Annotated in this window: 105 protein-coding genes, 5 tRNA genes and 5 pseudogenes (1 of these 115 running past the window's edge); 40 read left to right on the top strand and 75 right to left on the bottom strand. The window is 58.6% G+C overall.

The annotated features are described in order from the left end of the window. The 3 genes from TU74_RS12795 to TU74_RS12785 form a co-directional block, all read right to left on the bottom strand. On the bottom strand, window positions 1–740 hold the start of the coding sequence (locus TU74_RS12795; RefSeq protein ID WP_047292091.1) for a DNA-3-methyladenine glycosylase 2 family protein. Its footprint begins 760 nt before the window's first position; the window shows 740 of its 1500 coding nt (coding positions 1–740); the start codon lies at window positions 738–740; its stop codon lies off the left edge, out of view. A 146-nt stretch (window positions 741–886) separates the two neighbouring features. Further along, window positions 887–962 (bottom strand) — tRNA-Thr (locus TU74_RS12790). Between the two features lie 46 nt (window positions 963–1008). After that, window positions 1009–1416 carry a pilin gene (locus TU74_RS12785; protein ID WP_047292064.1) on the bottom strand — a complete coding sequence of 136 codons (408 nt, stop codon included), beginning with the start codon at window positions 1414–1416 and terminating at the stop codon, window positions 1009–1011. Window positions 1417–1639: 223 nt separating this feature from the next. Between TU74_RS12785 and TU74_RS12780 the strand changes: the two genes are divergently transcribed. From TU74_RS12780 to yacG, 4 genes are read left to right on the top strand one after another with little or no spacing between them, the layout of a single operon-like run. Continuing rightward, on the top strand, window positions 1640–2845 hold the full coding sequence (locus tag TU74_RS12780; protein WP_048376766.1) for a type II secretion system F family protein: 1206 nt from the start codon (window positions 1640–1642) through the stop codon (window positions 2843–2845). Between the two features lie 2 nt (window positions 2846–2847). Then, window positions 2848–3708: a prepilin peptidase gene (locus tag TU74_RS12775; RefSeq protein WP_048376765.1), complete on the top strand. Its 861-nt coding sequence runs from the start codon at window positions 2848–2850 to the stop codon at window positions 3706–3708. A 1-nt stretch (window position 3709) separates the two neighbouring features. Further along, window positions 3710–4333, top strand: coding sequence for a dephospho-CoA kinase (coaE, locus tag TU74_RS12770; protein ID WP_047281317.1), 624 nt, complete (start codon window positions 3710–3712; stop codon window positions 4331–4333). Beyond that, window positions 4330–4533: a DNA gyrase inhibitor YacG gene (gene yacG / locus TU74_RS12765; protein ID WP_047279000.1), complete on the top strand. Its 204-nt coding sequence runs from the start codon at window positions 4330–4332 to the stop codon at window positions 4531–4533. Before coaE ends, yacG begins: the two co-directional genes overlap by 4 nt. 64 nt (window positions 4534–4597) lie before the next feature. Here the strand turns inward: yacG and TU74_RS12760 are convergent, their stop codons facing one another. Continuing rightward, a complete protein-coding gene (locus TU74_RS12760; protein ID WP_047283079.1) occupies window positions 4598–5287 on the bottom strand; it encodes an energy-coupling factor ABC transporter permease in 690 nt (229 codons plus the stop codon). 130 nt (window positions 5288–5417) lie between these two features. Between TU74_RS12760 and TU74_RS12755 the strand changes: the two genes are divergently transcribed. The 4 genes from TU74_RS12755 (at window position 5418) to TU74_RS12740 (ending at window position 8168) form a co-directional block, all read left to right on the top strand. Beyond that, complete coding sequence (locus TU74_RS12755; protein ID WP_047273644.1) at window positions 5418–6047, top strand: DUF1780 domain-containing protein; 630 nt, start codon at window positions 5418–5420, stop codon at window positions 6045–6047. Further along, entirely contained in the window at window positions 6044–6571 is a 528-nt protein-coding gene (locus TU74_RS12750) for an MOSC domain-containing protein (RefSeq protein WP_048376764.1), read from the top strand. The genes TU74_RS12755 and TU74_RS12750 overlap by 4 nt, the downstream gene beginning before the upstream one ends. Window positions 6572–6626: 55 nt before the next feature. Next, window positions 6627–6800, top strand: a complete 174-nt coding sequence (locus tag TU74_RS12745; protein WP_047273641.1) for a DUF3094 family protein — start codon at window positions 6627–6629, stop codon at window positions 6798–6800. 66 nt (window positions 6801–6866) lie between these two features. Then, entirely contained in the window at window positions 6867–8168 is a 1302-nt protein-coding gene (locus TU74_RS12740; protein WP_047273639.1) for an NAD(P)/FAD-dependent oxidoreductase, read from the top strand. Between the two features lie 80 nt (window positions 8169–8248). Here the strand turns inward: TU74_RS12740 and gad are convergent, their stop codons facing one another. Next, complete coding sequence (gene gad, locus TU74_RS12735; protein WP_047273638.1) at window positions 8249–9646, bottom strand: glutamate decarboxylase; 1398 nt, start codon at window positions 9644–9646, stop codon at window positions 8249–8251. A gap of 168 nt (window positions 9647–9814) precedes the next feature. Between gad and glsA the strand changes: the two genes are divergently transcribed. Together glsA and TU74_RS12725 are read left to right on the top strand one after the other, a co-directional pair. Beyond that, the gene (gene glsA, locus TU74_RS12730) at window positions 9815–10759 is read left to right on the top strand and encodes a glutaminase A (protein ID WP_047292048.1); all 945 of its coding nucleotides are present in this window, start codon (window positions 9815–9817) and stop codon (window positions 10757–10759) included. A 23-nt stretch (window positions 10760–10782) separates the two neighbouring features. Then, window positions 10783–12312 (top strand): amino acid permease, encoded by a 1530-nt coding sequence (locus TU74_RS12725; RefSeq protein WP_048376763.1) that lies wholly within the window; start codon window positions 10783–10785, stop codon window positions 12310–12312. A gap of 261 nt (window positions 12313–12573) precedes the next feature. Here the strand turns inward: TU74_RS12725 and TU74_RS12720 are convergent. The 7 genes from TU74_RS12720 to rluD form a co-directional block, all read right to left on the bottom strand. Continuing rightward, a tRNA-Pro gene (locus TU74_RS12720) sits at window positions 12574–12650 on the bottom strand. A gap of 94 nt (window positions 12651–12744) precedes the next feature. After that, window positions 12745–12820 (bottom strand) — tRNA-Lys (locus TU74_RS12715). 5 nt (window positions 12821–12825) lie between these two features. Beyond that, window positions 12826–12902, bottom strand: a tRNA-Pro gene (locus TU74_RS12710). Window positions 12903–12911: 9 nt separating this feature from the next. Further along, window positions 12912–12987, bottom strand: a tRNA-Asn gene (locus TU74_RS12705). Between the two features lie 328 nt (window positions 12988–13315). Further along, complete coding sequence (gene clpB / locus TU74_RS12700; protein ID WP_047273631.1) at window positions 13316–15880, bottom strand: ATP-dependent chaperone ClpB; 2565 nt, start codon at window positions 15878–15880, stop codon at window positions 13316–13318. A 120-nt stretch (window positions 15881–16000) separates the two neighbouring features. After that, window positions 16001–16735: a peptidoglycan editing factor PgeF gene (pgeF, locus tag TU74_RS12695; protein WP_048376762.1), complete on the bottom strand. Its 735-nt coding sequence runs from the start codon at window positions 16733–16735 to the stop codon at window positions 16001–16003. Beyond that, window positions 16732–17694, bottom strand: a complete 963-nt coding sequence (gene rluD / locus TU74_RS12690; protein WP_047279261.1) for a 23S rRNA pseudouridine(1911/1915/1917) synthase RluD — start codon at window positions 17692–17694, stop codon at window positions 16732–16734. The genes pgeF and rluD overlap by 4 nt, the downstream gene beginning before the upstream one ends. Window positions 17695–17842: 148 nt before the next feature. Between rluD and TU74_RS12685 the strand changes: the two genes are divergently transcribed. Both TU74_RS12685 and TU74_RS12680 read left to right on the top strand, forming a co-directional pair. Continuing rightward, the gene (locus TU74_RS12685; RefSeq protein WP_047273627.1) at window positions 17843–18856 is read left to right on the top strand and encodes an outer membrane protein assembly factor BamD; all 1014 of its coding nucleotides are present in this window, start codon (window positions 17843–17845) and stop codon (window positions 18854–18856) included. Window positions 18857–18973: 117 nt separating this feature from the next. Further along, window positions 18974–19201 carry a PP0621 family protein gene (locus TU74_RS12680; RefSeq protein WP_047279014.1) on the top strand — a complete coding sequence of 76 codons (228 nt, stop codon included), beginning with the start codon at window positions 18974–18976 and terminating at the stop codon, window positions 19199–19201. 54 nt (window positions 19202–19255) lie between these two features. Here TU74_RS12680 and thiO read toward each other — a convergent pair whose 3' ends face one another. The 5 genes from thiO to pilV are packed head-to-tail and all read right to left on the bottom strand — an operon-like array spanning window position 19256 to window position 22519. After that, window positions 19256–20356, bottom strand: coding sequence for a glycine oxidase ThiO (gene thiO / locus TU74_RS12675; RefSeq protein WP_048376761.1), 1101 nt, complete (start codon window positions 20354–20356; stop codon window positions 19256–19258). 33 nt (window positions 20357–20389) lie between these two features. Next, on the bottom strand, window positions 20390–20791 hold the full coding sequence (locus tag TU74_RS12670) for a type IV pilin protein (RefSeq protein ID WP_048376760.1): 402 nt from the start codon (window positions 20789–20791) through the stop codon (window positions 20390–20392). A gap of 11 nt (window positions 20792–20802) precedes the next feature. Further along, complete coding sequence (locus TU74_RS12665) at window positions 20803–21345, bottom strand: pilus assembly PilX family protein (protein WP_048376759.1); 543 nt, start codon at window positions 21343–21345, stop codon at window positions 20803–20805. A gap of 8 nt (window positions 21346–21353) precedes the next feature. Then, window positions 21354–22049: a PilW family protein gene (locus tag TU74_RS12660; protein ID WP_048376758.1), complete on the bottom strand. Its 696-nt coding sequence runs from the start codon at window positions 22047–22049 to the stop codon at window positions 21354–21356. Next, a complete protein-coding gene (gene pilV, locus TU74_RS12655) occupies window positions 22046–22519 on the bottom strand; it encodes a type IV pilus modification protein PilV (RefSeq protein ID WP_047292034.1) in 474 nt (157 codons plus the stop codon). Before pilV ends, TU74_RS12660 begins: the two co-directional genes overlap by 4 nt. 261 nt (window positions 22520–22780) lie before the next feature. On the opposite strand from pilV, the gene TU74_RS12650 reads away from it, so the two are divergent. Beyond that, window positions 22781–23287: a GspH/FimT family pseudopilin gene (locus tag TU74_RS12650; RefSeq protein ID WP_047292033.1), complete on the top strand. Its 507-nt coding sequence runs from the start codon at window positions 22781–22783 to the stop codon at window positions 23285–23287. Here TU74_RS12650 and ispH read toward each other — a convergent pair. The 6 genes from ispH to murJ form a co-directional block, all read right to left on the bottom strand. Next, window positions 23284–24231, bottom strand: a complete 948-nt coding sequence (ispH, locus tag TU74_RS12645; protein ID WP_047273610.1) for a 4-hydroxy-3-methylbut-2-enyl diphosphate reductase — start codon at window positions 24229–24231, stop codon at window positions 23284–23286. The genes TU74_RS12650 and ispH overlap by 4 nt on opposite strands. A 68-nt stretch (window positions 24232–24299) precedes the next feature. Beyond that, window positions 24300–24737: an FKBP-type peptidyl-prolyl cis-trans isomerase gene (locus tag TU74_RS12640; RefSeq protein WP_047273608.1), complete on the bottom strand. Its 438-nt coding sequence runs from the start codon at window positions 24735–24737 to the stop codon at window positions 24300–24302. Next, window positions 24730–25248, bottom strand: coding sequence for a signal peptidase II (gene lspA, locus TU74_RS12635; protein ID WP_047273606.1), 519 nt, complete (start codon window positions 25246–25248; stop codon window positions 24730–24732). Before lspA ends, TU74_RS12640 begins: the two co-directional genes overlap by 8 nt. Next, a complete protein-coding gene (gene ileS, locus TU74_RS12630; protein WP_048376757.1) occupies window positions 25241–28072 on the bottom strand; it encodes an isoleucine--tRNA ligase in 2832 nt (943 codons plus the stop codon). Before ileS ends, lspA begins: the two co-directional genes overlap by 8 nt. Then, window positions 28069–29019, bottom strand: a complete 951-nt coding sequence (ribF, locus tag TU74_RS12625) for a bifunctional riboflavin kinase/FAD synthetase (RefSeq protein ID WP_047273602.1) — start codon at window positions 29017–29019, stop codon at window positions 28069–28071. The genes ileS and ribF overlap by 4 nt, the downstream gene beginning before the upstream one ends. A 117-nt stretch (window positions 29020–29136) precedes the next feature. Continuing rightward, window positions 29137–30675: a murein biosynthesis integral membrane protein MurJ gene (murJ, locus tag TU74_RS12620; RefSeq protein ID WP_048376756.1), complete on the bottom strand. Its 1539-nt coding sequence runs from the start codon at window positions 30673–30675 to the stop codon at window positions 29137–29139. A 251-nt stretch (window positions 30676–30926) separates the two neighbouring features. On the opposite strand from murJ, the gene rpsT reads away from it, so the two are divergent. Further along, complete coding sequence (rpsT, locus tag TU74_RS12615) at window positions 30927–31205, top strand: 30S ribosomal protein S20 (protein ID WP_003443902.1); 279 nt, start codon at window positions 30927–30929, stop codon at window positions 31203–31205. A 138-nt stretch (window positions 31206–31343) separates the two neighbouring features. Here the strand turns inward: rpsT and TU74_RS12610 are convergent, their stop codons facing one another. The 5 genes from TU74_RS12610 to rplU form a co-directional block, all read right to left on the bottom strand. Then, window positions 31344–31805, bottom strand: coding sequence for a CreA family protein (locus TU74_RS12610; protein ID WP_047273598.1), 462 nt, complete (start codon window positions 31803–31805; stop codon window positions 31344–31346). A gap of 13 nt (window positions 31806–31818) precedes the next feature. Beyond that, complete coding sequence (gene proB, locus TU74_RS12605; protein ID WP_048376783.1) at window positions 31819–32937, bottom strand: glutamate 5-kinase; 1119 nt, start codon at window positions 32935–32937, stop codon at window positions 31819–31821. Between the two features lie 123 nt (window positions 32938–33060). Further along, window positions 33061–34287 carry an Obg family GTPase CgtA gene (cgtA, locus tag TU74_RS12600; protein ID WP_048376755.1) on the bottom strand — a complete coding sequence of 409 codons (1227 nt, stop codon included), beginning with the start codon at window positions 34285–34287 and terminating at the stop codon, window positions 33061–33063. A gap of 194 nt (window positions 34288–34481) precedes the next feature. Further along, window positions 34482–34757 (bottom strand): 50S ribosomal protein L27, encoded by a 276-nt coding sequence (rpmA, locus tag TU74_RS12595; RefSeq protein ID WP_047273595.1) that lies wholly within the window; start codon window positions 34755–34757, stop codon window positions 34482–34484. Between the two features lie 34 nt (window positions 34758–34791). Then, window positions 34792–35106 carry a 50S ribosomal protein L21 gene (gene rplU, locus TU74_RS12590; RefSeq protein WP_007901869.1) on the bottom strand — a complete coding sequence of 105 codons (315 nt, stop codon included), beginning with the start codon at window positions 35104–35106 and terminating at the stop codon, window positions 34792–34794. 241 nt (window positions 35107–35347) lie between these two features. Between rplU and TU74_RS12585 the strand changes: the two genes are divergently transcribed. The 3 genes from TU74_RS12585 to TU74_RS12575 all read left to right on the top strand — a co-directional run bounded on the left by TU74_RS12585 (window position 35348) and on the right by TU74_RS12575 (window position 37316). Further along, entirely contained in the window at window positions 35348–36316 is a 969-nt protein-coding gene (locus TU74_RS12585) for a polyprenyl synthetase family protein (RefSeq protein WP_047273592.1), read from the top strand. Window positions 36317–36470: 154 nt separating this feature from the next. Next, on the top strand, window positions 36471–36812 hold the full coding sequence (locus TU74_RS12580) for a zinc ribbon domain-containing protein YjdM (protein WP_047273590.1): 342 nt from the start codon (window positions 36471–36473) through the stop codon (window positions 36810–36812). Between the two features lie 231 nt (window positions 36813–37043). After that, window positions 37044–37316, top strand: coding sequence for a PA4570 family protein (locus TU74_RS12575; RefSeq protein ID WP_047273588.1), 273 nt, complete (start codon window positions 37044–37046; stop codon window positions 37314–37316). A gap of 61 nt (window positions 37317–37377) precedes the next feature. Here the strand turns inward: TU74_RS12575 and TU74_RS12570 are convergent, their stop codons facing one another. Both TU74_RS12570 and TU74_RS12565 read right to left on the bottom strand, forming a co-directional pair. After that, on the bottom strand, window positions 37378–37995 hold the full coding sequence (locus TU74_RS12570; RefSeq protein ID WP_047273586.1) for a BamJ family beta-barrel-assembly machinery protein: 618 nt from the start codon (window positions 37993–37995) through the stop codon (window positions 37378–37380). A 143-nt stretch (window positions 37996–38138) separates the two neighbouring features. Beyond that, on the bottom strand, window positions 38139–38627 hold the full coding sequence (locus TU74_RS12565; RefSeq protein WP_047273583.1) for a TIGR00645 family protein: 489 nt from the start codon (window positions 38625–38627) through the stop codon (window positions 38139–38141). A 142-nt stretch (window positions 38628–38769) separates the two neighbouring features. On the opposite strand from TU74_RS12565, the gene TU74_RS12560 reads away from it, so the two are divergent. Next, window positions 38770–40602, top strand: a complete 1833-nt coding sequence (locus TU74_RS12560) for a hypothetical protein (protein ID WP_048376754.1) — start codon at window positions 38770–38772, stop codon at window positions 40600–40602. A 9-nt stretch (window positions 40603–40611) separates the two neighbouring features. Here TU74_RS12560 and TU74_RS12555 read toward each other — a convergent pair whose 3' ends face one another. Both TU74_RS12555 and TU74_RS12550 read right to left on the bottom strand, forming a co-directional pair. After that, on the bottom strand, window positions 40612–40929 hold the full coding sequence (locus TU74_RS12555) for a PA4575 family protein (RefSeq protein WP_047273579.1): 318 nt from the start codon (window positions 40927–40929) through the stop codon (window positions 40612–40614). Window positions 40930–41090: 161 nt separating this feature from the next. After that, window positions 41091–43529: a Lon protease family protein gene (locus TU74_RS12550; protein WP_047279041.1), complete on the bottom strand. Its 2439-nt coding sequence runs from the start codon at window positions 43527–43529 to the stop codon at window positions 41091–41093. Window positions 43530–43801: 272 nt separating this feature from the next. Between TU74_RS12550 and TU74_RS12545 the strand changes: the two genes are divergently transcribed. The 5 genes from TU74_RS12545 to TU74_RS12525 all read left to right on the top strand — a co-directional run bounded on the left by TU74_RS12545 (window position 43802) and on the right by TU74_RS12525 (window position 47541). Further along, a complete protein-coding gene (locus tag TU74_RS12545) occupies window positions 43802–44290 on the top strand; it encodes a DUF3015 domain-containing protein (protein WP_019411892.1) in 489 nt (162 codons plus the stop codon). 75 nt (window positions 44291–44365) lie between these two features. Beyond that, window positions 44366–46219, top strand: a complete 1854-nt coding sequence (locus TU74_RS12540) for an Lnb N-terminal periplasmic domain-containing protein (protein WP_047292025.1) — start codon at window positions 44366–44368, stop codon at window positions 46217–46219. A 15-nt stretch (window positions 46220–46234) separates the two neighbouring features. After that, window positions 46235–46540 (top strand): chorismate mutase, encoded by a 306-nt coding sequence (locus TU74_RS12535; RefSeq protein ID WP_048376740.1) that lies wholly within the window; start codon window positions 46235–46237, stop codon window positions 46538–46540. 89 nt (window positions 46541–46629) lie between these two features. After that, window positions 46630–47001, top strand: a complete 372-nt coding sequence (locus TU74_RS12530) for a hypothetical protein (protein ID WP_047292021.1) — start codon at window positions 46630–46632, stop codon at window positions 46999–47001. 45 nt (window positions 47002–47046) lie between these two features. Beyond that, window positions 47047–47541, top strand: a complete 495-nt coding sequence (locus TU74_RS12525) for a GreA/GreB family elongation factor (RefSeq protein WP_048376738.1) — start codon at window positions 47047–47049, stop codon at window positions 47539–47541. On the opposite strand, the gene gdhA is transcribed toward TU74_RS12525, so the two are convergent. Both gdhA and ettA read right to left on the bottom strand, forming a co-directional pair. Beyond that, entirely contained in the window at window positions 47538–48875 is a 1338-nt protein-coding gene (gene gdhA / locus TU74_RS12520; protein WP_047292019.1) for an NADP-specific glutamate dehydrogenase, read from the bottom strand. The genes TU74_RS12525 and gdhA overlap by 4 nt on opposite strands. Before the next feature lie 304 nt (window positions 48876–49179). After that, window positions 49180–50847 (bottom strand): energy-dependent translational throttle protein EttA, encoded by a 1668-nt coding sequence (gene ettA / locus TU74_RS12515; protein WP_047273569.1) that lies wholly within the window; start codon window positions 50845–50847, stop codon window positions 49180–49182. Window positions 50848–51139: 292 nt separating this feature from the next. Between ettA and TU74_RS12510 the strand changes: the two genes are divergently transcribed. Next, complete coding sequence (locus TU74_RS12510) at window positions 51140–55000, top strand: sensor domain-containing protein (RefSeq protein ID WP_048376737.1); 3861 nt, start codon at window positions 51140–51142, stop codon at window positions 54998–55000. A 131-nt stretch (window positions 55001–55131) separates the two neighbouring features. Then, on the top strand, window positions 55132–56385 hold the full coding sequence (gene glyA, locus TU74_RS12505; RefSeq protein ID WP_047273567.1) for a serine hydroxymethyltransferase: 1254 nt from the start codon (window positions 55132–55134) through the stop codon (window positions 56383–56385). A 79-nt stretch (window positions 56386–56464) separates the two neighbouring features. Here glyA and yjiA read toward each other — a convergent pair whose 3' ends face one another. The 3 genes from yjiA to TU74_RS12490 form a co-directional block, all read right to left on the bottom strand. After that, the gene (gene yjiA, locus TU74_RS12500) at window positions 56465–57436 is read right to left on the bottom strand and encodes a GTPase (protein WP_047281336.1); all 972 of its coding nucleotides are present in this window, start codon (window positions 57434–57436) and stop codon (window positions 56465–56467) included. Window positions 57437–57573: 137 nt separating this feature from the next. Further along, window positions 57574–57771, bottom strand: coding sequence for a YbdD/YjiX family protein (locus TU74_RS12495; RefSeq protein WP_047273565.1), 198 nt, complete (start codon window positions 57769–57771; stop codon window positions 57574–57576). Between the two features lie 15 nt (window positions 57772–57786). Further along, on the bottom strand, window positions 57787–59853 hold the full coding sequence (locus TU74_RS12490) for a carbon starvation CstA family protein (RefSeq protein ID WP_047273564.1): 2067 nt from the start codon (window positions 59851–59853) through the stop codon (window positions 57787–57789). Window positions 59854–60022: 169 nt separating this feature from the next. On the opposite strand from TU74_RS12490, the gene TU74_RS12485 reads away from it, so the two are divergent. Next, window positions 60023–60400 carry a PilZ domain-containing protein gene (locus tag TU74_RS12485; protein ID WP_048376735.1) on the top strand — a complete coding sequence of 126 codons (378 nt, stop codon included), beginning with the start codon at window positions 60023–60025 and terminating at the stop codon, window positions 60398–60400. Between the two features lie 3 nt (window positions 60401–60403). Here TU74_RS12485 and radA read toward each other — a convergent pair whose 3' ends face one another. The 3 genes from radA to katB all read right to left on the bottom strand — a co-directional run bounded on the left by radA (window position 60404) and on the right by katB (window position 63954). Next, a complete protein-coding gene (gene radA / locus TU74_RS12480) occupies window positions 60404–61771 on the bottom strand; it encodes a DNA repair protein RadA (protein WP_047273562.1) in 1368 nt (455 codons plus the stop codon). 46 nt (window positions 61772–61817) lie between these two features. Beyond that, complete coding sequence (locus TU74_RS12475) at window positions 61818–62348, bottom strand: ankyrin repeat domain-containing protein (protein ID WP_047292007.1); 531 nt, start codon at window positions 62346–62348, stop codon at window positions 61818–61820. 64 nt (window positions 62349–62412) lie between these two features. Continuing rightward, window positions 62413–63954, bottom strand: a complete 1542-nt coding sequence (gene katB / locus TU74_RS12470) for a catalase KatB (protein WP_048376732.1) — start codon at window positions 63952–63954, stop codon at window positions 62413–62415. Window positions 63955–64239: 285 nt separating this feature from the next. Between katB and mscL the strand changes: the two genes are divergently transcribed. Further along, the gene (gene mscL, locus TU74_RS12465) at window positions 64240–64653 is read left to right on the top strand and encodes a large-conductance mechanosensitive channel protein MscL (RefSeq protein WP_047273558.1); all 414 of its coding nucleotides are present in this window, start codon (window positions 64240–64242) and stop codon (window positions 64651–64653) included. Between the two features lie 66 nt (window positions 64654–64719). On the opposite strand, the gene TU74_RS12460 is transcribed toward mscL, so the two are convergent. After that, window positions 64720–65496 (bottom strand): ferredoxin--NADP reductase, encoded by a 777-nt coding sequence (locus TU74_RS12460; protein WP_048376731.1) that lies wholly within the window; start codon window positions 65494–65496, stop codon window positions 64720–64722. 400 nt (window positions 65497–65896) lie between these two features. Here TU74_RS12460 and TU74_RS12455 point away from each other — a divergent pair, with 400 nt between their 5' ends. Continuing rightward, the gene (locus TU74_RS12455) at window positions 65897–66610 is read left to right on the top strand and encodes a helix-turn-helix transcriptional regulator (RefSeq protein WP_080963833.1); all 714 of its coding nucleotides are present in this window, start codon (window positions 65897–65899) and stop codon (window positions 66608–66610) included. 166 nt (window positions 66611–66776) lie between these two features. Continuing rightward, window positions 66777–67901, top strand: coding sequence for a methyltransferase (locus TU74_RS12450; RefSeq protein ID WP_048376729.1), 1125 nt, complete (start codon window positions 66777–66779; stop codon window positions 67899–67901). Between the two features lie 105 nt (window positions 67902–68006). On the opposite strand, the gene TU74_RS12445 is transcribed toward TU74_RS12450, so the two are convergent. The 3 genes from TU74_RS12445 to TU74_RS12435 are packed head-to-tail and all read right to left on the bottom strand — an operon-like array spanning window position 68007 to window position 70683. Further along, window positions 68007–68174, bottom strand: a complete 168-nt coding sequence (locus TU74_RS12445) for a DUF2474 domain-containing protein (protein WP_047273554.1) — start codon at window positions 68172–68174, stop codon at window positions 68007–68009. Between the two features lie 58 nt (window positions 68175–68232). Continuing rightward, window positions 68233–69240 (bottom strand): cytochrome d ubiquinol oxidase subunit II, encoded by a 1008-nt coding sequence (gene cydB / locus TU74_RS12440; protein WP_047295647.1) that lies wholly within the window; start codon window positions 69238–69240, stop codon window positions 68233–68235. 3 nt (window positions 69241–69243) lie between these two features. Then, the gene (locus tag TU74_RS12435; RefSeq protein ID WP_048376728.1) at window positions 69244–70683 is read right to left on the bottom strand and encodes a cytochrome ubiquinol oxidase subunit I; all 1440 of its coding nucleotides are present in this window, start codon (window positions 70681–70683) and stop codon (window positions 69244–69246) included. Between the two features lie 410 nt (window positions 70684–71093). Here TU74_RS12435 and TU74_RS12430 point away from each other — a divergent pair, with 410 nt between their 5' ends. Beyond that, window positions 71094–72320 (top strand): MFS transporter, encoded by a 1227-nt coding sequence (locus TU74_RS12430; protein WP_088500199.1) that lies wholly within the window; start codon window positions 71094–71096, stop codon window positions 72318–72320. A gap of 20 nt (window positions 72321–72340) precedes the next feature. Here the strand turns inward: TU74_RS12430 and TU74_RS12425 are convergent, their stop codons facing one another. Further along, window positions 72341–72778 carry a DUF4879 domain-containing protein gene (locus TU74_RS12425; RefSeq protein ID WP_048376725.1) on the bottom strand — a complete coding sequence of 146 codons (438 nt, stop codon included), beginning with the start codon at window positions 72776–72778 and terminating at the stop codon, window positions 72341–72343. 211 nt (window positions 72779–72989) lie between these two features. On the opposite strand from TU74_RS12425, the gene TU74_RS12420 reads away from it, so the two are divergent. Together TU74_RS12420 and trmA are read left to right on the top strand one after the other, a co-directional pair. Continuing rightward, window positions 72990–74285: an NCS2 family permease gene (locus TU74_RS12420; RefSeq protein WP_048376724.1), complete on the top strand. Its 1296-nt coding sequence runs from the start codon at window positions 72990–72992 to the stop codon at window positions 74283–74285. Further along, a complete protein-coding gene (trmA, locus tag TU74_RS12415) occupies window positions 74282–75370 on the top strand; it encodes a tRNA (uridine(54)-C5)-methyltransferase TrmA (RefSeq protein WP_048376722.1) in 1089 nt (362 codons plus the stop codon). The genes TU74_RS12420 and trmA overlap by 4 nt, the downstream gene beginning before the upstream one ends. Window positions 75371–75464: 94 nt before the next feature. Here trmA and TU74_RS12410 read toward each other — a convergent pair whose 3' ends face one another. The 7 genes from TU74_RS12410 to TU74_RS12380 form a co-directional block, all read right to left on the bottom strand. Continuing rightward, complete coding sequence (locus tag TU74_RS12410) at window positions 75465–76790, bottom strand: TolC family outer membrane protein (RefSeq protein WP_420912161.1); 1326 nt, start codon at window positions 76788–76790, stop codon at window positions 75465–75467. Next, window positions 76787–78124 carry an HlyD family type I secretion periplasmic adaptor subunit gene (locus TU74_RS12405; RefSeq protein WP_048376720.1) on the bottom strand — a complete coding sequence of 446 codons (1338 nt, stop codon included), beginning with the start codon at window positions 78122–78124 and terminating at the stop codon, window positions 76787–76789. The genes TU74_RS12410 and TU74_RS12405 overlap by 4 nt, the downstream gene beginning before the upstream one ends. Continuing rightward, window positions 78121–79875 (bottom strand): type I secretion system permease/ATPase, encoded by a 1755-nt coding sequence (locus TU74_RS12400; RefSeq protein ID WP_048376719.1) that lies wholly within the window; start codon window positions 79873–79875, stop codon window positions 78121–78123. The genes TU74_RS12405 and TU74_RS12400 overlap by 4 nt, the downstream gene beginning before the upstream one ends. Window positions 79876–79987: 112 nt before the next feature. Continuing rightward, window positions 79988–80617 (bottom strand): heme acquisition protein HasA, encoded by a 630-nt coding sequence (locus tag TU74_RS12395; RefSeq protein WP_048376717.1) that lies wholly within the window; start codon window positions 80615–80617, stop codon window positions 79988–79990. 106 nt (window positions 80618–80723) lie between these two features. Continuing rightward, window positions 80724–83510 carry a TonB-dependent receptor gene (locus TU74_RS12390; RefSeq protein ID WP_048376715.1) on the bottom strand — a complete coding sequence of 929 codons (2787 nt, stop codon included), beginning with the start codon at window positions 83508–83510 and terminating at the stop codon, window positions 80724–80726. 176 nt (window positions 83511–83686) lie between these two features. Next, window positions 83687–84703 carry a FecR family protein gene (locus TU74_RS12385; RefSeq protein WP_048376713.1) on the bottom strand — a complete coding sequence of 339 codons (1017 nt, stop codon included), beginning with the start codon at window positions 84701–84703 and terminating at the stop codon, window positions 83687–83689. An 86-nt stretch (window positions 84704–84789) separates the two neighbouring features. Further along, window positions 84790–85296, bottom strand: coding sequence for an RNA polymerase sigma factor (locus TU74_RS12380; RefSeq protein ID WP_048376711.1), 507 nt, complete (start codon window positions 85294–85296; stop codon window positions 84790–84792). A 226-nt stretch (window positions 85297–85522) separates the two neighbouring features. Between TU74_RS12380 and ypfJ the strand changes: the two genes are divergently transcribed. Then, window positions 85523–86413, top strand: coding sequence for a KPN_02809 family neutral zinc metallopeptidase (gene ypfJ / locus TU74_RS12375; RefSeq protein WP_047273541.1), 891 nt, complete (start codon window positions 85523–85525; stop codon window positions 86411–86413). A gap of 55 nt (window positions 86414–86468) precedes the next feature. Here the strand turns inward: ypfJ and TU74_RS12370 are convergent, their stop codons facing one another. From TU74_RS12370 to TU74_RS12360, 3 genes are all read right to left on the bottom strand, one after another. Then, entirely contained in the window at window positions 86469–87059 is a 591-nt protein-coding gene (locus TU74_RS12370; RefSeq protein WP_047295665.1) for an HAD family hydrolase, read from the bottom strand. Continuing rightward, complete coding sequence (locus tag TU74_RS12365; RefSeq protein ID WP_047295666.1) at window positions 87056–87925, bottom strand: acyl-CoA thioesterase; 870 nt, start codon at window positions 87923–87925, stop codon at window positions 87056–87058. Before TU74_RS12365 ends, TU74_RS12370 begins: the two co-directional genes overlap by 4 nt. 106 nt (window positions 87926–88031) lie before the next feature. Continuing rightward, window positions 88032–88601 (bottom strand): GNAT family N-acetyltransferase, encoded by a 570-nt coding sequence (locus TU74_RS12360; RefSeq protein ID WP_047273538.1) that lies wholly within the window; start codon window positions 88599–88601, stop codon window positions 88032–88034. 91 nt (window positions 88602–88692) lie between these two features. Between TU74_RS12360 and TU74_RS12355 the strand changes: the two genes are divergently transcribed. Together TU74_RS12355 and TU74_RS12350 are read left to right on the top strand one after the other, a co-directional pair. Then, window positions 88693–89613, top strand: coding sequence for a histone deacetylase family protein (locus TU74_RS12355; protein WP_048376709.1), 921 nt, complete (start codon window positions 88693–88695; stop codon window positions 89611–89613). 285 nt (window positions 89614–89898) lie between these two features. Next, complete coding sequence (locus tag TU74_RS12350) at window positions 89899–91140, top strand: TIGR03862 family flavoprotein (RefSeq protein WP_048376780.1); 1242 nt, start codon at window positions 89899–89901, stop codon at window positions 91138–91140. A 43-nt stretch (window positions 91141–91183) separates the two neighbouring features. Here TU74_RS12350 and TU74_RS12345 read toward each other — a convergent pair whose 3' ends face one another. The 4 genes from TU74_RS12345 to TU74_RS12330 all read right to left on the bottom strand — a co-directional run bounded on the left by TU74_RS12345 (window position 91184) and on the right by TU74_RS12330 (window position 94718). Beyond that, on the bottom strand, window positions 91184–92518 hold the full coding sequence (locus TU74_RS12345) for an RNA helicase RhlE1 (RefSeq protein WP_048376707.1): 1335 nt from the start codon (window positions 92516–92518) through the stop codon (window positions 91184–91186). Between the two features lie 67 nt (window positions 92519–92585). Next, window positions 92586–93476, bottom strand: coding sequence for a drug/metabolite exporter YedA (gene yedA / locus TU74_RS12340; protein ID WP_048376705.1), 891 nt, complete (start codon window positions 93474–93476; stop codon window positions 92586–92588). Between the two features lie 125 nt (window positions 93477–93601). Beyond that, entirely contained in the window at window positions 93602–94213 is a 612-nt protein-coding gene (locus TU74_RS12335; RefSeq protein ID WP_047273533.1) for a 3'-5' exonuclease, read from the bottom strand. A 28-nt stretch (window positions 94214–94241) separates the two neighbouring features. Then, on the bottom strand, window positions 94242–94718 hold the full coding sequence (locus TU74_RS12330; protein WP_047295671.1) for an NYN domain-containing protein: 477 nt from the start codon (window positions 94716–94718) through the stop codon (window positions 94242–94244). Window positions 94719–94925: 207 nt separating this feature from the next. On the opposite strand from TU74_RS12330, the gene TU74_RS12325 reads away from it, so the two are divergent. The 4 genes and pseudogenes from TU74_RS12325 to TU74_RS24155 form a co-directional block, all read left to right on the top strand. Then, window positions 94926–95585 carry a YciC family protein gene (locus tag TU74_RS12325; protein WP_048376779.1) on the top strand — a complete coding sequence of 220 codons (660 nt, stop codon included), beginning with the start codon at window positions 94926–94928 and terminating at the stop codon, window positions 95583–95585. An 89-nt stretch (window positions 95586–95674) separates the two neighbouring features. Next, window positions 95675–96757 carry an endonuclease/exonuclease/phosphatase family protein gene (locus tag TU74_RS12320; RefSeq protein ID WP_048376703.1) on the top strand — a complete coding sequence of 361 codons (1083 nt, stop codon included), beginning with the start codon at window positions 95675–95677 and terminating at the stop codon, window positions 96755–96757. Window positions 96758–97482: 725 nt separating this feature from the next. Continuing rightward, window positions 97483–98178, top strand: a pseudogene (gene istA / locus TU74_RS12315) (IS21 family transposase); the annotation flags it as partial. Continuing rightward, window positions 98174–98320: pseudogene (locus TU74_RS24155) on the top strand (ATP-binding protein); the annotation flags it as partial. The pseudogenes istA and TU74_RS24155, both read left to right, overlap by 5 nt. Before the next feature lie 171 nt (window positions 98321–98491). On the opposite strand, the pseudogene TU74_RS12310 reads toward TU74_RS24155, so the two are convergent. After that, window positions 98492–99259: pseudogene (locus tag TU74_RS12310) on the bottom strand (DNA cytosine methyltransferase); the annotation flags it as partial. Between the two features lie 163 nt (window positions 99260–99422). Here TU74_RS12310 and msrA point away from each other — a divergent pair. Beyond that, entirely contained in the window at window positions 99423–99947 is a 525-nt protein-coding gene (gene msrA, locus TU74_RS12305) for a peptide-methionine (S)-S-oxide reductase MsrA (RefSeq protein WP_048376701.1), read from the top strand. On the opposite strand, the gene TU74_RS12300 is transcribed toward msrA, so the two are convergent. The 15 genes and pseudogenes from TU74_RS12300 to TU74_RS12230 form a co-directional block, all read right to left on the bottom strand. Next, window positions 99948–100184: a hypothetical protein gene (locus TU74_RS12300; protein WP_048376699.1), complete on the bottom strand. Its 237-nt coding sequence runs from the start codon at window positions 100182–100184 to the stop codon at window positions 99948–99950. A 13-nt stretch (window positions 100185–100197) separates the two neighbouring features. Next, the gene (locus TU74_RS12295) at window positions 100198–101352 is read right to left on the bottom strand and encodes a S1C family serine protease (RefSeq protein WP_048376697.1); all 1155 of its coding nucleotides are present in this window, start codon (window positions 101350–101352) and stop codon (window positions 100198–100200) included. 23 nt (window positions 101353–101375) lie between these two features. Beyond that, window positions 101376–101970: pseudogene (locus tag TU74_RS12290) on the bottom strand (hypothetical protein). Window positions 101971–101977: 7 nt separating this feature from the next. Next, complete coding sequence (locus TU74_RS12285; protein ID WP_048376695.1) at window positions 101978–102448, bottom strand: phosphate-starvation-inducible PsiE family protein; 471 nt, start codon at window positions 102446–102448, stop codon at window positions 101978–101980. Window positions 102449–102626: 178 nt separating this feature from the next. Continuing rightward, a complete protein-coding gene (locus tag TU74_RS12280) occupies window positions 102627–103607 on the bottom strand; it encodes an IS5-like element ISPa16 family transposase (protein ID WP_048376693.1) in 981 nt (326 codons plus the stop codon). Window positions 103608–103827: 220 nt separating this feature from the next. Next, the gene (locus tag TU74_RS12275) at window positions 103828–106635 is read right to left on the bottom strand and encodes a sensor domain-containing protein (protein WP_048376691.1); all 2808 of its coding nucleotides are present in this window, start codon (window positions 106633–106635) and stop codon (window positions 103828–103830) included. 155 nt (window positions 106636–106790) lie between these two features. Next, window positions 106791–107231, bottom strand: a complete 441-nt coding sequence (gene trx-GI / locus TU74_RS12270) for a heat resistance system thioredoxin Trx-GI (protein WP_014236590.1) — start codon at window positions 107229–107231, stop codon at window positions 106791–106793. After that, window positions 107221–108366, bottom strand: a complete 1146-nt coding sequence (locus tag TU74_RS12265; protein WP_048376689.1) for an RNA polymerase sigma factor — start codon at window positions 108364–108366, stop codon at window positions 107221–107223. Before TU74_RS12265 ends, trx-GI begins: the two co-directional genes overlap by 11 nt. A gap of 79 nt (window positions 108367–108445) precedes the next feature. Beyond that, window positions 108446–109057 carry a heat resistance membrane protein HdeD-GI gene (hdeD-GI, locus tag TU74_RS12260; protein WP_048376687.1) on the bottom strand — a complete coding sequence of 204 codons (612 nt, stop codon included), beginning with the start codon at window positions 109055–109057 and terminating at the stop codon, window positions 108446–108448. Window positions 109058–109153: 96 nt separating this feature from the next. After that, window positions 109154–110041: a heat resistance protein YfdX2 gene (yfdX2, locus tag TU74_RS12255; RefSeq protein WP_033936157.1), complete on the bottom strand. Its 888-nt coding sequence runs from the start codon at window positions 110039–110041 to the stop codon at window positions 109154–109156. A 102-nt stretch (window positions 110042–110143) separates the two neighbouring features. Next, window positions 110144–111058, bottom strand: coding sequence for a heat resistance protein YfdX1 (gene yfdX1 / locus TU74_RS12250; protein ID WP_048376685.1), 915 nt, complete (start codon window positions 111056–111058; stop codon window positions 110144–110146). A gap of 22 nt (window positions 111059–111080) precedes the next feature. Continuing rightward, window positions 111081–111539, bottom strand: a complete 459-nt coding sequence (gene hsp20-GI / locus TU74_RS12245; RefSeq protein WP_048376684.1) for a small heat shock protein sHSP20-GI — start codon at window positions 111537–111539, stop codon at window positions 111081–111083. A gap of 87 nt (window positions 111540–111626) precedes the next feature. Continuing rightward, entirely contained in the window at window positions 111627–113444 is a 1818-nt protein-coding gene (gene ftsH / locus TU74_RS12240; protein ID WP_048376682.1) for an ATP-dependent zinc metalloprotease FtsH, read from the bottom strand. 27 nt (window positions 113445–113471) lie between these two features. Next, window positions 113472–114902 carry a cardiolipin synthase gene (cls, locus tag TU74_RS12235; RefSeq protein WP_033936152.1) on the bottom strand — a complete coding sequence of 477 codons (1431 nt, stop codon included), beginning with the start codon at window positions 114900–114902 and terminating at the stop codon, window positions 113472–113474. Window positions 114903–114918: 16 nt separating this feature from the next. Beyond that, a pseudogene (locus tag TU74_RS12230) lies at window positions 114919–115343 on the bottom strand (ATP-dependent Clp protease ATP-binding subunit); the annotation flags it as partial.

Here is a 115343-nt window from a genome sequence, read left to right as displayed (position 1 = left end):
TGCGCCGGGCCGAACACCCGCTGATAACTCTGGGCGTCCACAGACTCGATACCCGGCAACGCGCGATTGAACAGGAAACCCAGCACGGCCTTGAAGTCGTAGGGCGGGCGATAGCCAAGGCGCAGCACCATGGCCGCATCGGCCCGAATGGCTGGGCTGCGCCTGAACGCGCGAGGCTCGGCATGGTTGGCTTCGGCAAACGCCGAATTGAAACGCCGTACACTGCCGAACCCCGAGGCCAGGGCGACGTCAGTGATCGACAATGCGGTTTCGGTCAGCAGTTGTTTGGCAAACAACAACCGTTGGGTGGCATGCACCGCGATGGGCGGCGCGCCCAGGTATTTCACGAACAAGCGGCGTAACTGCCGAGCCCCTACATTCAAACGTTCGGCCAACGCATCCAGCGGGTGATCGGCTAAAAAACCTTCGTTGATCAGCTTCAGGGCACGCGTCACCAAGTGCTCGCTGTGCGACCACAACAGATTGCCCGGCGCCAGCTCGGGGCGACAGCGCAAACAGGGACGAAACCCCTGGGCCTGAGCCGCCGCCGCACTGGCGTAATACACCACGTTCTCAGCCTTGGGCGCACGGGCCGGGCAGACGGGACGGCAGTAAATACGCGTGGTGAGCACGGCCGTGAAAAACACCCCGTCAAACCGCGCATCGCGGCTCAACCGGGCGATTTCGCAGGCGGCGGTAGACGGTGTCAGCGCGGTGTGGGGCGAGTCGTGTGTGTTCATGGCCCGCACAATAGCACCGGACTTTTGGTGAATCTCGCCATTTTCGGACGTTAATGTTGACCGCCGATCAGGTCACCCTGGCGCCTTGAACCGGCCAAACGCGCCCCATAAAAAACGCCCTGCTGAAGACAGGGCGTTTTATTGACTGGTGCCGGAGACAGGAATCGAACCTGCGACCTTCGCGTTACGAGTGCGCTGCTCTACCGACTGAGCTACACCGGCGGTGGCAGCAAAACTATCACTGCCAATGAAATCGGGCAATTCGTGGCTATTTGCAGGCACCGCTGGTCAGGCACGTGCCGCTTTGGGTCCAGACCAGCGCATTACCAGCGCCACTCAAGGCCGGGACCATGACGCTGGTCCAGCCGCCAGCCGCTTGAGTACCGGTCATGCTGATCACACCATCAATCACGGTCATGCCGGCAGCGAGGTTGTCGGTGGCATCTGCGGGACCTGGTATGCCGTGGGTGCCCGCATCGCATTGGGCCAGATCATTGGTTTCGCTGAAGCACAGTGCAACCGCCGTTTTGTAGCTGTTGCCGAGCGTGTTCACCTCAGCAAACCGCGCTTTCATGGTGTGGTCGTTGTAAGCAGGCAATGCGAAAGATGCGATCAGACCGATGATCGCTACCACGATCATCAGCTCAATCAAGGTAATGCCCTGTTGTTGTTTCATGTACGGCCTCCGAAAAATAAGTCGCCGCCCGGCGACCCGATGCAAGCTCAACGCTGAGCCGCTAAAAAAGTGCGCACAGGCTATCAAGGATCGTTGTCAGAAGCTTCTGAACAACAGCGTTTGACACCTTTGGAATTGCACTGGCACAGGTGACGACTGTGGCGCTGTCTAGTCTTTGACATGCACGGCGCAACTGAACGCGCCACTGTTCAAGGACGACAGCATGGCCGACACGTATTTGTATCGCTGGGAAGGCAAGGATGCCCACGGCGCCACTCACACCGGGGAACTCAGCGCCAGCGGGCACGCCCAACTTCGCGCCCAATTGCGGCGCCAAGGGATCACGGTGTGCAGCATTCGGCGTCAACGCCCCTCACGCCGTCGCGCTGGCAGGTCTGTCAACGCGTCAGACATCACCCTGTTCAGTCGCCAACTGGCGACGCTGATCCAGTCGGGCGTGCCTCTTTTGCAAGCGCTGGAGGTGATTGGCAAAGGGTTCGAGCAGTGCGCCATGCGCCAACTGATGATCGAACTGACGCGGGATATCGCCGCCGGAACCAGCCTCACCGCCGCCCTGCGTAACAAACCGGAGCACTTCGACACGCTGTTCTGCAATCTGGTGGAAGCCGGGGAACAAGCTGGCGCGCTGGAGGTGATGCTGCAACGTATCGCGACCTACAAGGAAAAATCCGACGCGCTGAAGAAGAAGATCAAAAAAGCCATGACGTATCCCATCGCCGTGTTGCTGGTGGCATTAGTGGTCAGCGGCATCCTGTTGATAAAAGTCGTACCGCAATTTCAGGGGATGTTTGCTTCGTTCAATGCGCAACTCCCCGTCTTTACCTTGTGGGTGATTGGCATGTCTGAGGCATTGCAACGCCACGGCCTTTGGCTTTTACTGGGCACCGCTGGCGCTGCCGTGATCGTCCGTCATCGTTACAAGGCCTCAGCCACCCTGCGCCATCGACTGGACGCCCTGTTGCTGAAAATCCCTGTCACGGGGCAGTTGTTACACCTGTCTGCGATTGCCCGATTTGCCCGCACCCTTTCCACCACCCTGGCCGCCGGCGTGCCTTTGCTCGACGCGCTGGACTCAGTCGCAGGCGCGACGGGCAATAGTGTGCTGAAAGAGGCCGTGCTGCGGCTCAAGCAACACGTTGCCACGGGTACGCAGATTCATGTGGCCATGAGCAGCAGTGGCGCATTCCCGGACATGGCGATTCAGATGACAGCCATTGGCGAAGAGTCCGGCACACTGGACAGCATGCTCAATCACGTAGCCACCTATTATGAGAGCGAGGTCGACACCCTCGTCGATAACCTGACAACGCTGATGGAGCCCGCAATCATGGTGGTACTGGGGATTGTGGTGGGCGGTCTGGTCATTGCCATGTATTTACCGATTTTCAAACTGGGCCAAGTGATTTGAGCATGATCGATTTTTTAAGCATCCACCCTGCTGCGTTGATCGCGGGAGCCTTGTTGCTGGGCCTGTTGGTCGGCAGTTTCCTGAACGTACTGGTCTGGCGATTGCCGAAAATGCTTGAGCAGGACTGGCAGGCTCAGGCCCGTGAAGTGCTTGAGCTTGCCCCTGCGGACGATAAAACGACCTACAACCTGTGCCTGCCGGCGTCTCACTGCCCTGAGTGCCAGCACCGCTTACGCCCCTGGGAGAACATCCCGCTGCTCAGTTATGCGCTCTTGCGCGGCAAGTGCTCGCAGTGCAAAACCCGCATCAGCCCCCGCTACCCCCTGACCGAACTGGCGTGCGGCCTCGTGTCTGGCTTTATTGCCTGGCATTTTGGCTTGACCCCTCAGGCTGGCTGGATGCTGTTGCTGACCTGGGGTTTGATTGCCATTTGCCTGATCGACGCCCGGCATCAAATCGTGCCCGATGTGCTGGTACTGCCGTTGCTATGGCTCGGACTGCTGCTCAACAGCTTCGAACTTTTCACCACGCTGTCACAGGCCGTTTGGGGGGCAGCGCTGGGTTACCTGAGCTTGTGGTCGATTTTTTGGCTGTTCAAATGGATGACGGGTAAGGACGGCATGGGCCATGGGGATTTCAAGTTGCTGGCCCTGTTTGGCGCGTGGGGGGGCGTATCGGTATTACCGTTAACGATCCTGTTGTCATCGCTGGTCGGGGCGCTGGTGGGCATCAGTTTGCTGCTGTTGCGCCGCGCTCATCGCGCGACGGCCATCCCTTTTGCGCCCTACCTGGCCATTGCCGGGTGGATTGCATTGCTCTGGGGTGGTCAAATGACCGCTTTCTATTGGCAACTTGCGACGTGAAATGAATACCGCATCTTCCAAACCCTGGATTCTGGGCCTGACCGGCGGGATCGGCAGCGGCAAAAGCGCGGCGGCTGAGCACTTTGCCGCGCTGGGCGTTCATGTTGTGGATGCCGACCACGCGGCACGCTGGGTGGTCGAACCGGGCCGTGCGGCGCTGAAAAAAATCGCTGAGCACTTCGGTGCCGATGTTTTGCAGGCCGACGGGCAACTGGATCGCGGCGCCCTGCGCACACTGATTTTTGCCGACCCGCAGCAACGCCTTTGGCTGGAGGCTTTGCTACACCCGTTGATCCGCGATGAGATAGCTCAGAACCTGGCTCAGGCGACATCGCCCTATGCGATCCTGGTATCGCCGTTGCTGGTCGAATCCGGGCAACACGCGACGACCCAGCGGGTGCTGGTCATTGATGCTCCCCAAGCCCTGCAAATTCAGCGAACCCTGTTGCGCGACAACACCAGCGAAGATCAAGTCCGGGCCATTCTCAAGGCACAGGCCAGTCGTGAAGAACGCCTGCGCCATGCCGATGATGTGCTGGTCAACGACAACGATTTGAAGGCGCTACAGACGGAAGTCGAGCGCTTGCATCACTACTATTTAACTTTGCGTGGAGGCCAATCATGACCAAACCAATGACCGTAGACTGCCCGACGTGCGGCACTGCCGTGGAGTGGACCCCTGCCAGTGCATTCCGGCCTTTCTGCTCGGACCGTTGCAAACTCATCGATCTGGGCGCATGGGCCAGTGAAGAACACAAAATCCCGGTCAGCCCGGATGCAGAAGAGGACATGTTTTCAGAAGAGTTGACGCCGCGTATTCATTGATTCGCGCTGCTGCCCAAGGCTGCGAGCCATTCAACCGACCCGCTCGCAGCCTCTTGGAAGCAGGTTATTTGTTGGGTCCGTCATCCTTCCATGGCGCTGCGAGGTAACGCGTGCGATTGAAGGTTTCAAGCCACTCCGGGCAAAACACCACCAGCGCCGTGACCAGCATCCCGTTGATAAACGCCTCGGGAAAGATGATCAACCAGAGATAACCGATAAAGTCCTCCAACCATTCCGGCATGACAAACAGGCCATCCAGCCACAGCACGCCCAGGCCCGCCAACAAACACAGCAAGGCCGCCAGCGCCGCTGCAAAAAAACCTGAGCAAAAAATGTACACAAACGGGTTACGTGGTTGCGCGCGTTCGACCAGGTGCGCGCAGGCCTCCGTGACGGCAATGGGCAACAGAATCAACAGCACGCCATTGATGCCCATTGCAGCCAGATCCTGCCGCCCCAACAGAACCAGTCCTATTTGCGCCATCAACGCGCCGACAATGGCCAGCGGCCAGTCCAGCAGCAAAGTGACGACTGTCAGGCCGATAAAGTGATAGGAGACGCCGGTGTCAAAATCGCGACGCACCAGCCACAGCAAGAACAGCGCGAACACCGTGCCAAACAGCAAATGCTGACGCCGCGTGTCGGCAAACAGTTCGACCCACGGCGCCCGCAGGATGGCCCACAGCACTACAGGCACGTACAGCAACCAGCCGATCACCATCGTTGGCGCAGATAACACCTGGCTGGTAATCATGCACGCACCTCCCACTCAACCGTGTTCACGTACACCGCTCTACCCTCCCTGTCAGATGGACCTGTATGTCATGCGGCTCAGTCTACACCCGCACTTCCAGTCACACCTGTTTCGAGGCTAAGCTGCGCCCATGGACGACTCTGATTATTTACGCCTGTTAACCATTCAGGCCGAGCAAGCCAATGCCTTTTTGTCTAATGCCCGCAAATGGGAGCGTGAGCGTTGGGTCTGCCAGCGCCTGCTGCAAGGCTTGAACATTAGCTACCACACGCAAGATTTCACACAGCCCGATCAGGAACCGCCTGACGTGCTGTTTCGCGATGCACGCTTTGAAGTGTTTTTTGTGCTCGACGAAGGGCGACGTCTCAGTGATGAATGGCGTGACGAGCTGCAACGTCGCCGCAATGCCTACTCACTGAGTCAGCTCGTGCGCCGCGAGGCCCGCCCCAAACGTATTCCGGCCAGCAAGTTACTGCAACGGCTGGGGCCGACGCTGCACAAAAAAGCCACCAATTACCGTGAACGCGACCTTGATCTCGGGCAGTTGGACATCATTGCGTTTTCCAGCCTCAAGCGCGAAGTGCTCGATCTCAACAGCCACTTCCCGCCACCGACCGAGTACCTGCGCATGGGCTGGCGCTCACTGTCACTGGTTGGACCGACGTTCGCCCGGGTGCTGTTTGCACAACCCGACGCCCCTGACTTTTTGCGCGGCAATTTGGGGCGCAGCATTATTTTCGATGTCGGGATCAGCCTGTGAGCCCTTTGCAAGAACTGATGGCTGAAGTGCCGCAAACCGGTCGCGTACGCTGGATTGGGGTCCGCCCGCAATCACGCGCCGACCTGGTGATACTGGACGCTGTGGAGGCGCGTCGCGAAGCCGGACTGACGGGCGATCATGCCCGGCCCGGTGCGCGCAATGCACGGCAAGTCACGTTGATTCAGTGGGAACACTTGGCGGTGATCAACGCCTTGCTGGGGCGCCCCACCGAAAACCCGGTATTACCTCAGGATTTGCGGCGCAACATCGTGGTTAGCGGCATCAATTTGTTCAGCCTCAAAGGCCGACGCTTTCGCATCGGACGCGCAATATTCGAGACCACCGGCTGGTGCCAACCGTGCGCCCGACTGGAGCTACGACTCGGCGCGGGCACATTCCAGGCGGTACGTGGTCACGGGGGCATTACGGCAAGGGTTATAGAAAGCGGGATCATTCGTCTAGACGACGAACTGCGGGTCGAGCCTTTGGGTCCCAACGGCTATGCTTCCTTTCATCCCGGTTAACCCTTTGCTGTAGCTTTTACACATTCCGCAACGTCTATCTGACGAGGCAAACTCTATGTCCAGTCGCCTGAAACCAGATGACCAACAGCGTGTCGAAGAGTACCTGCAACTGCCACAACACCAAGTTGAGCGCCGGCCCTTCAGGCCGTGGATGCTCCTTGGCGTGGTGCTGATTGTGGTGATCGGTCTGGGCTTTTTGAGCCGCCTCCTGAGTTACCTGGCGCTATGAGCTGCAGTGCGCTCGCCCACGGGACTCAGGCACAGAATTTTTTTTCAAGCCTTGTGAGTGATACCTATGTCCCATCGTATTGTGATTGTCGGCGGCGGCGCCGGCGGCCTGGAGTTGGCGACCCGCCTGGGCAAAACCCTGGGTAAGCGCGGCAAAGCCAGCGTAACGCTGGTGGATGCCAATCTGACCCATATCTGGAAACCGCTGCTGCATGAAGTGGCCGCCGGTTCGTTGAACTCCTCCGAAGACGAACTCAACTACGTCGCCCAAGCCAAATGGAATCACTTTGAGTTCCAGTTGGGCCGCATGAGTGGTCTTGATCGCGAGCTGAAAAAGATCTCATTGTCGGCAACCCTCGACGAAAAAGGCGAAGAGCTGGTGCCTGCTCGTGAACTGGGCTACGACACGCTGGTGATCGCAGTGGGCAGTACCACCAACGATTTCGGCACCCAAGGCGCGGCCGAGCATTGCCTGTTCTTGGACACGCGCAAACAAGCCGAAAAATTCCACCAGCAATTGTTGAACCACTACTTGCGCGCGCATGCGGGGCAAACCGATGCGATTGAAAAAATCAGCGTGGCCATCGTGGGTGCGGGCGCAACGGGTGTCGAGCTGGCAGCCGAACTGCACAACGCGGCCCATGAACTGGCGGCTTATGGCCTGGACCGTATCAAACCGGAAAACATGCACATCACTGTGATCGAAGCTGGGCCCCGCGTACTGCCGGCGCTGCCCGAGCGCATCGGTGGGCCTGTGCATAAGACGCTAGAGAAACTGGGCGTCACCGTCCTGACCAATTCGGCCGTGAGCGAGGTGACGGCTGACAGCCTGATCACTAAAGAAGGCCAAGTGATTCCCGCGAGCTTGAAGGTATGGGCCGCCGGTATTCGTGCGCCCGGTTTCTTGCAAGATATTGCCGGGCTGGAAACCAACCGCATTAACCAGTTGGTCGTGCGCCCTACCCTGCAAACCACCCGCGATGACAATATTTTTGCGTTCGGCGATTGCGCGGCTTGCCCGCAACCGGGCACTGACCGGATGGTGCCGCCTCGCGCACAAGCCGCTCACCAGCAAGCGTCACTGTTGGCCAAATCGTTAAAGATGCGCCTTGAAGGCAAATCAGACCTGCCCGATTACCACTACCGCGATTACGGCTCGCTGATCTCACTGTCGAGTTTTTCAGCTGTGGGTAACTTGATGGGCAGCCTGATGGGCACAGTCATGCTCGAAGGCTGGCTGGCGCGGATGTTCTACATCTCGCTGTACCGCATGCACCAAATGGCGCTTTACGGCACATTCCGCACATTGATGTTGATGCTGGGCAGCCGCATCGGACGCGGCACGGAGCCACGCCTGAAACTGCATTGACCCCACCCGCCGCCACGGCGGCCATGCGTCAAAGCTGCGAGGCATGAAGCTCGCAGCTTTGATAGCAACGCACACGGTCATCAGCGTCCTGCGTGATTACCCGCCTCGGCTTCACGGCCTTTGAACCCGTGGGGCTGATGCTCATCAAAAAACTTGATGTCCCGCTCAAAGTCCGCCAACAACAGTTTGGCCATGTCGATCGACAGCCCCTGACGTACCAGAATCCGTTGCACTACGACGTTTTCAACATTGGCCGGCAGGCTATAGGCCGGGACTAGCCAGCCCCTTACCCGCAATCGATCTGCCAGATCGTAAAGCGAGAAGTTGGTTTTCACGCCGGGCTTTAAACGCCAGGTCAGCGCCGGGATGCCCAGTTGCGGATCGCCGTTGTACAGCATTTCAAACGGCCCGATTTTCACCAATTCACGGGCCAGAAATTGCGCCGTTTCGTAACACGCCGAATGAATGCGCTCATACCCTTCTCGACCCAACCGCAAAAAGTTGTAGTACTGCGCAATGATCTGCCCGGCCGGGCGTGAAAAATTGAGGGCAAACGTCGGCATATCGCCCCCCAAATAGTTGACGTGGAATATCAGACCTTCCGGCAGATCCTGCACGTCTCGCCACACTACCCAGCCCGCCCCTAAAGGCGCCAGGCCGAATTTATGCCCGGAAGTGCTGATGGATTTGACTCGCGACAACCGGAAATCCCACTCAATATCCGGGGCACAAAATGGAGCCAGCATGGCGCCGCTGGCGCCGTCGACATGAATCGCCACATTCAGGCCATTGCGTTTTTCCAGATCATCCAGTGCATCGGACAGCGGCTTCACGGTTTCATACAGGCCGGTAAACGTCTGACCAAACGTCGGCACCACCACGATGGTGTTTTCATCAATGCGCTCAAGCATGTCCTCGGGTGTCATGAACCATTGCCCGTCTGACATGGGCACTTCACGGATTTCAATGTCCCAATAACGCGCAAATTTGTGCCAACAGACTTGTACCGGGCCGCAGACCATGTTCGGAGTGGTGGTCTGTTTGCCCGCAGCTTTGCGGGCTGCTCGCCAACGCCACAGTGCTGCCAGGCCACCCAACATGCAGGCTTCACTGGAACCTACTGTCGAGGTGCCGATGGTGGTCGCAGCAGAGGGTGAATGCCAAAGATCCGCCAGCATATGAATACAGCGATTTTCGAGCTCAGCCGATTGGGGGTATTCGTCCTTGTCGATCATGTTCTTGTCGATGGACAGGTCCATGAGCTTGTGAACTTCATCCTCCTCCCAAGTCTGACAGAAGGTCGCAAGGTTCTGGCGGGCGTTACCGTCCAGATACAGCTCATCATGGACCAGCTGGTAAACCTCGCGCGCAGACTGCTCGGCTTCGGGGAACAGTTTGGTTGCCGCGGCATGCGCCAATGCCGATGAACCAAAAACGGGATCCGTGTCGCTATGACGTTTGGTGCGGTGCAGCGCCATGGGAACTCTCCTTGAGTGATGGACCGTGGCTGGCCGACCTCCTCATTTCTGGCTCAGCGTAGGGCTAAGAGCATAGCCAAGCATTTTGACTTTGCCCTGCCTGCGGGCATGTCTGGAAATTCCATCCTATAGTTCCCGGCGACCCAACGCACACACGGAGTGAGCGCAATGAAAACACAACCCCTGACAGTTGACGGTTCAGTAACCCACGCATTGCATGAAGCCCATCAACGTTTTGCCAATAACCACCACGGAAAAAACGCCAGTTACATCCCGTATCTGGCCTCGGTCCCGGCCAACCTGTTCGGCATCAGCATCATGTTTTGTGATGGCACCCATGCCGAAGTTGGCGACACCGATTACGCCTTTGCCATTGAATCGATTTCAAAAGTGTTCACGCTCGCCCATGTGCTGGATGACATCGGCCCGCAGTCTTTGCGCAGCAAGATTGGCTGCGATCCGACTGGCGAACCCTTCAACTCGGTCATAGCCCTTGAACTTCACAAGGGAAAACCGCTTAACCCTTTCGTCAACGCCGGAGCCATGGCCACTGTCAGCTTGCTCAAGGCCGAAAATGCGACCGCGCGCTGGGCGCAGATTGAGTCTACGTACCAGGCCTTCGCCGGACGCGATCTGACCGTCAACGAAGAGGTGTACGCCTCTGAAGCCTCGACCAATCAGCACAATCGCGGCATTGCCTGGCTGCTTCAAAGCTACGGTTATCTGTATGCCGACCCAATGGAGGTGTGCGATGTGTATACCCGCCAATGCTCGGTTGCGATCACCTGCCATGACTTGGTCACGATGGGGGCAACACTGGCCAATGGCGGGGTTAACCCGGTTACCAACACGCGCGTTGTCGCGGCCAAAACCATTGCTCCCATCCTCGCGGAAATGACCCTGAACGGCCTGTATGACACCACGGGCGACTGGTATTACAAGGTTGGATTGCCGGGCAAAAGCGGAGTGGGCGGCGGGATTCTGGCAGTGGTGCCGGGAGTCTGTGCGATCGCCGCTTTTGCTCCACCGCTGGATGTTGCGGGCAACAGCGTGCGTGGCCAACTGGCTGCCGAACACCTTAGCCGCACGCTCAATTTGAGCTTGCTGCACTGACGAAAAATGTGAAGGGAGGCGATATGGCTACCACCAGTAAAGCTAAAACTTACATGTCATGGCTGACCATCTGTTTCATGATGGTTGCCGCTGTTGCCAGTATTCGTTCATTGCCCAGCATGGCTGTTTACGGCCTGGGTTCGATTTTTCTCTATGTCATCCCGGCGTTACTGTTTTTTATCCCCGTGTCATTGGTTGCGTCTGAACTGGGCACCGGCTGGAACGGCGGGATTTATGGCTGGGTCCGACAAGCCTATGGTGACCGACCCGGGTTTTTCATCATGTGGTTCATGTGGATTCAGGTGGTGGTGTGGTACCCGATAGTGCTCGGGTTCGGAGCCAGCACGATGGCGTACCTGATTAACCCGGAACTGGCCAAGAGCGGGGTGTTCACGGCTGCGGTGATTATTGTGCTGTATTGGCTGTCGACGTTCGTTGCCCTCAACGGCCTGACAACTCTGTCGAAGCTGACGTCGTGGTTCATGCTTTTGGGGACGGCACTGCCAGCCGCGCTGCTGGTACTGTTGGGCGTAGCCTGGCTGGTACTGGGACACAAATCGGCTGCGCCCTTAACCTGGGACGCGTTGATTCCAGCGATTTTCGACACGCACTCCACCGTAAAAACAGGTTCGCACAACCTGCATCCGGATTTGTGGCGTGAGTTCACAGGCGCCATCACTGGTCTGGTGTTGATTGTCAGCAACTTCCTGGCGTTTGCCGGTATCGAAATGAACGCCATTCACGCTCGGGAACTGCGCAATCCGCAAAAGGAAATGCCCCGCGCCATTCTGCTGGCCTTTTTTATGATTCTGCTGGTGTTCATCCCCCCGACGGTCGCGATTTCACTGGTCGTGCCGGCGGATTCGACGAGTCTGACTGCGGGCGTTATTCAGGCATACGCAGCCTTCTTCGAAGGGTTCAACATGCCCTGGGCCACGCCAATCATGGCCATTTTGCTGATCATCGGTGCATTGGGCGGGGTACTGGCGTGGACGGCCGGACCTTCCACCGGTCTGTTGTTTGTGGGCAAGGCGGGAATGCTTCCACCGGTGATGCAAAAAGTGAACAGCAAAGGCGTGCAGAAGAACATTTTGTATTTACAAGCGCTCATCGTGACGCTGCTCTCGACGATTTACATCTTCATCGACAACGTATCCGATGCGTTCTGGATGATCAGCGCCATGGCTGCACTGATGTACCTGATCATTTACGTGTTCATGTTTATGTCCGCCATGAAGCTGCGTAAAACCCAGCCCGACGTTAAACGCGGTTACGTGCTCAAGGACCTGCATGGCTGGTGCTACCTGGGGTTGTTTTCAACCTGTGTGGCCTTGATTTTCGGGTTTATTCCACCGAATAACTTCAGCAGCATGCCGTTCTTTGAATATGCAGGCATCTTATTGCTGGGCTTGATCGTGGCAGGTGCCCCACCGTTTATCTTCTATGCCCTGCGTAAACCGTCATGGCAGATGGTGCCCAAGGCTGAGGCCGATCAATATTCGGCAGCGTTGCAGGACTTGCAGGATGCAGACCAAAAGGGAGTTAACCGCTAGCACAGAACGCTCCCGCGGCCGTTGCCTATGGGAGCGTCGCCTGCAAACCCTGCACCCAGGGTCTGCAGGCGTGCATTGGCGACTGCAGCGCTCTGGAACGTAGCTTCGGGGGCTACGGTTCGCCATGACCAAGAGCCAGTACCCAGCACAATGGTTTTTTTGAAGCAAAAAAAAAGCGTCCCTAAGGACGCTTTTTTCATGGCGCTGATGCGATTGGCATCAGCGCCTTATTTTCTACACCCATTACTGCCGGGCAGAAAATGGTCGGGGTAGGGGGATTCGAACTCCCGACATCCTGCTCCCAAAGCAGGCGCGCTACCGGACTGCGCTATACCCCGGTAAAAAAAAGGCACCTTCAAAGAGGCGCCTTCTGCGATCAGCGCTTTTGGCCTCTGATCTTAAGATCTAACCCCAGCGAACTGGAGCCAAAAATGGTGGGTCGTGTGGGATTCGAACCTACGACCAATTGGTTAAAAGCCAACTGCTCTACCAACTGAGCTAACGACCCAAAAATGGTCGGGGTAAGGGGATTCGAACTCCTGACATCCTGCTCCCAAAGCAGGCGCGCTACCGGACTGCGCTATACCCCGGCTTGAAAATGGCTCCACGACCTGGACTCGAACCAGGGACCCAATGATTAACAGTCATTTGCTCTACCAACTGAGCTATCGCGGAACTACATATTTCAATCTACTACGATGTTGCTTTACTACTTTGTAACTCTTTGCAATTCTCGTTGACTTCAGCGCATCGCTGCGTTGTCGTCTCTGAGGCGGGCCATTCTACAACCTTTAAAACCCTTGTCAACCATTTTTTTTCGTTAGAAGACAATGATTTAGCGCTTCTAACTGACACCTTGGTTTGGGCCAAGTTGCCGTTGCTGGTGACTGACTGCGGGGCGCACTTTACTCGCGTTTCCCTTACAGATCAACACCCTATGTAAAAAAATTCAAAAAAAGGGCCTCGCACTGCGAGGCCCCCTTTAAAGCACCACTTGCCCGCCTTACGCGAAGACGATTTCGTCGTCTTTCACACTGGCCACTACCGTGGTTCCCGGCAGGAACTGACCCGAGAGAATCAGTTGTGCCAGCGGGTTTTCGATCCAGCGCTGGATTGCACGTTTCAGAGGGCGTGCGCCATACACAGGGTCGTAACCGACCGCGATCAGCTTATCCAGAGCCTCCTGGCTCAGCTCCAGGCTCAGGTCGCGTTCTGCCAGACGGCTGCGCAGGCGACCCAACTGGATCTCGGCGATGCCGGCGATCTGATCGCGGGCCAGAGGCTCGAAGATCACCACTTCGTCGATCCGGTTCACAAACTCCGGACGGAAGTGAGTACTCACCGCATCCATCACCGCAGCACGCTGTGCCTCACGGTCCCCTACCAACTCCTGGATCTGTGCCGACCCCAGGTTAGAGGTCATCACGATCACGGTATTGCGGAAGTCGACCGTGCGACCGTGGCTATCAGTCAACCGACCGTCTTCAAGCACTTGCAGCAGTACGTTGAACACGTCCGGGTGAGCTTTCTCGACCTCATCCAGCAGGATGACCGAATAAGGCTTACGCCGTACGGCTTCGGTCAGATAGCCACCTTCCTCGTAACCCACATAGCCTGGTGGAGCACCGATCAGTCGAGCCACGGAATGTTTCTCCATGAACTCGGACATGTCGATCCGCACCATCGCCTCTTCGGTATCAAAGAGGAATTCGGCCAGCGCCTTGCACAACTCGGTTTTACCGACACCGGTTGGGCCAAGGAACATGAACGAGCCGCTCGGACGGTTCGGGTCGCTCAGGCCAGCGCGGGAACGGCGCACGGCGTTGGACACGGCCACAACCGCTTCGTCCTGACCAATCACGCGCTCGTGCAGCAAGCTTTCCATCTTCATCAGCTTGTCACGCTCGCCTTCAAGCATCTTGGACACAGGAATCCCGGTCCATTTCGACACCACTTCAGCGATCTCTTCTTCGGTCACTTTGCTGCGCAGCAACTGGTTCTCGGTCTTGCTGTGCTCGTCGACCATTTGCAGGCTGCGTTCCAGATCCGGGATGATCCCGTACTGCAATTCAGCCATGCGATTCAGGTTGCCGCTGCGGCGTGCCACTTCCAGTTCCTGGCGAGCTTGCTCGATCTTTTGCTGGATCTGGGCAGAGCCTTGCACTTCGGCTTTTTCCGAGGTCCAGATTTCTTCCAGGTCGGAATATTCACGCTCGTGGCGCTCAATTTCTTCCTGCAATTTCTCAAGACGTTTTTTCGCCGCCTCGTCTTCTTCTTTCTTGAGCGCTTGCGCTTCAACTTTCAGTTGAATCAGACGGCGCTCCAGACGGTCGAGCACTTCAGGCTTGGAGTCGATCTCCATGCGAATACGGCTGGCGGCTTCGTCGATCAGGTCAATCGCCTTGTCTGGCAACTGCCGATCCGTGATGTACCGATGACTCAGCTTGGCCGCCGCAATGATGGCACCGTCGGTAATCGCGACTTTGTGGTGCACTTCATAGCGCTCTTTCAAACCACGCAGGATCGCGATGGTGTCTTCTTCGCTCGGCTCGTCTACCAGTACTTTCTGGAAGCGACGCTCAAGCGCAGCATCCTTTTCAATGTACTGGCGGTACTCGTTAAGGGTGGTTGCACCGACACAGTGCAACTCGCCCCGCGCCAGCGCAGGCTTGAGCATGTTGCCCGCGTCCATGGCGCCCTCGCCTTTACCGGCACCGACCATGACGTGCAGCTCGTCAATGAACAGGATGATTTGACCTTCCTGCTTTGACAGTTCGTTAAGCAGCGCTTTCAGACGCTCTTCGAATTCACCCCGGAATTTGGCGCCCGCGATCAACGCACCGATGTCCAGCGACAGCAGGCGTTTGCCTTTAAGGCCGTCAGGCACTTCGCCGTTGATGATCCGCTGAGCCAGGCCTTCGGCAATCGCGGTTTTACCCACACCGGGTTCACCGATCAGGACCGGGTTGTTTTTGGTCCGGCGCTGCAACACTTGAATGGTGCGACGGATTTCATCGTCACGACCGATTACCGGGTCAAGCTTGCCTTCTTCAGCACGCTTGGTCAGGTCAATGGTGTATTTGTCCAGCGCCTGACGGGACTCTTCAGCATTGGGGTCATTGACCGCTTCACCGCCGCGCAGGTTGTTGATGGCGTTTTCAAGGGCTTTTTTACTCACGCCCTGACCCAGCAACAACTTGCCCAACTTGCTGTTTTCGTCCATTGCCGCCAGCAATACCACTTCGCTGGTGATGTACTGGTCGCCTTTTTGTTGCGCCAGACGGTCCGCCTGATTCAACAGACGCGCCAAGTCCTGCGACATATTCACGTCGCCGGTGGGGTTCTGTATTTTGGGTAGCTGGTCCAGCTCTTTGGTCAGCTCTTTACGCAGGCTGTTTACATCGAAACCGACTTGCATCAGCAGAGGCTTGATCGAACCGCCCTGCTGCTCCAGTAATGCCTGCATCAAGTGCGCTGGCTCAATTGCCGGATGATCAAGGCCGACGGCCAATGACTGAGCATCGGACAACGCCAATTGCAACTTGCTGGTTAACCTATCTATACGCATTCGTCACCTTCCTTATGAGCAGGCCGGAGGGATGGAAACTCCTGAATGAAGAAACCTGCCAGATACCTTAGTAGATGCGGGCAATTCTGGGAGTTTCAAGCGTACGGTGAATGACGCAGATCAGCTGGACGGCGTTTCGATCCAGACCAGCGAAGCAAAGCGGCCAGTACGGGAACTGCGCCGGTAGGAATAGAAGCGCGAGTCGTTGACGGTGCAAAAGCCTGCGCCGTAGACAGCTTCAATACCGCAGCGAGCCAGACGCAGACGCGCCAGCTCATAGATGTCGGCCATATAACGCCCGGCATTGACACTTGGCACGAAGGCCGAGGCGGCCTGGGGCATGTCTTTAATAAAGACATCACGCACCTCGCCCCCGACTTCAAACGCCGCGGGACCGATGGCGGGTCCAAGCCACACAAGTATCTCCTGGGGCTCAACATGGAGGCTGCGCGCGGCGGCTTCAAGCACCCCGGCTGCCAATCCGCGCCAGCCCGCATGCGCCGCAGCGACGCGTGTACCGGCGCGGTTGCAGAACAGTGCAGGCAAGCAGTCGGCGGTCATGACCGTACACGCCACGCCGGGCGTGGATGTCCAGCTGGCATCGGCTTCAACGATGCTGGACGGGTCGGCAGGCGCAACGACAACCCCGTGAACCTGGCTAAGCCAAGCGGGCTGTACGTTAAAAACGCGGGTCAGGTGTTGGCGATTTTGAGCAACGGCGCAAGGATCGTCGTCGACATGGTCACCCAGGTTGAAGCTGTCGAACGGCGCCTGGCTGACGCCGCCCGCACGGGTGGTCACGCAGGCCCTGATGCCTGCCGGCGCAGGCCAGTCAGGAATCAGGAACGCGCTCATCCGATGAAGGCCTCACGGTCTTGCTTGAGCAGCGTCAACAACCAGACAAAATCGTCAGGGAGTGGGGATTCCCAGCTCATGCGTTTACCGGTCGTCGGATGGTCCAGCTCCAGGAAGCGCGCATGCAAGGCCTGACGCGGGAAGTTCTTCAGGGATTCGACCATGGTCACACTGGCTGCCGGCGGGATACGGAAACGACCGCCGTAGGCAGGATCTCCGACCAACGGGAAGTTGATGTGAGACATATGCACACGGATCTGGTGCGTACGCCCGGTTTCCAGCTTGACCCGCACGTGGGTATGGGAACGGAAACGCTCAAGCACGCGGTAATGACTCACCGCCTGTTTGCCGCCTTCCATAACCGCCATGCGCTGGCGTTGCTGGCCGTGACGGCCGATGGGCGCGTCGATCTTGCCCCCGGCGGTGACGACACCGATGACAATGCACTCATATATCCGGCTGACACTGCGGCTCTGCAATTGGGCAACCAGCTGCGTCTGCGCCTGGATGGTCTTGGCGACCACCATCAATCCGGTGGTGTCTTTGTCCAGGCGATGCACGATCCCCGCACGCGGCACATTAATAATGTCCGGTACGTGATGCAGCAACGCATTGAGCAAAGTGCCATCAGCATGCCCCGCAGCCGGGTGCACCACCAAACCCGCGGGTTTGTTGATGACCAGGATGTCATCGTCTTCGTAAACGATGTCGAGGGGAATGTCCTGGGCGATCCACTCACCCTGGGCTTCCTGCTCTGCAGTCAGCTCCAGGATGGCGCCACCATGCACGATGTCGCGGGGACGTATGACGTCTCCGTCCACAGTGAGGCGGCCGTCTTTGATCCAGGCGGAAAGGCGCGAGCGCGAGTGCTCAGCGAATAATTGTGCGGCGACTTGATCGAGGCGTTGGCCGCCCAATTCGGACGGCACCTCTGCGCGAAGTAGTATTTTCTCGGACATGCTCATCAGGACGGCGCCAAGCCTTTGGTTTCGGCTGCGCGCTTGTGGTTAAATACGGCGTCTTTTGCCCCGAGGCTTTTCACGGGGCGCTCATCATAACAGGACGGCCTCGCCCAAGACAGCGGCCGTCATAGGGACGCAAGCCGCCATGCAAGTGAGACACCTGCTGCTGATCGCCATCCTCGCACTGACCGCCGCTTGCTCGTCGACAAAGGAAGTCGTTGACGAAAACCTCAGCGAAGTCGAGCTGTACCAGCAGGCACAGGCCGATCTGGACAACCACAGCTACACCAGTGCAACCGCCAAACTGAAGGCACTTGAGTCACGCTACCCGTTCGGCCGTTATGCCGATCAGGCTCAGCTTGAACTGATCTATGCCTACTATAAAAACTCCGAGCCGGAAGCTGCCAAGTCTGCCGCAGAGCGGTTCATCCGCCTGCACCCGCAGCACCCGAACGTTGATTACGCCTACTACCTCAAAGGCTTGACCTCGTTTGACCAGGACGTTGGCCTGCTGGCGCGCTTCCTGCCGCTGGACATGACCAAGCGTGACCCCGGCGCGGCCCGCGACTCGTATAACGAGTTCGCCCAGCTGACCAGCCGCTTCCCCAACAGCCGCTACGCGCCTGATGCCAAGCAGCGCATGATTTACCTGCGCAACCTGCTGGCGGCTTATGAAATTCACGTGGCCCACTATTACCTGACCCGTCAGGCCTATGTGGCTTCGGCCAACCGTGGCCGGTACGTGGTTGAGAACTTCCAGGAAACCCCTTCGGTCGCTGACGGCCTGGCGGTGATGGTTGAGTCTTATCAGCGCCTGCACCTCGATAAACTGGCTGACACCAGTCTTGAAGTGCTCAAAGACAACTACCCTAACCATCCGAGCCTGGTTGACGGTCAGTTTGTGCCTCAAGTGTCCGAGTCTGACAACCGCTCTTGGTTGAGCAAGGCTACGTTGGGCCTGATCGAATCCAGCACGCCTCTGCCACCGGGTGAAACCCGCGCCAACCAGGACGTGCAGAAGCAATTCCAGGATGCGAAAGACGCTATTCCTGCCGAGCTGAAGCCTAAAGATTCAGACGGCAATGTCATCGAAGAACCAGAATCGGAAGACACCAGCCGTTCATGGTTCAGCTACATGACGTTCGGTCTTTTCGACTGATCGTCACACTCAAGAAAAGAGCCTTTCGGGGCTCTTTTTTTTGCGTCGCATTTGGTGCTGGGCGCCTACACGGTCCTTGGCTAAACTGGCGCATCTTTTCTCAAATAGCGATTAGCCATGTTTCGTTTACTGATCTGGGTGGCCTTGATTGCTGCCGGCGTGTGGTTGTGGCGCAAATACAAAGCGGGCCTAACCCCCACCAAAAAACCGGTCGACCCCAACGCCCAACCGATGGTGCGCTGCGCCCATTGCGGCGTCCACTTGCCACGAGACCGCGCCCTGAGCCAACAACAAGAGTGGTATTGCACCCAAAACCATCTTGAACAAGGCCCGGGCAAACGCTGAGCAACGGGGTCGCAGCCTGGCAACGCAAGGCTGCGAGACAGCCGCCGTTATCGCTCAGAGTCGCCCTGCAGGGGCGTACGGCGCCGGATCAATGATAGGCGTGCGCTCCAGCAACAAATCTGCAAACAACTGGCAAGACGCGGGCGCCAACACCAACCCGTTGCGGTAATGCCCGCAGTTCAGCCAGAGCCCTTCAAAACCGGCGACCGGCCCGATATACGGTATGCCTTGCGGCGAACCCGGACGCAATCCGGCCCAATGCGCAACGGGCTCGGCATCCGCCAACGCAGGAATCAACGCCACAGCCGACGCTTTCAAACTCTCCAGGGCCGTCTGGGTCGGGGTTTTGTCGAAGCCTTCATGCTCCAGCGTGCTACCAATCAAGATATGGCCATCACGGCGAGGTATGGCGTAGCGGCCGTTGGCCAGAACCATGCACGACAAGAAATCCGAAGCACATTTGTACAAAATCATTTGGCCTTTGACCGGCTCAACGGGCAGTTCTATGTCCAGATGCTTGAGCAGTTCACCGCTCCAGGCCCCGGCGGCCAATACCACGGCATCCCCCAATACGGAGCCATTAACCGTATTGACGCCCGTAATCCGCTCCCCCTCCCTGACAAAGCCCAGCACCTCGGATTGTTCGTGAACCGTGACATTGGGCATCGCTTGCAGTGCCGCTTTTAGTGACTTAACCAGCCGCGGATTGCGCACATTCGCCACGTCCTTCATATAAACAGCACGGGAAAAACCGCCGCCCAATACCGGAACATGGCTTTGGACCGCCGCGATATCCACGGCACTCAAAGGTCGGCCGGCTTGCCGGGCCCAAGCCAGCGCTTGAGCCTCATCGTCCAGATCAAGCCAGTAAAGACCCGTGGTATGCACTTCCGGATCCAGCCCGGAAGTCGCCAGCAGACGCTGCGCCAAATGCGGGTAAAAATCCTGGGACCAGTGAGCCAGCGCTGTGACGGCCGGGGTGTAACGCCACGGATACAGCGGTGACACGATTCCACCGCCCGCCCAGGAAGACTCCTGTCCCACGCCACCGCGCTCCAGCAAAATTACTTGCTCGACGTCTGCGGCCAGATTAAACGCCGTCAGCAGCCCGATCACTCCGCCGCCGACAATCACTACCCGTTGATCCCTAGCCATCTATCAGTCCAGCCCTTATTCAAAAGTAATGGGTCAGCGCCCCCAACATTGCTGCGCGGTGATGCCCGGGGCCGCCTGGGTTATAGCGCTCAGACCTGTATGCGCCAACGTGAAGTTGCCACACGGATCATCTGCCATGGGCGAGCCGTCTTTTCGTGTGGCCATCAATAAAAAGGCATGATCCGAAAGGTCTGACGTGATGCTGTAGTTCTCATTGCCAGAACTGATATCCGGCAGACCGCTATATAACCCGTTTTTCGTGTAGAGCCGCTCTAGACTTTGGGCTTGCTCAGAGAGCAACACGACAATTTGAGACCGGTGCACCCGCTTCACATACTCGCTGTAAAGCGGATAAACAAAGGCCCCAAGGATACCGATGATCGCCACAGTGATCATCATTTCGATCAGCGTAAAACCTGTATTAGGCCTAACCATGTGTTCATTCCCTATTGAATTTGTCGCCACATAACCCGACGAAAACGCTGCCGGACAGGCCCGGCCTCCCCGTCCTGCACCGCCTGATGGCGCGCATAAACACTTTCGAGCACAGTGCGAGACAGCCCTCGAAGGCCAATACCGGTTATTCGATAGAGATAGACAGAGCCGTCCTTTTCAGACTGAGAAAGCGGGATGCTGAGCCCCAGAAACTGAATGCCATACAACCCATCCTGCGTTTGTATCCAGTTAATGCCTGACTGAGGATCGAGCCCTGGTGAACGCTGGCTTCTCGCCTCAACAGGGGGCGCGCAGCGGCTCGGCAAAGCACACTCCGCCATACCGGACCAATGAGCTTGCAACCACGTCTCACCGACGTGCATCGCCGCTTCGGCCCCTTGAAATGATTGATTGGCAGCCCGTATGGCACCCGCCATTTTCTCTTGCTGGCCCGCGCTTTCCATCGCAGAAAGCCCCAGAAAACCGAGCAACATCAAAAAAACCATGCTGGCCAGCAGCACCATGCCTTTTTGCGAACCTAATACGGGCGGCATAACTGTTCCTACCCCTGCCGGTTACGAACGGCGACCAGCACATGGTAGGTCTGGTCTTTTACCCGGGCCCCGGGATCTCTCAAGGTCAAGGCCAGGCGCACGCTGCGAATGCTCGTGGCATCGGCCGGTCTGGACTCATAGCGCACAACCGGGTGCGCGCTGGCTGAACCGGAGACACCGAAGCTCACCTCAAACGCGGCAACATTGTCCAGTAGCACGGTGTTACTGAGCCCGCTCTTGAGTTGGCCTTGCTCAAAACGATAAGCAACCCGACGTACCGCAAAGCCTGTTTCTCCAGGCCCCCACTCAGTCTGTGCGCCAGCAAAAACCTGCGCGTGGTGTTTGCAGTCCGTCACCACCGTCCAGTCAGGCTTGCCGGACTGAGGTCCGACGTCGGCGCTGATCATGTGCAGCGCTCCCGAACTTGAAGTTCCTTGCCATGAAACGGGTGTCGCAAACGCAGCAGGCGCATCGATGATGTGGGTCAAAGGCAAGCAGCCAAACATGCCAGCCATGCGAATTTCCTGCGCGATTTTGCTCAGCACGTAACGGGCATCCTCTTGCAGTTGCGCGGAAGCTGACTGAGCCAAAGAGGTCTGCCGGGCACTCAAGAACACCTGCGTCATCCCCAGCACCAGCAGCAAGCCCAAAGCCATCGCAATCATCAGCTCAATCAGGCCAAATCCCGAGTGGCGCTTTCTCATGACGGGCTCGCAGGCGGTATGCCGGGCAGCTGGCTGTTGAGTGTGAATGACTGCAAGGCGCCCTCGTTTTTCTCTGCACGCGAGCCGTCCCAGCGAATGTGGATACTCACTTGCCGGTCATTCAGAGAAATCTCGCCTCGGGCGCTCTCCCCGCCGAAAGCCTGTATGTTGCGTTTGAATTCGCTCAGATCCTGAGTGACGACCCCCGTAACGCTGGAGGTCCGGGCCACGCCATAAGGCCCGGAAAAGCGATAGTCCCCTGCAGAATTGGCGCGCATCCGATCCAGCATGTCGTACGCGATGAAACTGGCCTGAGTGCTCATGCGCGCGCTGTCGGTGTATTTCAGTGCACTGATTTGCGCGCCTGCGGCCCCCAAGAGGCCCACGCCTAAAATAAGAGCGGCTACCAGCACTTCAATCAGGGTCATGCCGGCTTGTCGTTTTTTAGTGCCACGCCGCTTCTGGCTCATCCCTGACCACCTGTTTTAACGGCACGTCCTGCGCCGCATTGAGCACAGCCTAGACCCGCGCTCAGCGCTCATGGATCAGAAACGGGTGAGCTCGGCTGTAGGATTGTTCGCTTGATTACGTACGCTTCAAGCAATCGCAAGGCATAAACATCGGGCAATGATTGGACGACCGCGTTTTAGGTGGCTGCCCTGTCGCAACCGCTATACCTAAGGGTGTTCACCACAAACAAGTCCAGGGAGGACGCTGTGTATCAACGAGGGATGAGTTTGATTCAACTGGTGATTACCTTGTCGATCGTCGCCACCACTGCACAATTTGCCAGCCCGGCCTACCACATGCTCACGGAACAACAACGACGCCAAACCACGGCGGAGCAATTGGCCGGCAGTTTGCGCAAGGCACGCAGCGAAGCGCTGATACGCCATCAGTACGTGGTGGTTCACGCCCGGGAGGGTGACTGGGGCAAAGGATGGAGAATGGTGCTTGATGTAAGCGGTCAGGGCCACGCTGACAAGAACAATCCGGTACTGGCCGAAACACACAACAGTCGCCTGATCCCCATAGCGGGGAACTCGCCGGTCAAACACTACGTGCGATTCAACCCGCTGGGCGAGCCATTATTGAATGCGGGGAGTTTTCAGGCAGGTACCCTGCATGTGTGCCAGACAAAAGAAGAGCTGAGTCACTATCAGGTTGTGCTCGCAAAAAGCGGGAGGATCAGCCTGCGCAACCAAAAAACTGCGCAGGCATTGTGTGCAATGGCTTAGGTGATGGCGCGAACCCGCAACTCTTTGGGCATGGAGAATGTGATGTTCTCTTCACGGCCAGCCAATTCGTCGGCCCCGGTGGCGCCCCAGGCGTGCAATTGCTGAATCACGCCGCGCACCAGCACTTCCGGCGCCGAGGCACCCGCGGTGATGCCAATGCGTTCAACGCCATCGAACCAGCTTTTTTGCAGGTCTTCAGCACCATCGATCAGGTAGGCCGGGGTGGCCATGCGCTCTGCCAGCTCCCGGAGGCGATTGGAGTTGGAGCTATTTGGACTGCCCACCACCAGCACCACGTCGCACTCGTCAGCCAGTTGCTTCACAGCATCCTGCCGGTTTTGTGTGGCGTAGCAGATGTCATCTTTTCGTGGGCCACCAATGGCCGGGAATCGCGTACGCAGGGCATCGATCACCCGGCTGGTGTCGTCCATCGACAGCGTGGTCTGGGTCACGAAAGCCAGTTTTTCGGGGTTGTGCACTTGCAGGTTGGCGACGTCTTTTTCGTCTTCAACCAGGTAGATAGCGCCGCCATTGCTGGCGTCGTATTGCCCCATGGTGCCTTCAACTTCCGGGTGACCCGCGTGGCCAATCAGGATGCATTCGCGGCCATCACGGCTGTAACGCGCCACTTCGATATGAACCTTGGTGACCAAGGGGCACGTGGCGTCGAACACTTTCAGGCCGCGCCCGGCAGCTTCACTGCGCACGGCCTGAGAAACGCCGTGGGCACTGAAGATCACAATGACGTCATCCGGCACCTGATCCAGCTCTTCAACGAAGATCGCTCCGCGCGAGCGCAGGTCTTCGACGACAAATTTGTTGTGCACCACTTCGTGGCGAACGTAGATAGGTGGGCCGAATACTTCAAGAGCGCGATTGACGATCTCAATCGCTCGGTCCACCCCGGCGCAAAAACCACGGGGGTTGGCGAGTTTGATGTGCATGCTAGGCCTCGTGGGACGCGCAGAAAGATAATGCCAAACAGGCCCGGCCATTTAGCCGGGCACTGGATTTACAGCGCTTTGACGTCTTTGATTTCGACTTCGAAGGTCAGGGTTTTACCTGCCAGCGGATGGTTGAAATCGATGGTGACCTGGTCGTCGTCAAACGCTTTGACCACGCCAGGCAACTCGGTGTTTGCGGCGTCATTGAAGATCACCAGCAACCCTTCCGACAGTTCCATGTCCTTGAACTGCGAGCGCGCAATAATCTGCACATTTTGCGGATTGGGCTGACCGAATGCATTCTCCGGCAGGATCTCAAGTGTCCGCTTGTCGCCTGCCTTGAAGCCGAAAATAGCCGCTTCAAAACCCGGCAACAGATTGCCATCACCGACTTTGAACGTTGCAGGGTCTTTGTCGAACGTACTGTCGACCGTGTCGCCATTCTCCAGGCGCAAAGCGAAATGCAGGGTGACTTCCGTGTTCTGGCCAATACGAGGCTCAGTCATGAACGGGTTCTCCGGACTTTTTACTTTTGAACATATCCAGTGCCAGCATTACCGCACCCACACAGATTGCGCTGTCGGCAAAGTTGAATGCAGGGAAGTACCAGCGGTTTTGCCAGTGCACGAGAATGAAGTCGATGACATGGCCATAGGCAATGCGGTCATACAAGTTGCCCAATGCCCCGCCGAGGATCAACGCCAGCGCAATGGCCAGCCACGTATCGTCACGCCCCAGGCGTTTGAGCCAGACCACCAGTACGGCGCTGACCACCACGGCAATCAGGGCAAACAGCCAGCGCTGCCAGCCGGCACTGTCAGCCAGGAAGCTGAAGGCTGCGCCCGTGTTGTAGGCCAGCGTCCAACTGAAGTAATCCGGAATGATGACGACCTGTTGATACATCTGTAATGCGCTGTCGAAATAAACCTTGCTGGCCTGGTCAATGACCAGGACCAGCAGGGTCAACCACAACCAGCTCAGGCGCCCGAAGCGCCCGGCAGTGCGGGCATCAGGCATAGTGACGTACCTCGCCGGCGCCGCTGATGTTGTCCACACAGCGGCCGCAGATTTCCGGATGCTCCGGGTTCACGCCAACGTCTTCACGGCAATGCCAGCAACGGGCGCACTTGGCGTGGGCAGATTTGACCACTTTGAGCTTCAGGCCTGGCACCTCAGTCACCACCGCATCCGCCGGGGCCGATGCAAACGGCGCAACGCTGGCTGTGGAGGTGATCAGCACGAAGCGCAGCTCATTGCTCAGCTTGGTGAGATCGGCTGCCAGTTCATCTTCGGCGAACAAGGTGACTTCAGCCTGCAAGTTGCCACCAATGGCCTTGGCCGCGCGCAGGTTTTCCATTTCCTTGTTGACCGCGACCTTGACCGCCATGATCCGCTCCCAATAAGCGCGGTCCAGTTCAGTCCCTTCAGGCAGCTCGGTCAGGCCCTGATACCAGGTATTGAGCATCACCGATTCGTTGCGCTCGCCCGGCAGGTATTGCCACAACTCGTCGGCAGTGAACGCCAGGATCGGAGCGATCCAGCGCACCAGCGCTTCGGAGATATGAAACAACGCGGTCTGGCATGAGCGACGGGCCTTGCTGTTGGCGCCCGTGGTGTACTGACGGTCTTTGATGATGTCGAGGTAGAAACCGCCCAGCTCTTGCACGCAGAAGTTGTGCACTTTGGAGTACACGTTCCAGAAGCGGTATTCACCGTAGTGAAGTTCCAGCTCGCGTTGCAGCAGCAGTGCGCGGTCCACAGCCCAACGGTCCAGTGCCAGCATTTCTTCGGCAGGCAGGATGTCGGTGGCCGGATTGAAACCGGTCAGGTTCGACAGCAAGAAGCGTGCAGTGTTGCGGATACGTCGGTAGGCATCGGCGCTACGTTGCAGGATCTGGTCGGAGACCGCGATCTCGCCCGAGTAGTCCGTCGACGCGACCCACAGGCGCATGATGTCGGCGCCCAGCGTGTCGTTGACTTTCTGTGGCGCAATCACGTTACCCAAGGATTTGGACATCTTGCGACCGGCCTCGTCCACGGTGAAACCATGGGTCAGCAGTTCGCGATAAGGCGCGTGATTGTCGATGGCGCAACCGGTCAGCAACGAAGAGTGGAACCAGCCGCGGTGCTGGTCGGAACCTTCGAGGTACAAGTCGGCGCGCGGGCCGGTTTCATGGCCCATCGGGTGTGAGCCGCGCAGCACGTGCCAGTGCGTGGTGCCCGAGTCGAACCAGACGTCCAGGGTGTCAGAGATCTTGTCGTACAATGGCGCTTCATCGCCCAGCAACTCGGCGGCGTCCATCTTGAACCAGGCTTCAATCCCTTCACGCTCAACGCGCTTGGCGACTTCTTCCATCATTTCGACGGTACGCGGGTACAGCTCGCCGCTTTCCTTGTTCAGGAAGAACGGGATCGGCACGCCCCAGTTGCGTTGACGCGAGATGCACCAGTCCGGACGGTTGGCAATCATCGAGTGCAGGCGCGCCTGACCCCAGGCCGGAACGAACTGGGTGTCTTCAATGGCCTGCAACGCGCGGGTGCGCAAGGTATCGCCGGCTACCGGCTCTTTGTCCATACCGATGAACCACTGCGCAGTGGCGCGGTAGATCAGCGGGGTTTTGTGACGCCAGCAGTGCATGTAGCTGTGGCTGATGGTTTCGGTGTGCATCAGCGCACCGACTTCAGTCAGTTTTTCAACAATGGCCGGATTGGCTTTCCAGATGAACTGGCCGCCAAAAAACTCGAGCGACGGCACGTAAACACCGTTGCTTTGAACCGGATTGATGATGTCATCGTTGACCATGCCGTAGGCTTTGCAGGTCACGAAGTCGTCTACGCCGTAGGCCGGAGCGGAGTGAACCACGCCAGTGCCCGCGCCCAGTTCGACATACTCGGCCAGATAAACAGGCGACAGACGATCATAGAACGGGTGACGGAAGTTGATCAGTTCGAGCGCGGCACCGGTGGTGGTGGCAATGACCGAACCTTCCAGGTTGTAGCGTGCCAGGCACGCTTCGACCAGCTCTTCAGCCAGCACCAGCAGCTTGTCACCGACATCGACCAGCGCGTAGTTGAACTCCGGGTGCACGTTGAGCGCCTGGTTGGCCGGGATGGTCCACGGGGTGGTGGTCCAGATCACGATCGAAGCCGGTTTGCTCAAGGCCGCCAGACCGAAAGCCTCAGCCAGCTTGGCTTCGTCGGCAATCGGGAACGCAACGTCGATGGTCGCGGATTTTTTGTCCTGATATTCAACTTCAGCTTCAGCCAATGCCGAGCCGCAGTCGAAACACCAGTTCACAGGCTTAAGGCCCTTGAACACGAAGCCCGCCTTGACGATTTCAGCCAAGGCGCGGATTTCACCGGCTTCGTTCTTGAAATCCATGGTTTTGTACGGGTTGGCAAAGTCACCCAACACACCCAGACGGATGAACTCGGATTTCTGGCCTTCGATCTGCTCGGTGGCGTAGGCACGGCACAGCTCGCGGGTTTTATCCGCAGGCAGGTTTTTGCCGTGGGTCACTTCAACCTTGTGCTCAATCGGCAAACCGTGGCAATCCCAGCCCGGCACGTACGGCGCATCGAAACCGGCAAGGGTTTTCGAGCGAATGATCATGTCCTTGAGGATCTTGTTCAGCGCGTGACCGATGTGGATCGTGCCGTTGGCGTACGGAGGACCGTCATGAAGAACGAACTTCGGACGATCCTTGCCAATCTCGCGCAACTTCCCGTACAGGCCAATGCTGTCCCAGCGCTGCAAAATTTGCGGTTCGCGCTGTGGCAGGCCGGCCTTCATTGGGAAGGCTGTGTCCGGAAGGTTTAGCGTGGCTTTGTAGTCGGTCATTTCAGGCTCTTTTTAAGCGGTTGACCCTGCCAATAGGCTCGGGCGGCGGCGACGTCCGCATTGATCGCCGTCTTGAGCGCCTCCAGGGAGGCGAAACGCTGCTCATCACGCAGCTTGTGGTGGAATGCCACGGTCAGGCGCCGGTCATACAGATCACCGGTGTAATCCAATAGATGTACTTCAAGATGGGCACTGCCATCCCCTGAAACGGTGGGCCGCACGCCAATATTGGCGACGCCGGGCCAGGTTTTGCCGTCGATATCGACACTGGCCAGGTAAACCCCGGTCAGCGGCACGCGACGACGCTTTAATTGAACGTTGGCCGTTGGCGTGCCGAGTTGACGCGCCAGTTTCTGCCCGTGCAACACGCGTCCGGCGATCTGGAACGGACGCCCGAGCAAACGCTCGGCGAGGGCGAAATCAGCATCGGCCAGTGCATCACGCACTTTGGTGCTGCTGACGCGCATACCGTCAAGCTCAACGGTTTGCGCCGCCTCGACGGTGAAACCTTGCGTGAGGCCCGCCTGTTGCAGGAAATCAAAATCTCCAACCCGGTCACACCCGAAACGGAAGTCGTCCCCGACCTCAAGGTGCTGCACGCCCAGACCATTGACCAGAATCGTGTCAACGAACTCGGCAGCGCTGAGTTTGCTTAAACGCTGATTGAAGGCCAGGCACAGTACCCGATCCACACCGGCGTCTGCCAATAGCTGCAGTTTGTCACGCAAACGCGCCAGACGTGCCGGCGCGGTTTGCGGGGCAAAGAATTCGCGCGGCTGGGGTTCAAAAATCACCACGCAGCTGGGCACACCCAACTCCAGCGCACGTTCACGCAGCCGGCCCAGGATTGCCTGGTGACCACGGTGTACACCGTCAAAGTTGCCAATAGTGGCGACACAGCCCCGATGTTGGGGCCGCAGATTGTGAAGGCCTCGAACCAGCTGCATAACGCGCTTCTTGCTCATAAAGTGGCCGATTATAACCACACCCAGCCTGCTACAACAGGCAACAGCGCAAGGCATTTAGGCCAAACCCCTAAAACAGACGCCTGACCGGTCATAACCTTACATAAGGGACTTGCGGGCGAAATCCTTCAAACGCAAGCCCAGGACCAGCAACATACCGAAATAAGCCAGCACGCCAGCGACGACCAAAGCCCCCAAGCGCAAAAAACGCTCCAGCATATGGCCTTGGTCCCATGCGGGCATCAGTTGCATCAAGCACAGCAAAACGCCCGACATGACAGCAACTGCCAGAACCAGCTTGAATAGGTATTTAGCCCACCCCGGCTGCGCTACAAACAGTTTTTGACTGCGCAGCTGCCAAAACAGCAGGCCGGCGTTAATACAGGCCCCCACACTGATGGCCAACGCCAGGCCCGCATGCTGCAACGGCACAATGAATACCAGGTTCAACAGCTGGGTCACAATCAAAGTGAAGACCGCAATTTTGACCGGCGTACGGATATTTTGTTGAGCATAGAAGCCCGGAGCCAGCACCTTGATCAGAATAATACCGAGCAAACCGACCGAGTAAGCAATCAGCGCCTGCTGGGTCATGACCGCGTCACGGGCACTGAACTCACCGTACTGGAACAATGAAACCGTCAGCGGCTCGGACAAAATGGCCAGCGCGAGGGCGCACGGCAACACCAATACAAAACACAGGCGCAGCCCCCAGTCGAGAATCCGCGAATACTCATGCCGGTCTTTATTGGCGTAGGTCTTGGACAACGTTGGCAAAAGGATCGTCCCCAGCGCCACGCCCAGCACACCCGACGGCAACTCCATCAAACGGTCCGCGTAGTACATCCACGACACCGAACCTGCGACCAGAAAGGACGCAAAGATGGTGTTGATGATCAGGGAGATCTGACTGACCGAAACCCCCAGGATGGCTGGCAACATTTGCTTCATCACCCGCCACACGCCGGTATCGCGCAAATTGAGGCGAGGCAGCACGAGCATGCCGATCTTTTTAAGGTGCGGCAGTTGAAACAATAACTGCGCCAGACCACCGGCCAGCACGGCCCAGCCAAGGGCCATCACGGGCGGATCAAAATAAGGTGTCAGGAACAGCGCAAAAATAATCATGCTGACATTGAGCAGAGTCGGTACAAACGCCGGAACCGAGAAACGGTTCCAGGTGTTCAGGATCGCGCCCGCCAGCGACGACAACGAAATCAGCAATATATAAGGGAAGGTCACCCGCAGCATGTCACTGGTGAGCTGAAATTTTTCCGGCGTGGTGGCAAATCCCGGCGCCGTCGCCCAGATCACCCAGGGCGCGGCCAGCATCCCCAGGATCGTGACAATCGCTAACACCAGCGTCAGCAAACCGGCCACATACGCCACGAAAGTGCGGGTCGCCTCCTCGCCCTGCTGATTTTTGTATTCCGCAAGAATGGGCACGAACGCTTGAGAAAAGGCCCCTTCAGCGAAGATGCGGCGCAACAGATTGGGCAGCTTGAAGGCGATGAAGAACGCATCCGTGGCCATACCGGCGCCAAAGGTGCGGGCAATGATGGTGTCTCGGATAAAGCCCAAAACCCTTGAAATCATGGTGATGGAACTGACGGCAGCCAACGACTTGAGCAAATTCATTGAAAGAGTTTTTGCCTATAGAGAAAAAGAGCAGGCGAACAAAGCGTCCACTTATGCGATACTGCGCGCCGCAACAGCACAGAGCCAAGCTCGCGAGTTTACAGGTCAAGCGCCGGAAATAAATCTCCCGTCTCCCTCGATCAACCACTCAGCGGATCGTATCAAACGCCCTTGACAAGCCTTCACGTCATCGGCATGATTCGCGGCCTATTTTGTTTGCTATTTTCTAAAGTCTTTCGAGGAGCTCGACGGTGGCCAACACACCTTCCGCCAAAAAACGTGCAAAACAGGCTGAGAAGCGTCGCAGCCACAACGCCAGCCTGCGTTCCATGGTTCGCACCTACATCAAGAATGTAGTTAAAGCCATCGACGCAAAAGACGCCGCTAAAGCACAAGCTGCTTATGTTCTGGCTGTTCCTGTTATCGACCGTATGGCCGATAAAGGCATCATCCACAAGAACAAAGCTGCTCGTCATAAGAGCCGTCTGAATGGCCACGTCAAGGCGTTGAACCTTGCGACCGCCGCTTAAGCGTTAAGCTTTTTAAAAAACCGACCTCAGGGTCGGTTTTTTATTGCCTGCGATTTAGACCACACACCACCACCCTGGCCGCCACCACAAAAACACAGGCAAAAAAAAGCTGCGATTAACGCAGCCTTTTTATAAAAGTTACTGATGCGGCCACGGCAGAATCGGGATCGCCGTTACTGCATTCTGCGGACTGCCTTCAATCAGGCGATCGCTGTACACCAGGTACACCAGCGTATTGCGTTTTTTGTCGAGGAAGCGCACCACCTGCATGGTTTTGAACACCAGCGAGGTGCGCTCCTTGAAGACCTCATCACCGTCTTTGAGATCCCCCTTGAAGCTGATCGGACCCGTCTGGCGACACGCCAGCGAAGCCTCTGCACGGTCCTCCGCCAACCCCAGACCACCTTTCATGCCACCCGTTTTAGCGCGGGACAGATAGCAGGTCACGCCTTCGACCTTGGGATCATCGAACGCCTCGACCACAATGCGGTCGTTAGGGCCAACCAGCTTAAACACGGTCGATACCGTGCCAATCTCTTCCGCCGATGCCAGTAACGGCATGGCCAACATCAAACCCAGCAACCCTTTAATCAAACGCATTCAAACCTCACATTCAAACCAGAATCAGGTTATCGCGATGAACCAGCTCCGGTTCCGCCATATACCCCAACAAGCTGACAATCGCATCCGACGACTGCCCGATAATTTTTTGCGCTTCCGCAGCGCTGTAGTTGGCCAGCCCGCGGGCAACTTCTCGGCCGTCCGGCGCTACGCACACCACCATTTCTCCGCGACGAAAACCACCCTGAACCGCCTTGACGCCCACCGGCAACAGGCTTTTATGGCCCTGCGACAGGGCCGCGACAGCCCCTTCGTCCAGCACCAGCGTGCCGCGCGTTTGCAGATGCCCTGCCAGCCACTGCTTGCGCGCTGCCAGCATGCCGCGTTCCGGCGATAACAAGGTGCCAATGCGCTCACCCGCTTTAAGACGATCCAGCACCCGTTCCAGACGCCCGCCCACAATAATGGTGTGCGCCCCGGAACGCGCCGCCAGACGGGCCGCACGCAACTTGGTCTGCATGCCCCCGCGCCCCAGCGCACCACCCGTGCCGCCCGCCACCGCATCCAGCGCCGGGTCATCCGCGCGCGCTTCATAAATCATTTGCGCGTCAGGGTTCGTGCGCGGATCCGCATCAAACATGCCGTCGCGGTCGGTCAGGATCACCAACAGATCGGCTTCGACCAGGTTGGCCACCAGCGCCGCCAGGGTGTCGTTGTCACCGAAACGAATCTCATCGGTCACCACCGTGTCGTTTTCGTTGATGACTGGGATCACGCCCAACTCCACCAGGGCACGCAAAGTACTGCGAGCATTCAGGTAACGCTTGCGATCAGACAAATCGTCATGGGTCAGCAGAATTTGCGCAGTGTGGCGCGAGTGCTCAGCAAAGCTCGACTCCCAGGCCTGCACCAACCCCATCTGGCCGATGGCTGCCGCTGCTTGCAGCTCATGCATGGCACTCGGTCGCACCGTCCACCCCAAGCGGCTCATCCCGGCCGCCACCGCGCCCGAAGACACCAACACCAACTCAACGCCAGCTTCGTGCAGGGCCACCATTTGCTCGACCCACACACCCATTGCCGCGCGATCCAGACCTTTGCCATCTGCCGTCAGCAGTGCGCTGCCGATCTTGACGACCCAACGCTGCGCACCTGTCACCTTGCTCCGCATCATGTTCCAACCTATGCCTGAGAGCAGCGCGACCGAGCGCTACCCGTGGAATTTTTGTGATTACCGTTTCGTAGATGCTAAAACGCCGCTCAATTGAGCGGCGCTGTAGTTTACTGCAACGAATCAGTCGCGGACGTAAATGATTTCTGGACCATCGTCGTCTTCAACATCTTCTTCATCCCAGTCATCGTCACCGATGTCGTGGACGCTCTTCACGCCACTGCGACGCAGGGCACGCTTGTCATCCAGCGCCTGCAACTGCGCACGCGCCTCATCTTCAATGCGCTGATCCAGCTCGGCCAGCTCTTCCTTATAGGCAGGATCATTGGCCAGGCGGTCTGCGCGATCTTCGAGGTAGCGCATGATGTCGTGGCACAGCTTGTCAGTGCCGATTTTGGCAATAGCCGAAATCACATACACAGGACCGGTCCACTCAAGGCGATCAACCACCTCTTTCACCACCGCATCGTGCTCTTCCTGAGGCAGCGAATCGCACTTGTTCAAGACCAGCCAGCGATCACGATCAGCCAGGGCCGGGCTGAACTTGGTCAGCTCGTTAACGATGACTTCAGCGGTATCGGCAGCGCTTTCCGAGCCTTCGACCGGAGCCATGTCCACGAGGTGCAGAAGCAAGCGGGTACGCGCCAAATGCTTGAGGAAACGAATCCCCAGGCCTGCGCCATCAGAGGCGCCTTCAATCAACCCCGGGATGTCAGCAACGACAAAGCTTTTCCAGCGATCGACACTGACCACACCCAGGTTGGGCACCAGCGTGGTGAACGGATAATCCGCCACCTTTGGCTTGGCCGCAGACACCGAACGGATAAAGGTACTTTTACCAGCATTCGGCAAGCCCAGCAGACCGACGTCAGCCAGTACTTTCAACTCAAGCTTCAAGTCCCGCTGCTCACCCGGCTTGCCCGGCGTGGTTTGGCGCGGCGCGCGGTTGGTACTGGATTTGAAGCGCGTGTTGCCCAGACCGTGCCAGCCGCCCTGAACCACCATCAGCTTCTGACCCGCCTTGGTCAGGTCGCCAATCACTTCTTGCGTGCCAGCATCAATGACGGTCGTACCGACCGGCACACGCAGGATCAGATCGTCACCCTTGCGCCCCGTGCAATCGGTACTACCGCCGTTCGAGCCACGCTGGGCATCGAAGTGACGGGTGTAACGGTAGTCAACCAGGGTGTTGAGGTTTTCGTCGGCGACCATATAGATCGAGCCGCCATCACCACCATCACCCCCGTTAGGGCCACCGTTTTCGATGAATTTCTCACGACGGAAACTCATGCAACCGTTACCACCGTCGCCCGCTTTTACCTTGATCGATACTTCATCAACAAACTTCATAACAAAACGCCTCTCGTCATCAGGACGAGCCGATAAACATAAGACATAAGACTCTTGCAAAAATGAGCGCAGCGACCTCAATCAACGACCGTTAAATCCAGCGCCAGCAGCCCATACAAACAGTTTTGCAAGAGACTCATCCCACAAACGAAAAAGCCCCGTCGCAAGACAGGGCTCTTCCAGCTACCAAGCTATTACGCTGCGACGACTTCAGTCTTCGGAACGATGCTTACATAGCGACGACCGAAGGCGCCTTTAACCTGGAACTTGATCACGCCTTCCACTTTCGCGAACAGGGTGTGATCTTTGCCCATACCAACGCCGTAGCCAGCGTGGAATTGGGTACCGCGCTGACGCACGATGATGTTGCCTGGAACGATAGCCTGGCCGCCATACATCTTCACGCCAAGGCGTTTGGCTTCTGAGTCGCGACCGTTACGGGTACTACCACCAGCTTTTTTGTGTGCCATGAGTCAATTCTCCTAGTGAGGAATTAGGCTGAAATTAAGCCTGAATACCGGTGATTTTGATCTCGGTGTACCACTGGCGGTGGCCCATACGCTTCATGTGGTGCTTACGACGACGGAACTTGATGATGCGGACTTTATCGTGACGACCTTGGGAGATCACTTCAGCCACAACAGTGGCGCCAGGAACAACTGGAGCGCCGATGTTCACGTCGTCGCCATTGGCGACCAACAGAACGCGATCAAAAGTTACGGATTCGCCGGTAGCGATTTCCAGTTTTTCGATCTTCAGGTATTCACCTGGAGCTACTTTGTACTGCTTGCCACCAGTAACGATTACTGCATACGACATGGTATTTCTCCGATAATCCTGCTCACCCAGCGCTTTATAGGTAAAGGTATTGGCTGGCATGGCTGCATGGGGCTGGAACGGCCCAAGTGCAATTGCGTAAGGCAGGTGCTGCCCAGGAAGTTCAGGGTGCGCGATTGTACGCAAGGCAAGAGGACGTTGCAAGGGGCCGCCCATCGCGCCTTGACAGGCCATCCCCCCCGACCTAGCATGCCGCGCAACCCTTCTGGAGCACCTGTCGCTGATGCAACCCCAAGCTTTCTACCGCGCGGTGGCGGACGATTTTAGCGCCGTCGACGGCATCATCAAGAAGCAGCTGACTTCACGCGTACCGCTGGTCTCAAAAATCGGCGACTACATTACTTCGGCCGGCGGTAAACGCCTGCGTCCTTTATTAGTGTTGCTCTGTGGCAAGGCGCTGGGCCGCGAAGGCGATGACTTGCGCCTGCTGGCGGCAACCATCGAGTTCCTGCACACCGCCACCCTGCTGCACGACGACGTGGTGGACATGTCCGGCATGCGCCGTGGCCGCAAGACCGCCAATGCGACGTGGGGCAACGCGCCGAGCGTACTGGTGGGCGACTTCCTGTACTCGCGCTCCTTCGAAATGATGGTTGAGCTGGGCTCGATGCCGGTGATGAAGATCCTGTCGCAAGCGACCCGCATCATTGCCGAAGGCGAAGTGCTGCAACTGTCAAAAGTGCGCGACGCCAGCACCACGGAAGAAACCTACATGGAAGTCATCCGCGGCAAAACCGCGATGCTCTTCGAGGCCTCGACCCACAGCGCGGCGGCTCTGGCCGGTGCAACACCCGAACAAAGCGAAGCATTGCGCATGTTCGGCGATCACCTGGGCGTGGCATTCCAACTGGTGGACGACCTGCTCGACTACCGCGGCGACGCCGAAACCTTGGGCAAGAACGTGGGTGACGACCTGGCTGAAGGCAAGCCGACGCTGCCCTTGATCTACACCATGCGCGAGGGCACGCCGGAACAAGCGGCACTGGTTCGTCAAGCCATCCAGAAAGGTGGCATTGAAGACCTGGAAAGCATCCGCGACGCGGTTGAAGCCTCCGGTTCGCTGGAATACACCGCACAACTGGCCCGCGACTTCGTTGCCCGCGCCATTGTTTGCCTTGAAGCCCTGCCGCCGAGCGAATACCGCGACGCGCTGGTCGAACTGAGCGAATTCGCGGTCGCCCGCACACACTGATCCACACCCGGCGTCAGCCGCTCCCGCTCCCAAGGCCTTCACACGAGGGTCTTGGGCTGTGACGCCAAGCGCATCCCCCCGCACTTTCCCCGCCCGCCGACAAAACCCTATACAATGCGTGCCTTTTAGCCATCCTGACTTTTAAGGAGCGCAAGTGAGCACTTTGCCACCCTGCCCGAAATGCAATTCCGAATACACCTACGAAGACGGCGTACAGTTGGTCTGCCCGGAATGCGCCCATGAGTGGTCTGCCAACGCTGAAGCGGAAGTCGACAGCGACGTAAAAGTCTACAAAGACTCCGCTGGCACTGTCCTGAACGATGGCGACACCATCACCGTGATCAAGGACCTGAAAATCAAAGGCACCTCGCTGGTGGTCAAAGTCGGCACCAAGGTCAAGAACATCCGCTTGTGCGATGGCGATCACGACATCGACTGCAAAATCGACGGCATCGGCCCAATGAAGCTCAAGTCCGAGTTCGTGCGTAAAGTCTGATTTCTGCGCCTTTCCTTCCTGCGCCTGGCGCAGGAAGGTGTTGTTTCCCCGCTCTGCTCCCTATCCCGCTTCCTCCCCTGCCACTGCCTGGTTCAACACGCGACATCAAATCGCCAGCCACTTTGACCGGTAGCAACGTCTTCGCAGAAAAACCGGAAATCCGCCAATAGGCACTTGCTATTAATTGAATAAGAATTATTCTCATTGATATCCATCAAGGAGATGACACCCATGACTTATTTAATAGACGCTTGGCTGGACCGACCACACCCGTACCTGCGAATCCTGCATCGGGAAACCGGGGAAGTGTGTGCCGTACTGGAAGAAGACGCGCTGACTGAATTGCAGGATCAGGGCGACCTGGATTTTTCAGGACTTAACTCAAGCGAGCCGGGAGTGCTTAAAGAGTTGGTGCGAAACTTGTTTCTATTCTGTTACGCCCGGGCGTTGCGCCCTGTCGGCTCGGCTGACACCCATGAGCACCAGGCCAAACTAGAACTATGAAGCCAAACGCGTAATGACGGGCTGGCCAACAACCCGTCATTACCGCTAAACCGTGGCGTTCTTACAGAACGTCCAGCAGCTCAACGTCGAATACCAGCACGCTGTGCGGTGCGATGCTGCCAACGCCTTGGGCGCCGTAAGCCAGTTCGCTCGGCACGTAGATACGCCATTTGCTGCCGGCGTTCATCAATTGCAGGGCTTCAGTCCAACCAGCGATCACGCCACCAACCGGGAACTCGGCAGGCTGGCCACGCTCGTAAGAGCTGTCGAACACAGTGCCGTCGATCAGAGTGCCGTGGTAGTGAACACGCACGGTGTCTTCACGGGATGGCTTAGCGCCTTCACCTGCTGTCACCACTTCGAATTGCAGGCCGGACGCCAGGGTGGTGATGCCGTCTTTCTTCGCGTTTTCAGCCAGGAAAGCCTTGCCTTCGCCCGCTGCGGCTTCGGCCTTGGCAGCCGCTTCAGCTTGCATGATCTCGCGGATCACTTTGAAGCTGGCGGACATTTCTTCCTGGCCAACACGGCTTTCTTTACCGGCGAACGCGTCGGTCAGGCCTGCCAGAATGGCATCCAGGCTAACGCCCGGCGGCGGGTTGTCGCGCAGTTGGTCGCCCAACTGACGGCCAATGCCGTAGCTGACGCGGGTTTCGTCGGTCGACAGATTTACTTCGGACATAACACTGCTCCGCTGTGGAACGCTGCAGGCCAGTCAACTGAACGACTGACCCAAACGCCCTGAACCAAAAAAGGGCGAGCAGACTAACACAGCCCCCAAAGCCTTCGCAGCCCGCGTTGTGCAGGCGCTACCGGCGCCCGGCCTCAATGCTTGGTGATCTTGTCCAGATACCCCATGGCAAATGCCGAGATCACAAATGTCATGTGGATAATCACGTACCACATCAGGTACTGGGGCTCGATATTGCGCGCATCCATGAACACCCGCAGCAGGTGAATCGAAGAGATCGCCACAATCGAGGCCGCGACTTTCATTTTCAGCGACGTGGAATCCATCGTGCCCAACCAGCTGAGCTTCTCTTTGTGCTCGTCGATGTCCAGTTGCGAAACGAAGTTCTCGTAACCCGAAATCATGACCATGACCAGCAAGCCACCCACCAGCGCCATGTCAATCAGCGACAGAATGACCAGGATCAAGTCCGACTCAGATAGCGCAAACACGTTCGGAATTACGTGAAACACTTCCTGGAAGAACTTCAACGCCAGCGCCAGCAGGCCCAGCGACAAACCAAAATAGATCGGCGCCAGAATCCAGCGCGACGCGTACATTGCATTTTCGATAAAGCGTTCCATTGAAACTCACAGGAAGTGAAAAAATGGGCGCGAGTATATCAGCGGGAATTCACTAGAGATAAAGCCCCGGACACAGTCTGTAAAAACTTTTTCTGCTAGCGTCCACCTACTCGGCATCGTTTACGGACAGGAAACCTGAAGAATGGATCTGCGATTCCCCTTGGCTGGTCTCGGACTCTCATTGGCGCTGCTCGCCACGGGAGGCTGCTCACCGGATGACCAACACCCGCTCGCCAGCCTGGAAGAAAGAACCGCCCAATTCGAACAGAACCTGGACACCATCAAAGACCAGCCACTCAAAGATGCCGTCGCCGACCTTGGCGGGTCGCTGCTGTTGCTGGAGCGGGCGCGGCTCAAGCTGCAAGACAAGCCGATTGAAACCGAATACACCACAGACGATCTGGCACTGCTCAACCACTACCCCAGCATTCAGGCGCTGACGGACACCTACATCAATGGCCTGTTTGTCCTGCGTAAAAATGCCAGTTCCGACTACCTGACCGATCTGGAGCCGGTGTTCCCCTTCCCGATCAACAGCGCCTCCGAATTCCCGTTCCCCCACGCTCTGGAATGGCAATCCGTCACCTTGAGCAATAAACAAGAGGTGCCGTTCCAGCCCGAGTGGTCCGAAACCGATCCCGGCATTCAGCTAAGCCCTTCGAGCGCCAACCTGAGCAACCCGGACGACCTGACCGTCACCTACCCTTACATCGACGGCGTTGAGACCGAAAACGGCCAGCAGCCGCAACCGGTGATGCTGCATGGCAAGGTAGAAGTGATTGCGCCGGGCAACGTCGTGCATTTCAAGCTCAACGGCAAAGACGTGGGCCAGACACTGACCGATGGCACCATCAGCGTGACCCTGTTAGCGCTGGGCAAAAACTTCGCTGAAGTCGAGATCCACAACAGCGCCGCGCCCGCCGAGGCTGTGGGGGACACCGAACTGAATCCCTTGATCATTCAGGCCCGCGATCAATCAGGCCAATTCCTCTCGCGCGCAGGCTCGATCAACGAAAATGCCGAGCAACTGGCGTTTTACCAGCAACAGCTGGCCGAGATGCTCAAGCAAACCGCCTGGAGCGAAGCCTTCGAACGACAGTTGGCAGACGAAGAAAAAGCCTTCGAGCAAAAACACCCCAACCACTACAGCAAGGTGTACTTCAACGGCTCTGTCGACACGCTGGACATCAGCGTCATGGACTTCTCCAGCGCCACAGTGACCCGCAAAGCCCTCGACCTGCCGGTACGTCGGCTCGATAAAACCGTGATCAGCAAAGAGGTTCAGCCCCTGCCGCTATCGGTCGTGGTGTACGACGACCAGGCGCCTGCGTACCTGAAAAACGCCAACCTCGACCCTGAGCGCTTCAAAAAGACCGTGACCATCAACCAGTCCATTGACGACGCCAGCGCCGCGACGCTGGAGTTCAGCCACCCCGCTACGTTTAATGACGAGTTGGTCGGCCTGCTGCCCGACGCCTCCCAAGCTCCGGTCACGTTCTTTGCCGAAGATGAAAGTGGCAAGCGCAGCGAGCCGCTGGAGCTGCCGGAAGAAGCCTTCGATGTCGACCCGCACACTGGCGTCATCACCTACGACCTGAACTTGTTCCCGGAAACCCCTGCCTACGCCATTGGCTCGATGCCCATGTACATCGCAGCAGTCGACAAGCAGGTGCTGAACATAGAGCACCTGCCCACAGGGCTGGAGCTTAAGGGCAACGCACTAATAGTCGATCAAAAGGCGTTCCCGTCGGATGCCTGGCGGTTCTACGCCAAGGACGCCACCGGCAACTACCTGAAGGAAGTGCTGGCCGTGAGCCACAGCGCAGAGGCAGAAGGCCCTGCGCTGTTTGACGTGCATTACTTCTATGGCCAGCCGACCCAACTGGAAAGCTATGCCCGCACCGACCTTACCCCCGTGGAATACGGCTTTGAGGTCAAGCTCGACAAGGTGCCGGAGGTCAATCCGCCCCACTGAAGCCTGCGATCAGCGAGACGCGTGACAGCGCGCTCCGTTGATTTGCCGTAGCTGGGCCTGCACATGCAGGCACCAGATCTGCGGATCATCCGCCAGCTCATAGCCGTGCAGGGTCAGGCTTTCGACGATGGATTCAAGGATGGTTTCGGCCGCGCTCGGGCCGGGGAACGGGCCCTGGGACTTGATCGTGGTGGGCTGCTCGCCCGCCAGTCCGGCAGCAAACAGCAACGTCCACATACCGGTGCCGCCTGCCAGGGGGCGTACGCTGCACTCGATACGCGTGACCAGCCCCAAGCATCGGCGGGTAAGACAAAGGTTGCGCGACATGGCGGCGACCCTCGGTGGTTCCTGTATTCAGCCGCACACAACGGGCTGCATCGTTCCAGTGACGACAGTGGAGGTCCATGTGCTGAGAATAGAAGAAAAACGGCGCCCGCCAAGGCGCCGTGACCAACGGAAGGTAAAACGCGTCACCACCGCAGAGGGCGTTACACGGTTTTTTTAGCCGCCAGGGTTTCGGCGATCAGTTCTTTTTCCGCTTCTTTGAGATCTTCATCGCTGATCATCTCTGCAATCACCCGCAGGCGTTCGACCACCCGCGCATTGACGCTGCCCTCCGGGAACTGACCTTCAGCGTCCGGCTCGCCCGCAGGCTCGCCCACCAACAAGCTCAGGGCTTCGTCTGCCTGACGCACCGCGTAGACGTGGAACTTGCCTTCGCGCACGGCCTGCAACACTTTCTCATCCAGCATCAAGGTGGCAACGTTGGCTTGAGGGATGATCGCACCCTGCTCGCCGGTCAGCCCGCGAGCCTCGCACAGACGGAAGAAGCCTTCGATCTTCTCGTTGACCCCGCCCACCGCCTGCACTTCACCGAATTGGTTGATGGAGCCGGTGATTGCAAAACACTGCTTGAGCGGCGTTTTGGACAGCGCGGAAATCAACGTGCAAGCCTCGCCCAGCGAAGCACTGTCGCCGTCCACGTAGCCGTAGGACTGTTCCAGCGCGATGCTGGCCGAAATCGCCAGCGGGAATTCCTGGGCATAACGACTGCCCAAGTAGCCGGTCAAGATCATCACGCCCTTGGAGTGAATCGGCTGCCCGAGGTTGACTTCGCGTTCGATGTCGACAATTCCGCTGCCGCCCGGGTACACCGTGGCCGAAATCCGCGCTGGCACGCCGAACGCTGAATCCCCCACTTCCAGCACGGTCAGGCCATTGCATTTGCCGACAGCGGCGCCATCGGTGTCGATCAGGATGATGCCTGCCAGCATGTCATCGAGAATCCGCGCCGACACACGCCCGGTACGGGTGGCCTTGGCCTTGAGCGCACGTTCGATGTGCCCGGCGTCGGTCATTTCATCGTTGGCCAGATGACGAATGAAATCCGCCTCGCTGACCAACTGGAACAGATCACCGATACGAGCCGACAACCGCCCCTGATGCTCCGCCAGCCGCGCGCTGTAGGTGGCCAGTCGCGCAACCGCATCGGCCGTCAGTGGCGCCATGCCTTCTTCAGACGTGCGCGTGGTCAGCAGCTGTGCAAACTGCTCAAGGCTTTCGTCGACCATCGGGATGTCTTCGTCGAAGTCCACCAGCACGCGGAACATCTCCTGGAAGTCCGGATCGAGGTCTTGCAACGTGTAATACAGCTGACGGGCACCAATGATGATGACCTTGACCTGCAACGGGATCACTTGCGGGGTCAGCGTCACGGTCGCCAGGCGGCCCATTTCACCCAGCGGCGACTCCATTTTCAGCTTGCGCGATTGCAGCGCGCGCTTGAGCGCATCCCACACGAACGGCTCACTGAGCATCTTCTCCGCTTCAAGAATCAAAAAACCGCCATTGGCACGGTGCAACGCACCCGGCCGCAACTGGCGGTAGGTGGTGTAGAGCGCGCCCTGATCGGTGCTGTATTCAATACGACCAAACAGGTTGTCGTAGGTCGGGTGCGGCTCAAACACCACCGGGGCGCCGCCGCTCATCGGCTGACCCACCACCAGGCTTGGCAGGTATTGCTCTTCGAGCAGCTTGCGCGCCTGCGCATCGGTCTTGCTGTCGTCGACCAACTGCTCGACCACGGTTTTGAGCAGATACACCTGCATGGCCTGCAAATAACCGCATACCGCACCGTTCTCGGCGTACTTCTGCGACAGCGGCGCCAGCAACGGTTGCAGCGCCAGGGTGATGGTTTCTTCGTTCAGGTGACGCAACTGGTTGTTAGACTCGCGCTTCCATTGCGGCAGGCTCGCCAGCTCTTCGTTAAGACGCTCTTCGAGCTGCGAAATGTCTTCGTGAAAACGCTCGCGCTCTTCTTCGGGCAACTGCGAAAACTCGGCTTCATCCAGCGCCTTGCCATCGCTCATCGGTGTGAAGGCGACGTTGCTGCTGTCGCGGTACAGCGCCACGCCCTTCTCCAGCGCCAGGCGCTCGATCACGTCCAGCGCCCGGTCATAACGCTGGTTGAAACCCCGGTCGATGGCGCTTTTGCGCTGTTGGTACGTCGGGTGTTCGAACACCGCCGGGAAGGTCGCCAGCAGGTTATCGATCAACCCATTGATGTCCGCGATGAACGCACCGGCGCCACTGGCCGGCAACTCCAGCGCCCGCGGTTCACGCGGGTCATCGAAATTATTGACGTACACCCAGTCGCTGGGCGACTTCAGGCGTTTGCCTTCAGCCTTGAGGTAACGCTTGACGAACGAAAAACGCCCGGTGCCGGGCTCGCCCATGACAAACACGTTGTATCCCGGACGCGGCATGGCCACGCCAAACTGCAAGGCTTCGACCGCACGCTCCTGGCCGAGAATGCCGCGAAAAGGCTCCAGATCATTGGTGGTAGAGAAGCTGAACTGTTCAGCGGAAAACGGACGGGTCAGCGCGTCAGGCGCTAGACGCAAGCTGGCAGCAACAGAATCAGGCATCGGGCTTCCTTACATCGGGCGGGGCAGATGGCAGCATTCTGGCGCTGGCCGTACGCCACTGGCAAGGCGCACGATGCGCGAATTCCCGAGGCCCTGTATTTGCGGGATTAAACTGCGCTCGATCAATGATTGTTTTGCAAAAAATAACGGAACCTGCAGAACGTGCCTAGACTCCAAGGTGTTACGCGGCCGGAAGTCATAACTGGCCCGTACTGGCGCTTCAGGGCCAGACACCCTTGTCCATTGGTTGCACACACATAGAGAACAAAGCTATGAAACGGATTCTTCTCGGTACTCTCTTCACTGTTGTTTCCCTCAATGCCATGGCTCAAGCACCAGGCGGCCCAAACTGCGGTTGGGGCAACATGCTGTTTGAAGGCCAGCGCGGCACACCGGCCCACTTCCTGGCCTCTACCACCAACGGCACCTCCGGCAACGCCACTTTCGGCATGACGTCCGGTACCAACGGTTGCACCACCAAAGACGCGCTGACCTACGGCGGCAAATCGTGGATTGCCATGAATGGCATGATGAACGAGCTGTCCGAAGACATGGCTAAAGGCAACGGCGAAGCACTGACCACCTACGCGGTGGTACTGGGTGTCGCCCCTGAAGACCGCGAGCATTTTGCTGCTGTCACCCACGAACACTTCCAGCAAATCTTCAGCAAAGCTGACGTGACGGCCGATGACGTTCACAACAACACCCTGGCTGTCCTGAAAAGTGACGCACGCCTGTCCAAATACGCCACTGCTGCGTAAATGAGACCTACCCGCTCCTTTCGGAGCGGGTATTCTTGCGCTTCATTTCTCTTTGCCTGACAACAGTTGCCCACCATGCTCAAACGCCTTGCCTATCTGGCGCTCTGTGCCTGCGCCCCGTTATATGCCGCGCCCCAAATCGACAATCAACGTGTGCAGCAGTTGGCCAACGACCCTTTCTGGATTTCCCTCGGGCATTACGAAGCCCGCACACTCGGAGGCTGGCGCAGTTACGTCAGCGACGACAAATTCTTCATCGCCCCCGACGGCGCCCAACACCCGGACGCAGAACTGCGTGCCACCGTCGAGGCGCTGTATTCGCCGTTGAGCCTGGGGGATAAACACCCGCAGTGCGTGTACCCGGCCCGCACCCGCTGGCTCAAGGCCCAATTGAACCTGACCGACCTGCCGCCAGCCCCCTGCGCGGAGTTCACGCAATGGTTCAAAGACGTGGCCCCGCACAGCACGGTCATGATTTTTCCGGCGGCCTACCTCAACAGCCCCTCATCGATGTTCGGTCACACCTTGCTGCGCATCGATCAGGCGGACGTGCAAAGCAACAAGACCGCGCTGCTGAGCTATGCAATCAACTTTGGCGCCTACATTGAAGGCTCCGACAACAGCATCCTGTATGCCTGGAAAGGGCTGGCCGGTGGCTACCCGGGCCTGTTCGCGCTGGTGCCGTATCAGGAAAAACTGTCGGAATACCGCAGCCTTGAAAACCGCGACCTGTGGGAATACCGGCTCAACCTGACCCCCGAAGAAACGCAACGCATGGTCGAACACGTGTGGGAACTGAAACAAATCCAGTTCGACTACTTCTTCTTCGATGAAAACTGCTCATATCGCTTGCTGGAGCTGCTGCAAGTGGCGCGCCCCGGCTTGCAACTGACCACCCAATTCCCGCTGACCGCCATCCCCACCGACACCGTCAAGGCCGTCAAGGAAGCAGGCCTGGTCGAAAGTATCGAATACCGTCCGTCCCGCGAGCGCGAGCTGCTGGACCGGGCCAAAGCCCTCGACCCTGAAGAACAGCAATGGGTGCTGCAGGTCAGCGCCGATCAGAAACAATTGCAAAACCCGGATTTCAAGGCACTGCCCAGCGCGCGTCAGGCGTTGATTATCGATGCGGCGTATCGCCTTGAACGCTACCGCGCCAACGGCCTGGAGCGAGACACCGACCGTTCGCAGCGCAGCTTTGAACTGCTGCGCGCGATCAACCAGAATCCGGCCCCGCAGCTGCATGTCGAAAAACCCGAGCTGCCAGAAAACGGCCACCAATCGCGTACCTGGCAAGTGGGCGTCGGCAGCCGTGATGACAAGGTTTTTGGCGAGTACGGCCTGCGCATGGCCTACCACGACCTCAACGACAACGCGCCGGGCTTCCCGTTGGGCGCGCAAATCGAAATCCTGCAACTCAAACTGCGCCAGTACGAAGGCAACCACTGGCAAATCCAGCAGTTGGACCTGGCCAACATCCGCTCCCTGACCCCGCGCAATGACTTGCTTAAGCCGTGGTCCTGGCAAGTGGGTGGCGGGCTGGAGCGCGTGCTCGGCAAACATGGCGATGAAACCCTCGTCAGCCACGTTAACGGCGGCGCAGGTGGCACCTGGCAACTGGCTGACGAGGTACTGGGCTTTGCTCTCGGCACCGTGCGCGTGGAGCACAACAACGACTTCGCGGCGTTCGTGTCACCTGCGGCGGGCTTTAACACCGGCGTGCTGTGGCGCAACCCGATCGGCAACCTGAGCCTGGAAGCCAAGGGCGATTACTTCACCAACGGTGAAATACGCCGCACCTTAAGCCTGAATCAACAATGGGAACTGTCGCGCAACCTCGGTTTACGCCTGACAGCCCAGCGCGAATTCAGCCACCTGACCTCGCCCGTGAACGAAGTGATGCTGGAAGTGAAGTGGTATCACTACTAAAGGGAGCTTCACCACATGACGGTAACGTGCCACACCCTTGAAGAGGTGCGCTCACACATCGACGAACTGGACCGCCAGATCGTCGGCCTGATCGCACAGCGCGGGGCGTATGTTTCGCAGGCTGCGCGGTTTAAAAAGGACAGCAACGCGGTCAAAGCGCCGCAACGCGTGGAGCAGGTTTTCCTCAAAGTCAGGGCATTGGCCGACGAACTCGGGGCCAACCCGCAGGTCACCGAACAGGTGTACCGCACCATGATCGCGGCCTTTATCCAGCAGGAACTGGCTGAACACTCGGCTCTCGGGGCTCAACCTGATCACTGACATCGCATTGACATCGGCTTGACGCCCCACTCACAGATCCCGGCCTACACTCACCGCATCAGCCGTTCAACGGTGCACTGAGGTGGGTTATGTGGCGCAGGTGTGTGGGGTTGGGGATGCTGATTGTGCTGTTGGCCGGGTGTGAGACCACCCATCAGGACCTGCTGGCCAAAGGGTATCCTCCCGCCTTTGCAGACGGTTTCGATGATGGGTGCAGCAGTGGCCGGCAAGCGGCCGGGGTGATAACGGGGGAATTCAAGAAAAACGTCCCGCGCTACCTGAAGGATTCGACCTACGCTCAAGGGTGGGATGATGGCTTTCGCCAATGCCAGGCCATGCGCGAAAACCAGGACCGGGAGCAATATCAGGACCGTCATTGGGATGAGCGCGAACGCGATTGGCAACACGAGAAGGATGTCGACGCTGCTCGTGCTTATCGCTCGCACTCATCTGAACCTTGATCGGCCCGCGGGCTCTCAACCTTATCGCCATAAGGGACAGTTGCCATGAGCCGCGCATTTGTAAACGAAGACAGCGCTGCTGACCACGCCAATGCCCCCATTGAGCGTCAGGTCAGCAGCCAGCCCAATTACGTCACCGCCCAAGGTCAAGCTTTATTGCAGGCCAAAGTCAGTGAGCTACAGGCTGAGCATGCTCACGAGACGGCGAAAGGGGATGAGGCCGACAAGCAGCGTTTGGCTGATCTTGATCGCGACCTGCGCTATTTCAATCAGCGCTTGCTCAGCGCACAGGTGGTCGCGCCCGCGACTTCGACGCAGAAGGTGCAGATAGGCAGTTGGGTGACGTTCGTCGATGAACACGACAATGAGCAACGGGTGCAACTGGTCGGCGAAGACGAGGCCAATGCCACGAAGGGGTTAATCAATTGGGGCTCGCCACTGGGCCGTGCGCTGTTGGGCGCAGGCCCCGGCGATGAAGTGTTGTGGCTTCGACCTGCCGGGGATTTGCAGGTCGAGATCGTTCGCGTGGACCGGGCTTAAACCACGCCCTGCGCGAGCATGGCATCGGCCACTTTGACGAAACCGGCGATGTTGGCGCCTTTGACGTAGTTGATGCGGCCGTTTTCTTCACCGTAGTGAACGCAGGCGTGGTGGATCGATTGCATGATGTTGTGCAACTTGCTGTCCACCTCACCCGCCGTCCACAGCAAGCGCATGGCGTTCTGCGACATTTCCAGACCGCTCACGGCCACACCGCCCGCATTGGAGGCTTTGCCCGGTGCGAACAAAATGCCCGCCTCGATAAACAGGTCCACCGCTTCCAGCGTGGTCGGCATGTTGGCGCCTTCGGCCACGCACCCACAGCCATTGCTCAGCAATGTGCGAGCGGCTTCGGCGTCCAGTTCGTTCTGTGTTGCGCAAGGCAGCGCAATGTCACAGGGCAGATGCCACGGATGCTGGCCCGCCAGAAACTCCAGACCAAATTGCGCCGCCAGTTCGCTGATACGTCCGCGCTTGACGTTTTTCAGCGCCATCAGCGCTTCCCACTGCGCGTCGTCCAGACCGGCTTCGCAATAGAGGGTGCCTTCGGAGTCCGAGAGGGAAATGACTTTGCCGCCCAGGTCCATGACTTTGCGCGCGGCATACTGCGCCACGTTACCCGAGCCGGAAATCGCAACCCGCTTGCCATCAATACGCTGGCCGCTGCGCTTGAGCATTTCCTGCGCAAAATACACGCAGCCAAACCCGGTGGCTTCCGGGCGAATCAGGCTGCCGCCGTAGCTCATGCCTTTGCCGGTCAACACGGAGGTGAACTGGTTGCTCAGGCGTTTGTATTGGCCAAAGAGGAAGCCAATCTCACGGGCGCCGACGCCGATGTCGCCAGCGGGCACGTCCACGTCCGAACCGATATGACGGTACAGCTCGCTCATGAAGGCTTGGCAGAAACGCATGACTTCCGCGTCGCTCTTGCCCTTGGGGTTGAAATCCGAGCCACCCTTACCGCCGCCCATGGGCAGCGAGGTCAGGGAGTTTTTGAAGGTTTGTTCAAACGCCAGGAACTTCAACACCCCCAAATTCACCGACGGGTGGAAGCGCAAGCCGCCTTTGTAAGGGCCAATGGCGCTGTTCATCTGAATGCGGAAGCCGCGGTTAACCCGCACTTTGCCTTCGTCATCCACCCATGACACGCGAAACACAATTGCCCGCTCAGGTTCGCAAATACGTTCGAGAATCCCGGAAGTCAGGTAGTGCGGATTGGCTTCGAGAAAAGGCCACAGGCTGCGCAGGACTTCTTCCACCGCCTGGTGGAATTCTGGCTGGTCTGGGTCGCGTTTTTTGAGGCGGGCAAGGAAGTGCTCGACGGATTCGATCATGGGTAAGTCTCGGCAAATTTATTGTCGTTAAACGGAGATTGGCCGGAACTTTATCAATTCATGTCGCACCGCGACAGCGCAAAATGTCGCAGTTCTGAATTTAAATGGTGCTTTTCTATAAATAGCGATGATTTTTAGAGATTTTGCGCACCAAAAATGTGAATTCTGTACCCACTTCTGCACCCCTTTTAAGCGTTAAACCGGTGAATTCCTGAAACGTGGCAAGCCGGGCACTGATGGCGGAAATAGCACACGCCAAAAAAAAACGGAGCCCCATGGGGCTCCGCTTTTGTAAAAACCGGCCTTACTGAGCCAGTTTTTTGTGACGCACGCGGTGCGGCTGGGTGGCCGCCTCACCGAGGCGCTTTTTACGGTCAGCTTCGTACTCGGTGTAGTTACCCTCAAAGAAGACCGCTTGCGAGTCGTCTTCGTAGGCCAGGATGTGCGTCGCCACACGGTCAAGGAACCACCGGTCGTGAGAGATCACAATGGCGGCGCCAGGGAAGTCCAGCAGTGCTTCTTCAAGCGAACGCAAGGTCTCAACGTCAAGGTCGTTAGACGGTTCGTCGAGCAGCAGCACGTTGGCGCCCTCTTTCAGGGTCAGGGCCAGGTGCAAGCGGCCACGCTCACCACCGGACAGGTCCTTGACGAACTTCTGCTGATCGCCCCCTTTGAAGTTGAAACGCCCGACATAGGTACGCGAAGGGATTTCATAGTTGCCGATGCGGATGACATCCGAACCGTCAGAAATGGCCTGGAACACCGTCTTGCTGCCGTCCAGGTCATCGCGGCTCTGGTCAACGCACGCCAACTGAACGGTTTCACCGATTTCGATGCTGCCCGAATCCGGCTGCTCTTTGCCCATCAGCATGCGGAACAGGGTGGATTTACCCGCACCGTTACCGCCGATCACGCCAACGATGGCGCCTTTAGGCATGGCGAACGACAGGTTGTCGATCAGCACGCGATCGCCGTAACCCTTGGAGACGTTCTTGAACTCGATCACCTTGTCACCCAGGCGCGGACCGGCCGGGATGTAGATTTCGTTGGTCTCGCTGCGCTTCTGGAATTCCTGCGATTGCAGTTCTTCAAAGCGTTGCAGACGGGCCTTGGATTTGGACTGACGCGCCTTGGCGCCTTTACGCACCCATTCCAGCTCGTCTTTCATGGCCTTTTCGTGGGCCGACTGCTGCTTGGATTCCTGGGCCAGACGATCGGACTTGGCTTCAAGCCAGCCCGAATAGTTGCCCTCGTAAGGAATACCGGCGCCGCGGTCGAGTTCCAGAATCCAACCGGCTACGTTGTCCAGGAAGTAACGGTCGTGCGTGATCGCAACCACGGTGCCCGGGAAATCGTGCAGGAAGTGCTCCAGCCAGGCGACGGAGTCGGCGTCCAGGTGGTTGGTCGGTTCGTCGAGCAGCAACATGTCCGGGGCCGAGAGCAGCAGGCGGCACAAGGCCACACGACGCTTCTCACCACCCGACAGGTGTTCAACCTTCGCGTCCCATGCGGGCAGGCGCAGCGCGTCGGCGGCGACTTCCAGCTGGCGCTCCAGGTTGTGGCCGTCGCCCGCTTGCAAGATGGCTTCAAGCTTGGCCTGTTCGGCGGCCAGCTTGTCGAAGTCGGCATCCGGGTCAGCGTATTCGGCGTAAACCTGGTCCAGACGCGCTTGGGCGTCCTTGATCACGCTCACGGCCTCTTCAACCACTTCGCGCACGGTTTTGCTCGGGTCCAGTTGCGGCTCTTGCGGCAGGTAGCCGATGTTCAAGTCCGGCATTGGACGGGCTTCGCCGTCGAACTCGGTGTCGACGCCAGCCATGATTTTCAACAGGGTGGATTTACCCGAACCGTTCAGACCGAGTACGCCGATCTTGGCGCCCGGGAAAAACGACAGGGAGATGTTTTTCAGGATTTCCCGCTTCGGCGGAACAACTTTGCTCAGCCGATGCATGGTGAAAACGTATTGAGCCATGGTGAACCTAGCGTCAGTGACAGGTGATTAAGGCGCGAGCAATGCACGGCTCAGGCCATAGCAGAAGGACAGGGATTGATCTGGGTCAATGCCTGTTCATGTAAAAAGCCTGAGTGTAGGAGCCCTTGTGCCCCCGCGTAACCGGCAAAGCTACCTGAATGCGCAGTGCAGGGCAAACCAGCGCCCACCAAGGGGCTGGCACTTTGCCACAGTCCAAGGCATGCTAGCCGCCCTTTGGGCGTCCCGCTTATAGTGCGTATCGCACCATTGCAGCCAATCGCAGGATCACAGCTTGCCCAACGTCACACCGTCTAACCCCGCGCGTGCTCCAGGCCCATGGCTCGGCCCCCCCGTGCGCGGCACGTTAAAAGGCGCGCTGGCCACGTTGGTCCTGCTTCTACTGGGCATGTTGTTCTGGCTGCTGATCGAGCAATTTCAGTCCACCGTCGAGCATCAGCGCCAATACAGTGCCACGTACAGCACCGACCTGGCAGATCACGTCAACCTGAGCATGGGCCTGCGGGCGGAGATGGCACTCAAACTGCTGCCTGCCCGGCCATCTCCGGTCACCCTGCAACAGTTGCGCGCGCAGGCCAGCCAGATGATGCAGTCGCTGCCCTCGTTGCAAAGCCTGGCCCTACTCAGCCCTGAGGGCGAGGTGCTGCTCGACAGCGGCGGCATCAGCCCGGACGCCGCCTATTTGCGGGACTGGATCAAACATAATCAATCGCGCAAAAGCACCGACGGCTATTACTTCAGCAACAACAGCGACGCCAGCACCCTTTATTTACTGCTGGATAAACCCGACCGCCCGACGCGTGGCTACTGGCTGCTGCGCCTGAGCCCGGACCTGCTGAACAAACTGACCCAGCAAACCATTCATGGCGACCGGCCGCAGTGGCTGATCGAAAATGCGCTGACCCATAAAGTACTGCGCCACAGCGCAGTGCCGGTCACACCGGCTTCCACCCTCACCGCACAGGATCAGGCCGATACTGTCGTGTTGATGCCGTTGAGCCACAGCGACTGGCAACTGCGCGGGCTGTTCAATAAGGAGCAGGTGGTCGAGCAACTGCTGCCCGGGCTCATCGGTAAATGCCTGCTTGGCCTGCTGTTTTCGTTGCTACCGTTGATCGCACTGATCAACCTGCGCCGCCGCCAGCGTCAGGCCCATGAAGGCCGTCGCCGTTATCACGACATATTTGAAGGCACCGGCGTCGCCCTGTGCGTGCTTGACCTCTCGAGCCTGCCGGGCTTTCTCGAACGCGAGCAACTGTATGACAGCGCTGCGCTCAAACACTGGCTGAACAACAACCCCGTGCAGCGCCAGCATTTGTGCGAACAGTTACGAATCACTGAAGTCAATCAGGTGGCATTGCACTTGCTGGACGTGGATTCGTGCGAAGGCGCCTGGGAAAAACTGATCAACGGCTGCCCGAACACCACCTCGGCCATCAGTTATCAAGTCATCGAGGCCGTGCTCAACCACCAACAGCAACTTGAGCTGGAAATCACCCTCGTCGACGCCAAGGGGCAGGACCAGCATTTATGGCTGGTGCTGCGTTTGCCGCAAGACCGCAGCGATTATCAGGCTGTGATCTTGAGCATCAGCGACATCACCAGCCGCAAGCTGATCGAGCTGTCGCTGCAAGAGCGCGAGAGCTTCTGGTCGGATGTGGTGCGTACCGTGCCGGACCACTTGTACGTGCAGGACGTCATCAGCCAGCGGATGATTTTCAGCAACCACCATCTGGGCCACACCCTGGGCTACAACGCCACCGAACTGCAGCAAATGGGCGCTTACTTCTGGGAACTGCTGCTGCACCCCGAAGATGCGGAGCATTACCACCTGATGCGCAAGCAACAGCGCCACAGTGGCTACGCGCACCTGCTGCAATGCCAGTTGCGTTTTCGCCATAGCAACGGCGTGTGGCGGCGCTTTGACATCCGTGAACAGGCACTGGCGCGAGACGCCTACGATCAAGTCACGCGTATCGTCGGCGTGGCCAAAGACATCACCGATCAGATCGAAGCCAGCGAATCGTTGCGTGACAGCGAGCAACGCTACCGGATGCTGGCCGAAAGCATCAGTGATGTGATTTTTTCAACCAACAATGCGTTGAAGCTCAACTATGTCAGCCCGTCCGTCCAAACCGTACTGGGCTTTGACGCCGAATGGGTGTTCACCCACGGCTGGCAATCAACCATTGCCAACCCGCAACAACTGGCCGGTGTGTACAGCCTGATCGAACAAGTCAGTCGCGCGCTGGACAAGCCCGAACAACTGGCCGCCCTGCGCACCCAACTCGACACTCAACTGTTCCTGTTCGATTGCTTGCGGGCCGACGGGCGCAAGATCCCCATCGAATTGCGTCTGGTACTGGTGTGGGATGAGAACGATGCGTTCGAAGGCATCCTCGGGGTCGGGCGTGATATCAGTCAGCAACGCCGCGCCGAAAAAGACCTGCGCATGGCCGCCACGGTATTTGAGCACTCGACCTCGGCCATCCTCATTACCGACCCGGCGGGTTATATCGTGCAGGCCAACGAGGCCTTCAGCCGAGTCAGCGGCTACGCCGTGTCGCAAGTGCTCGACCAGTTGCCGAGCATGCTCACCGTCGATGAGCAGCAACAGGCGCATTTGCACTACGTGCTCAAGCAACTGCACCAGCACAACACCTGGGAAGGCGAAATCTGGCTCAAGCGCCTGAACGGTGAACACTACCCGGCGTGGGTCGGCATCACGGCCGTGTTTGATGACGAAGGCGATCTGGCCAGTTATGTGTGCTTCTTCAGCGACATCAGCGAACGCAAGGCCAGTGAACAGCGCATTCATCGCCTGGCCTATTACGACGCCCTGACCCACCTGCCGAACCGCACGTTGTTCCAGGACCGTCTGCACACCGCGCTGCAACAGGCTGAACGCAATAAGTCGTGGGTGGTACTGATGTTCCTCGACCTTGACCGGTTCAAGCCGATCAATGACTCGTTGGGCCACGCCGCGGGCGATCGCATGCTCAAAGACATGGCCATTCGCCTGCTTGCTTGCGTGGACAACGACGACACCGTGGCGCGCATGGGCGGCGATGAATTCACCCTGTTGCTGCAACCCCGTGCGACCCGCGAGATGGCACTCAACCGCGCCATCAGCGTCGCTGAACAGATCCTCGCCAGCCTGGTGAAGCCGTTTGTGCTGGAGAGCCGCGAGTTCTTTGTCACGGCCAGTATCGGCATCGCCCTGAGCCCGCAGGATGGTAACGAGCTCAGCCAGTTGATGAAAAACGCCGACACGGCGATGTACCACGCCAAGGAGCGTGGCAAAAACAACTTCCAGTTTTACCAAGCGGACATGAACGCCAGCGCCCTGGAGCGGCTGGAGCTGGAGAGCGACCTGCGCCATGCGTTGGAGCAGCAAGAGTTCATCCTCTATTACCAGCCGCAGTTCAGCGGCGACGGCAAACGCCTGACCGGCGTCGAAGCGTTGCTGCGCTGGAACCACCCGCGTCGTGGCCTGGTGCCACCGGGCGACTTTATCCCGGTACTTGAAGAACTGGGGCTGGTGGTGGATGTGGGCGACTGGGTGCTGGCTGAATCGTGCCGTCAGCTCAAGCAATGGCACCAAGCCAAAGTGCGCGTGCCGAAAGTCTCGGTCAACATCTCGGCGCGGCAATTTTCCGACGGTCAGTTGGGCACGCGCATCGCCACTATCCTCAAGGACACCGGCCTGCCCCCGGCCTGTCTGGAGCTGGAACTGACCGAGAGCATCCTGATGCGCGAAGTGAGCGAGGCGCTGCAAATCCTTGCCAGCCTGAAAAACCTCGGCCTGAGCATTGCCGTGGACGACTTCGGCACGGGGTATTCGTCGCTCAACTACCTCAAGCAGTTCCCTATCGACGTGCTGAAAATCGACCGCACCTTTGTCGACGGCCTGCCCGAAGGTGAACAGGACGCGCAGATCGCCCGTGCCATCATCGCCATGGCCCACAGCCTGAACCTGGCCGTGATCGCCGAAGGTGTCGAAACCCACGAACAACTGAACTTCCTGCGTGAACACGGCTGCGATGAAGTGCAGGGCTATCTGTTCGGGCGGCCCATGCCTGCGCGACAGTTTGAAGCCCATTTCAGCCAGGAAGCCCTGCCGATGTTCGAGTAAGGCTTCAAAACCCGCTAAAAACCCGTACCTGAAAGCCACTTGTCTGCCACATGATTGCCTTTCATATGCCAGATAAAACCCGTTGGGTTAGAATGCCCTCCTTTTTCCGCCCCCGATCCTTGAGGACCGCCATGTTCAGCCGTGATTTGACACTTGCCAAGTTCGACGCCGACCTTTTTGCCGCCATGGAGCAAGAAGCTCAGCGCCAGGAAGAACACATTGAGCTGATCGCTTCGGAAAACTACACCAGCCCAGCGGTGATGGAAGCTCAAGGCTCGGTACTCACCAATAAATACGCCGAAGGTTATCCGGGCAAGCGTTACTACGGCGGCTGCGAATACGTCGACGTGGTTGAACAACTGGCCATCGACCGCGCCAAGGAACTGTTCGGGGCCGATTACGCCAACGTTCAGCCCCACGCCGGTTCCCAGGCCAACAGCGCGGTGTACCTGGCGCTGCTGTCGGCCGGCGACACCATTCTGGGCATGAGCCTGGCCCATGGCGGTCACTTGACCCACGGCGCAACCGTTTCGTCCTCGGGCAAGCTGTACAACGCGGTGCAGTACGGCATCGACGCCAATGGCCTGATCGACTACGACGAAGTCGAGCGTCTGGCCGTTGAGCACAAGCCAAAAATGATCGTGGCCGGTTTCTCCGCTTACTCGCAGATCCTGGACTTCCCGCGTTTCCGTGCCATCGCTGACAAAGTCGGCGCTTACCTGTTCGTGGACATGGCCCACGTGGCCGGCCTGGTTGCAGCGGGCGTTTACCCGAACCCGGTTCCGTTCGCGGACGTGGTCACCACCACCACCCACAAAACCCTGCGCGGCCCACGCGGCGGCCTGATCCTGGCCAAAGCTAACGCCGACATCGAGAAGAAGCTGAACTCCGCTGTCTTCCCGGGTTCGCAAGGCGGCCCGCTGGAACACGTGATCGCCGGTAAAGCTGTGTGCTTCAAAGAAGCCCTGCAACCTGAGTTCAAGGTTTATCAGCAACAAGTGGTGAAGAACGCCCAGGCCATGGCTTCGGTGTTCATCGAGCGCGGTTATGACGTGGTTTCGGGCGGTACTGAAAACCACCTGTTCCTGCTGTCGCTGATCAAGCAAGACATCTCGGGTAAAGACGCTGACGCCGCACTGGGCAAGGCCTTCATCACCGTGAACAAAAACTCCGTGCCGAACGACCCACGTTCCCCGTTCGTGACCTCGGGCCTGCGTTTCGGTACACCGGCTGTGACCACCCGTGGCTTCAAGGTTGAAGAATGCCGCGAGTTGGCTACCTGGATCTGCGACATCCTGGACGACATCACCAACGAAGCCGTGATCGACGCCGTTCGCGAGAAAGTCAAAGCCATCTGCAAGAAGCTGCCGGTTTACGGCAACTGAGTGTCACATGGCTAAATAAAAAGCCCGGCGCGTGAGCCGGGCTTTTTTATGAGTGCAAAAAAATGAGGCGGGCGTCCTCTCACTCGCTCCCGAGGCGCGCAAACCCCTCGCGAATCTTCTCTTCGGGCAGGTCGTCGGCAATAAACACCATCACACTGTCACGCACCTCTCCCTCAGCCCACTCCGTGTCCCAGTCAAAGCCATACAACTTCAGCACCCCTTGAAACACCAGGCGCCGGGCCTCGCCCGCGATATTGAGCACGCCTTTGTAACGCAGCAGTTGCGTGCCATGGTCTTCAAGCAGTTCATTCATGAATTCGCTCAGGCGATCGATGTCCAGCGGCTTATCGGTGCGCAGCACCAGGCTGGAGATACGGTCAACAGACGCTGCCGGCTGCACCGGGCGCAAACTCACCCCACCGCCCAAGTCGGCATTAAGGTTAAAACCGCGCACGTCCAGCAACTCCGCCAGATCGATTTTGCCGTGCTCGACCACGCGGATCGGTGCGCGACGGTTGATGCGGGTCAACCGCTCACTCAGGGCATCGAAAGTCGCGTCGTCCACCAGGTCGCGCTTACTCACGAGCAAACGATCCGCAAAGCCAATCTGGGCCTGGGCGATGGTCTGCGTCAGGTGAACCTGCGCATGGGCCGCATCCACCAGGGTGATAATGCCGTCCAGCAGGTAGCGCTCGCGCAGTTCTTCATCGATGAAAAAGGTCTGCGCCACCGGCGCCGGGTCGGCAAGGCCGGTGCACTCGATCACCAACCGGTCAAAGGCAATCTCGCCGCTGTCCAGCCGCTCAAGCAGCAGGTAAAGGGCTTTGGTCAGGTCAGTATGGATGGTGCAGCACACGCAACCATTGGCCAGCGTCATGACCTGCACCGGTTCGTCGCCCAACAGTTGGGTGTCGATCCCGGCATCGCTGAATTCGTTTTCGATCACGGCAATTTTAAGGCCGTGTTCGGCCTTGAGCAGGTAACGCAACAACGTGGTTTTGCCAGCCCCCAAGAAGCCGCTGAGGATGGTGACGGGGATGGGAGAGGACATGCAGTCTCCTTGAAAATGGGTGTGCAGATACGAAAACAGGAGCGGGCCTGTTCGCCAAGACACGGGGCATTCAACGGGATCGTTGACTGGCACCACACCTTCACGAACACGCCCGCTCCTGCACAAGGGCTAGCGGGTTAGCAGCACTTGGGGCCACCCTTGCCGCCGTACCGGGCCTCCTGGCGTTCGCGGAAGAACGCCTCATAACTCATGACCGGCTTGTCCGGGTGTTTAGTGCGCATATGCTCGACGTAATTGTCGTAGTCAGGCATGCCGACCATCAGGCGTGCAGCCTGACCGAGGTATTTACCGAGGCGACTCAGGTCGTTGAACATGTTTGCAGCCCTCTGTCACTCTTGCGGCATGGCCTGGAATGGCGCTTCTTTATCGGTACGTTCTTTGGTGCCCCAAGCGGCAATGCCGACTTTGAGCGCATAGAACAGGATGCTGAAGACCACGAACAGGAACAGCACGGTCAAGCCCGCGTTGGTGTACGCGTTGATAATCACGTGCTGCATCTGGTCGATGTTTTTGGCCGGGGCAATCACTTGGCCCGCGTCCAGCGCCGTGCTGTATTTGTTGGCCAGCGCCAGGAAGCCCACCGCCGGGTTGGCATCGAACAGCTTGATGAAGCCTGCCGTGGTGGTGCAGATCAGCAGCCAGACCGCAGGCAGCATGGTCACCCAGATATAACGCTGGCGCTTCATTTTGATCAGCACGACCGTGGCCAGCATCAGCGCGATACCTGCCAGCATCTGGTTGGAGATACCAAACAGCGGCCACAAGGTGTTGATGCCGCCCAGCGGATCGATCACGCCCTGATACAGCAGATAGCCCCACATCGCCACACAGCCGGCCGTGGCAATCAGGTTGGCAGGCCATGATTCGGTGCGCTTGAGGGCAGGCACGAAGCTGCCGAGCAAGTCTTGCAGCATGAAACGACCGGCACGCGTACCGGCATCGACGGCCGTCAGGATGAACAAGGCCTCAAACAAAATAGCGAAGTGATACCAGAACGCCATAGTGTTCTCGCCCGGTAACACGTGGTGCAGGATTTGCGCGATACCGACTGCGAGGGTCGGTGCGCCGCCCGCACGTGCCAGAACGGTGGTTTCACCAATGTCCTGAGCCAGCGCCGTCAGTGCATCCGGCGTGATTGCAAACCCCCAACTGGTGACTGTTTGCGCCACGCTGACAACGTCCGAACCGACGATCGCAGCCGGACTGTTCATGGCGAAGTACACGCCTGGCTCGATCACCGAAGCGGCAACCATTGCCATGATGGCGACGAACGACTCCATCAACATGCCGCCATAGCCGATGTAACGGGCGTTGGTTTCGTTATCCAGCAACTTGGGCGTGGTGCCCGAGGAAATCAGTGCGTGGAAACCCGAGACCGCACCGCAAGCAATGGTGATGAACAGGAAGGGGAACAGGCCGCCTTTCCAGACCGGGCCATTGCCATCGATGAATTGGGTAACGGCTGGCATTTTCAGCTCGGGCATGGTGATCAGAATGCCGATCGCCAAGGCCACGATGGTGCCGATTTTGAGGAAGGTGGACAGGTAATCGCGCGGAGCCAGCACCAGCCACACAGGCAGTACTGCCGCGACAAAACCGTAACCGATCAGCATCCAGGTGATTTGCACGCCCGTGAAGGTGAACACGTGCGCCCACTCAGGGTCGGCGGCGATCTGGCCCCCCAGCCAGATAGAGCCCAGCAGCAACAACACACCCACGATGGAGATTTCACCAATGCGACCCGGGCGGATGTAGCGCATGTAAATGCCCATGAACATCGCAATCGGGATGGTGGCCATCACCGTGAACATGCCCCACGGGCTTTCGGCCAGGGCTTTGACCACGATCAGCGCCAGCACCGCGAGGATGATGATCATGATCAGGAAGCAGCCAAACAGCGCAATGGTGCCCGGCACCTTGCCCATTTCTTCACGCACCATGTCGCCCAGCGAGCGGCCATTGCGGCGTGTGGACATGAACAGCACCATGAAGTCCTGCACCGCACCGGCCAGCACCACACCGGCAATCAGCCAGAGCGTTCCGGGCAAGTACCCCATTTGCGCGGCCAGCACCGGCCCGACCAATGGTCCGGCGCCTGCGATGGCGGCAAAGTGGTGTCCGAAAAGAATGTGTTTGTTGGTCGGCACGTAGTCCAGACCGTCGTTGTTAACGACCGCAGGCGTGGCCCGACTCGGGTCCAGCTGCATCACCCGGGTGGCAATGAACAGACTGTAATAACGGTAAGCGACCAGATAGATGGCAACGGCGGCCACCACGATCCACAAGGCGTTGATCGCCTCACCCCGACGCAATGCCACTACGCCAAGGGCGCAGGCTCCTACAATTGCCAGCACCAGCCACGGAATGTGACGGAGCAGGCTATTTTTATTATTCATTTTTATATTCCGGCCAGTTGGACAAGAAGGACTGCCCCCGGAGTTTAGCGCTCCCAGCACTAAAGACCACCCCCTGACGTTGGTCTAGAGCCTTCTTCGAGCGGTTTTTTTCATCACTGGCAATCGCCGGATCGGGACTATAGTTCAGGCACGCCCGGAGGATTTGACCATGCACACGCAACCTGATGAACGTCGGCACTTTACCCGTATTGCGTTCGATGCCCTGACCCTAATCAGTCAGGAGGATCTGCACTGGTCGGTCAAACTGCTGGATGTATCGCTCAAGGGGATGCTGATTGAAAAGCCGCTAACCTGGCACCCTCACACTGACCCTACGCCAGTGTTTACCGCGCACATCCAGCTGAGCGGCCAAACGCACATCATCATGGACATGCGTCTGGCCCATACCGAGGCCCACAGACTGGGCTTTGAATGCACCCGCATCGACCAAGGGTCGATCAGCCACCTGCGTCGAGTGGTCGAACTGAACCTGGGCGATGAAGCGCTGCTTCAGCGCGAGTTAAAAGCCTTGATCAGCGATCAGTAAACGCTATTCAAACAGGGCATCGAGCGCCTGCTCCAGCCGCGTCACCCCGATGATCTGCAAACCGGGCGGTGACTCTTTCGGGGCATTGCCCTTAGGGACAATGGCGCGTTTGAAGCCGTGCTTGGCCGCTTCCTTCAGGCGCTCTTGCCCGCTCGGCACCGGACGCACTTCGCCCGACAGGCCGACTTCGCCGAATACCAGCAAATCGTGGGGCAACGGGCGATTGCGCAAGCTCGACATCACCGCCGCCATCAAGGCCAGGTCAGACGCCGTTTCGAGCACTTTCACCCCGCCCACCACGTTGAGGAACACGTCCTGATCGTGGGTCGGGATGCCACCATGGCGATGCAACACGGCCAGCAACATGGCCAACCGGTTCTGATCCAGCCCCAATGTCACGCGCCGCGGGTTGGACATGTGGCTGTCGTCCACCAGCGCCTGCACTTCGACCAGCATCGGACGCGTGCCTTCCCAAGTCGCCATGACCACACTGCCCGGTACTTCTTCCTGCGCGCGCGTCAGGAAAATCGCTGACGGATTGGACACTTCTTTCAGGCCTTTGTCGGTCATGCCAAACACGCCCAATTCGTTCACAGCACCAAAACGGTTTTTCACTGCACGCAGCAGGCGCAAGCGTCCATCGGACTCGCCTTCGAAATACAGCACGGTGTCGACCATGTGCTCCAGTACGCGAGGCCCGGCCAGCGCGCCTTCTTTGGTCACGTGGCCGACGAGGAAAATCGCCGTGCCACTGGATTTGGCATAACGCACCAACAACGCCGCGCTTTCACGCACTTGCGAAACGCCACCCGGGGCCGATTGCAGTTGTTCGGTGAAAATGGTCTGGATCGAGTCGATCACCATGACCTTGGGTTTTTCGAGCTTGGCCGTGGCGATGATGCTTTCGATGCAGGTCTCGGTCATCACCTTGAGACGGTCCTGCGGCAGCCCCAGGCGGCGGGCGCGCATGGCCACTTGCTGCTGGGATTCTTCGCCCGTCACGTACAACGCAGGCATGCGCGTGGCCATGTGACAGAGGGTTTGCAACAGGATGGTGGATTTACCGATACCCGGATCGCCGCCAATCAGCACCACAGAGCCGTCGACCAGTCCGCCACCCAGCACGCGATCCAGCTCGCCGGACGCCGTGGAGAAACGCGGGATCTCTTCGATGCTGACTTCAGCCAGGGTTTTGAGCTGGGCTTGCTGTCCGGTCCAACCCGTGCGACCGCTGGGCGGTGCCGCAGAACCGCTTTCCACAACGGTTTCGACCAATGTGTTCCAGACACCGCACTCGCCGCACTGCCCGGCCCACTTGGGAAACGTTGCACCGCACTCGGTGCAGCCGTAAATGCGCTTGGGCTTGGCCATCTGAACTCCACGGAAAAAAACGCGATGATAGCCCACTCGGCCTAAATCAGCGCGCCACCGGCATGCGGATTTCACCCTTGGCCAGCCGGGCGGCACTGTTACCCAACGGATCTTCGGCATTCAGGTCCGCGCCGTGGCGGGTCAGTTCGTTAAGCAACTCAACACGCTTAAACAGCCCCGCGTACATGGCGGCAGTCTGGCCTGCCTGGTTACGCTGGTCCGGGTTGCACTCGGTGGCCAGCAACCGGCGGGCAATCTTGAGCTCACCTTTGAAAATAGCGCCCATCAAGGCGGTATTACCGCGTTTATCCTGCACGCAGGCATTGGCCCCGGCGGCCAGTAAACGCTCGACCGCGTCGGCCTGGCCGTGATACGCCGCCAGAATCAACGCGCTGTAGCCTTTGCTGTCCTGAGTGTCGAGGGCGTACCCCGACTCAATGAAGGTGTCGAGCATGGCCACATCGCCTCGGCGGGCAGCGTCGAAGTAGTAATCCTGAAGCTGCACGCGCATGTCCGGCTCATCGGCCTGAGCGCAGACACTGATAAACAGCACGGCGAACGGTATAAAAAAACGCATGGTGCGACCTCCCGGAGGTAAACCCTGCAACCACTGCCCAGCAGCGATTACAGGGGGGGGCGTATTAGTCGACCAACTTGGCAGCCAGTGCCTTGACGCGGGTCAGGTCACCTTTTGCGACGTGGGTCACACCGGTTCCGTACTCAGGGTCCGCTTTATAGAGAAAGGACAGGATGATGTGTTTGCTTTCATCGTCCGTGGTCGCCAGCGAGCCGCCGAAACTGTCAATCAGGTCCTGACGTTCTTTCTTGCTGAATGACCGGTACAGATCGCCCGCCTGTTTGAAGTTCTGCTCACGCGCGATCTTCGCTTGCTGGGTCGTCCCCGACAGGGCCATCTCGCTGTAACGCGCGGTTTGCGGCTCTTGACGCGGTTCCAGGCGGCTCGGCTGGTAGTTCACACCCGTAGTGGTGTGACCGAGGTTCATCGCGCCATCCTGGTTGCCATTGTTGACGGCTACACGGGGAGCGTTGATGGGTAATTGCAGGGCGTTGGCCCCCAAACGGTACATTTGCGTGTCGGCGTAGGAGAAGACGCGGCCTTGCAGCAGACGGTCCTCCGACGGTTCGATACCCGGCACCAGGTTGGCAGGCGCCATGGCAACCTGTTCGGTTTCCTGGAACACGTTGGCCGGATTACGGTTCAGGACCATCTGACCCACTTTGCGCTCCGGCACATTCGGCCAGATCTTGGTGGCGTCCAGCGGGTCGAACTCGAAGGATTTCAGGTCTTCAGGCTTGAGCACCTGCACGTACAAGTCCCACTTGGGGAAGTCGCCGTTTTTGATGTGGGTGACCAGATCATTGCTCATGTGGCTGTAGTCTTTGCCCTGAACCTCAGTCACCTGTTTCGGATCAAGGTTTTTCTGCCCTTGCAGGCTTTTCCAGTGGAACTTCACATACCGCACGTCGCCCTTGGCATTTACCAGTTTGTAAGCGTGGACACCGTTACCGTCCATTTCACGGTAGCTGGCCGGCGTGCCTGAGTTGGAGTACAGCTCAGTCAGGGTACGGGTCGCTTCCGGTACATGGGAGAAGAAATCGAAACGACGGGAATCATCATCCAGGTTGGTGCGCGGGTCAGGCTTGAAGGCATGCACCATGTCCGGGAACTTGATCGCATCACGGATAAAGAACGTCGGGAAGTTGTTGCCGACCAAGTCCCAGTTACCGTCTGCGGTATAGAACTTGGTTGCAAAACCGCGTGGGTCGCGCAAGGTTTCGGGCGAGTGGTTGCCATGCACCACCGCCGAGAAACGGACAAACACCGGCGTGACTTCACCGCCAGCAAACACTTTGGCTTTGGTCAGATCGCTGAGGTCGTTGGTCACGGTGAACGTACCGTGAGCCCCCGCACCACGGGCGTGTACGACCCGCTCAGGGATGCGCTCACGATCAAAACGCTGCAGCTTTTGCAGCAGTTGGACATCTTGCAACAGCACCGGGCCGTTAGCCCCGGCGGTTTGCGAATTCTGGTTATCGCCTACGGCAGCGCCGTTATCGCGGGTCAAGGTGGCGGCATGGACAGAAGCCGACAGTAGGCTGGCGCTCAACACACACAGCACGCGTCGCTGTGAAAGCAGTCCGAAGCCAAGGGAGGTGGTCATGCGTAGATCCTCTAATCATTGGGGGCGCATCAACGTGCACTGAGCAAAGGCTAGAGGTCGGCGGGGCAAATTCTAAATAGAAAGGTCTCAAGCAACCCATTAAGAAAAAAGTCTGGAGTTGCACCTCCGAGTCGCGTATTTGGCGGGCGCTGACGAGTAGTTGAAAACTTATGACGTACTGGCCGGTCGATAACAAACGCGTAGCGGCAAACAGCCAATCGGGCAAGATCCCCAAGGCTGATTTACACTGCGTTAACCAACCTCATCTGTAACAAGGAATAACCTATGGGCGTGATAAGTGAGTTCAAGGCCTTCGCGGTCAAAGGGAACGTGGTCGATATGGCCGTCGGTATTATCATCGGCGCGGCATTTGGCAAAATCGTTTCATCCTTCGTCGGCGATGTGATCATGCCTCCTTTGGGTTTGTTGATCGGTGGCGTGGATTTCAGTGACCTGGCCATTACGCTCAAAGCCGCCGTGGGCGATGCCCCGGCCGTCGTGCTTGCCTACGGTAAATTCATCCAGAGCGTGATCGATTTCATCATTGTGGCGTTTGCCATCTTTATGGGCGTCAAGGCGATCAATCGCCTCAAGCGGGAAGAGGCTGTCGCGCCAAGCGCACCGCCGGTGCCAACAAAAGAAGAGGAGTTGCTGGGCGAAATTCGCGACTTGCTCAAGGTACAAAACAATCGGCCTTAACCCGACTGTTAAAAAAACGGCGCCATCAGGCGCCGTTTTTATGTGAGCGTCACTGAGGCGGCAGCCTTACCAATAGTTCTCGACCGCTATCTGCCCCGGCTTGCGCGTCAAACTTAGCCGCATGGCTTTGTTTTTTAATAGCGCGCGAACATCCTCAATCATTTGAGGATTACCGCATATCATCACCCGTGAATGCTCAGCCGTTAACGCTACAGCCGCAGCACGCTCTAACTCGCCACTTTCAATAAGCGATGTCATTCGTTGATTCAATGCACCCGCGACTTTTTCACGTGTCACAACAGGCACATAGATAAACTTGTGCGCATATTCAGCCAAATACTCCCGCTGCATTAGCTGATGAATCAACGGCTGATAAGCCAGTTCTTTTTCTTCACGCGCACTGTAAACAAGAATGACGCGCTCAAACTTCTCCCACACTTCAAAGTCCTGAAGAATCGATAAAAATGGCGCCACCCCTGTGCCGGTTGCCAATAGCCATAAGTCGCGGCCATCCACAAACCGATTCAAGGTCAAGTACCCAAACGCCTGCCGATCAACCAGCAACGTATCACCCACTTGCAGACGGCTCAGCTCGCTGGTGAATTCCCCCCCCGGTACGACAATGGAGAAAAACTCGAGGAAGTCATCATGGGGCGACGACACCATCGAGTACGCGCGCCAGACCGTACTGCCGTCGGCTTTGGTCACGCCCAGCCGGGCAAACTGGCCTGCCGTGAAACGAAAGCCCTTGTCCCGCGTGGTACGCAGGGTGAAAAGGCTCGGGGTCATAGGACGAACATCAAGCAGGGTCTGACGGGTGAATTTTTCTGCGCTGGCAGTCATGGTGCACTCCATTGGCTAGTGCCCTAGTGTCGCGCAAACGCCCCATGAGAAACACCGACGATTTGTGATGGCATTATTTTGCCATCATCTAAAACGCGCTTTAAATAAACATTTTAAACATTGCGTGATACACGTAACGGTCATGTTAGTGAAGCAATAGCGTATGACACGGTGAGCACTTATTAATGACGTCAAAAAATTAACAAAAAAATCAAAACTTTAAATATCGAGCATCACCCACACAAGATATCGAATATCGATTTTCGTGCTTTTACACTAATTTTCATTCACTCAACTTATGTTAAAACAAGACAAACCGCTTTGAACTTTCCTACAAACCTCAACTACTATGAAGACGTTATGTAAATTGGATCATATTTTAGGGGCAAGGGATCTCCTCATGAAAACTCAACAAATAATCTATGAAAATCAGTGTGCTACAAACCAAACTGAAAGTCAGCTGACCGAATACACACTCAAAAAAATAGAAGCCTATGGTTTTGAATATTTTCTGTTCCGATTAATTCCTCGCTTCGGAAACATCCTAACGCATAGCAAATTATTAACAAACTATCCAAAAGGATTTATAGAGCATTACGAAAAAAATCACTATGTACAAACTAACCCCATTGTCATCCATTGCCAGCTGTCCATCTCACCCATCATCTGGGACCAAACCGTATTTAGTGAAACTCCCGAGATATGGGAAGGTACGCAAGCGCACGGGTTGAACCATGGGTGGTCTCAATCGGTACATGACACCAAAGGCGTTGTGAGCATTTTGAGCCTGGCCAGATCTAACGGCCCGCTCACGGAACGCGAATTTTCCGAGAAGGCCGCAAATGTCCTATGGCTGTGCAATCAACTGCACACGTCCATGACTTCGCGGTACTTTCCGCGGCATGTTGAGTCCGCCCCGACCACGCGGCTTTCGGCCCGTGAGGCGGAAGTACTGAAGTGGACGGCGGAAGGGAAAACCGCGTTTGACATAAGCATGATCCTGAGCCTGACCACGCGCACCGTGAATTTCCATATCAGCAGTGCCATCCGCAAAATGGGCGCGAACAATAAAACGTCAGCCGTGGTCATCGCGACCAAATCGGGCTTGTTATAGCCAAACGCCAGAGTGGCTCACATCCATCCCTTCACCTGATAAACGCATCAGGTAATCCCCTGCAAAAAAAAGTAAAATCGCGCACACCTGTAAACCCCACGGACGCCAGTGTTGATTCTTGCCCTCAAGGCACAGACCCGCTGTCGATTCCCCAGAGTTTGTTCAAATGCCTGTGCTCGACACCCCGTTCGCTCAACTCCACTTGATCCGCCAGCCTGAACAACAGAATGAGCCGCTTCAGGCCTTCGATGCTGCGGACGAATATTTACTCAATCACCTGGCTGAACAGAATCTGCCCAAAGGCAGCCGTGTCCTGGTGCTCAATGACAGTTTTGGTGCGCTGGCTATCAGCCTGGTCGACTCAATGCACGTCACCAGCAGCAGTGACTCGTTCCTGGCCATTCAGGCACTGGAAAAAAACCTCACCCGTAACCAGTTTGCATTCGATGCAGTGACCGTCATCACGGCGAGCCAGCCACTGATAGGGCCGTTCGATTGTGTGTTGGTCAAAGTGCCAAAAACCCTGGCATTGCTTGAAGAGCAACTGATCCGTTTGCAAGGCCAACTGGCGCCGGGCGCCCAGGTGATTGCGGGCGCCATGATCAAACACTTGCCCCGCGCGGCCGGTGATCTGTTGGAGCGATACATCGGCCCGGTACAGGCCTCGCTGGCCGTGAAAAAAGCACGACTGCTGAGCGCAACGGTGGAAGACAAAGGCCCTTTCACCTCACCTTATCCGACCCGCTACCGGCTGGATGAGCCCGCCATCGAGTTAATCAACCACGCCAACGTCTTCTGCCGCGAGGGCCTGGATATCGGCACGCGGGCGTTTCTGCCGCACCTGCCCAACAATCTGGGGGCGGCGCGGGTGGCGGATCTTGGGTGTGGCAATGGCGTTCTGGCGATTGTCAGTGCGCTGAGTAACCCGGATGCGCATTACACCTTGGTCGATGAATCGTTTATGGCGGTGCAGTCGGCACGTGAAAACTGGCAGGCGGCATTGGGTGATCGCGAGGTTGTCGTGCGGGCTGATGACGGACTGGCAGGCCAGGCGCCGCAATCACTGGACGTGGTGCTGTGTAATCCACCGTTCCATCAACAGCAGGTCGTGGGCGACTTTCTGGCATGGCGCATGTTCAATCAGGCCCGCGATGCACTGGTGGTGGGAGGGGCGCTGTACATCGTCGGCAATCGCCATTTGGGCTACCACAGCAAATTGGCGAAACTGTTTCGGGGTGTCGAACAAGTGGCCGCGACGCCCAAGTTCGTCATTCTCAAAGCGCGCAAATAAAGCGTCCTGCGTTCACGGACTGCGGCTATGGCAAGGCGTGTGCACAGATAAAAAACCCGCCGAGGCGGTTTTTTTATCTGTGCTGCAAGGCAACGGGATGGGAAGTCAGTGGCTTTTCATCCCGGCCGCCGACATAAACAGGCGTACCAGCATGGCAAACACCGCCAGGCTCGCCACACTGGCGGTCCAGATCACCAGCAACCAGCCAATGCGCTGCCACAGCGGCTTCTTCTCGCACTCTTGCACGTCGTTCAGATAATCTTTTCCAGCCATGTTCAGCACTCCTCTGCAGGCAATGGCTGCGACCCGCAGGCCGCAGCGGCCCATGCGACTAGTGGTAACCGTCTTCGTGGGTCACCTTGCCGCGGAACACGTAGTAGCTCCAGTAGGTGTAACCCAGAATAAACGGAATGATGAACAGGGTTCCGACCAGCATAAAACCCTGACTTTGCGGCGGCGCCGCTGCATCCCAGATCGAAATCGCAGGCGGGACGATGTTTGGCCACAGGCTGATACCCAGCCCGCTGTAACCCAGGAAAATCAGCACCAGGGTCAACAGGAACGGGGTGTAGTGGGCATTACGGGCGATCGCTTTGAGCAATGCGTACAGGGTCACCAGTACCAGAATCGGTACGGGCAGGAACCAGAACAAATTAGGCAACGTGAACCAGCGCGCCGCGATGTCGGAATGCGCCAGCGGTGTCCACAGGCTCACCACGCCCATCAGGACCAATACCGCCAATGCCAGAGGGCGACCCAGCTTGTGCATGCGCTCTTGCAGGTGGCCTTCGGTTTTCATGATCAGCCAGGTGCAACCGAGCAAGGCATACGCCACGATCAGTGCAATCCCGCAGAACACGGTGAACGGCGAGAGCCAGTCCAGTCCGCCGCCAGCGTACTGACGATTGACCACCGGGATGCCATCAATGAACGCACCCAGCGCGACACCCTGGAAGAACGTCGCCGCAATCGAGCCTCCGATGAACGCCTTGTCCCAAATGTGGCGCTTCTCGGCGCGAGCCTTAAAGCGGAACTCGAAGGCCACGCCGCGAAAGATCAGGCCGATGAGCATGAATATGAGTGGCAGGTACAGCGCCGACAACACCACCGAGTACGCCAGCGGGAAGGCGCCATACAACGCGGCCCCGCCCAGTACCAGCCAGGTTTCGTTACCGTCCCATACGGGCGCGACCGTGTTCATCATCACATCGCGGTCTTTCTCGCCCTTGATGAACGGGAAGAGGATGCCGATCCCGAGGTCGAAGCCATCCATGACCACATACATCATGATCCCGAAGATGATGATGATTGCCCAGATAAGTGGCAGATCAATACCCATGACTCAATTCCCCTTGTTCAGGCTGTCGCTGTGACCTTCTTCTGTGCCTTCATGGGCAGCAGACAAAGGACGGGCAGGCGTGCGTTGCTGACCTGGACCACCGGACGGGTGTTCGTCGCCTTCGTGAGTCACCGGGCCTTTGCGCACCAGACGCATCATGTAACCCAGCCCTACCCCGAACAGTGAGAAGTAGACCAGCACGAACATGATCAGGGTGATGCTCATCTGCGTGACACTGTGATTGGACGACGCATCGGCGGTGCGCATCAGCCCGTAAACCACCCACGGCTGACGACCCACTTCCGTGGTGAACCAGCCTGCCAGGATCGCGATCAGACCGGACGGCCCCATCCACAACACCAGACGCAGGAACCAGCGGTTTTCGTACAGCGTGCCGCGCTTGCGCAACCAGACACTCCACAGACCGATGAAGATCATGATCATCCCCAACGCAACCATGATGCGGAAGGTGAAGAACACAATGGTCGAGTTCGGACGGTCAGCGGCCGGGTAATCCTTCATGGCCGGGATCTGTTTATCCAGGCTGTGCGTGAGGATCAGGCTGCCCAGGTACGGCACTTCGATCTTGTAATCGGTGGTTTCGGTTTTCATGTTCGGGATGCCGAACAGAATCAGCGGAGTTGGCTCACCGGGTTTGTTTTCCCAGTGACCTTCAATCGCCGCGATCTTCACGGGTTGATACTCCAGGGTATTCAAGCCATGGGCATCGCCGATCAGGGCTTGAACCGGTGCAACCACCAGCGCCATCCACATGGCCATGGAGAACATCCGGCGAATGGCCGGTGTATTACGGCCGCGCAACAGGTGCCAGGCCGCTGAGGCCCCGACAAAGAACGCCGTCGCCACAAAGGCTGCGGTGGCCATGTGCGCCAGACGGTACGGGAACGACGGGTTGAAAATGACCGCCAGCCAGTCAACCGGGATCACGCGGCCGTCGATGATTTCGTAACCCTGCGGCGTTTGCATCCAGCTGTTGGAGGCCAGAATCCAGAAGGTCGAAACCAGTGTCCCGAGGGCCACCAACGCGGTCGAGAAGAAGTGCATGCCGCGACCCACGCGGTTCCAGCCAAAGAGCATGACGCCCAGAAAGCCCGCTTCAAGGAAGAAGGCCGTGAGCACTTCGTACGTCAGCAGCGGCCCGGTGACAGACCCCGCAAAGTCGGAAAACTGCGACCAGTTCGTGCCGAACTGATACGCCATGACCAGACCGGAAACCACGCCCATACCAAAGTTGACAGCGAAAATCTTCGACCAAAAGTGATACAGATCGCGGTACGTGTCGTCACGGGTTTTCAGCCACATGCCTTCGAGCACCATCAGATAACTGGCGAGACCGATGGTAATGGCGGGGAAAATAATGTGAAACGATACGGTAAACGCAAACTGAATTCGGGCGAGATCTAAAGCCTCCAAACCGAACATAAGCTTTCCTCTATCAGGTATCAGGTCGTTCAGAACACAGGCACGGCGCCCGTATCCAACTGTCCCGCAGGCCTGGGCCAGTGCGAATCGGTGTTCGCTCTTTCAACCAAGGCACGAAGGGGATCTGGCCGGCTGGCCATTCCAGATAAAACGCGAGGTGTTTTGATCTGGATCAAGCATTGCTGAAAGAGTAGTCCATTCTGGTCGAGCGGCTAATGTGGTTTGTTGTCGCGTGACATGATGTCCCAGCCCCCGGAATAGACCGTTGCAAGAAGTGCAGGTAATCGCTGGAACACGGTTTATGAGCGCCCGTTGGTCAGCTTTTCCGCGCACTACTTCGCGTCATCACTTGTTACAGATTAATGATAATCTCGCGCTTTCCCCTGCCCGCACCAACGGCCCTCTTCTTGATCACTACCCCGCCTTTTTTGCTGCGCCATCACCGACCGTTTGTCGCCTTTTGGTTTGCCCGCATCTTTACCGCCAGTGCGTTTCAAATGCTGACCGTGGCCATCGGCTGGAACCTCTATCAATTGACGGGCAACGTCATGGACCTGGGCTGGGTCGGGCTTATCGAATTTGCCCCACGCGTGATCTTCATGCTGCACACCGGGCACGTGGCCGATCGCTATGACCGCCGTAAAGTGGCGGCGCTGTGCCAAACCGTACAGGCCATGATTGCACTGACACTGGCCATCAGCAGCGCAAGCGATCACGTGACGCGGGAGATGATCTTCCTGCTGGCGTTTCTATTGGGCAGCGCGCGCTCTTTCGAAATGCCCAGCACGCAAGCCCTGTTGCCTTCGATCGTACCGGTCAGTCTGTTCCCCCGCGCCGTGGCCGCTGCCCAAGCGGCGCAGCAATCGGCCACCATTATTGCCCCGGCATTTGGCGGTTTGCTCTACGCCTTTGGCAGTGTCTGGGTGTATGGCCCCTCCGTTGCGCTGTACCTGATTGCCGCGCTGTTGATGAGCAACCTACCTGCACGGCAAGCGGCACTGAACAAAGGCAAGGCCACGCTGGATTCGCTATTGGGCGGCATTCGCTTCATCCGCCGTCACCCGGACGTGCTGGGCGCGATCTCACTGGATTTATGTGCCGTGCTACTGGGCGGCGCAACGGCGCTCTTGCCGGTATTTGCCAAAGACATCCTGCTCACCGGCCCGTGGGGTCTGGGCATGTTGCGCTCGGCACCGGCAGTGGGTGCGCTGCTGATGTCATTGTGGCTGGCCCGGTTCCCGGTAGAACGCAAGGTCGGCCGCATCATGTTTACGGCCGTGGGCGTGTTCGGTGTCGCCACCATTGCGTTCGGGCTGTCGACATCCTTCTGGTTTTCAATGGCAGTCCTGGTCGTGCTCGGCGCGGCGGACATGATCAGCATGGTGATTCGCGCGTCGTTCGTGCAACTGCAAACCCCGGATGAAATGCGCGGCCGCGTCAGCGCGGTCAATGGCTTGTTCATCGGTGCATCTAACCAGTTGGGGGAGTTCGAATCGGGCGCGACAGCTCATTGGCTGGGCACCGTGCCCGCAGTGGTCATGGGCGGCGTCGGAACGCTGGTCGTCACCGGGCTGTGGATAAAGTTGTTCCCGGGTCTGGCCAGACGCGACCGGATGCTGGAAGAAAAAGCCGCGTAGTCGCGGCGTTTGGGGAACACCTACTTTATATAGAGGCGCGCACTGAGCCGGTTATGCGGCGGCACCAGCGAGGTGTTAGCAAACTCGAACCAGCCGCCATCGGTGTTACTCAAGGTGAACGTATACAGGTAGCCCACCGTGGTCCCTGCACCGTTGCAGGTCACGAGCCCCTCGCCCTGGTTACACACCGGAGTGCGCGTGCCATCGACCTCATGGCCATTGAACGTTACCCACGGCTGATGACCGCCATAGCCCCGCTCCAGCACATGCACGCGGATGTTGGCGCCATGGTGCGTGCGTTGGGTGGTGTCCGTGCCGCGCACTTCCTCTGTCGCGCCCGATTTAGACACCACCTGCAAAATCTCGACCGCACTCAGGGGCAGCGCTGGCGCCGCCTGGAGACCTGCACTGAGGAACAGGCTCAAACAAGCCAAAACAGAGTTGATGGTGCGCGTCATGAGTCCCCCGAAAAACTGGCACACAGTATGCCTGTCCCCCAGTCGTTACAAAACATCGCCGCTCACCCAAACCAAAGCAGCCATCCGCTGAAGCTGCTGGTATGATGCGCGGCTTTTTCCGACAGACAGAAAATCTTCAGGCGCTACAAGTCTGTGCTTTGCTGTTGAAAACGATTTAATAACGGCGCCTGGGGGCGCCACGGGGACTGGCATGCTGGAAAGGCTGTTTCAACTCAAGGCACACAACACCAACGTGCGGACCGAGATTCTTGCGGGTATCACCACGTTTCTGGCCATGGCCTACATCCTGTTCGTAAACCCGAGCATCCTCGGTGAGACCGGCATGGATAAAGGCGCCGTGTTTGTCGCGACCTGTCTGGCGGCAGCCATCGGTTCGGCCATCATGGGCATCATCGCCAACTACCCGATCGCACTGGCGCCGGGCATGGGGCTGAACGCCTTCTTCACCTACACCGTGGTCCTGCACATGGGGCACACCTGGCAGGTCGCGCTGGGTGCCGTCTTCATTTCTGCCGTGCTGTTCTTCCTGTTGTCGATCTTTCGCATCCGCGAATGGATCATCAACAGCATTCCGCTGCCCCTGCGCTCGGCGATTGCTGCCGGCATCGGCCTGTTTCTGGCGCTGATCGCGCTGGGTAACGCGGGCATCGTAGTGGCCAACCAGGCCACGCTGGTCGGCATGGGCGATCTGACGCAACCCAAAGTCGTCCTCGCCTCCCTGGGCTTTGCCGTGATCGTGGCACTCGAAGCCCTGAAGGTCCGTGGCGCCGTGCTGATCGGGATTCTGGGCGTGACCGTCGCGTCCATCCTGATGGGCGTGACCGAGTTCGGTGGCGTGATGTCGATGCCGCCTTCGCTGGCCCCGACCTTCCTGCAACTGGACATCAAAGGCGCACTGGACATCGGGCTGATCAGCGTGATTTTTGCCTTCCTGTTCGTCGACCTCTTTGACAACTCGGGCACCCTGATCGGCGTTGCCAAACGCGCCGGTCTGATGGGCAAAGATGGCCACATGCCAAAAATGGGCCGTGCCCTGATTGCTGACAGCACCGCGGCCATGGCCGGTTCGTTGCTGGGTACTTCGACCACCACCAGCTACATCGAATCGGCAGCGGGCGTGAGCGCCGGTGGCCGTACCGGCCTGACCGCCATCGTGGTCGGCATCATGTTCCTGCTGGCGCTGTTCTTCTCGCCCCTGGCGGCCAGCGTACCGGCCTTCGCCACCGCGCCAGCCCTGATGTTCGTGGCGGTACTGATGATGAGTGGCCTGGCCGAAATCGAATGGGACGACGTGACCGTTGCCGCACCGGTGGTCATCACCGCGCTGGCGATGCCGTTCACGTACTCCATCGCCAACGGCATTGCCTTCGGCTTCATTTCCTGGACCGTGATCAAGTTGCTGTCTGGCCGCGCACGCGAACTGAATGCACCGTTGATCATTCTGTCGGTCCTGTTCGTGGTCAAGTTGGGTTGGTTTAACGCATGAGTGCCTTGCCGTTTGATTCTGCAACCTATGCCGTCGAACTGGAGGCCAAGGCCAATCGTCTGCGTGAGTTACTCGCGCCGTTCGACGCGCCGCAGCCTCAGGTCTTCGACTCGCCGATGGAACACTTCCGCCTGCGCGCCGAATTCCGCCTGTGGCGCGAAGCCGGCGAGCGTCACTACGCGATGTTTTCCCCGCAAGACAAGCGCACGCCGATCCTGATCGACACCTTCCCGATTGCCAGCCTGCACATCAATCAATTGATGCCGCAGCTCAAGGCCGCCTGGAAAGCCAGCGCCGCGTTGAGCCACAAACTGTTTCAAGTCGAGTTCCAGACCACGTTAGCTGGCGATGCGATGGTTACCTTGTGCTACCACCGTCCGCTGGACGAGCACTGGCAGAACGCCGCCGAACAGTTGGCCAAAGACCTCGACATCAGCGTGATTGGCCGCTCCAAAGGCAAACGTGTGGTGATCGGTCGCGATCATGTGGTGGAGAAACTCGACGTGGCAGGCCGCACGTTCAGTTATCAACAGCCCGAAGGCGCGTTCACCCAGCCCAACGGCACCGTCAACCAGAAGATGCTCAACTGGGCTTACGAAGCGCTGGGCGAGCGTTCGGACGACTTGCTGGAACTGTATTGCGGCAATGGCAACTTCACCCTGCCGTTGGCGACCCGCGTGCGCAAAGTCCTGGCCACTGAAATCAGCAAGACCTCGGTGTATGCAGCGCTCAACAACCTGCGCGACAACGCTGTGGATAACGTCACGCTGGTCAGGTTGTCGGCTGAAGAATTGACCGAGGCGCTGAACGAAGTGCGTCCGTTCCGCCGCTTGCAGGGCATTGACCTGAAAAGCTACGACTTCGGCAGCGTATTCGTTGACCCGCCGCGTGCCGGCATGGACCCGGACACCTGCGAACTCACCCGCCGCTTCGATAACATTCTGTACATCTCGTGCAACCCGCTGACCCTGGCCGAGAACATCGCCCAACTCCACGACACCCACCGCATCGAGCGTTGCGCGGTGTTTGACCAGTTCCCGTGGACCCACCACATGGAATCGGGTGTGCTGCTGGTTCGCCGGTAACCCCTAAAACCACAGCCCTGCGCGCCTCGTCGGTGACTACTTTGCAACCTGTAGTCACCGACGAGGCGCGAGGCAGCGTCAAGGGTTGGCGTTTTCAGGGTTGAAAATACCCGGCCATCTGCTGCAAATCCCCTTCATTCAATAGTCCGGCGTAATACTTGAGCTGCACCCGCGCCAGCAAATAAGCGTAACGCGCCTGCGCCAAATCCCGCTTCGCACTGAACAACTGCTGCTCTGCGTCCAATACGTCCAGATTGACCCGCTCCCCGCCCCGTACGCTTTTTTGCGTCGCTTGCACCAGGGCACTGGCGGAGTCAACTGCCATTTCATATGCCCGCACCTTGGCCGCCGCGCTGTTGTTAAGGTTGAACTGTTTGCGCAGGTCAACCAACGTGGCCGCGGTCTGTGCGTCCAGTTCGTACTGCGCCTGAGACAATTGCCGCGCCGCCTGACGCGTGGAAGCCGACACCGAGCCCCCTGCAAACAACGGCACACGCAGCTGAATGCCTACGCTGTTGGTGTCGTATTTCTGGTTATAGGTGCTTTCTGAATCGGAGCTGGACTGCCGACTGCTGGCATACAGGCTGAGCGTGGGCAGGTGACCGGCCCGCTTGCGCTCCACTTCGTACTCGGCCGATGTCAGTGCATGATGTTGCGACGCCAGTTCAGGGTTATTGGCCAAGGCCAGTTCGCGCCAGTTTTCAAAACGTTGAGGCTCCAGTGGCGGGACAGTGAAAGGCGCCACCAGCGGGTCGAGCTCTTCAACCTGCAACGGTTTACCCAACATCGCTTCCAATTCACGCAACGCGGCGTCCTGATCGTCCTGCGCTTCGATTTCTTGCGCCACGGCCATGCTCAGGCGCGCGCGGGTTTCCAGCACATCGGTGCGCGTCCCTTCGCCGCCTTTGAGCAAACGCTGGTTCAGTTGCAGGCGCTCGGCATAGGCGCGCTTTTGCGCACGGCTCAACTCAATGTGCTCGCGGGCCAACAGCGCCTGGCTGTAGGCACTTAGCACGCGAACCAACAGGTATTGGCTTTTGCTGCGAAAGCGCTCATCCGCGAACAACGCTTGCGCCGCACCTTGTCGGAATCGGGCATAGGCTTCGTAGTCCAGCAACGGCTGCTGCAAGGTCAGGGTCGACGCATAACTGCGGTAGTCACGGTCAGTGCGCGTGTCGGCTTGGGTGACCTGCGAAGCATTACGCGAGTTGTTGTAGTTCCACGACAACGTCGGCAATAACGCGGAGCGACCCAGGGCGCGGTTTTCCTCCCCCGCTGCCCGTTCTTCAATCGCCGCCTGAAACGTCGGATCGTTACGCACGGCCAAGTCATACGCCTGGAGCAACCCCAACGCCTGCGCCGAGGGCATCGAACAGCCGCAGGCCATGACCACCGCGTAAAAAAGTCGGCGCACGCTCATTCCTCCACCAGCGCCATGTGGGTGCGGTCGAGCAAGGGCTTGAACACGTAGTTGAGCAGCGAACGCTCGCCCGTGCGCACGAACGCTTCCACCGGCATGCCCGGACGGATCTGCAAACCGGCCAGTTGCTTGAGCCCGGCTTCGCTGACTTGGGCACGAAGTGTGTAATACGGTTCGTCAGTACGTTGATCCACCTGGCGATCCGCCGACACCAGCGTCACCTCACCCGCCACCCGGGGCGTGGTGCTCTGGCTGAAAGCCGAGAACATCAGTTCAACCGGCAACCCTGCATGCACCTTGTCAGCCAGTTCGACGGGCACGCGCGCCTCCACCAGCAAGGGCTCGCCTTGCGGGACGATTTCCATCAACGCCTGACCGGGCTTGATAACGCCACCTTCGGTGAACACGTCCAGCCCCACCACAATGCCCGACGCAGGCGCACGCAGCTGACTGTTGGCCAGTTCGAACTCTGCCGAGGCCAGCCGGTGACGCAGGTCTTCTGTACGCACACGGGTCTCGGCCAATTGCGTGCGGACTTCCTTTTGATACTCCTCGGCCAACTGACGCACTTTCAGACGCATCTCTTGCACTTGTCGCTGTAACTGCCCGCTGCGCCCGTAGTCTTCGCTGATCGACCCCAGCACTTGGGCATACACGCGCTCACTGTCCAGCAGCCGGTTGCGTGGGATGTATCCGTCGCGGGCCAGTTCACGCAGGCCTTCCAGCTGTTCAGTCAGGGCCGTGCGTTGCAGGATTTTATTGGCCTGGGAATCACGCACCCCGCGCAGTTGCGCCTCGGCGCCTGCAATGCTTTCACCGATGCCCTGCTGATCCAGCAGCAATGCCTGACGTCGGCTATGGAATAACTGCGCTTGCAACGCCAGATTGGGCGCCACCGCGGGCTCATCCTGGTGGGCCAGCAGTTCGGGCGGAAAGCTCACGTGTGTGGCGCCATCGGCCTCGGCATTGAGCCGTGCTTCGCTGGCCAGCGACGCATAAAACTGGCTGCGCAACGACTGCGCCTGCCCCCGCAAAGGCGTCTCCTTGAGGCGAATCAGCACCTGCCCGGCCGTCACGCTGTCACCTTCGCGCACATCAATGCGCGCCACGATTCCGCCGCTCGGGTGTTGCACCACTTTGCGGTGCCCCGAGACCATGACGTTGCCTGACACGGCTACGCCTTTATCGAGAGGCGCCAGCGCGGCCCAACCGAGAAAACCGAGAAAACCGAGAAAACCGCCGAGCATCAACAGCCACCCCAACCGCGCGTAGCGGCGGTCATCCAGTTGCAGGACGTTACGGTCGTCCAGCGCTTTAACGTTCGTAAGACTCATGCCTTGCCCGCCTCTACCACACCGAGGCGGTAGCTCACGTTCATGGTCGGTTTCGCAGCGCGCGCTTGCCCTGGAGCCGGTGCCGCCAGCACGCTGGCGGTCGGTCCGAACGCTTGCAGTTGCCCGTCACGCAAGATCAGCAATTGATCGGTGAGGGTCAGCACATTGGGCTTGTGGGTAATCAGGATCAACGTTCGCTTCAGGGTTTTCAGCCGGGTAATCGCCTGCAACAACGCCTGCTCTCCCGCGTCGTCCAGATTGGAATTGGGCTCGTCGAGGACGATCACGGCGGGCAAGCCGTACACGGCACGCGCCAGCCCGATGCGTTGCTTTTGCCCACCGGACAACCCGACGCCGCTGTCGCCCAGCACGGTGTCGTACCCCTGTGGCAATTGCAGGATCAGTTCATGGACGCCCGCCATTTGCGCAGCGGCCAGCACCTTGTCGGCATTGACCTCTGCAAAGCGTGCGATGTTGTGCGCGATGGTCCCTGCAAACAGTTGAATGTCCTGAGGCAAATAGCCCAGATGCGGGCCGAGTTGGTGTTTGTCCCACTGCGACAAGTCCGCGCCGTCCAGCCGGACCTTGCCCGTGACGGGCTGCCAGACCCCCACCAGCAATCGGGCCAGGGTGGACTTGCCGCAGCCTGAAGGGCCGATGACGCCCAGCACTTGACCGGCGGGCAACGCGAAACTCAGATTGGCCAACGTGGCGCGCCGGGTGCCCGGTGCGCAGGCGCCCAGTTGCTCGACGGACAATTCACCTGTGGGCGCAGGCAATGCCATCCGACGCGGGCGCGGCGGATAGGCCTGCAACAACGCCTCCAGACGTTGATACGCCAAACGGGCGGACGACCACTGCTTCCAGACGCCAATCAACTGATCAATCGGGCTGAGCACGCGCCCCATCAGGATCGACCCTGCAATCATCATCCCCGCCGTCATCTGCCCCTGCACGGCCAACCATGCCCCGAGCCCCAGCACCAGCGATTGCAGGGCCAGGCGCACACCTTTGGACCAGGCGCTGACGGTGGCGGTTTTTTCACTGCCCAGGTTTTGTTGCGTCAAAAACGCGATGTGCTGTGCCAGCCAACGCTCGCGCAGGGTGTCGAGCATGCCCATGGCCTCGATCGCTTCGCTGTTGCGCAGGTGAGCGCTGGCCTGCTGCGTGGCCTCCACCGACCATTCGCTTGCGGCTTTTAGAGGGCCGTGCGAAACCCGCTGGTTGATCCATGCCAATAGCATCAGCACCACGGCCCCGCCCAAGGCCAAGAGCCCCAGCCACGGGCTGAACATGAAGATGACAAACAGATACACGGGGAACCACGGCGCATCGAAAAACGCGAACAGCGCATTGCCGGTCGCAAACTGACGCAAGCGTGTGAGGTCACTCAGCGCCTGCCCGGCGGCGGGGCTGCCGGTGCGTAATTGCGCTTCAAATGCCGCGTCATACACCCGCTGATTCAGGCGCATGTCCATTTGCGTGCCGAGCCGGATGACCACCTGGCTGCGCACCCACTCCAACGCGCCCATCAGGGCGAACAGCCCGAGGATCATCAGCGTCAGCATTAACAGGGTCATGAGATTGCCCGATGCCAGCACCCGGTCGTACACCTGCAACATATACAGCGCGGGGGCCAGCATCAGTAAATTGATGACGGCCGAGAACAGGCCGATGTTGAAAAAAGCACGCTTGTAGGCCGTCAAGGCAGCCAGCATCTCGTTGGCGACGTGGGCATTGTGCCGGGTCATGAAGCGATTCCGTGAGCGATGAACCAACAAAACCGCGCACGCTGGGGGGAGCATGCGCGGCACAACAGGCGTCCTGTCAGCCGTCAACCGTGGCTACAGGACAAGACGGGGTTTACGCCGCCAATGCCCAGTCCTGAGCCACGTCTTGCACACCCACCAGATCGATATCGGCGGCCAGCGGTGCGTCGGCGTGTGCCAGACCGGCGGCGGCCAGGTCGTCGAAGGTGGAATCGGTGGACAGGCCGAACCCGCTCAGCAGGTTGTTGAGTGCCCCTTCCAGGCCCGAGACGTCGCCTTTCATCAGGCCATAGATCACGTCCTGAACAGCGTTGCCTGCCCGGCCGGCGTCACTGGCCGCGGAGAGGTCGAGGCCGTTGAAGGAAACGGTGTAGTCGCTCAACGCAAATTCGTTGCCCGCACCGCCGGTGAGCACTTCGCCCAACTTCACGTTATCCAGTTGCCCCCACAGGAAGTGGTTCATGTTGTCGCCCGCCGGTACGCCGGGGTTATAGACATAGTTCAACCCCTGGGTGGCATTACTTTCAGCAATAAAAGCGTAATCCGACTGATGACTGCCGTGAGTGGCGTATTGCTCACCACTCAGTTCACGGGCCCCGCCATTAAAACCACCGGTATTGCTCAAACCATGACCGGCCGTCTTAAAGCCTTGAGCCCAATCTGTCAGTACGTCATGAATCGAATCAGCGCCTACTGCCGAGTTGTAATTAATTGAAAGCGTCATAACTTAATATCGTCCATAGAAGGTTTAAGGAAGGTGTGCGCACGATGACGCACCTTTACTCAACGCGTGAGCAAACCGGTTCTATAACACAGCGCTTGCCTGTTATTTAAAAGGTGTATTCGAGCATGCCGCTTAATGTTCGGCCACGCGCCATGCTCAAATTGTTGGTATCGCCCATGGCCACAAAATAAGCTTCATCAGTCGCATTCTCCAATGACAACGTAATGTTCAACTTATCCGTTGGCCAGTAGCTCGCATAGAGGTCATAGACGCTGTACTTGGGCCATGCGGCCTGTTCAAGCCCGCTGTAATTCCAGTCGTTAAGGTTTTCACCATTGCCCGGGCTGTAACGTAAACGCACTCCGGTATCCAGACGTCGCTCAAGAAACCGCGCACCGACTGTAAGCGAGCCCCTGTCAGCAGGCATATAGGCGGCGTTGCCCATGGTCGGACCACAATTAATTTTATTGCTGGCGAGCGGGTTATCAAGCCACTCATATTCACGTTTTGTGGTGTAGCCAATTTTTCCATCAGGGCGTGTGTATGGTTCGCGCCAACTGCTAATTTGTTTGCCTCTTATCTTCGCGCCGCCCATGTAATAGTCACTGGCACAGAATTCGTTCTTGCCAATCATATGCGTGTAATTCAAATGGGTGTACACACGCCCCATGTCATAGTTCAACTGATATTCCACACCCCGAAAACGCGTATCCGCACTGTTATTCACATACGCCGAGCGCCCCAAACTGCCGCCGCTGGACGTTTCAGGCAGCGCAATACCATAGTGCATAAAAGAAAAGTTTTTGATGGTGTTATCAAAGTAAGCCACTTTTATGCCGAGGCGATCATTATTAAAAAACAATGCTTCTTTAAATACATTGAAGCCAAATTCCCAGTCCCGGCACTCTTCCGCTTTCAGGAAAGGATTGGGGAATACCCGCTCAGGTGCGCTGCCGCCATGAGGGCGACCGGTCATATAGACCTCGGTCACTGCTGGCGGGCGCCAGCCTTTGCCCCAACGCGCATAGAGCTGAAGCCAATCGATGCCCGGCTTTACACCAATGCCGAACGTCGGTGAAAACCTGCCCTCCTCACGCTCGGTGTCAAAGACATAGTCAATGCGCTTGGCCGTGCCCCCGACAACGGTAGGCACGCCATTAACGACCCGATGAACAGGCAACTCCCACACACTCATGCCTGTTTTGCCATCCAGTCGATAGCGGTCATAACGCAACCCGGCATCCAGTGTCAGCCAGTCACTGTATTGATAATCCAGGCGACTGAACAAACTGGCCATTGTGCGCTTGCCCTCAGGGTCGGCACCTTCAACCCAGGCCAGGTCTTGTTCATTCTGCGAAGGCACCAGATTGTTTTTGGACTTGAGAATGTCCTGGTAGCCCTCAAAGCCATAGTTCCACCTCAACACCCCGTAATTGTTGAAGTCAAAGAGCGATGTGTTTTCGGCCTGAAAGCCCCATGTACTGGTGCGAAACTGATCTTCATAAGCACCAAAGGCATTGCCGCTACTGGCGGAGGCATTGTGGGGCGCGTTGCGGCGGTCAAGCTGCGTATTGACGTAATAGAACTTGCTCTTGAAGTCGATCAGTTCGTTATCGGGGTTGTAGCTGTAATCCAATGCCAGGTTGCCGGTATTGATATTGCTCTTGCTACTGCGCACATAGTCGTAGCCATCGTGCTGGGCATTGATGTAGGTCCAGGCGTCATTACTGTCGCTGTCTGTTTCCAGATACGTGAACTGTGCGCGCTGATCGTTTGGCAGGTTCAGGCCAAACTTGACCATTTGTGAGCGGGTCACACTGCCCGTGTCACCGACCTCACTGTTCAACCAGCTCTTCCAGGCTTGGGGGTAGACGTTTTTGTTACGAATCTGCGTGCCCAAGTTATCAGCGTTTTGCCGCCCGGTTCGGTAATCGCCAAAATGACGTTCGCTGTAAGCAAAAAGTGCATCCCCCATTTCATTGCCAAAAGCAAAGACGCCGCTGCCGTTGAAGTAGGTGCCATTAGCCAGCTCACCGATGCCGCTGCCCGCTCGTATCCGTCCTCCGAACTCTTTGCCGTCTTTGAGGTAGTCACTGGCTTCAAGCGTCTTGAAGGTCGCAATCCCGCCGATAACGGCCGCGCCTCCCATTGCCGACTGGGTGCCTTTATCGATTTGCACACCAGACAGCATTTCGGGATCGACCAGCATGACGCCATTGCGCTGTTGATGACCGTTAACGTTGAAGTTCTGGCGCATGCCGTCGATGTTCATGTTCACGCGGCCATAGTCCTGAACGCCACGAATATTGACGGACAAACCTGGATCCCGCTGATTGACGGCCGTGTACACGCCTGTGGTTTCTTCCAGCATGTCTGCAGCATGGCGCGGGGCACGTTTGTCTATTTGGTCGCGGGTAATCACGGCCACGGAAGAGGGCGTCTGATACACCCAGTCAGCGCTATTGCCTTCGGCCTCGCTGGCAGAAATAGAGGTGGTGCCCAGGGCCAGCGCGCCGGTGGGGTTGCCGTCCACCCGGGTCAGGGTGACTTGGCGCTCGCCCGTGAAGCGGTATTCAATCGGGTTGCTGCCTACCAGTCGCGCCAGGCCTTCCTGTACCCCGAAGTCGCCTTTGAGTGCCGGGGCATGCAGGCCTTGCAGCAGGTGGCTGTCGAACAGCACTTGCAGACCGGCCTGCTCGGCAAATTGCAGAACCGCTTTGTCCAGCGGCTGGGCCGGAATATGAAACGCAATGAACGTTTGCTGCACTGCGCTCTCGGCTTTTTCAGCCGCCTGAGCAGGCACCTGCGCTGCCAACAACGCGAACACACCGACATGAACGGCAAAGGCTAACCGGCTGGCGGCCCCTACCCCTTTGCGCTGATTGAACACCATTCTTGTTATCCCCAAACGTACACGATTTGAATTGCGAATGAATCTCAATAGCAAGACGTGCGAGCAGGGGAAACTCAGTAAGGCTTTTTGCGATTAATGTTCAAAAAGGTAAAACGGGGCTGCGATTCGCTGATGGCTCGCAGCCCCGTGTTGACGGTCAATGGCAGCATCACCGGTCAATAAATCAGGCTGACACCGGCCATTTCGACGCGCTTGATGTGCAGTTCGCAGGTGAGGGTGTGCAGCGCCCCGTCGAGCATTTCAAGGCGGAAAACACCGCTGACCTGCCGACTGGCCAATGCCGGGTTGGCCAGTACGACCTGGCCGGGGCGATAGCGGTTGAGCTGCTCAATCACTTGGTCCAGTGGCTGGCGGTCAAACACCAGCACGCCCCGGCGCCAAGCGGTGGCTGAACTCAGGTCAAAGCCCGGCAACAACTGCACGCCGCGCTGTGGGGTATAGCGCGCACTTTGGCCTTCTTTGAGCACCTGTTGCGCGGCGCCCCCGTTGGGTGGCGATTGCACGCTGACCGCCACGCTGTGTTGCAAAACGCCGACCCAGGCCTGATCCGCGCCTTGGCGCCCGACAACAAACTGGGTGCCCAGGGCCTGGGTCTGCCCCCCAGCACTTTGCACCACGAACGGCCGGGTTTCGGCCTCGCCCATGGGCGCAACGTCAAACACGGCGGAACCGGCCAGCAAGCTGATGCGCCGCTCGTGGGTGTCGTAGTCAATGCGAATGGCACTCGACGCATCCAGCTCCACCGAGCTGCCGTCATCCAGTTGCACAGTGCGCAACTCGCCCGTGCCGGTTCGATAGTCAGCCTGCATCTGCACCAGCAGGTTCGGCCCGCCGACCCACGCCACTGCCAGCACCATGCAAACGGCCGCCGCACGCCCTGCCCAGCGCAACGGCCGACGGCGTCGAGTGACGGGCGCAGGCCGGGCACACGGCGACTCGGGCCTTAAACGGTGAGCCTCGGGCTTGAGTGCGTGCGGTTCCAGCGCCAACTCCCCCAGCGCCGCCCATGTCTGCTGCGCAAACTGCAGCGCAGGCCGATGACGCTCATCACACGCCAACCACTGGGCCAAGTGCGCCTGCGCCTCGTCACTCAACGGGCCCGCGTGCAGACGCACCGCCCATTCGGCGGCCGCCTGCGTAATGATCTGCTGCTCGGGGCCTTGGCTATTCACGTATGAATCTCAAATTCTCATTAGGTATAGGCAGTGACGTCTTGCGTGAAGATTCTCAGTAAGCCATCTGTCGATAGGTAGGAATATTACTGCTCCGGGGTCTGCAGACGCTGCATGACATAAGCCAAGGCTTTGGACAGATGCTTTTGCACTGAGCTATCAGAGATTTCAAGGTGACGCGCCACTTCAGCGTGGGTCATGCCTTCGATCCGGTTGAGTCGAAATATTTCCTGAGTTCGCTCGGGCAGTTCGCAAAGCGCCTGTTTCAAGGCTTTGCGCTGTTGCTCGGCCATTGCCTGGGCCTCCAGCCCTGCCATTTCATCCTCGATTTCAGCCAAGGCTTCATGGCTTACCGAGTCGGTTTTTCGACGGGTTTCCTGACGAATGTGGTCCACCAGCAGGTTGCGCGCCGTGCGGTAAAGATAACCGGGAGAGTTGTCGATTTTCGCTTTTCGTCCATGCTCAACCATACGCAGGAAGCTTTCCTGCACCAGATCGGCAGCGAGCTGTGGGTCACGTACCTTGCGCGCCAAGTACCCGCGCAGGGTGTTGGCATGCTTGAGGAACAAGCCCTTGAGATCCATATCCGACAAACCGACTCCCTGGAGCATGAAGGAAAGGGGGCGTCATCTTACTTTTTGTCGAGAATGATTTTCAATTGATATTCAGTTTCACTGCCGTCGACCTGAACTTATCACTGCGACGTCATCGCACTAAGTGCCACACTTCGCGGTCACTGCAAGAGCGTCTGACGACCGGGCTGGCGCAGCACCCCGTCAGCAACAACACTTATGAACAAGATTGATAGAGGACACCTCCATGCTGTGGAAAAAAGGCCGGCGTAGCGACAACGTTGAAGACGTGCGCGATCAAAGCACCGGAAGCGGCGGGATGCGTATTGGGGGCGGTAAAGGCCTGAGCCTGATGGCCGTGGTGGTCATCGTCGGTTTCGGCCTGCTGACCGGGCAGGACCCGATGCAAATTCTTGGGCAATTGAGCGGCCAGTTAACCGAGCAATCATCGCCGCAGGTCTCGCAACAAACCGGTCATGCTCCGCCGGCCAACGATCAACAAGCCGAGTTCGTGCGTGCCGTGCTGGGCGATACCGAAGACACCTGGCGTCAGGTCTTTCAGCAGTCCGGTCGCACCTATAAAGACCCGACATTGGTGCTGTTCAGTGGCCAGATCAACTCGGCGTGTGGCTTCGCCTCTTCTGCCAGCGGCCCTTTTTACTGCCCGGCCGACCAGAAAGTGTACCTGGACATGAGCTTTTTCCAGGAGATGGCTCAGCGCTTTCAGGCCGCAGGGGATTTTGCCCAGGCGTATGTGATTGCCCATGAAGTCGGTCATCACGTGCAAACGTTGTTGGGTGTGTCGTCAAAAATGCAAATGGCCCGCCAGCAAGGCAAACCCATGAAAGGCGATGGCGGTTTGCTGGTCCGTCAGGAATTACAAGCGGACTGTCTGGCAGGCGTGTGGGCCAGCGTTGCGCAAAAACGCTTGAACTGGCTGGAGCCGGGAGACATTGAGGAAGCGCTCAACGCGGCAAACGCCATTGGTGATGACCGCTTGCAGCAACAAGGCCAGGGTCGCGTGGTGCCGGACTCCTTTACCCACGGCACTTCGGCGCAACGGGTGAAGTGGTTCAAGACCGGCTTTGCACAGGGCGACATCAATCAGTGCGACACCTTCTCCGCTGCCCGCCTGTAACTGCCGGGGCGCGGGATGCCAGGGCTGATCGCCCTGGCATGAGGTTGACCGCGAATCAGGCCACGAGGCGCCGCAATTCAAAACAATCCCTGGCATGCCAGTCGGCCAGACCAGGCCACGGGTTTTCAGGGACATTGACCAGCACCGTCTTGCTGCCCGCAGCACGCCCGCATTCAAGGTCAAAGCGGAAATCCCCCACCATCACCATTTGCGCAGGCTCAACGCCCCACGCCTTGGCCAGTTTCAACAGGCCATCCGGGTCGGGCTTGTGGGCCGCGTTGTCACGTCCCAACACATCGTCGGGAGCAAAACACCGATCCAGACCAATGGCCTTCAGGGTGATTTGCGCCAGCTCCTGAGCGTTTCGGGTCAGAATCCCCAAGCGCACGCCCCGCTCAGCCAGGTCAAGAATCAACTCGACCGCACCGGGTGCCGGGGTGGAAGCCAGCGCCAGCTCGCGCTCATGCTCCAGCAGCCAGGCATGCTTGGCGGCCGACTCGGCGGCCGGCAAACCAGCGAGGTGGGTGAGGATGTCTTCATCGTCCGGGATGGACAGTTCACGATGAATCAGCTTGAAGTCATGCACCGCCACAGTCAGCGTGCCGTCCATGTCGAACACCCAATGCTTTACGTCTTTTAGCGTCATGCCCAGTCCTTGCGATGGCGAATTAAACCTTCCTGAGTGACCGACGCCACCAACTGCCCGGCGCGGTTATACACACTGCCACGGGAGAACCCGCGAGAATTGCCAGCCCACGGGCTGTCCATGGCGTACAGCAACCAGTCGTCAGCGCGCAGATCCGCGTGGAACCACAGGGCGTGGTCGAGACTGGCCACTTGCATATCTTTTTGCCAGACGCCTTTGCCGTGAGGTAGCAGCGAAGTCGTGAGCAAGCCGAAGTCCGAAGCGTAGGCCAGCAGGTACTTGTGCAGCGCGGGCGTGTCGGCCAGCGCGCCGTCTGCGCGAAACCAGACGTATTTGATCGGGTCGCAGACCTTGGGGTTGAACGGGTCTTCCCCCACCACCGGCCGAAACTCGATGGGCTTGGCACACAGCAGCTTTTCGCGCATGGCCTCGGGAATCAGGTGCGCGCGCTGACGGATGAGGTCCAGCTCGGAAGGCAGATTTTCCGGGCCGACCACATCGGGCATCGGGATCTGGTGCTCAAACCCGCCTTCGTCGTATTGAAACGATGCGCTACAGGTAAAAATCGGTTGGCCCTTCTGGATCGCGGTCACCCGACGGGTGCTGAAACTGCCGCCATCACGCACGCGGTCGACTTGATACACCACGGCCAGCCCGGCATCGCCGGGCCGCAGAAAGTAACCATGCATCGAATGCACATGCCGGGCGTCTTCAACCGTCTGGCTCATGGCGGACAGCGATTGACCGAGCACCTGACCGCCGAACAACTGGCGAAAGCCCAAGTCCTGACTGCGGCCGCGAAAGAGGTTCTCTTCGATCGGTTCCAGGGTCAGCAAATTGACCAGATCATCCAACACTTGGCTCATTCAGTTTTTCCTCACACAGAGCAATACCGGCGCAATCTTCGCTGCGACGGCCACACAAAATTCGGCACTCGCCGCTTAACCTACAACTTGAACGTCATTTGCCTGCTTATCCGTGCAGCGTTTCCAACCATTGCGCCCGACTGATCCGATACAGCACGTGGGGGCGCAAGGGATGGCCCTCGGGGATCTTCGGGTGTTCAAAATCACCCGCCAGATCACGCTGCATGCCGATGGCCTGCATCACTTTCTGCGAGGGCAGATTGGCCTCGGTGGTAAAGGACACCACTTGATCCAGCGCCAGCCGGTCAAAGGCACAGCGCAACACTGCCCACGCAGCTTCACTGGCGTAACCCAACCCCCAATGCTCGGGCGCCAGGCGCCAGCCAATCTCGACAGCAGGGGTGAACGGTGCGTCGAATCCGACATTCAATAAACCGGTAAAACCAATAAACGCACCGCTGTCCTTACGCTCCAGAGCCCACAGTCCGTAGCCATATTCAGCGAAGTGGCCGCGAACACGGCCGATCAGCGCGGCGCTTTCGAGGCGGCTCAACAGTCCCGGAAAATAGCGCATGACCCGCGGGTCGGCGCACATGGCCGCAAACGCTGCCAAATCCGTGTCTCGCCACGGGCGCAGGCGAAGACGGGCACTTTCGAGTTCCTGAATTTGCTCCATCAAACCCCTCCGATTTATTACCGGGCTTTTCATGTGTCGGCCAGTGTACCGCGCTGTTAAGATCCGGCGCTCGTTCCGACGTGAAATCCCCATGCCTTTACCGCTGATTTATCACGATGACTACAGCCCGGCGTTCCCGCCCGAGCATCGTTTCCCGATGGATAAACTCCGCTTGTTGCGCGACCACCTGGTGGAAACCGGGCTAACCCGGGACGCCGACCTGCTTCGCCCCGCGCTGTGCCCTGTGGATATCCTCGCCCTTGCCCATGATCCGGCGTACATCGAGCGCTATATGGCGGGCGAGCTGGCGCGTGAAGACCAGCGGCGTCTGGGCCTGCCCTGGAGCGAAGCCCTGGCGCGGCGCACCATTCGCGCCGTCGGCGGCTCTCTGCTCGCCGCCGAGCAGGCATTGAGCCACGGGCTGGCCTGCCACTTGGCCGGTGGCACCCGACACGCCCACTACGACCACCCGGCGGGCTTTTGCATCTTCAATGATCTGGCGGTCATCAGCCGTTACTTGCTGGAAAGCGGGCGTGTCAGTCGCGTGCTGATTTTCGACTGCGACGTGCATCAGGGTGATGGCACGGCGCGCATTCTGGACACTACGCCAGAGGCGGTGACCGTTTCGCTGCACTGCGAAAAGAACTTTCCGGCGCGCAAGGCGCAAAGCGACTGGGACATCGGCCTGCCCATGGGTATGGGCGATGCCGCCTATTTGCAAGTGGTGGATGAAGCGCTGAATTACTTGCTGCCGCTGTACCAGCCGGATTTGGTGTTGTACGACGCCGGGGTCGATGTGCACCAGGACGACGCGCTGGGGTACTTGAAACTGACAGACGCAGGCGTGGCCGCACGTGATGAAGCCGTGATGCGGCATTGTCTGGGCCGGGACATACCGGTGGTCGGGGTGATCGGCGGGGGCTACAGCAAAGACCGCAAGGCGCTGGCGCGCCGTCATGGGATTTTGCACCCCAGCGCGCACAAGGTCTGGTGCGCAATGGGCTGCGATTAATTACCCACAATGCCTGTGGAACCGCTTGTGGATAACCTGAGTGAAAGCCCTTGCAGGCCATACAGCACGTGACCTGCAAGGCGCTGTGTGTTTTTCGTACAGATGCAGTCGTGATGCTCCTTTTGGGCTGGCGGGGAGCGCTGGAACGGACGCTTGAGCCGTGACGTCGCCGGACGTGAAGTGTGAGCGTTGAACGGGCGTACATCGCCCCCTTGCTCGGCAGCGACTACGGATTTGCGCAGTCAGGTAGAATGCGCCGCTTATTTCGCCGATTTGCAGCTTGCCATGACTGACGCCATCCCTTCCCTTCCCCCTCATGTCGCCATCATTGGCGGTGGCCCGGCGGGCCTTATGGCCGCTGAAGTGCTGAGTCAGGCGGGTGTGCGAGTCGATCTGTATGACGCCATGCCGTCGGTCGGGCGCAAGTTTTTACTGGCTGGGGTCGGGGGCATGAACATCACGCACTCTGAAGCGTATCCCGCCTTCCTGTCGCGCTATGCCGAACGGGCGCCCCAGATTGCGCCCCTGTTGCGTGCCTTTGATGCCGATGCGCTGTGCCGCTGGATTCACGATCTGGGCATCGAGACCTTCGTTGGCAGCTCGGGCCGGGTGTTCCCCTCCGACATGAAAGCCGCGCCGCTTTTACGCGCCTGGCTCAAGCGGTTGCGCGAGTCCGGCGTGGTTATCCACACCCGCCATCGCTGGTTGGGCTGGCGAGCAGATGGCGCATTGCGCATCGACAGCCCGGAAGGCGAAAAACACCTCACCCCCGACGCAACCGTCCTGGCGCTGGGGGGCGGCAGTTGGGCGCGGCTGGGGTCCGATGGGGCGTGGATGCCGCTGCTCGCTGAACGCGGGGTCTCGCTGGCAGCCCTGCAACCCAGCAACTGCGGGTTTGATGTCCCTGGCTGGAGCGAGGTACTGCGCACCAAATTTGCCGGTGCACCGTTGAAAAATATCGCCATTGCACTGGAGCATCACAACCCGCGCTTGGGTGAATGCGTGATCACGGCCAGTGGCATCGAAGGCAGCCTGATTTACGCGTGGTCGGCGCCGATTCGAGAAGCGATCAACCGGCAAGGGGCTGCCACGATTCTGATCGACCTGTTGCCGGGCAAGGCTGTGGATAACGTGGCAAAGGCGCTCGCCAAACCCCGTGGCTCACGCTCGATGAGCAAACATCTGCACAGCCAGTTGGGTCTGGACGGCGTGAAAGCCGCGCTGCTGCGCGAATTGGCACCCGCTGAATGTTTCGCAGACCCGGCGCTGCTGGCCCGTGCCATCAAAGCGTTGCCGTTGCAGTTGATTAAGCCACGTCCGCTGGACGAGGCCATCAGCAGTGCGGGCGGTGTGACCTTTGAGGCGCTGGACGAACACTTGATGCTCAAACCGTTGCCGGGGGTGTTCTGCGCAGGCGAGATGCTGGACTGGGAAGCGCCAACAGGCGGCTATTTGCTCACCGGCTGTTTCGCCAGTGGCCGCGCCGCCGGGTTGGGGGTTTTAAGCTGGCTGCACCCTCAGGCCTGATTCAAAACCGCTACCCGCCAGCGCGCGGTAGCGGTTAAAAACCTTACTTGCGTTTACGCGGGCCGGTGTTGAACACGGGCACTTTACGCACAGGCTTGACTGAGGGTTCAGTCGGGGCCACTTCGCCGCTGTCCACCCATTTGCCCAGGTTGCGTTTACCGCCACCGCCGGACGTTTTGGGCTTTTTAGGCTTCTTCGGTTTTTTGATCACCTGACCCGAGGCGTCGGTTTCGGGCACGCGGTGCTCTGGCTCGAAGTCCTGTTCTTCATGGCGCGGCAGCGTTTGGCGAGTCAGCATCTCAATGGCCGAGAGCATGTTCACCTCATCGGCACACACCAGCGAAATCGCCTCGCCCTTCTGACCGGCGCGACCCGTACGGCCAATGCGGTGGATGTAGTCCTCGGCCACGATCGGCAGGTCGAAGTTGACCACCAGCGGCAAGTCTTCAATGTCCAGACCACGGGCCGCGACATCGGTGGCCACAAGTATCTGCACTTCACTGGCCTTGAAACGATCCAGCGCGCGTTGGCGCGTGGCCTGCGGCTTGTCGCCATGGATGCCGTCAGCGTTGATGCCCAGCGCTTGCAGCTTGCCCACCAGGTCATCCACGCCATTGCGGGTTTTGGCGAACACCAGCACCTGCTTCCAGCGCTGGGTGCGCAACAAATGCAGGAACAGCTCGGCCTTGCGCTTCTTGTCGACCGGGATAACCCACTGCTTGACGCTGCTGGCCGCGACGTTGCGCGGGCTGACTTCAATGCTCAGCGGGTTGTCGAGCATTTGCTCGCCCAGCGCGCGGATCGCATCCGAGAACGTGGCCGAGAACAGCAAGGTCTGACGCTTTTTCGGCAAGGCGCGGTAGATGTCGCGCAGTTCTTCGCTGAAACCCAGATCGAGCATGCGATCGGCTTCGTCCAGGATCAGGGTTTGCAGCTGGTTGAACTTGATCGCTTTCTGGCGATACAGGTCAAGCAGACGACCCGGCGTGGCTACCAGCACATCAACGCCTTTGCGCATTTTCATCATTTGCGGGTTGATGCTGACGCCGCCGTACACCGCGTAGGTGCTCAACGGCAGGTGTTCGGCGTACTGGCGAATGCTTTCGTGAACCTGCTCGGCCAGCTCACGGGTCGGCACCAGCACCAGCGCACGCACGGAGTTGCTGGCGACTTTCGGGCCTTCCATGGTCAGCGACTGCAACAGCGGCAGGGCAAAACCGCCGGTTTTACCGGTGCCGGTCTGGGCGGCGGCCATCAGGTCGCGGCCCGCCAGCACGGCGGGGATGGCTTGGGCCTGAACCGGGGTCGGGGTCTGGTAGCCGAGCGTCTCAAGGGCGCGCAGCAAGGGTTCGATCAGGCCAAGGGAGGCGAATGTCATGGGGATACCGTCGAAAAAGGTCAGCGCGTGGGTGCAGAGGTTGCAATGGCGCGCAGTTTACCCTAATTCAGACGGGTTTCTGCTTGCGCCACTGCGGTAACCCGATCAACACCACCGCACTGATGATGACCGCCATCGCCAGGCACTCTTCAAAACCGATGGTCTCGCCCGCAAAGGCAATGCCAAGCATCACCGCCACGGCCGGGTTGACGTAGGCGTAGCTGGTGGCGGCTGCCGGGCGTACGTTTTTAAGCAAATACATGTAGGCACTGAACGCGATGATGGAGCCGAAAAACACCAGATACAGCAAGGCACCCCAACCGGCGGCTGTCGGCATTTGCGTCAGACGCTCGCCGCTCAACAGGCTGCCGATGAGCAACACAGCGCCCGCCGTGAGCATTTCCGCAGCGCTGGCCATTGGCCCGGCCGGCAGTGGCAAGTGACGGCTCCAGACGGAACCGAAGGCCCAGGCCGCCGCCGCAAACAGGATCATGGCCGCACCGAGCGGGCTGGCTTGCAGGTTGGAGCCGAGGTTGAGCATGGCAATACCGATCAGCCCGAGCACAATCCCCGCCCACTCCAGCCGCGTATTGCGCGCGCCCCAGAAATAGCCGAACAGCAACGTGAACAACGGCACGGTGGCCACGGCCAACGCCGCTACCCCCGATGCCACGCCCGAGTGCTCGGCCAGGGTCACGCCGCCATTGCCGCAGGCCAACAGCAGAAAGCCGATCATCGCCGCCGAACGCCACTGCACCCACGTGGGCGCAGGCGACCCGCGCCAGCGCATGAACGCATACATCAAGCTGCCCGCCACGAGGAAACGCACCCCGGCCATCATCAGCGGCGGCCAGGACTCAATGCCGATACGGATCACCAGATAAGTCGACCCCCAAATCACGTACAACGCGAAAAAAGCACCGATCAATTGCAACGGGAAACGAGGTGCGGCAGGCATGGTTCAGCTCAAAGGCAAAGGCAGGGGATCTGGAAGTCTAGACATCGGAGCAGTGCAACAGAAGTAACAGATTGCATCAAAAGCGGCCGTACACTTTTTACCGCCATGGGGGCGCTAGGTGAGCGTCAGAAACCCCGGTAACGCTTGAGGTGATCGTTGATCTTGGCGGCCGGCACTTTTTGCAAGCTGCACAGCAGGTCATGGTTCAGCTCACGCAGACCATGCTGTTCGCGCAGTTGCCGGGCCAGGTGCGCGGTCAGGTTGGCGGCCATTTCGGCGTCGGCCATCGCCCGGTGCGCCTTGCCGGTGTGAGGCAGGTCAGCGAACGTGGTCAGCGTGCCGAGTTTGTGGTTGGGGGCGGCGGGCATCAAACGCCGCGCCAGCAGCAGCGAACAGGCGAAGTTCTGTAAGCGGGTACGCTTGATGCGGCCCATCTCAAAATCCCAGAACTTTTGGTCGAACGCGGCGTTATGCGCCAGCAACGGGGTGATGCCGACAAACTCGTTGACCTCGTTCATCACCTGCTCGGCCGAAGGCGCGGTGCGCAACATGGCGTTGCTGATACCCGTCAACTGCTCGATAAACCCCGGCACGCGCACACCGGCGTTCATCAGGCTCTGGTAACGCTCGACAATGCGCCCCTGCTCCAGAATGACCACGGCAATTTCAGTGGCCCGGCAGGTGCTGCTCGGTGAAATGCCGGTGGTTTCAAAGTCGATGACGGCGATACGTTCCAAACGGGGTCAATCCTGTAAAAAGTGAGCGTTACTTAAGCAGCAAATTGCCTTCGATCGGCACGTAGCGGGTGGCCGCGCGGATCAAGGAGTTGGCGGTCAGGCCCGGCACGCCGTACGCCACGGTTTCGACCCCGTGCTTGTGGGCAATGCGTTCAAGCAACAGGTCGAAGTCGCCATCGCCCGAGGCCAGCACCACTTCGTCCACATGGGCGGCGGCGTCCATGATGTCGATGGTGATGCCGACATCCCAGTCGCCTTTGGCCGAGCCGTCACTGCGCTGGATATAGGGCTTGAGCTTCACCGTGAAACCGAGGTTGCGCAGGATTTGCTGAAACTGCTGCTGTTTGCTGTCACCACGGTCGATGGCGTACGCATAGGCCTCAACAATCTCACCCCGCTGGCTGATATCGGCCCACAGCGCGGCGTAATTGAAATGGCAGCCATACGCCTGGCGAACTGTGTAGTAGAGGTTCTGCACATCTGCAAAGACTGCAATTTTTTTCACCGAAGACACCTCAAGGCGTCCAGGCAAATGGGCGCACGACTGAATACAAGTGGGGCAGTATGCCAGCCCGCGCAAGGTTTGCGTGGATAATGCGCCCGCCGCGCCCGATGGGGCATTCGCCTTACACGAACTTAGGCACTTGCATTTGCTTGATGCCGGGCTTGATCGGTTAAAGTGGCGCACCGCTTTTGAATGCTGATACCGAACATGAATCCTCTGACTGTTATTCGTGACGCCCTGTACTTCTTCCAGCGCAATCTGGGCCAGATTGTGACGCTGTGCTTGCCGCTGGTGATTCTTGAGGCCGTGCTGCAACAACTGGTCGACCACGCCACGGGGCCTGATGCTTCGCCAGGCTATGGGTTGGTTGTCGGCTTGTTGGTGTACCCGATCTACACGGCAGCGCTGATCCTGTTCCTCGACGCACGCAGCCGTGGCGAAAGCCCGCGCACTCGAGACTTGCTGGCCCGTGCGCTGCAACTGTGGCCAAAGTTTGCGTTGTTGGCGGCCATCAGCACCTTGCTCATCGTGCTGGGGCTGTCGATGTTTTTGGTGCCCGGCATCTACCTGACCGTCGTGTTTGCGTTTGCCGAATACCAGTTGGTGCTGCGCGACGAACCGCCCCTGGCCGCCTTGAAGTCCAGCTTTGAGCTGAGCCGCGGCCACTTCTGGCGCATCTTCGTGTGCATTCTGGCGGTGCTGGGGCCCTTGATGCTGCTCAAGGAGCTGGGCTTTTCGGTGTACCCGCCGGCCGAGAACCCGGTGCTGTCACTGGTGCTAGAAAGCATCAACAGCTTCCTGCAGTTGTTTCTATCGGTGGTTTTGTTCCGGTTATTTATGTTGATTCGAGAATCTTCAGACAAGTAAAAGAAGATTTACCTACAAGCCTGCCAGTGGGATGCCGAGCATGGGGCGCGTATGCTCGGCCTTCTGCGCAACCTTTATAAGCCGAGTCCATGTCACGTCTTTTGCGTAATACCGTAGTAGGTTTCTTGCTGACAGCCGCGCTGTTGGCGTGCCTGATCTACAGCCTGACGTGGCGCCCGCAGGCCAGGGAGGTGCTGCCCGTCAGTTGCCCTGCCTCGGCCCCGGTGCTGGTGCCCGGTCAGGCACTCAAGGTCATGACCTGGAACGTGCAATACCTGGCGGGCAAGCGTTACGTGTTCTGGTACAACCTGAGCGACGGCAGCGGGCCGGATACCCGCCCCAACCGCGAAGACATGGCCTACAGCCTGGATCAGGTGGTGCGCGTCATCCGCGACGAAAAGCCCGATCTGGTGTTGCTGCAAGAGGTCGATCAAAACGCCAAGGCCAGTGCCTATCAGGATCAGCTCAAACTGTTACAGGAGCGCCTGATCGACCTGTACCCCTGCAGCGCGCAAGCATTCACCTGGAAAGCCGACCTCGTCCCCGACCGGCACATTTTTGGCAGTGTCGGGCGCACCCTGGTGACGCTGAGCCGCTTCCAGATCGAACACGCCGAGCGCGTGCAATTACCGGTGGCCGAGGCCAACATCGTCAGCCGTCAGTTTCAACCCAAACCCGCCCTGCTGGTCACTTACCTGCCCCTCAACGACGGCGGGCAACTGGTGGTCATCAATACCCAACTCGACCGCCCGACGCTGAACAACAGCAACCTGCGTCGACAAATGCAGGCGACCGCTGCGGTGGTGGACAAGTTTGAGGGTTACGGCACCCCCTGGCTGATCGGCGGGGACTTCAACTTGCTGCCTATCGGCCAGTTTCTGCGCCTGCCCGCCGAGTTGCGCGCAGGTTACTCGCCTGATAGCGAGCTGCACCTGCTGTGGAAAAAGTACCCAATGATTCCCAGCAACCCTGAAGCCACCGGCATCGACCGCGAACTGTGGCTCACGCATTTCCCGAACAATCCGCGTGTCGAAGAGCCCGATCGCACCCTCGATTACCTGTTTTACAGCCCGAAACTCAAACGCATCGAAGGCTACGTGCGTCAGGAAGACACGCTCACCCTTTCTGACCACTTGCCCGTTGTCGGCCGCTTTTTACTGCCGCTGGACTGAACCGGCCCCGCCCGTCAGCGGTCAGGTTTTTCTGGGTTTGATGCGCGCCGTGGCTTCAGCCACGAGTGGATCGTCGGGCCAGTAGTCAGCGATATCACCTTACATTCCCGACATTGACACTGCTTAACCGCCTGAAAATGCTATGCATGACGGCTATTTTGGTAATTGGCCATTGACCGTCAAACTCAACTCCTATGATTGACACAAACTGATGCGCATCAAGAGCAGGTTTGACAGGTGTACCAACGCAAGCCAGCTCAAATTGAGAGAACGGTTTGACACATCGCACCGCCTCCTAATCATGCTGACCACTCACCCCTAGCCGTTAGGCCAATCAAACCGAAGTGACAGCTGGTAGCAACAAACCCAAGCAGACGGTCGCGTCTGACAGCTATCGCCCTCGACGCAGTTCGATCATGTCCAGTGTTTCAAGAGTCTGAACTACGTCTTCAACTTTTTCGGTGTCGAAGTCGTCCCGATTCGCTTCCTCATGGGTTCCCTTATTCAGGTATGTCCATACGAGGTTTTCTTCTGGAATTCCCACAATCTTTCCATAAGCGGCGATCAGCGGCGCTTTGCTTGCGTGACTGAAAGCGGCAGCGTCCTTTAATGTTGCCGCTGACCGAAAACTGACCCAGTAGAGGCTGTTCTGCCGACTGAAAACTGACCCAGGTGTTCAACTGCTTCTGCTCAATTTTTGAGCAGGAGAACACAGGGTGATCAGTATGGAAATGATGGGCAAAATCCGCCGGATGTATTTCCGCGACAAGCTGTCGCTGCATGAGATAGCCAAGCGCACCGGGTTGGCGCGCAACACGATTCGCAAGTGGGTCAGAGCACCTGAGGCCAAGCCGCCGGTCTACCAACGCCGCGCGATCTTCAACAAACTCAGCCCTTTTCACGCCACGCTGGAGCAGGCGCTAAAAGCCGATTCGCTGCGGCCCAAGCAACAGCGGCGCAGTGCCAAGGCGCTGTTGGCGCAAATCAAAGCCGAAGGTTATGACGGTGGCTACAGCCAGCTCACCGCGTTTATCCGTGCCTGGCGAGGGGGACAGGGCAAGGCGTCGCAGGCCTTTGTGCCGCTGACCTTTGCTCTTGGCGAGGCGTTTCAGTTTGACTGGAGCGAGGAAGGCTTGCTGGTCGGCGGCATTTACCGGCGTATGCAGGTGGCACATCTGAAGCTGTGTGCCAGCCGTGCGTTCTGGCTTGTGGCGTATCCGAGCCAGGGCCATGAGATGTTATTTGACGCCCATACACGCTCGTTCGGCTCCTTGGGCGGCGTGCCGCGCCGGGGCATCTACGACAACATGAAGACGGCCGTCGACAAGGTCAATAAGGGCAAAGGCCGGACGGTGAATGCGCGCTTTGCGGTGATGTGCGCGCATTACCTGTTCGATCCGGACTTCTGCAACGTCGCCGCTGACCCACCACTGCCACATCGTCGAAACCGGTAACGAGTCCTATCGCCTGCAACACAGTAGCTTGGCGGCCCAGGCCAAGATCAAATCACGGGAGCGAAAGCGTAAGGGCGGCCAAGAACCGGAGGACGATGAGCCGTTCTGATTTCATGGCGACGACGGCCTGCTACATGGCTGCGTGTGGCAGGTCTTAAACAACTGAACTGGGCTAGCGAAGGAGTGGGGGCAACAGCAGCTGCGCTGGTAGACTTATCCACAGTTGCTGGTAACAAAATCAGCAATCCGCCCTGGGTCAAATTTCAATCGGCAGGGTGGGTCAATTTTCCATCAGCGCCAACACCTCGACGTCTATCGATCTGACCAGTAAGCGTCCAACAGCCGCAGCCAGTGCCTCGAACGCAGTAAAGATCACGGACTGCCCCAATATTTCATGAGCGACTGTCTCAGAAACCCCTGCGACCACTTCCTCCGGTATCGTTTTAACCCTTGCGTGCTCGCGAGCCGTGAGCAACCGGCTGAGGCCGGGTTTCGTGGGATGAAGAATGAATGGTTCCGTGCTTCGCCCCTTGGCATACCCCCTTCCGATACATCCACAGGTGGCCGCTGATGAGGGGAGCAACTGACGCTGAAAATTCTTTCCAGCTGCCAGATCTCGCGTTTCCTTGTCATGCAGGTAGTCGAAACTTCTCCACCGCGCATCATCTGGTGAAATAGGCTCCAGGATGGCTTCCAAGGTCGCCTCCTTGCTCCTCAAAGGGCGAACATCTTCCGCTGTCAGGTTCGTTAGAGCACCTTCCGTATAAGCAACCACAGCCATCCTTGACCGGTCCTCTAACGCTCCATATTTCGCACCATCCAAAATGCACTCGAAAACGCTGTACCCAAATGAATCAAGAGCAGAACGAATGACCAACATCGAGGTACTGTTCAGGTAGTCGGGCACGTTCTCTATGATCGCAATCGCCGGGTTTGCGAAACGCACAAACTCCAGAAAGTCCATGAACAAAGCTCCTGCTGACGGATGGTCCTCAGTAGCCACCAGCTTGTTCTTGGCCTTACCTGACCGGGACGCTCCTGTGCAGGGATTAGGAGGATCGTCAAGAGTCAATCTATGCTAGGAATCCTATTGCTAGGACGCCTCAGCATAGCTATAGCGCCGGCCAGACGATCTAAGTGTAAGCATAGCAGCCACGCTGCCCCCATATCGGCCGCACCCCAGCCCCCCTGACTTTTATACAGAGGCCCCAATGAAAACTGAAAAAATAGTTCTAGCAGGCGGTTGCTTTTGGTGTCTTGAACCGGTCTTCAAGAGAATCAAAGGCGTTCAGTCTGTGATATGTGGCTACACGGGAGGAACCCTAAACGCACCAACTTATGATGATGTATGCACTGGCAAAACAGGTCATGCTGAAGCAATAAAAGTTGAATTTGACAGTAGCGAAATTAGCCTATCCGAATTACTTGATATTTTCTTTGCAATACATGACCCAACCACTCTAAACAGACAAGGCGCAGATACTGGAACCCAATATCGATCCGCCATATTTTATAATAACGACGAACAGCTAGAAATCGCGAAAAACGCAATACTAGAAACCGAAAAAAAAGGCACCTGGAAAAGCCCAGTGGTAACCACCCTAGAGAGGTTAGCTGAATTTTTCGAGGCTGAGGAGTATCACCAAGACTTCTTCACAAAGAATCCAAGCAACAGATACTGCCAGATATCAATCTCACCAAAGCTCGCAAAACTGGAAAAAATAATCAAAAAATAATCAAACATGTGGCACCACTAGTACCACATCGTCATGCAATATGTCCCACAGTGCGCCGAAATCAACCTCTTCGCGCGGTAGTGCGGGACGCTCGGTATCCAGCCAGACGAGCTCGAGACTGCCGCCGATCAACTGCTCCCCATTTAACCTAAACAGCCTTCCCCCCACTGCACTAGCTAGGGCTCGTAGTTCGGCGCAAGGCTGAAGTCGCTTGGCTGCTTCGCTGTGCAGATCCATGACCCACTTTCCATCAAACTCCCGGTTGTAGTTCCACAAGCATCTCGCGAGTCTTGCCGGCCCGCTCCACTAACAAGACCACAACATCTCCAACGTTCTTGTCGTCTAGCCGGGCCTGTAATGTGGTGACGTCGTCGACGGCGATACCGTCGATGCTGATAACGCGATCGCCGGGCACGATGCCGCCTGCGGTGACCTCGGCGCCGACGAGCCCGGCCCTGTGCGCCGCCGAGCCCGGCGTCACGCGCAATACGAATACGCCCTTACTGCCGGTCAGCGCCTGCAGACGCGCGTTGAGCTGCTCATCCACCTCGATGCCCAGCGCCGGACGGATGTACTTGCCGGTCTTTATGACTTGCGGCACCACGCGCATGACGGTATCGACCGGCACCGCAAAGCCGATGCCGGCCGAGGCGCCAGACGGACTGTAGATGGCGGTATTGATGCCGATCAGCCGCCCAGCCGAATCGAGCAGCGGGCCACCGGAATTGCCGGGGTTGATAGCGGCGTCGGTCTGGATCAGGTGGTCAATGGCCGGGCCACTGGCGTCGCCGGAAAGGGTGCGGTCAAGCGCGGAGACGATGCCGGTGGTGAGCGTCCAGTCGAGCCCGAAGGGATTGCCAATGGCAAAGACCTTTTGCCCCACCTTGAGATCGGCACTGGTGCCCACCGGCACCGCCGGTGGGCGTTTGAAGCCGACGCCGATCTTGATTACGGCGATGTCGTGCGCTGGGCTCGCCCCCACCAGCGCGGCCTGGTAGTCGCGGCCGTCGGCAAGCTTGACGGTGGCTTCGGACGCGCCCTGGATGACGTGGAAGTTGGTGACGACATGGCCGGCGTCGTCCCAAATGAAGCCCGATCCCGTGCCACGGGGCACGGAGAAGACATTGCGCGTCCAGACGTCGCGCACCAGCTGCGCGGTGGTGATGTAGACCACCGAGGCGCGTGATTTTTCGAACAGTTCGATGGTGGCCTGTTCGTCAGCGGCCAGATCGCCACGCGGCGTGACGGTGCGCTCAGCGGCTTGGCGCGGGCTGAACCAGGCTTCGATGGCGGGCAGGAACTGCCAGAACAGCATGAGTGCTGCAACGCACGCAGTGATGACGAGCCAGCGCCGGACGAAATGATCCGGAGCTGGGCGTTGTGGGTAAGGACCGGGGGAAGACATGACGGAGGCTCCTTTCGAGTGATTTAGCGCCAAAGGCCGCTCAGGCCCCGGCGTGGTGGGCACATCGGGGCGAACGACCTTGGCACGAGATAATCCGTTTGGAACGGCAGGGTCTGCGATGGCTGAGGCGCCAACTCCATCAGGCGCGCGATACGATTCTCTGCCGCCGTATGCGTGCGCAACCAAGACGGCTCGGGATTTCCCCAGCCGGGCAGACCATCCGTGAGGGCAATGGAGGCAAGGCGCCTGGAGCCGGTGGCAAAGGCATTAACATTGACGATGCCGCTGGGCACATAGTACGGAACCGGCGTGTTCGGCAACCCGGCGCGCGTTGTAAGCGCTCGCAGCAACGACCAGATTACGGGGGCTTCATTGCTGCGCAAGGGACGGACGCCATACAGGCGCAAGGTCATCGCGGAGGCGACGACAGGTTCGATCAGCAGGGTCAATGCGCATGTTGCCAGTGCCAGCCAAAGGCCATGCTCGCCCAACAGCAGACTGCCAACGGCAGCCGCGATCCCCACCAGGGTCAAAACCAGCAACACGGTTTGAAAGCGGATTGAGCCAGCGGTGCCTCGACCTGGCATCGTGTCGACCGTCTAGACTATAAAGAGCCATGGTCCAATCACTCGCTCTTCCGGTCGTCGCGTTCACGCATGAGCCAATAGGTCAGACCCAAGGCCAGTATCGTCCCCGCCAGGGCGGCCAATTTGGCAGGATCAACGTCGGGGTCAAGGATGATGAACTTGCGGGCCAGTGCCAGGATCGCGATCAGAATGACGGTCTTGACCTGGATGATGCTTTCCTTACGCAGCGCCACGCGCACGATGGAATGCTTGAACTCCATCGCGATCAAGAGCGTCATGATCATGCCGAACACACTCTGGAATACCTTGTGATCCAGGGGATTGAAGGCATCGAGAACCAGCAGCGTGAAGACGATGGCGATGAGCTGGAACAGCGACACCACGATGATGACGGCAATTACCGCCGACAGAACGAGGGCGACGACCTGCTCGAAGCGCTCGTAAACCGTCATCAACCGCCACTGGGAGCGCATCTCGTCAAGGGCCGTGTGGCCAGATTCTTTATGCATAAGCGTTGCTCTCTCTTTCAATGAAGCGCTAAGGAAGGTCTGAAGTAACCCTGTATTTCCGGTCGACTTCAGCCCTCGCTGCTTTTGAAAGCGGGCCGTCGATCAAAATCGACCAGGTAACCCGCTCAGTTCTCCGTTTTTGGCCGCCGCGAGCACCTCGCAGCAGCCATTTTCCGCATTACAGGTGCACCTTTCCTGCGGTAGTCAGCAAATGTCGGCGCGCCATCCATAGGTTCGACAGCGCGAACAGCGTCACCAGCTGAGCGGTGTTCTTGGCCAGGCCACGGAAGCGCACCTTCACGTAACCGAACTGGCGCTTGATCACTCGAAACGGGTGCTCGACCTTCGCTCGCACTTGTGCCTTGGCCTTCTCGATCTTGCGCTTGGCTTTGTACAGGGCGCTGCGTTTATCGAGCTTCTTGTAGGTGCTGCGGCGTGCTGCGACCTGCCAGATCACTTCGCGGCCAGCATGTTCGGGGCGCTTTTCGACGCCGGTGTAGCCGGCATCGGCGCAGACGACGTTCTCTTCACCGTGCAGCAGTTTGTCGACCTGGGTGATATCCGCCACGTTTGCCGCCGTGCCGACCACGCTGTGCACCAGCCCCGACTCGTCATCCACACCGATGTGGGCCTTCATGCCGAAGTAGTACTGGTTGCCCTTCTTGGTCTGGTGCATCTCCGGATCGCGCTTGCCGTCCTGGTTCTTGGTCGAGCTGGGCGCGTGGATCAGTGTGGCATCGACGATAGTGCCCTGGCGCAGCGACAGGCCGCGATCCCCCAGGTAGCCATTGATTACGCCGAGGATGCCGGCTGCCAGCTCATGTTTCTCCAGCAAGCGACGGAAATTTAGGATGGTGGTTTCGTCGGGAATACGCTCCAGGCTCAGCCCGGCGAACTGACGCAGGATGGTCGTCTCGTAGAGCGCTTCTTCCATGGCCGGGTCGCTGTAGCCGAACCAGTTCTGCATCAGATGGATACGTAACATGGCCATCAGCGGATAGGCTGGACGACCACCTTCACCCTTTGGGTAGTGTGGCTCGATCAGGGCAATCAATCCCTTCCACGGCACCACCTGATCCATCTCGATCAGGAACAATTCCTTACGGGTCTGCTTGCGCTTGCCGGCGTACTCGGCGTCGGCGAAGGTCATCTGCTTCATGGAAAAACTCGGCTGGCGGGATCGGCGTGTTTCACCAGATTCGGGAAGTCTTTTTCAGACCTTCCCTAATGGAACGGGGAGTCCGAGAAGACGACTCGATTACACCTGGATTGCCGAGGCAATTGCGAAGCCACCCAGCGCATAATGTCCTGCGCGCCCGTGGCGCCGCCGATGGGTGGATCAGCCTCTTGCACGTCAACCCTTTGTCCCATGCATGGCATCAATCCGGCTTCTGGTCTGGCGGCAGCAATCCCAGCAGATCCGCCTGCAAATGTTGCAACTTGTCGATGCCAGCCTTCAATGCCTCGACACGGCCGGCATTTTTCATTTCACTCAGGGTGTGCGCTAACTGCTGGATGCTCTGATGCAGGACATCGACCTGATCATCAGGATCCTTGCCGAAGAACGTCGGGCAGCCACTTTGATCCCGCCAGTATTGGAGTGCTTCGGGTTGAGGCGGCACTTGGGTCTTACCTGACAGATAGTCGATCATCTGGGAAATCCAGACCCGGTGGTCGGCGTATGTGAACGGCACGGGCAGCGCGGAGCGACTGTCAGGTTTGAATCCCTTCCAGGATAAGGGTACCTGCCAGGTGTGTAGCCATTGCTCGAATTCATGCACCGGCATCGGATGCCCGATGGCATAACCCTGGCCCCACTCGCATCCCAGACGCAGCAGAATTTCTCCATGCTTGATGGATTCGACTCCCTCCGCGATGCAGTTCCTGCCAAACGACCTTGCCAGTGCCAGTAGCGCATCCAGGATGGCGATATCGTCCGGGTCCTCGAGCATGTCGCGTATAAAACCTTGGTCGATCTTGAGCAGGTACGCGGGCAGGCGCTTCAGATAGGTAAGCGATGAATAGCCGCTGCCGAAATCGTCGAGGGCAAAACGCAATCCCATCCTTTCGCACAGCGCCATCGACTGAGACACTTGAACGAAGTCCTCCACGGCGCTGGTTTCGAGGATTTCCAGTTCAAGGTCTTGCGCTTGGGCGCCGGGGTGTCGTGACAACATACCCCGTAGATGCATGATGAAATCCGGTTGAAGCAAGTGCTCGGCATCGATATTCACGCTGATCGGGACATTTAGGCCGGCCTTGCGCCAAATTTCGATCTGGGTCAGCGCAGCCTCGATGGTCCATTTCCCCACAGCAATCCCGAGCGGATGATTCTCTATGAGGGGTAGGAAGGAGGCAGGAGATAACAAGCCACGCGCCGGATGTTGCCAGCGGATCAAGGCTTCGGCGCCCAGCACCTCACCGGTGCGCATGTTGACCTTAGGTTGGAAATAAAGCAGAAACTGCCCATTGGCAAGTGCATTCTCTATGCTGTCCAATCCTTCGTAACGGTTGCGCAGCGTACGATCCTTCTCCGTATCGAAAACGTGATATCGATTCTTGCCGGCTTGCTTGGCACGATACATAGCCTGATCTGCCTGCCGCAGCAGTTGGTCGGCATCGATATCTTCGCCTTGCGGGTAGTAGCTCACACCGATACTCGCGCTCACCTCACACAGTGCGTCACCAATCGGTATGGGCTGTGCAGCCACCTCGATCAGGCGATCGAGAATCGGTACGCTGACGGAAATATCCGGCAGGTCGACCAGAATAGCGACAAACTCATCACCACCGAGACGGGCCAAAGTATCGCCTTCGCGCAACACTTGCGTCATACGCCTGGACAGGACGGACAGCAATTTGTCGCCGACTGCGTGGCCGTGCTGGTCGTTGACCTTCTTGAATCCATCCAGATCGATGAGGACAACCACCAGGTGCATACCACGCCGACGTGTCTGAGCAATGGCCTGCTTAAGGCGGTCTCCAAGCAATAGTCGATTGGGCAAGCCGGTGAGCAGGTCGTAATGAGCAACGCGTTCAAGCTGTTGCTGGTTTTCCTTCAGCGCTGTGATGTCGGAAAACATGGCTGCGTAATGCTCGATATTGCCCTGCATATCCGGCACTGCACTGATCGTCAGCAGCGCGGCAAACTGACTGCCGTTCTTGCGTCGGCACCAGAGCTCTCCGTGCCAATAGTCGTGCTCACGCAGAGCCTGCCAAACGGTCTGATAGAACTCATCGTCATAGCGATCGGACTCGAGCAGACGAGGTGTCTGACCCATTACTTCCTCCCGCGCATAACCAGTGATCACGGAAAACGCCCGATTGACGTTGACAATGTGGCCTTGAGCGTCCGTAACGAGGATGCCCTCTCCTGCGTGCTCAAAAACTTCAGCCGCAAGGCGAAGCTCTTCCGCGGATCTTCTGCGTGAGGTGACATCATGGATATAGCCGTGCCAGAGGATGCTCCCATCAGGCATGGCTTCAGGCGACGCCTCACCTTCGACCCAGATCACCCGACCGTCTGGAAACTGCACTCGGTACTCGTCATGCCAAAGCGCGAGTGACTGCCCCGACACCTGTATGGTTTCATGCACACGGTCGCGGTCTTCAGGATGGAGCGCAGCGAACGCAGGAGTGGCATCCTCAACAACATCCTCCGGTGCAACCCCGTATATTTCCTGTATCCTCGCGCTGGCATAAGGGAAGTGCGAGCTGCCGTCCGGACGAAGACGGTATTGGTAAAGCATACCGGGAACGTGGCTGGCCAACTCTTCTCGCTGTCGGCGCATAGCGTTCAGCGCCTGCTCGACCCTCTTGAGATCGGTGATGTCCTCTACCGTCCCGTCTGCCGCTCTGGGCCGACCAGAGGCGTCGCCCTTGAATGTTGCCCGCAGGTGTATCCAGCGAACCTGCCCTCCGCTGACGATGCGATACCGCAGATCAAGGGTCTTTCCGCACATGGCAGCATCCCATGCCCTATCGAAGAGGGGGCGGTCTTCAGGGTGAATGCACTGCAGGAATCGCTCGAAGGCTATTGGCGCACCAACATCCAGGCCGAGCACGCGGCAGGCTTCATCGGAGCAAGTGAGGAGTTGCGAGCCAAGATCGAGATGCCAACTGCCAGAATGGGCATTCTGGTTAATCTGGTCACAGTGTCGGGCTGAGATTTGAGGCGTCTCGTTCAAAGGTGACGCTCCTTATGGGTGAAACAGAGGTTCCAACGTTTCTGCAACTCGGAGCGTATTTCGTCAAAGATTGTGTGGTTGGGGTCGCTATGCATCGCGGCTACGCACTTTCTTCAAGGATCGCACAACTGATAAGCAGGGTGGTTCGCGCCGGGTCATTGCGGCAAGCGGGATGTCACCCAGCGCATAATGTCCTGCGCGCCCATGGCGCCCGCCTGACGTGCAACCTCATGTCCCCCTCGGAACAAAATCAGGGTTGGAATGCTGCGAATACCGAACTGGGCGGCCAGGTGGGGTTCTGCCTCGGTATTGACCTTGGCCAGCCTGACCCTGGGTTCGAGCTGGCGCGCCGCTTGCTGGAACTGCGGGGCCATCATCTTGCACGGCCCGCACCAAGGTGCCCAGAAATCGACCAACAGTGGCAGGTCGCTGCGCTCCACGTGGCGCGAGAACGTCGCCGTGGTCAACTCGATGGGTTCGCCCGTGAACAAGGGCTGCTGGCAGCGGCCGCAGTTGGGATGTTCCGATAGCTTCGCAGTCGGTACGCGGTTGATGGACTGGCAATGCGGACAGACGAGGTGAAGATCATTCTTCATGGTTCGCCTCCTTGGACCACAGTGAGGCTGCCGCGCTTCGGGTCACAGACAATGCCGACCAATCAACGCCTTGGAGCCAATCGTTCCCGTCTTTGCTTACTCCGGCCTCTTCCAAATGAGCAGCGATGAACGCTTCGGCCTGCATGAGCCACCTTTGGACAGTATCTTCCTTACTAGGAATCAGCAGGATCTCAGAGACGCTGCTGGCATCCAGCCCGTCCACACGGATAAGCAGAAAAATGCGCCGCCACAAACGCGGCATGTCCTTCAGCAGGTCGAATGCAAAAGCGAACTCGCTCGACCGATCAACTAGCTCCTGCTCTTCCGCGATCGTTGCGGCATCGGGATGCTGACTGTCAGCGATGATATCGGCCAGCCTGAGTGTGTCATCGGGCTGATAAAATTCGAAGACTTCCTCTTCCACCATGGCCTCGGCGACGTCCTGGGCATCCGCTTCGACCGGCGCGTCCAGAGAAACGAATTCGCCAAATTGCCGGCTGTTTGCCACTTCGTGATCCAGGACGGCGAACAGATGTTTCAGAAGACCGAAGTAAGCCGCTTTTTCTTCCGGCACGGATTGCCATTCCACCTCAGCTTGGACAATCGCTTCATCCACCACGTCGCGCAGCGTCGGATAATCGCGCGGTAAATCGCCGACGGCACGCAGATAAGCCAGCTCACGCCTTGCGACAGCCTCAAGTTTCGACAGTAGAGGCATTCGGGTCACGTTGGCCTCATGGGCGGCTGACGCGGGTTTTGCGGCAATTCGCACCTTGAGCTCGCGCAAGCGCTTGCGTCGTGCTTTGCGCTTGATTTGGTCCTGAGCATGCAGCCGGTCAAAATGCTTCTTGGCCTGACGGAACAACGACTGTGCGAGCATCTGCGCGAGGGGCGTCAGCTCGTCATGTGATGCAGTAACGCTGACAATCTTTCTGCCGGGCAGGTGCATATAGCCACTGGCCAGAAATTGCCGCTTGGTCTTGTCGCGATCAAGGACGATTCGAAGTCGCACTGAATCTTTAGTGTGTTTGTCGAGCAATGGCTTGAGGTCGCGCTCGACCGCATTTCCCAAAGCTCTCTGCCATGGTTCATGAAACTCTTTGTCGACAGCTCGATAGCTATATTGCATCTGCATGTATGACTCCTTTGATGTCATTTCTATGGAGGCACGAACCGAAAATGCTCATATCCATAGAATTTAGTTTGACCCGCTCTTATCCCTGGCGCGTTTTGCGAAGACGCCAACTCAAGAACAAAAGCGTGACACCATAGACTGCCGCATAGAAGCCCAACAGCCAGCCTGCGGCCAGGAATGACTCGACCGGACGGGTAAAAAATATCCACAAGACGATAGCGCCAAGGACAATCGAGAGCAGTCCACTGAAGGCAAGCCAGATTTCACCCTTGATTTCTTGACGCAGCCGAACGGCGGCGGATATCTCCAGCACACCGGTGAAAATCGCCCAGAACCCCACGCTAGCCCATAAAAAAGAAGCCATGACCATCGTGGCGACCCAAGGAGCAACCAGGACGACGACGCCGGTAAGTATGCCGACAATGCCGCTGAACAGCAGCCAGCCCCAGCGCTCTTTTTTCTGGATATGGCGCACCGCTGCAACCAAGTTGAAAGCGCCATTGACCAAGGAAAATGCGCCGAACACTAAGGTCATGGCCAACAGAGCCGATTGTGGCATCCAGAACGCAAGGGCTGCGAAAATCAATGCCAAGACACCGCGCAACGCAAAAATCCACCAATTTTCGGTCAATGAACATAGTGTTTTGGTGGGCTCATCCGCACTGGAATCGGCGATGGTGTCTGTATTCATGCTATATCTCCTAAAGATCTAATGGGGTGAAAAAGCAAACACTCCTGAGCCAAGAGAGGGGCGCGACGCGCCCCTCTTACGCCCTATCCAGCGGTTTCAGAACAACTTGGACAGCTTTGCCTTGATTTCATCGAGCCAGCCTTTTCCGCCGCCTCCCCCAGCCGTCTTTTGCTTGACTTTCTTGAGTTCAGCATACAGGGGCTCAAAGTCCTTCTTCTTTCCATAGCCCAGCAGTTCTGCCATTTCCAACTGCTGCCGCGCTTCGTTCAATAATGTCTCCAGGCGCTCATTGGACGCTTCGCTCCGCTGACCATCTTCTACCAAGGTCTCGGCGCGCTTCAGGAGCAGCCTGGCGCGCAGGGCGGGCAGCGGATGCACGCTGCGCGTCTCGACCAGCGTGCTGAGCGCTGCCTGCAGCGCGGCTTTGGCTTCTTCAATCTTGCCCTGATCGATCAGCGGCACGACTGACTTCACGGCTGCGGGATAGGACGCCAGAGGGATGTTGGTGACCGCGATCACGATTTCACTGGCCAGCAAAGCCAGCACGTGACGTGCCTGTTGCACCTCGCCATGTTTGAGGGCATCCAGCGCCTCGTCGGTCATCGCCTCAATGGTTTCCGTGTTGGCGAACAAGTCGTGCACGATGGTGCGCACATCAACGGGGGCCAGGGCGAGCGTGGGTTCGCGCGCAACGATCAGCTCCAGCTTTCCCGTCACTTCGGCCAGCGTTGCCAATGCGCGTGCAGCGTCCTTGCCGTCAAGTGCGGCCAGCGCTGATTTGGTCAGCGCCAAGGCCGAGACGGCCTCATCGAGGACTTGTTTACGTTTGTCTGCCGCCTGCGAGTCCGTTTCCTTCTGAACCTCAGGCTGTACCTCCGTGACGACTTCAGGCTTGGCCTCTGGACTGACAGGAAGGCTGCTTACCGCGGCCTGTTCGTTTATTTCTTTGTTCGTCGCATTGGGATTCGATGTTTGCTCATTCATGGTGATATGCCTCGTATGAGTTAGTGAAAATAGGCGAATCTATTGGGGCTGACTGCGAACATCGCGAGACTGACCGACCGAACAGTCGGCCCCTTCATCACCTCAAAACAGCTTTTGGAGGCGCGTCTTCAACTCGTCGAACCATCCCTTGCCGCTTTTGCCACCAGCCGACTTTTGCTCAATGGACTTCACCTGATCGAAGATGGGTTCGAAATCCGCCTTCTTGCCATAACCCAGGATCTGCGCCATCTCGATCTCCGTGCGCACGGACGACAGCAAGGTGCTGAGCTCCTCGTTCTGCTTGGCATCGCGCTTGTCGGTCTCGGCCAGCTTTTCAGCTTTTGCCATCGCGGCTTCAGCCCGTAGCACGGGCAGAGGAAAGGCGACCGAGGTCACCACCAGCGTGTTCAGTGCTCGGGCGAGTTCCGCCTTGGCGTCGTCGATCTTGCCGCTGTCGATGAGCCGTGCGGCCGACTTGATCGCTGCCGGGTACGTTGCCATCGGCAGGTTGTCGGTTTCGATCACGATTTCGCTGGCAAGATTGGCAACAATGGGCCGTGCCTTTTGCACCTCGCCATCATCCAACAACTCCCGAGACAACTTGACCGCTTTCTTGACCGATTCCACGTCGGCGTGGATGTCATGGGTGATGACGCTTACATCGACGGGCGCCAAAGCAAGTTTTGGCTCACGCGCCAATACCAGTTCCAGCTTTCCGCTGGCCAGTTCCAGCGCAGCGAGCGCCTCCTTGGTCTTCTTTGCATCAAGGAGGATCAATGCCTCATGGGTCTTGGCCAGCGCAGTGATTGCATCTTGGGCGAGTTCGGCGCGCTTTTTCGCGGCTTCCCGGGCGGCCTTGTCATCTACCTGTGGCTGTGCCGCCTTGGATGCGGCAGAGGGTGCTGCAGCACCTGGGCTAGAACCTGCCGCCGATTGGGCCAGAGCCGGTCCGCTCAGTCCGACGACGACCGCCAGGGCAAGTGCGGAGAAGGTGTATTGTGGCTGTTTGATATTCATGATCTTGGGCTCTTGATTGAAGTTAGTTGACTGAGATTTCAATCTGTTTCGGTTTGGCTTGCTCGGCCTTGACAAGCCGCACTTCCAGCACGCCGTCTTTCATGGAAGCCGTCACCTTGGTCGGATCAACGTTGTCAGGCAAGACAAAGCTGCGCACAAAGCGGCCATACGCACGTTCGATGCGGTGGAACTTCTTGCCCTGCTCCTCTTTCTCCAGTTTGCGCTCGCCGCTGATGGTGAGCACACCGTTTTCCGCGCTGACGCGCACGGCATCCTTGGGGACCTCCGGCAGATCCAGTTTGAGGATGAATGCGTTCTCATCCTCGCTGATGTCCACCATTGGCGCCCAGTCCGCCGTGGTCATGGCTTCGTTGCTGGTACGGGCGCCCTGTCGCTGGGGTGTCCGTCCCAACATCGTCGCCAGGCGGTCTTGCAATTCATCCAGTTCCCGGAAGGGGTCCCACGGAGTCAATGCAGACATATCGGTTCTCCTTGAACAATGCCGACGAATTGGATGACGCACTGAACAGAGCCGTCGGTTTACTCTGAATGGCACCTACTACTGTTTTCAGTTCCGAACAAGTCCTTGAGTCAATTGACGGATATCGCTTTCGTCGAGCGTTTCCCGCGCCAGCAGCTCGCGCGCACAGCGCTCCAGCACCGCGCGGTTGATGTCGAGAATCCGGTAGGCGCGCTCGAACACGCCCATCACGATGTCGCGGATAGCCTGATCGATGCGCGCCTGGGTCGATTCGGCCACCCGGCAACCGCCGTGGGCCAGTTCAGGTGTATCGAGAAAGCGGGGCCGCTGCGCCTCGAAGGCGATGTAGCCCAGGCCCTCGTCCATGCCAAAGCGGGTGATCATGTCACGGGCGATGTCGGTGGCTCGCGCCAGATCGTCCGCCGCCCCGGTAGACAACTCGCCGGACACCAGCTTTTCGGCGGCACGCCCGCCCAGCAGTACGGCGATCTTGTGCTCGAGATCGGTACGCGTCATCAGGAAGCGGTCTTCGGTGGGGCGCTGCAAGGTGTAGCCCAGCGCGCCGATGCCGCGCGGGATGATCGAGATCTTGTGTACGGGGTCGGTTTCGGGCAGCGCCAGCGCCACCAGCGCATGGCCCATATCGTGATGGGCCACGGTTTCCCGCTCCTTGGGATTGAGCACTCGGTTCTTCTTCTCCAGGCCCGCCACGATGCGCTCGATGGCGGCGGTGAAATCCTGCAACTCCACGGCGGACGCTTTGCGCCGGGTCGCGGCCAGCGCGGCCTCGTTGACCAGGTTCGCGAGGTCTGCACCCGAAAAGCCCGTGGTCAGCGCAGCCACCTGTTCGAGATCGATATCCTGAGCCAGCGTCACCTTCTTGACGTGGACTTTCAGGATGTCCAGCCGTCCCTTCTTGTCGGGCCGGTCCACCAGCACCTGGCGGTCGAAGCGGCCGGCACGCAGCAGCGCCTGGTCGAGGATTTCGGGGCGGTTGGTGGCGGCGAGGATGATCAGCCCCACCGAGCTGTCGAAGCCGTCCATCTCGGTGAGCAGCTGGTTGAGCGTCTGCTCACGCTCGTCGTGGCCGCCGATGGGCCCGCCGACGCCGCGCGCGCGGCCCAGCGCATCGAGCTCGTCGATGAAGATGATGGCCGGCGCCTGCCCGCGGGCCTGCTCGAACAGGTCGCGCACGCGCGCTGCACCCACGCCGACGAACATCTCGACGAACTCCGAGCCTGAGATGGAAAAGAACGGTACCCCGGCCTCGCCCGCCACGGCCTTGGCCAGCAGGGTCTTGCCCGTGCCGGGCGGGCCAACCAGCAACACACCTTTCGGGATGCGCGCCCCGAGCCGTCCATACTCCTGCGGATTCTTGAGGAAATCGACGATCTCAACCAACTCCGCCTTGGCTTCATCGACGCCAGCGACATCGGCAAAGGTCACGCCAGTGTTCTTCTCCATGAATACCTTGGCACGGCTCTTGCCGATGCTCAGGAAGCCACCCATGCCCTGCTTCTCGGCGAAGCGGCGGAACAGGAAGAACCAGACGCCGAAGAAGGCCACCGCCGGCAGAATCCAGGAGAGCACATCACGTAGCCAGGTGCTTTCCACCACCCGCGCATAGGGCACGTCGTACTTGGACAGCCGCTCGGCCAGGTCGGGTTCGACACGGGTGGCCACGATGGTGGTCTTGCCCCGGCTGTCCGGCGATTTCAGGCGCCCGGTGACCGTGCGGTCCGACACCAGCACTTCGGCGACGCGCCCCTCGGCCAGCGCCTTCTCGAATTCGCTGTAGGGCACGGGCTCGACGGTCTTGGCCGCCTGCCAGTAGTTCTGCAGCGTCAGCAGCAACAGGCCGGCGACGATCCAGTAGCCAATGTTCCATTGATCTTTCTTTTCCATGGGCAATGTTCCTCGCAAGTCGTGTCGCTAGAGAATAGGGGTGAACAGACGGGCCACCCCGTCGCGCAAGCGGATGGCCAGCGGGCGGGCGCGCAACGCCTTCGCCGATATCTCGCCCGACGCATCACGAGCGGCATCAAAAAGGGATTCCAGCCGCGTAGACAGAGCGGTGTCGTACACCTCCACATTGAACTCGAAGTTGAGGCGCAGGCTGCGCGCATCCCAATTGGCAGAACCCAGGCAGCACCACTGGCCGTCTATCAGCATCAGCTTGCTGTGGTCGAACGGGCCAGGCCGTTCGAAGATGCGTACACCGTGCTCCAGCACCTGCCAGTAGTGGGCGCGCGCGGCCCATTGCACCGTGGGATGGTCGCCGTTTGCGGGCGTCAGCACCTCGACGCGCACGCCGCGCAACGCGGCCGTGCTCAGCGCCGCGATCATCGGCTGATCGGGCACGAAGTAAGGTGTCCAGATGCGCACCGAATGCTTCGCCGCGCTCAAAGCGCCCATGAAGGTCCAGCGCATCCTGTCCAGGGCCTCATCGGGACCGGCCTCGATGCCGCGCGCCCAAGAGGTTCCTTGCTCATCAGCCGTTGCGGGCGGTTCGCCCCAGAAACCCTTGCTGAGCCGCTCGCCCGTGGTATCGCACCAATCATCGGTGAAGCACCGCATCAGATGCGCAACCACCGGCCCGCGCAGACGAAAGTGCAAATCGTGACAGGCCTGCTCCGGCGCATCGGGCCGCCAATACGGGCTGAAGATGTTCATGCCGCCGGTGAAACCCGTCTCGCCATCGATCACCAGCAGCTTGCGGTGATTGCGCAGATGCGCGGCATGCAGGCGCGCGGGAATCAACGTCGGGTTGAACGTCGCCGCCGGAACGCCGGCGCGTTGCAAGGCGCGGTAGGCGCTGCGGGGCCTCCAGCGGGCATAGACGTCGTCGATCAGCACCCGCACTTGCACGCCGCGCTCATGAGCCCGGCGCAGCGCATCGACGAACTGCGCCCCGATGCCTTGGCTGTCGAAGATGTACGAAGCCAGCGCGACGCTGTGCCGCGCCGACTCGATGGCAGCGAGCATGGCCGGGTAGGCCTGCTCGCCATCGACGAGCGGCTCGATGCGGTTGCCGCTGGTCAGCGACTGGCCGGTGGCACGTCCCACCAGGTGCGCCAGGCCGGCAAACGGCGCCGATACGGCCTGGGGCATCGTAGGCACGAGGTCCTGCCGAACAGCAGGATCTGCCCCCGGAAACAGCCGCCGCGCCCGCCGCTGGTAACGGTTGATGCCGAACAGCCCATACAGCAGCGAACCGCCCAGCGGCAACAGCGCGATCAGCAGCACCCACAGCGTGGCCGATCGAGGGTCACGTTTGTAGATGACCGCGTGCCCCGCTGTGGGGATAGCGACCGCCAGCGACACGAGGGTGGCTGCCCATGTCAGCCCGTTGGGGTCGGACACGACAGCCTCCCATCGCTCAAGATTCGCCGCCCGCTGACTTCTTCTTGCGCGCAGGCTTGCTCGCGTCGCTCGGCGGCGTCTCGGCCACGTTCGCGGCATCGGGCTTCTCAGGCTCGGCCGGCTTCGCGGGTGGCTCCTGGCGCTCGAAGACCACCCGTTCGGCCTTGTCGTCCCAGCGGGCGCTGGCGTGATCGGCCTTGCCGATACCGCCACCCAGCATCTCGCGCGCCAGAGCAGTTTCCAGCTCGCTGCGGATCAGCCGCTTGAGCTCACGCGCGCCGAACTCGGGCTTGTAGCCTTCCTCCGCGAAGTGATCGATCAAGGTCTGATCGAAGGTCAGCGTCACGCCCTGGCTGGCGGCGTTGCGGGCCACACGATCGAGCTGCAGGCCGACGATATGGCGGATCTCCTCCTTGCCCAGCGCATGGAAGACGATGATCT

This window comes from Pseudomonas lundensis, from assembly GCF_001042985.1.
Taxonomy (GTDB): domain Bacteria; phylum Pseudomonadota; class Gammaproteobacteria; order Pseudomonadales; family Pseudomonadaceae; genus Aquipseudomonas; species Aquipseudomonas lundensis.
This window is presented reverse-complemented; position numbering and strand designations above follow the sequence as displayed.

Coding starts and splice junctions, on each gene's coding strand:
- TU74_RS12785 (WP_047292064.1), bottom strand. CDS start 1,416: ATGAAACAACAACAGGGCATTACCTTGATTGAGCTGATGATCGTGGTA.
- TU74_RS12780 (WP_048376766.1), top strand. CDS start 1,640: ATGGCCGACACGTATTTGTATCGCTGGGAAGGCAAGGATGCCCACGGC.
- TU74_RS12775 (WP_048376765.1), top strand. CDS start 2,848: ATGATCGATTTTTTAAGCATCCACCCTGCTGCGTTGATCGCGGGAGCC.
- coaE (WP_047281317.1), top strand. CDS start 3,710: ATGAATACCGCATCTTCCAAACCCTGGATTCTGGGCCTGACCGGCGGG.
- yacG (WP_047279000.1), top strand. CDS start 4,330: ATGACCAAACCAATGACCGTAGACTGCCCGACGTGCGGCACTGCCGTG.
- TU74_RS12760 (WP_047283079.1), bottom strand. CDS start 5,287: ATGATTACCAGCCAGGTGTTATCTGCGCCAACGATGGTGATCGGCTGG.
- TU74_RS12755 (WP_047273644.1), top strand. CDS start 5,418: ATGGACGACTCTGATTATTTACGCCTGTTAACCATTCAGGCCGAGCAA.
- TU74_RS12745 (WP_047273641.1), top strand. CDS start 6,627: ATGTCCAGTCGCCTGAAACCAGATGACCAACAGCGTGTCGAAGAGTAC.
- TU74_RS12740 (WP_047273639.1), top strand. CDS start 6,867: ATGTCCCATCGTATTGTGATTGTCGGCGGCGGCGCCGGCGGCCTGGAG.
- gad (WP_047273638.1), bottom strand. CDS start 9,646: ATGGCGCTGCACCGCACCAAACGTCATAGCGACACGGATCCCGTTTTT.
- glsA (WP_047292048.1), top strand. CDS start 9,815: ATGAAAACACAACCCCTGACAGTTGACGGTTCAGTAACCCACGCATTG.
- TU74_RS12725 (WP_048376763.1), top strand. CDS start 10,783: ATGGCTACCACCAGTAAAGCTAAAACTTACATGTCATGGCTGACCATC.
- clpB (WP_047273631.1), bottom strand. CDS start 15,880: ATGCGTATAGATAGGTTAACCAGCAAGTTGCAATTGGCGTTGTCCGAT.
- pgeF (WP_048376762.1), bottom strand. CDS start 16,735: ATGAGCGCGTTCCTGATTCCTGACTGGCCTGCGCCGGCAGGCATCAGG.
- rluD (WP_047279261.1), bottom strand. CDS start 17,694: ATGTCCGAGAAAATACTACTTCGCGCAGAGGTGCCGTCCGAATTGGGC.
- TU74_RS12685 (WP_047273627.1), top strand. CDS start 17,843: ATGCAAGTGAGACACCTGCTGCTGATCGCCATCCTCGCACTGACCGCC.
- TU74_RS12680 (WP_047279014.1), top strand. CDS start 18,974: ATGTTTCGTTTACTGATCTGGGTGGCCTTGATTGCTGCCGGCGTGTGG.
- thiO (WP_048376761.1), bottom strand. CDS start 20,356: ATGGCTAGGGATCAACGGGTAGTGATTGTCGGCGGCGGAGTGATCGGG.
- TU74_RS12670 (WP_048376760.1), bottom strand. CDS start 20,791: ATGGTTAGGCCTAATACAGGTTTTACGCTGATCGAAATGATGATCACT.
- TU74_RS12665 (WP_048376759.1), bottom strand. CDS start 21,345: ATGCCGCCCGTATTAGGTTCGCAAAAAGGCATGGTGCTGCTGGCCAGC.
- TU74_RS12660 (WP_048376758.1), bottom strand. CDS start 22,049: ATGAGAAAGCGCCACTCGGGATTTGGCCTGATTGAGCTGATGATTGCG.
- pilV (WP_047292034.1), bottom strand. CDS start 22,519: ATGAGCCAGAAGCGGCGTGGCACTAAAAAACGACAAGCCGGCATGACC.
- TU74_RS12650 (WP_047292033.1), top strand. CDS start 22,781: ATGAGTTTGATTCAACTGGTGATTACCTTGTCGATCGTCGCCACCACT.
- ispH (WP_047273610.1), bottom strand. CDS start 24,231: ATGCACATCAAACTCGCCAACCCCCGTGGTTTTTGCGCCGGGGTGGAC.
- TU74_RS12640 (WP_047273608.1), bottom strand. CDS start 24,737: ATGACTGAGCCTCGTATTGGCCAGAACACGGAAGTCACCCTGCATTTC.
- lspA (WP_047273606.1), bottom strand. CDS start 25,248: ATGCCTGATGCCCGCACTGCCGGGCGCTTCGGGCGCCTGAGCTGGTTG.
- ileS (WP_048376757.1), bottom strand. CDS start 28,072: ATGACCGACTACAAAGCCACGCTAAACCTTCCGGACACAGCCTTCCCA.
- ribF (WP_047273602.1), bottom strand. CDS start 29,019: ATGCAGCTGGTTCGAGGCCTTCACAATCTGCGGCCCCAACATCGGGGC.
- murJ (WP_048376756.1), bottom strand. CDS start 30,675: ATGAATTTGCTCAAGTCGTTGGCTGCCGTCAGTTCCATCACCATGATT.
- TU74_RS12610 (WP_047273598.1), bottom strand. CDS start 31,805: ATGCGTTTGATTAAAGGGTTGCTGGGTTTGATGTTGGCCATGCCGTTA.
- proB (WP_048376783.1), bottom strand. CDS start 32,937: ATGCGGAGCAAGGTGACAGGTGCGCAGCGTTGGGTCGTCAAGATCGGC.
- cgtA (WP_048376755.1), bottom strand. CDS start 34,287: ATGAAGTTTGTTGATGAAGTATCGATCAAGGTAAAAGCGGGCGACGGT.
- rpmA (WP_047273595.1), bottom strand. CDS start 34,757: ATGGCACACAAAAAAGCTGGTGGTAGTACCCGTAACGGTCGCGACTCA.
- rplU (WP_007901869.1), bottom strand. CDS start 35,106: ATGTCGTATGCAGTAATCGTTACTGGTGGCAAGCAGTACAAAGTAGCT.
- TU74_RS12585 (WP_047273592.1), top strand. CDS start 35,348: ATGCAACCCCAAGCTTTCTACCGCGCGGTGGCGGACGATTTTAGCGCC.
- TU74_RS12575 (WP_047273588.1), top strand. CDS start 37,044: ATGACTTATTTAATAGACGCTTGGCTGGACCGACCACACCCGTACCTG.
- TU74_RS12570 (WP_047273586.1), bottom strand. CDS start 37,995: ATGTCCGAAGTAAATCTGTCGACCGACGAAACCCGCGTCAGCTACGGC.
- TU74_RS12565 (WP_047273583.1), bottom strand. CDS start 38,627: ATGGAACGCTTTATCGAAAATGCAATGTACGCGTCGCGCTGGATTCTG.
- TU74_RS12560 (WP_048376754.1), top strand. CDS start 38,770: ATGGATCTGCGATTCCCCTTGGCTGGTCTCGGACTCTCATTGGCGCTG.
- TU74_RS12555 (WP_047273579.1), bottom strand. CDS start 40,929: ATGTCGCGCAACCTTTGTCTTACCCGCCGATGCTTGGGGCTGGTCACG.
- TU74_RS12550 (WP_047279041.1), bottom strand. CDS start 43,529: ATGCCTGATTCTGTTGCTGCCAGCTTGCGTCTAGCGCCTGACGCGCTG.
- TU74_RS12545 (WP_019411892.1), top strand. CDS start 43,802: ATGAAACGGATTCTTCTCGGTACTCTCTTCACTGTTGTTTCCCTCAAT.
- TU74_RS12540 (WP_047292025.1), top strand. CDS start 44,366: ATGCTCAAACGCCTTGCCTATCTGGCGCTCTGTGCCTGCGCCCCGTTA.
- TU74_RS12535 (WP_048376740.1), top strand. CDS start 46,235: ATGACGGTAACGTGCCACACCCTTGAAGAGGTGCGCTCACACATCGAC.
- TU74_RS12530 (WP_047292021.1), top strand. CDS start 46,630: ATGTGGCGCAGGTGTGTGGGGTTGGGGATGCTGATTGTGCTGTTGGCC.
- TU74_RS12525 (WP_048376738.1), top strand. CDS start 47,047: ATGAGCCGCGCATTTGTAAACGAAGACAGCGCTGCTGACCACGCCAAT.
- gdhA (WP_047292019.1), bottom strand. CDS start 48,875: ATGATCGAATCCGTCGAGCACTTCCTTGCCCGCCTCAAAAAACGCGAC.
- ettA (WP_047273569.1), bottom strand. CDS start 50,847: ATGGCTCAATACGTTTTCACCATGCATCGGCTGAGCAAAGTTGTTCCG.
- glyA (WP_047273567.1), top strand. CDS start 55,132: ATGTTCAGCCGTGATTTGACACTTGCCAAGTTCGACGCCGACCTTTTT.
- yjiA (WP_047281336.1), bottom strand. CDS start 57,436: ATGTCCTCTCCCATCCCCGTCACCATCCTCAGCGGCTTCTTGGGGGCT.
- TU74_RS12495 (WP_047273565.1), bottom strand. CDS start 57,771: ATGTTCAACGACCTGAGTCGCCTCGGTAAATACCTCGGTCAGGCTGCA.
- TU74_RS12490 (WP_047273564.1), bottom strand. CDS start 59,853: ATGAATAATAAAAATAGCCTGCTCCGTCACATTCCGTGGCTGGTGCTG.
- TU74_RS12485 (WP_048376735.1), top strand. CDS start 60,023: ATGCACACGCAACCTGATGAACGTCGGCACTTTACCCGTATTGCGTTC.
- radA (WP_047273562.1), bottom strand. CDS start 61,771: ATGGCCAAGCCCAAGCGCATTTACGGCTGCACCGAGTGCGGTGCAACG.
- TU74_RS12475 (WP_047292007.1), bottom strand. CDS start 62,348: ATGCGTTTTTTTATACCGTTCGCCGTGCTGTTTATCAGTGTCTGCGCT.
- katB (WP_048376732.1), bottom strand. CDS start 63,954: ATGACCACCTCCCTTGGCTTCGGACTGCTTTCACAGCGACGCGTGCTG.
- mscL (WP_047273558.1), top strand. CDS start 64,240: ATGGGCGTGATAAGTGAGTTCAAGGCCTTCGCGGTCAAAGGGAACGTG.
- TU74_RS12460 (WP_048376731.1), bottom strand. CDS start 65,496: ATGACTGCCAGCGCAGAAAAATTCACCCGTCAGACCCTGCTTGATGTT.
- TU74_RS12455 (WP_080963833.1), top strand. CDS start 65,897: ATGAAAACTCAACAAATAATCTATGAAAATCAGTGTGCTACAAACCAA.
- TU74_RS12450 (WP_048376729.1), top strand. CDS start 66,777: ATGCCTGTGCTCGACACCCCGTTCGCTCAACTCCACTTGATCCGCCAG.
- TU74_RS12445 (WP_047273554.1), bottom strand. CDS start 68,174: ATGGCTGGAAAAGATTATCTGAACGACGTGCAAGAGTGCGAGAAGAAG.
- cydB (WP_047295647.1), bottom strand. CDS start 69,240: ATGGGTATTGATCTGCCACTTATCTGGGCAATCATCATCATCTTCGGG.
- TU74_RS12435 (WP_048376728.1), bottom strand. CDS start 70,683: ATGTTCGGTTTGGAGGCTTTAGATCTCGCCCGAATTCAGTTTGCGTTT.
- TU74_RS12425 (WP_048376725.1), bottom strand. CDS start 72,778: ATGACGCGCACCATCAACTCTGTTTTGGCTTGTTTGAGCCTGTTCCTC.
- TU74_RS12420 (WP_048376724.1), top strand. CDS start 72,990: ATGCTGGAAAGGCTGTTTCAACTCAAGGCACACAACACCAACGTGCGG.
- trmA (WP_048376722.1), top strand. CDS start 74,282: ATGAGTGCCTTGCCGTTTGATTCTGCAACCTATGCCGTCGAACTGGAG.
- TU74_RS12410 (WP_420912161.1), bottom strand. CDS start 76,790: ATGAGCGTGCGCCGACTTTTTTACGCGGTGGTCATGGCCTGCGGCTGT.
- TU74_RS12405 (WP_048376720.1), bottom strand. CDS start 78,124: ATGAGTCTTACGAACGTTAAAGCGCTGGACGACCGTAACGTCCTGCAA.
- TU74_RS12400 (WP_048376719.1), bottom strand. CDS start 79,875: ATGACCCGGCACAATGCCCACGTCGCCAACGAGATGCTGGCTGCCTTG.
- TU74_RS12395 (WP_048376717.1), bottom strand. CDS start 80,617: ATGACGCTTTCAATTAATTACAACTCGGCAGTAGGCGCTGATTCGATT.
- TU74_RS12390 (WP_048376715.1), bottom strand. CDS start 83,510: ATGGTGTTCAATCAGCGCAAAGGGGTAGGGGCCGCCAGCCGGTTAGCC.
- ypfJ (WP_047273541.1), top strand. CDS start 85,523: ATGCTGTGGAAAAAAGGCCGGCGTAGCGACAACGTTGAAGACGTGCGC.
- TU74_RS12370 (WP_047295665.1), bottom strand. CDS start 87,059: ATGACGCTAAAAGACGTAAAGCATTGGGTGTTCGACATGGACGGCACG.
- TU74_RS12365 (WP_047295666.1), bottom strand. CDS start 87,925: ATGAGCCAAGTGTTGGATGATCTGGTCAATTTGCTGACCCTGGAACCG.
- TU74_RS12360 (WP_047273538.1), bottom strand. CDS start 88,601: ATGGAGCAAATTCAGGAACTCGAAAGTGCCCGTCTTCGCCTGCGCCCG.
- TU74_RS12355 (WP_048376709.1), top strand. CDS start 88,693: ATGCCTTTACCGCTGATTTATCACGATGACTACAGCCCGGCGTTCCCG.
- TU74_RS12350 (WP_048376780.1), top strand. CDS start 89,899: ATGACTGACGCCATCCCTTCCCTTCCCCCTCATGTCGCCATCATTGGC.
- TU74_RS12345 (WP_048376707.1), bottom strand. CDS start 92,518: ATGACATTCGCCTCCCTTGGCCTGATCGAACCCTTGCTGCGCGCCCTT.
- yedA (WP_048376705.1), bottom strand. CDS start 93,476: ATGCCTGCCGCACCTCGTTTCCCGTTGCAATTGATCGGTGCTTTTTTC.
- TU74_RS12325 (WP_048376779.1), top strand. CDS start 94,926: ATGAATCCTCTGACTGTTATTCGTGACGCCCTGTACTTCTTCCAGCGC.
- TU74_RS12320 (WP_048376703.1), top strand. CDS start 95,675: ATGTCACGTCTTTTGCGTAATACCGTAGTAGGTTTCTTGCTGACAGCC.
- msrA (WP_048376701.1), top strand. CDS start 99,423: ATGAAAACTGAAAAAATAGTTCTAGCAGGCGGTTGCTTTTGGTGTCTT.
- TU74_RS12300 (WP_048376699.1), bottom strand. CDS start 100,184: ATGGATCTGCACAGCGAAGCAGCCAAGCGACTTCAGCCTTGCGCCGAA.
- TU74_RS12295 (WP_048376697.1), bottom strand. CDS start 101,352: ATGTCTTCCCCCGGTCCTTACCCACAACGCCCAGCTCCGGATCATTTC.
- TU74_RS12285 (WP_048376695.1), bottom strand. CDS start 102,448: ATGCATAAAGAATCTGGCCACACGGCCCTTGACGAGATGCGCTCCCAG.
- TU74_RS12280 (WP_048376693.1), bottom strand. CDS start 103,607: ATGAAGCAGATGACCTTCGCCGACGCCGAGTACGCCGGCAAGCGCAAG.
- trx-GI (WP_014236590.1), bottom strand. CDS start 107,231: ATGAAGAATGATCTTCACCTCGTCTGTCCGCATTGCCAGTCCATCAAC.
- TU74_RS12265 (WP_048376689.1), bottom strand. CDS start 108,366: ATGCAGATGCAATATAGCTATCGAGCTGTCGACAAAGAGTTTCATGAA.
- hdeD-GI (WP_048376687.1), bottom strand. CDS start 109,057: ATGAATACAGACACCATCGCCGATTCCAGTGCGGATGAGCCCACCAAA.
- yfdX2 (WP_033936157.1), bottom strand. CDS start 110,041: ATGAATGAGCAAACATCGAATCCCAATGCGACGAACAAAGAAATAAAC.
- yfdX1 (WP_048376685.1), bottom strand. CDS start 111,058: ATGAATATCAAACAGCCACAATACACCTTCTCCGCACTTGCCCTGGCG.
- hsp20-GI (WP_048376684.1), bottom strand. CDS start 111,539: ATGTCTGCATTGACTCCGTGGGACCCCTTCCGGGAACTGGATGAATTG.
- ftsH (WP_048376682.1), bottom strand. CDS start 113,444: ATGGAAAAGAAAGATCAATGGAACATTGGCTACTGGATCGTCGCCGGC.